The sequence below is a fragment of the Providencia sp. PROV076 genome (assembly GCF_028483405.1).
Lineage (GTDB): Bacteria > Pseudomonadota > Gammaproteobacteria > Enterobacterales > Enterobacteriaceae > Providencia > Providencia huaxiensis.
In genome coordinates, this window is sequence record NZ_JAMPRR010000024.1 from 1 (window position 1) to 108,617 (window position 108,617).

Here is a 108,617-nt window from a genome sequence, read left to right on the forward strand (position 1 = left end):
CATGGCATCTGACATCAAGTTAGGGTATGCCTCAATCTGACGGCTGCGAACCGCCAGGGACAGGCGCAATGTCAGATTCTGTCGCGGCCTTGGCGCGTGCCTGGAAGCGTTCATAGCAATCCAGCCCGCAGAAATGTTCGACGTATTCCGCGCCTTCCGGGGTGAAGGCGGCATCGAGCGGAATTTCTTTGCAGCATACGCAGCAGGTGGTGCAACTGGCAGTGTTCGGGGCGTTTGCGTTCATGGTGGTACTCCTCCAGATTGGTAGCGAAGCTCAAAGCTGCCCACTCTCGGCTGGCTGGGAAGCGGTCATGATCTTCCCTTGAAGGCCCGCAGCAGCCGCGTCACAGACAGGACAAACAAGCCGGTCAGCGTGAGGGCTGCAATACCCCAGTGCTCCCCGATGAACGCGCCGGCCGTCGTGCCGGCTAGCACAATGGCGAGAATCGGCAAATGGCAGGGACAGGTGAGCACGGCCAGCGCGCCCCACAAGTAGCCGGTGATCGGTTTGTGCGTCTCAGACGGCAAGTGCTCTGGGCTGTTCATGGCAGACTCTCCGCGTGCTGTGCCGGTTCGGTTGGCATGGCGGCCAGTTGCATTTCGAGGCTGGCCAGGGCCTCGCGCCGACGCTCGACGAGTTGCCGCAACACGGCAAGCTGCGCAGACGCACCGTCACCGTCCGCAGCATCCAGCGCCCGGCACAGCCGCGCCAGTGCGTCCAGGCCGATACCCGCTTCGAAGGCAGCCCGTACAAAGCGCAGCCGTTGCAACGCGGTGTCATCGAACAAGCCGTAGCCGCCCGTGGTGTACGCGACCGGCCGTAGCAATCCGCGCAGCAGGTAGTCGCGCACGATATGCACGCTCACCCCGGCATCAAGGGCCAGCCGGGACACTGTGTAGGCGCTCATTGAACACCTCCTTTTCCTCATCCGGCGCAGCACGAAAGCTGCTTCACGTCCTTGCTGAAGGTCTGCGCCGCGAGCTTCAGCCCTTCGACCATGGTCAGGTAGGGGAACAATTGGTCGGCCAGTTCCTGCACGGTCATACGGTTGCGAATGGCGAGCACCGCCGTCTGGATCAGTTCACCCGCTTCCGGGGCCACCGCTTGCACGCCGATGAGCCGTCCGCTACCTTCCTCGATGACCAGCTTGATGAAGCCGCGTGTGTCGAAGTTGGCAAGCGCACGCGGCACGTTATCCAGTGTTAGCAGGCGACTGTCGGTCTCGATCCCGTCGTGATGTGCTTCCGCCTCGCTGTAGCCCACGGTGGCGACCTGCGGGTCGGTGAACACCACGGCCGGCATTGCGGTCAGGTCCAGGGCCGCATCGCCGCCAGTCATGTTGATCGCCGCACGAGTGCCGGCCGCTGCCGCCACATAGACGAACTGCGGCTGGTCGGTGCAGTCGCCGGCCGCGTAGATGTTCGGGCTACTGGTGCGCATGCCCTTGTCGATGACGATGGCCCCCTGCGCATTGACGGCTACCCCCGCCGCTTCCAATGCCAGGCTGCGCGTGTTCGGTGTCCGGCCGGTGGCGACCAGCAGCTTGTCGGCGCGCAATTCACCGTGCGTGGTGGTCAGCACGAATTCACCGTCCATATGGGCGACCTGGCTGGCTTGCGTGTGCTCCAGCACCTCGATGCCTTCGGCACGGAAAGCGGCTGTCACCGCCTCGCCGATGGCCGGGTCTTCACGGAAGAACAAGGTATTGCGCGCCAGGGCCGTGACCTTGCTGCCCAGCCGGGCAAAGGCTTGCGCCAGCTCCAGCGCCACCACCGACGAGCCGATTACGGCAAGGCGTTCGGGAATGGTGTCGCTCGCCAGGGCCTCGGTGGAAGTCCAGTAGGGTGACTCTTTCAAGCCCGGAATCGGCGGGACCGCCGGGCTGGCACCCGTGGCGACCAGGCAGCGGTCGAACATCACGACGCGCTCGCCACCCTCGTTCAAACTAACGATAAGGCTCTGGTCGTCCTTGAAACGCGCTTCACCGTGCAGAACGGTGATGGCTGAATTGCCGTCCAGGATGCCTTCGTACTTGGCATGACGGAGTTCTTCGACACGGGCCTGCTGCTGGGCCAGCAGCCGCTCGCGCAAGATCGTCGGCGGTGTGGGTGGCATGCCGCCGTCGAATGGGCTTTCCCGGCGCAGATGGGCGATGTGGGCGGCGCGGATCATGATCTTGGACGGCACACAACCGACGTTGACGCAGGTGCCGCCGATGGTGCCGCGCTCAATCAGCGTGACCTGCGCGCCTTGCTCGACGGCCTTCAGTGCTGCCGCCATCGCGGCTCCACCGCTACCAATGACGACGACCTGCAACGGGCGTTCGTTGCCACTGGGCTTATCAGCGGCCCCTATCCAGCCGCGCATCTTGTCGAGCAGGCCGGCGCGGTTGTCCGTCGGTGGCGCATCGGCAAGCGTTGCCTCGTAGCCCAGTCCGGCCACGGCGGTAGTCAGCGCATCCGATGACGTGCCCGCCTCAATGGCGAGTTGCGCTGTGCCCTTCGGATAGGACACCAGCGCCGATTGCACGCCGGGCACTTTCTCCAAGGCTTCCTTGACGTGAGCCGCGCACGAGTCGCAGGTCATCCCGGTGATTTTCAGGGTGGTCATGTATTTTTCCTTTTCTGTGGTGGCTACGGCTGTTGCCGTCAGCCACGTTGTTCTGGCAATTCACAGCTGTCCGGCCCGCAGCGGCGATGTGCTGGCGAGATGAAATCCCAGACCGACACCCCAACCATCAAGGCCAGGCCGACATAGAGCAGTCCACCGCTCTGCCAGCCGTAAGCCCGCATTAAAAACACCGCTGCCAGCACCAAGATCGGGCCTATCGTGCCGAGCGCCGTGCGTCGCCACTGTCGATGATTGAGCCAAGCGATAGCATTGGCGAGTAACGCGATGCCGGCGAACATCGGCAGCAGGATGCCAATGAATAGCCCCTCGTACTGGCTCAAGAAGCCCAGTCCGATGGCCGCGCCAAAGCTGGCGATGGCAGGAAAACAGGCGGCGCAGCCCATCGCGGAAACGACGCTGCCGAGCGCGCCGGTTTTGCCAGCGATGCGCGTGATGAGTCCCATGTGTCGCTCCCGAGTTCGGTTAACGGATCAGCGTTTGAGGCTGGACGGATAGCCCGCGTCCTCGGTCGCCTTGGTCAACTTCTGGACGTTGGTCTTGGCATCGTCGAAGGTGACGACGGCCTGGCGCTTGTCGAAACTTACGTCGGTCTTGCTCACGCCCTCAACCTTGGAAAGCGCGTGCTTGACAGTGATCGGGCAAGAGGCGCAGGTCATGCCAGGCACGGACAGCGTGACGGTCTGGGTGGCGGCCCACACGGGGGCAACAACGGCAGCGAGGGCGAGGGCGGCAAACAGTTTTTTCATGATGAACTCCTGTGATTAATAGAAAAATGGCATGACGTAGGGAAATCCGAGCGAGACCAGGACCAGCGCGGCCACGATCCAGAAAATGAGCTTGTAAGTAGCTCGCACTTGGGGAATCGCGCAGACCTCACCCGGTTTGCAGGCTTGCGCCGGGCGGTAGATGCGCCGCCAGGCGAAAAACAGCGCGACCAGCGCTGCGCCGATGAAGATCGGGCGATAGGGTTCCAGCACCGTCAGGTTGCCGATCCATGCCCCGCTGAACCCCAAGGCGATCAAAACCAGCGGCCCCAGGCAGCAGGCCGACGCAAGAATGGCGGCCAGCCCACCGGCGAAGAGCGCGCCGCGCCCGTTTTGTGGTTCAGACTTTTGTGGTTCAGACATACGCTTGTCCTTTCAAATTTGGTTTGGATAGCTTAAGCTTACTTCCGTAGTTATGTACGGAGTCAAGCGATATGCAAATTAATTTTGAGAATCTGACCATTGGCGTTTTTGCCAAGGCGGCCGGGGTCAATGTGGAGACCATCCGGTTCTACCAGCGCAAGGGCCTGCTGCCGGAGCCAGACAAGCCCTATGGCAGCATTCGCCGCTATGGCGAGGCGGATGTAACACGAGTGCGGTTCGTGAAATCGGCCCAGCGGCTGGGCTTTAGCCTGGACGAAATCGCCGAGCTACTGCGGCTGGAGGATGGCACCCATTGCGAGGAAGCCAGCGGCCTGGCCGAGCACAAGCTCAAGGATGTGCGCGAGAAGATGGCCGACTTGGCACGCATGGAGGCCGTGCTGTCTGAACTGGTGTGCGCCTGCCATGCGCGGAAAGGGAACGTTTCCTGCCCGCTGATTGCGTCACTGCAAGACGGAACGAAGCTCGCTGCATCGGCGCGGGGGAGTCACGGGGTGACTACGCCTTAGCGTGCTTTATTTTCCGAATTCTGAGACGACCCCAAGTAGCTTTAGTGACGGGAGGCTCAAGGGGGATAGGGCGTGAGATAGTGCTGACGTTAGCTAAAATGGGCGTGTCCTACGTAGGGATCCATTGCGGTAAAGACCAGGAGGCGGCAAAATCTGTCATTCACGAGGTCCACCAGCTGGGTGCCGATGCCGATGTCTTTACTGCGGACTTTGCAAGTCATGCAGGGCAGGAAGCATCCCAGCTTTGGCAGAAATTCTTCCAGCGCATTCAGGAAAAAGGTTATCAAGGGATTGATATTCTGGTTAACTGTGCCGGTGTCGCGCCTTCTGCTTCAATTACTGAAACTGAGCCTGCTATTTATAATACAGTCATGTCTATCAACGTTGAAGCGCCGTTTTTCTTACTAAAAGCAGCGATACCACACATTAATGTAGCAGGGCGCATCATCAACGTATCGACGGTTTTAACCCGAGTTGCCGATCCCCAACGAGCTATTTATGCGGCATCTAAGGGTGCGATAAATACGCTCACGTTATCGCTGGCACGCGAATTGGGCTCTCGTGGTATTACGGTGAATGCTGTTGCCCCTGGTGTTGTTGATACTGACATGAACAGCGGTTGGCTACACGAAGCACAGGCTCAAAAGATGGCGTCTGAATTCTCGGTATTTTCACGCGTGGGTAAACCTAACGACATTGCCGAGGTTGTGTCATTTTTGGCTTCAGAACGAAGTCGTTGGATTACAGGGCAGGTCATCGATACGTCCGGTGGTTCTTGTATTTAATACGTTATTCAACCAGCCGTTTGGCTGGTTGTTTTCTTATAGGCCAGGTGAAACCGATGCTTGAGCGTCTTTCTCTTCTGCGGCTGTATCGCCATCTTTTTCAACGGGCAATTGCTTAAGGCGTTTTATCAGAGTTGGATCCACTGCATCTAAAATGCCAATGCTGCTGACCGTGTAGGTATCAATCTGCATCCATGCGGCGCGCATATCGCACTCACTCTTCACATCACTTTTCGCGGCGCACCAGATAAACTTACCATTAGATTTAGTGCTGGGGTCACCGTATTTTTCGATCGCGCCAGCGACCAGACTGTCAGGGTTATTGAAGGTGTACCGAATAGCCTTTACAAGGCTTTTATCTGGCGCTGCTTCAGTGTCATCAATCAGCTGCACAATGACCTCTTCATTACTGTTTGCCCAGGCCATTCCCGTAACTTTGCCATCACGGCTTTGCGTTCGTACACCATTGATGTTTCGTTGCTCTGCGTGTTTATTCGCAGCTTCAAGCGCGTCATTCAAATCCATTCCCAGGCGGATGCCCGCGACGCTAAATTGACCAACATCAACAGAGTGGATCGGTTCCGGTTCTGGCTTTTCTTCAGTGGCAGGCGGCTTCGGAAGATTATCCTGTACGTTGGATCCATAGAGGCCGCCATCATAATTGGGTGATTCATAGGCTTGCGTGTCGGCATCCTCAAGGATCGTGAAACTGGCTTGTGCCATCGTTGAATTAGCTAAGCCAACCAGCAAAACCAGCATTGTTTTCTTCATCAAAGCAGTCCTCATTATGAATTTTGAAAACCATAACATTGACGTGAAAACCGGAGTACAGAAAAGGGCATCAAAACGAGGACCTTAAATATTCGCTATACCCAGTGCGGCCACTACCATGAGGAACTTCATACCACCGATAGGCATAGCTCCATGAACTACGAAAACGCAATCAATCATCTCAAAAACACCCTTTATCAGGCAGGTTTATTGCCAAAAGCCGAGTCAACCGCAACGGAGTCCTTGATGCGTCAGGCTGCGAGGTTGTTTGATCAGGCCGCTGATATGCTTGTGAAGGTGGCCGAAGAGCACCTGAAAGCCAGTCAAGCCCATAATGGCGATCTGAACAAGGCACTAAGCGATGTGCTAAATTTCGAAGCCATTGCCGAGATGCTGGATCAATACCAACTCGAAAGCGATGCCCGTGACGCGCTGGAATCGCCCAAAAAGAGTCAACTCGTTCCCTCTGGGTTTACCTTCACCGATACAGGGCTTCATGGCATTGCAGGAAAGATAGTGGCCTATGTCCGTGAACAGGCCAAAGGTCAGGCGCTCACCGCGCATGTTTGGCCTTACCGTCATGATGATAGCCACATGCTCAGCTGCGATTTTCACTCGAAAGAAAGCGACCTGGTCATTCCTTTGTGCATCACGGCAGGACAAGAGCAATGCGGTGACCCCATTGACGAACCGACGGTTTATGATCTGCCCGAGGCGTTGCACTTAGCCGGTATCATCATTCGTGCCGTGAAAGCGGATATTGAAATTGGCCGGTATTTCAACGAGACAAACCCTGCGGTATTGACCCGACCGCTACAGCATCGTCAAACCAATGGCCCCATCCATCTCTGGGAGGAAAATCATGCTTAAGCCTCAGATCCCGCTATGGGTTCGTGCAACCGCCTTTGTTCGTGAGCACCTTTCCTTCATCGCATTGGCCGGGCTCCTCCTCTGGTCCCTCTGGGGATGGCCTGCACCCGATACTGCGACAGGAGCAACAAAAATAATCGTTAACCTATTAGGTCTGGCGATGCCTCTGGCTGTGGTCTGGTTAGTGATCAGCACTTTTATGCGCACTACGACTTTCGATTATCTCGGCTACTTCGGTAAGCTCGTCTACGATATCGTTTTGCTGGTGATCGTTTTTCAGCTGGTCTGCCGTTTTTTCGCTCAGGTCCAAGGTGAGATTAATGGCGTTATTGACGGGGCACTACGTGACCCGGAATTGGCGATTAGTGCAGTGGTAAGTTTTTATCTTGTCACCTTTGTTTACCGGTTATGCATACGCAATTCAAAAATTCAAACGCAACATATCGAATATGGGCGTTTTTCTGCCCCCCTTCGCCGATCAGAGGCCTCGCTGAAACTGACAGCAATCCATGAATGCGGCCATGCCCTGGTCTATGCCCTTCAGAATACTCATCCGGAATTCATGCGGGTTGCCATTACGCGTGAAACACGCGGAACTGTACTACGTCTGGGCTATATGGAAAGCAACGTTGCGCTTGATGGCCGAGCATCACGCGATCAGCTTTATTGGCGAATGTTGTTGGCACTCGGAGGCTCCGCTGCGGAATTGGCCGTCTATGGCAAGCAATTCGAAGGGTCGCAGGAGGACATGCGTTCATGGGGTGAGCAAGCGGACCGTTACCTTCAGAACGGCTTTGGCAATGTGCTACTGATCGATGACGGTAAAGACGAATCTCTGCGACATAACATCGCCGCCTTTAATACCCTTCATGCCGAACAGATCACTATCATAAACCAGTTCATGCGTGACAACGTCACGTTATTAACGGACATGGCTGCTGAATTACGTCATACCGGGGTCTTGGATAAGCCCGCGATAGAAGCGTACTTGCAGCGCGTGACGATAGGGGCAGGGGTGCCTACTTTTGTGATCACGAACTGATGGTGAAATACGGTCGCTGACTGGTGACCATTTTGCCTAAAAATCACGACATCATTTTGAAAACTGTTATTTTGCGAGGGGGATTATGCGCCTGAATGTTTGAATCAGCATCGCAAACTTACATCATTTCGTTCCCTGAATGTGCTGTGCCACACTATGGGAGCCACAACTAACAGGAACAACTCATGACCCAATCACTTCAACGCAAAAGCCGAGATTTACGGCGACTTCAGATTGAGCCAGGTCGGTATGAGCTGGTGGAGTCAGGAAAAGAATCGATCTTCGATCGAGTGCGCGCAGTGGTCGCTGTCGATGAAGAAGGCATTATGCAGATTAATGCCAGTGACGTGGCCGTTGGGATGTGCGGACTGACAGGTAGAATTGACGACCTGATCGCACGCTATAACAACGGTCATCGTTTTATTTAACCAAGCCCGGAAATGAATAAAAAAGCACTTTTTTCGGTATTGCTAGTATTGGCGCTAGGCGCTGGCTTTCTTGGCTCTTCAGTCGCCCACTGCGGTGAGCCAGTCAGTATAGACAAACCGTCTTTACCCCAGTGCTGGGTAAGCTATCAAGGCCTCACTTTTCTGGCCGGGTGTTAACCCGGCTTTTCTTTAATACCACCTATTAATAGGACTACTAATCGACATGAAAGGCCAAGCAAAGAAAGGCGGCGAAGTTGGTGTAAACGGTGAACACTATAAAGGTGGTCAGTTCATGCCAGGTAGCTCAAAGACAAAGAAAGGTGATCGGGCATCGAATGGCGGGCCTTCTTCCAGACCTAAACGACAACTCATTGAGCCTGGTGTGTTCGTCGAAGTTTATGAGGGAGAAAAAACTATCTTTAGCGGAATTACGGCTTTTGTCGTCGTTGAAAATGGGGTTATGCGTCAATCTGCCAGCGATAAAGCGGTCGCTAATTATGGTCTTACTGATACTTTGCCGGTGTTAATCGAACGATTCAATGCGGGTGAACGGTACCGGTGAGGGGAGTCCCTCACCGACTTCGTCATAACAGTTACTATCTTATTTTTTTATGAATGACAAATAACAGCGCCAGCAAAACTGGGGTGCCCAGATATACATAAGCCAACGTGTTTTGGTGGTAGGCGCGTAAATCCTCCACGAAAGCACGCCAAACGGTAATAGGTTCATTATCTCCCATCACCATGTAGTTGTATGTAAAGCTTGAACTAAACCCGAAATCAAAGACGGCCAAGCCTAAATAAAATAATAAAACCAACAGGATGGTCAAAAACCATCTTAAAAACGTTCTATTTATCATAAGTGCTACCTAATACCCCTCCACCCATTTCTCCACCATCAAAGCTTGTTGCTTCTCCACCAATTTGAGCTGACGATGTGGCAAATTCAAAAATTTGAATCATTGTCCCTTTATCTGATGGCGTAAGATTGTCAATATTTGGGTACTGTTCATGAAAGACATTTGTTACTTCAATTACATCAAGCTTATTAAAGTTATTTTTCTTACCATTCAAATAACTCTGGAATGAAACAGGCACCGTGAACGCCTCTTCTCGCTCGACCGGATACTGCGTTCGTATTGGAGTGTAACTCTCTTCAAATATACGTGTGCCAGATTGCTTCAACCCTTTCACTGTATGAGTTGTGCAATTATTACCTGAGACATCATAAACATCTATAGACCTTCCGTTTCTACGAGTCAACTCACCTGCTTTTTCAGGTAGGTTAGGTATGCTGCCTGATTTCCAAAGGTTATTAAAATAAGTTTCTGTTTTGTCTGTGTCCGCATCTGTTATTTTAAAAACCCTTGCATTCGTTATATATAACTCATCTCTGATGTATTTTCGAGCATCCTCACCGGTCATATATAAAAGTATTCCATCACCCGTTAAAGTTAATGGTCCTGGCGTTCCGTAGCGACCGTATGAATATAATGAGACTTTATTATTTTTGTGGATTGTTATAAATGAATGGCCTGAACCAAATGTTTCCGTCCACACAAAAACGCCATCATAGAGCAAGTTATCTGAAACCCTGCATTCACCATTTAAAGGTGCTGGCGCTACGGGGTTGATCCGACTGCCAAAGCTGGTTCCCTGTGAAGGTGTTGATGGTGCTGGGGCTTGAGTTGCAAAACGACTTGGCTGGGCTTGTGCTGCTACACTATGAGCAATAACCTTGTTAGAACCTGCCGGACAGCCGCATTGTACAATTGAGTCATGTACGGCTTGAAGTTTCCCATGATTTAGAAAACCTTGCTGCCCAGAAACAACGGTGCCTGTCTGTCCACATTTCGGGCATTTTGTTGTCGGGTCACCCACTCTTAATGCTTTTTTATTAAAGCACGTTACAGTTTCTATGGTTGCAATACATGTTGCACCGGTAGTTGTTTTGTCGCCATTTAAAGCCATTGCCTTACCCATAATGATGGGTCTTACTCCAGACATAACACCTCCAATGTGTGATATGGTAGTGATATATAATTAATTAACGAAAATAATATATTAATACCAGACATTGATCTAACTATAAATAATCTAATCATTACAATACACCAACTTCCCATTTCCATTCCTGCCAGGAATTTCGCCGAGCGTACACCTCATGCTTTACTTGTGTAGGTAACCATTCATAACCGATCTAATTATTATCAGAGAGATTTATGAGCACTAAAGCAAACAACCTTGAATTACTGTACAACGCCTGGCTGTCCCGTTCGGTATCCTGGGAGTTCGGTAGTGAGGATGAGCGGAAGGCCCAATGCCGTGATTGGGCTGAGTCGTCTTTAGAAAGCATCTCTGATGCCGAAGAGTTTGAGCAGGATGAAGCTGATTACATCGTGGATGACGAGCTCACGCACTGGACTGAATAACTTCGCCTAACCCCTTCGTCACCGGACGGTCTGATGTGACAATGAAGGGGTAAACAAATCAAACAGGCAAATCGTTATGACCAGCACGCCCCAAGACGAACTGAGCGCTATCGCACTGTTCAATGACATTGGCCGAGATGAAGTCACTGCTCGTTTCAATGCGCTCAGCGCAGCAGCGCAAGCGCGCTTCGATGAGAGCTACCGTATCCACGGCACCATGCCCGTCGGTTTTACTGCTCTCAATTTTATGACCGCTGATGAACGGAAGCAGCGCCACCAGCTCTTACTTGCGATTCAATTATGCACCGATCCCCAAGCCGAAGCGCACGCCCGCATTAAAGCCCGGCGAGCCGCATTGAAAAGGAAAAACCATGTCGTCACCACTGGGTAAACTTCAGCACGCGTTGCTGCACGATATCGTTAACCAGCAGGATGGAGAATGGTGGCCGGGTTGCCCACTAACCGTTCAGACACTGAGCCGGAGCCGGATCATTCTTGACGCATTGGTGGCCCGGCAACTCCTGAAGCATAAAGGCAGCTGTCATTATGAGGTCACAAGTCTGGGTCTGGAAATTGTCTCTCAGAGCAGGCATGAGAAAGCGCGTTAAACATCTGGATTTGAGCGCTGTTTTACAATAGAGTAAACATAACGAATAGGTGGTATATGTCTCATCTTACTGGTGTCATTTCGAGTGTGATTCAGGAGCTCGATACAGTCGGCGAAAGGATTAATTCAGCCATTAGTGAAGCCTCTTCCGACGCAGAAATTCAATTGCTGGAGGATGCGTTAATCTCACTGTCTGAAACCAGAACTCTCCTGCAAGGCAAAACGCCGGTAAGCCAGGTTAACGCCAGTGTGACCCGGATCCGCCCATTACCATAACCAGCCTAATATTGCTTGAGGTGACCAAAGATCATGTCAGACCAACTACCTGCAAACGAAACTGAGCCACTGGTGACGAAAGCTAAAGTCCCTTCAGCCCATCTGGAGACGCTATTTAACTACCTGGTTAAATGCATCAAAGAAGAGGGCGCTCCACCAACTTACGATGATATCGGTAAGGCCCTGGGTTATTCAAAGGGGCTGGTTGCCCGGCGTGTGAAGCAGCTGCATGAGCAAGGCCGTATCATTATAGATGGAGAGAAAACCACGGCCAGAACGATGCGTATTGCTAAAGGGCAGGGCTATGATGAACTGACTGATAAGGTGTACCTGACAGAAGATCGTAAAGCCATTATCAAAGCGGTGAAAAGCATGATGAAGCGCACCGGCATCGGTCCTTCTATCAATATGCTGGCGCATGAGCTCGGCTTCTCGAACAGCAAAACAAAACGCCACGTTGAGTACCTGGATAAAAACGAATTACTCCGGTACAGCCCCGAACTGGGTGAAGTTATTGCCACTGAACCAGGTGACTACGAGCCAAAGCCGAATGCGTAGTGGTGGGCTCTACTTTCGATTTTTCCACTATGCTCTGCTGATCAGTCTGTTGTTTGGATGCATTCTTTTTGGCAAGGCGCTCATCTCTATCTACTGGCCGAGGTATTGGGTTCCAGCTGATGCCTGGTATGCCTTCGGGATAGCGCCGGGTGTTTGGCTCGCGACTCTGATTGGGCTGATTATCTTCATATTCCTCTCATCGCTTTATCGCTATTTCGGGGTATTGGTGATGACTACCTGCATTGCCTGTGCAGGGATCGCCTTTTTCGTCCTCAATTCGTAGCGCTTTCCCTCCGCTCGTATTGAAAAAACGCCTTTTCTCCTGAATTATGGAGCTCTTTATACGGGCCATTCACATGCCGTGGGGGTGTGAGATTGTGCTGATAATCTGCGCCTAAAGCGGTATAGGGCGCATCCAACGAGGGTATCCGATGAAATCTAAAATCCTGGCGCTGGTGGGGGCGCTAATCATTTTAACCGGCAGCGCATTTGCTGCGCCACAGTTTGACCCAAACACGGTCTACGCCGGGAAGGCTGGGCAGGCAACCAAAGAATCAGTGCAGCAAGCCGAGCCTGGTGAAAAGGGCAGTATTACGGTTCTGCGGCTGAACAGCTACGCGCACCTGGGTGAGTTTAACATTCCAGAAGGCACGCCAAAAGCAAGCGTAGAGCGATTCAACAATAAGGTCTATGTACTGTCCGAAAAGCCAGACAAGCGCCTGGCTGGATTGTGGATCGGCCGTGACGCTAATGGCAGAGAAGGTCTTTGCGGTTACATCAACAACAGCATGCGCATTCAAAAATGTTATTTTATTTTTTATAGAGAAAAGTGACATCACGCCCCTCTTGGGGCGGTTTATGAATAGAAAAACAGTTACTTATATCAAATACTGTCTTTTAACGTTCTGGCTTTTTGATGTAGCTCGTTAAATGATTTGTCTTCATTCAAAAGATAGATCACAATATTTCTTAAATATTTCACTTTAACATATTCGGAGTAATCATATAATGACTTAATAAAAACACAATCCTTCATTGTTGTTTTATATTTCAATTCATTTTTTTCTATAACCAAATTAGATCCACAAAAATAATATGATAAAAAACCATGAAACAATAAATTAAAGTTACTGAAAGAATCAGGCTTATTAACGGAGGAAGTAAATTCACGAAATGTATTCTCTTGTCTTTTGATAATCTTTTTGTATTCTTCCTTTTCATTAACTTCGCTCTCTGGCAAAGAAAGCATTAATTTATTAAAATAAGTAGCCCCTGTACAAGTTTCTTTATTTACCATATTCACTAGCTTATCTTTTATTAGTTGAATATCAGGGGCGCAGAATTCAGTTATAGCTTTTTGAAAAGTTTCAGCAATATCCTGGTTCTTATAAACTTTAATTTCATTTCTTAATTCGAATGGATGTGCAAATGAGCCGTCACGCAAATTTTGAAATTCACGTATTGATTTTATGCGTTTTATAAATTCAAAAATCTTCAACTCACTCTCTTCTTTAGAAATTCTTGTTTTCTCGTCTTTGACTACTTTTGTATATTTTATATGTGTTTCTGCTAATTTTTGAAATTGGATAATCAACAAACCAACGAAAGGCTCTAGCTTCATTCTTGAAACACCCTTTGGGTTAGATGATGGGCTTTTAATTCCGCCATCATTGTCAAGTAGCGCTAGGCTAGCATAAATCGAAGATATGTTAATTATGGTGTGATAAATAGAAGTTAAAGATAGGTAATAATTTAATCTGTTTTCATATTTACTAAACTCCATCAATAAGTCATTGCCTTTGTTAGACATCCTTAACAGCTCAGTTATTTGAGAAAACTTAGAGTTTGAATAATTCGCAATCATTAACTCTAATATTTCTTGTTCATCAATATTTTGCATCACTAAAATTCACCTTATTGAATTGACATGCATAATTTCACCTTAATTTGCAACAGCGCCACCATTTTTTTTATGTACTCCTCCTTGACATGCTTAATAAAGATATTTTTATTTATAAATGAACTTGAGAGGCTTTATGCTCAAAGATGCAATCCAATTCTCTTACCATTCGGTAACGTTACATCGATAGAAAGTTCACCGCCTAAAGCTTTAATGTAGCGCTTCAGAGTTGAAAGCTTCGGATCGTTATCAACATTTTCAAGCTTAGCAATAGAAGGTTGCGAAACGCCCAGTGATTGAGCTAGCTCAGTTTGAGAAAGTTTCAGTTCCTCACGAATTTTAGCTAGTGTGATTTCACGCCGGATTTCTTCTGCTCGGTCTTCAATTTTTGCCAGCGTTTCGGGGGATTGTTTTGCAAGTAGTTCATTTAAAGTGGACATGTTATTTCTCCTGCTCTAATAAGTGCGCTGCATATTCCGCATCGGCCATCTTGATTAATTTCTTGTAGAAACGGGTTTCATCTTTTCCTTTCTTATCACCGGCACATAACACAATGCCACGACGAATTGGGTCAAATGCGAAACACGCTCTAATCGGATGACCACCAACCTGAATTCGCAGTTCCTTCATGTTGGGAAACTGTGAGCCCTTCAGGGTGTCAACTTGAGGGCGTCCAAGATTGGGGCCATCCTCACGTAAAATCATTAACACTGCCAACACTTCAATCTGAGTTTCCTCATTTTGCTCTTCGAACCAAGAATCAAAGAGATCTCTCGTTAATATTTCCCACATAAATATATATAACCTCCGAGTTATAATGAATGATATAACCTGGAAGGTATATTGTCAATTTAATTAATGTCCGATATGTTATAATATTTCGGACACTTGAAATTAATAATAAAATAGTGTCTATTAAGTCGATTATTTTAATTAATAGACACTATATGTCCGATAATGAATTAGGAGACACATTTTGCGTCTTTTTGGTTACGCTAGGGTATCCACCAGCCAACAATCGCTTGACATTCAGAAAAAAGCGTTAATTGATGCTGGGGTTGCAAAGCACCGTTTATTTACCGATAAAGAATCGGGAAGCCATATTAATCGCGAAGGATTACAGTTACTCAAAGTTAAAGTTGAGATGGGTGATATTATCCTAGTGAAAAAGTTAGACCGGCTCGGCCGAGACACCGCAGACATGATCCAACTAATAAAAGAATTTGACTCAATGGGTGTCGCTGTTCGATTTTTGGATGATGGCATAAGCACGGAAGGTTCAATGGGAAAGATGGTGGTCACCATTTTATCAGCAGTTGCTGAAGCGGAAAGACAACGAATCCTTGAACGAACAAACGAGGGGCGGCAAGAAGCATTACTCAAAGGTGTTAAATTTGGACGCAAACGGTCGGTTGACCGTGAACGAGTTTTAGAACTGAAGGCAAGCGGGTTAGGCGGTACTGTCATTGCCAAAGAAATGCAGATTGCGCGTTCAACCGTTTACAAAATTATCAATGAGAAAAGGAGTGGGATAACATAGAGAAATAGATAGCTAAATGACACAAAATAATTTTCCCCACATGAAAACATGTTATAAATGTGTAATATATGGGATTTGATTCTTATCCAATGGGTATTCAATTATCACTAATTACTTTGGAGGTTGTTTTATGGCGTTTCCCCCAAGAGCTGTTCGTCTTAATTTGTTTTTCGAAAAACTTCTAGCTCACCCCCCTGTTGCTGATCGTAAAGAGGCGCTCTCTCTGCTGGTTCGTATAATGGCAGAGGTTGAAGATTTTTATGGTCTTCCTAAAAATGATTTCACTACTCGCATGGGGGTTTTTCGTCCACAAGAAAACAATCCAAATGATTGGAAAGATCTTGATTCCGACCCTTGTTATTGGGATGACTCTCTAACAAAAACTCATCGTACTATAGTGTATAACAACGGCAGAATCATTATTAAAAATATAAAGAGTAATCCAGCTGTTGTGGTGCTAGATAAATCCGGGGCATAGAACGCTTTATATGAATATTTAGTACAGGCCAATATTTAAAATTGATTTGTGATTTGCCGTAGCATCGAGCACAAGTCAGTGCTAGTACAATTTAGATTCTACAAAGAATCTTTTGAATTGCCCCTTAAGTTTTTAATATCCAAGCTAGCGACGTCGTAAAACGAGACGCAATAAAAGGCGCTCGTTTTGTCCTGCTTTTCTCTTCGTCAACTTCCCAACCGATCGTACCATCCTCTCAATTCCGTACAATATTTCAACTATCCGTAGGAGTTGGTCTGATGGCACGCAGGAAGGTTTTATCGAATATCGTTGACCGCCTGGGTAAACAGTATTTGCCCGAGGTGGATGCAGTCAAAATCGCACTTGAGCTTGAGGCAAAACACTTGTACTTACGTGCTGCTAAGCAGTGGGGCGTTGCGATGCAGGAAAACCCCAGTCATGCCGAGTACATCGCGGCTCAACGTTTTCGCTGCATAGAACTATCCAACGCCTACCATGCCAGGCGGATCGAACTTAGCAACATTCACAACGACATTACGTCAATCCATCAGAAAGTCGAAGCGGCGTATGTACGCCTCTGTGTGAAAAGCAACTCTTGCCTGTAACAGATCTGATTTATTTCGTCACCGGGATCACTGCCCGTAAAATTTTTTTATCGCCCAAGGGCGCAACTAACACAACCAGAGAGGTTCTATGTCCACTTTACTAAAAGACTTCGTACTCATGGCGCTGCCGCACCGTGAATGGTCCTGCGAGGCCATTCATTTTCGCGTCAAGCTGTGCCCTGAGCCGGGGAAGTTGGGAAATAAAAATCACACTTACTTCATCCTGGAAGACCTATATGGATTTGACACCAATGAAACGTCGTTTGTCGTGTTCACAAAAATCCTTTTGCAGCGGTTCCCGCACCTGCCACCCAATCGTGTTCACATCCTTATCCATTGCCGAGACATGTCAAAATCTCTGGGCACCAAGGTGTTGCGGTACGATTTAATGCGCGACGAAGATCGCCAAGTCAAGTTGGATAAAAAGCCGGAAGACGTATCGGAGAAGTCGGGCTACGTCTCGATGTGTACCTTCTAACTTTCAACGTTGTATCGGAGGACCTACCTTGGCCGCACCTTATCATCGTTCTGTAGGCTCACCACTATTGATGGGCGCAAAAACCATTCAATTCGGGTCGCATAAAAAAGTGTTTTTCCCTGATTACGATCAGGCATTGATTGTTGCCACCAGCATGACGGCTGAACACCGGTTCCCGATGTGGATTTACAAGGCGCTGCACAATCACCATGCCGGATATTTAATCGCGGGTCACGGGTCGCATACACTGGAAAAACCAGATTCGGCATTACAGTCGAAGCAAATTGACCAGATGCAGTACCGAGATAAATTACCGACACTTTTGGAAAGCAATGCTGTTCGGCCAAGTGCGGTGTCGCGTATTGCCATCCGAAATAACGAGTTTTTGCAGTGCCATGCACGAGTCTCTGAAGCAGACATTATCACCTGGAGCATGATGCAGGCAGATCCGGCGCTGATTTTCAACGTCAACCCAACGAGCAGTCCCGCTGAGGCAAAAAAAATCAGCAATCGCATTAAAGCAATGCTGCAAAATGCCTTGTACTGTCAAACAGCTGTCCGCTGGCTTAACAATTATAACTTCGTGGTAGCAATGCGTTGGGCGGATGATGACGGGTTGAGCCCAAGGCATAAAGTCGAAAATGGCTGGTGGATCCTGAGTGCGCAAGAGCAGGGCTCGCACGGGGTTTCGCCCAAATGTGAAGATGTACAGAAAAAAGCAAACGACCGTTAACCGAAGAGGACAACATGAAAACTGAACAAATTGACATCAAATTGTACCTACAACGTCAAAGCTCCTGTGGGTTGTTGAAGTTCACACGTCTGATGGACTGCATCCTCACACCACCGCTTATCTCCTTCCTTATCATGGCGTTGCTGTTTTCTATCGCTCACCTGATCATCATGCCGAAAATTGTGGATGAGCTCTTATTCATCCCGTTGTGCTTCTTTACCGGGGGCTGTGTCTGCTTGCTGGCCTTTGTGCATTTGTACTATTCGTGTGTGTTTCCACGCCTGTGCCCGCTGCTGGAAGTAAGTGAAATCGAGGCGCTTTGTTCCAAAACGTTCAGCGTATACCAAGAAATGGGGTGTTCAGAGTCAATACAAAAGTCGGGTATTGATTACCTCGACACTCTGATCAGGGAAGGGATCCCAATGAATTATCGCCACCGGCGAAAAATTAACGCATTGGTCGAGGCGGATGAACGTGATTCCAAGCTGAACGCCTTGAGCCAGACATTCGAATCTGCCATTGAAAAAACAAAACGGTCGTATAGCCGCCCCTAAATATCGTAACGCTCAGACCGTCTAACACGAACGGTTTGAGCGCTCAAAGAGAGCATGATGAATATGGATAAGACAGACATTCAACTGTACCTGCAACGGCAGAGTAATAGCCGTATGCTGAAGGTCACTGTGTTTATTGAAAATATCCTCTTGTCGGCTGTGCTGACGCCAATGTTATTTTTTGTGGTCTTGTATGGCTTTACTTATTTATGTACCCATCTGGTCGGTTTCGGTGACTCAGAATTTCACCGTGTAATGGATCTGGCGGGGTACTACGCGCTGGGTTGTGGTAGCATCCTGGTCTTAACTCGTCTGTTCTTCTATGGGGCTTTGCCTAAGTTCAAGGCTCTGTTAACAGTCAGTGAAATTGAATTGCTTTATACGGTGTCTAAGGATGCCTACGACAAATTGGGCTATGGGCCAGAGGACGAGCGTCCCGCCATTGACTATCTCAATGCAGTTGTCATGTCCGGCGTGCCGATGAGCGCGGTGCATACCCGAGCCGTGGATGCCATGCTTTTCCGGGCAAAAAAAGAAAAAGACAATCACGATGCTCGCCTTAAGATGGAAAAAAATATTAATTCGCTGACTGACAGTATTGCAAAAACGGGTCTGACTCAGGATACACCTTCGTTAGAACACCCAGACCACTAACATTGCGAAAAAGGTGCTAACGTAGTCAGTGTGCTTTTAAAGACTTCGCATTTGACTAACGTCTTAACTCAGCCCCAGGGCAACTGTGTCATGAATATCAGTGAGATTTCGGGTAAAATAGCGCTGTAAACAAAAGAGAAATATAGGCAATACTTGACGTTATGAACCAAACAAAGACGACCTTAAACCAAATGAGCGCGCACCTTGCCTGGTGTGCGCTTACCGCATTGGGTATTGCCAAAAGAGATGGCCGTGCTAACGGAAATATACAAGAGCACCTTTTTCTCTTCGAATGGTTGAAGCAGGCAATGCGTCAAAAGCGTTTTCACAAGGACGTTGCCCCTGACTTGCGCTGGCTTATCAGCCAAGGTGAGAATCACCCCACCAATGCCAAGCTGAAGGAAAAGCTTCAATACTTGTACGACAGCGGGACTGGCAAGCTGACCACTCAAAACGACTTGTATCGGCTGACAACGATCTTGGGTACCCTGTCTCAAATGGGCTGGCCGTACTCACTGTTAACGGAAGTGGAATGGCTGAAGATGGACGCGGCACGATTAAATGCAAATACGGACTACCTACGGATCAGAAAAGCCTCATTAGACTCCGGTTTCAATAACGACGGCACACAAACCGACCCAGTCGAAGTGGTGTTAACAGGGAGGGTGGACAAAGTGGAGTCGCTGCTGGCTTCTTGCTGTTGGGGCCTATCCAATACGGAATTGGCGCAAAAGCCGTTTTATCACCTGCTCGCGTTACCGGATTAGCGCTAAGCGCTGCACCATTTTCACAAAAGAGAGCCTCAATAAAAGGCTCTTTTTTTGTCTTAAAACCCCCTCATTCTGCTGCCCTTTTAATTTCGTCAGTCAGTGCCTCAGGGTTAACCTGTCAGTAATACAAGCACAGGGGGCACTATGTCCAAATTTAGAGGCAGTATTACACCCGGCACCGAGTACAACGAGTCCCTTTCGCATTTCCTTGAACAGGAAGCGAGAGCGGGTCATATCTCGTTAGAGGGCATGCGCCGCGTTACCATGAAGCGTAATTTGGCCGGAACAACTGCACTGATCACGGGAATGACGATGGTGAGCGCTGGGGCCAGTTTTATAGCGATGGGTGGTGTAATGCCATTGTTGACACTGATAGGCGCAGCTTCCGCTGTGATGGTCTCAATGATCGCATTAGCGCGTTATCCTGGTGGACTGTTTTACCAAATCTCCGCGATTGAAACCCCGTTTACGCATGCAGCTTTGCTTCGGTTCGCGGCCAGTGGTGCGCCAGAAGACGTCATTCGTGAACTCATTGTACTGCTGAACAAGCAAGAACACGTCTCTTATGCACAAGTTCATGATGTGACTTGGTTCTGTAGTCGCCAGGCCAGTGGAATTGCAGAAAGCCACCTTTTCCATGACCGTTACACACTGATCCGGAATCGACTGGCTTTGGAAAGCCGGAGGGCAGGCTGATGCGGAGCTTGTTTATTCTTCCGTTTGCTGAGCTTCAACACATTGCGGCATGCGCACTGCGTTACCCGCTCATCTCTCGACGTAGTCTTTTGTGCTGCCTTAGCGTGATGTGCGTTTTCTGCCTTTGCTGGTTCTCTCTGGCCGGGTTTGAGGAAACCTCGTTGACACAGTCAACGCTATTGGGTGTCGGCTATATTTGTGGGGCTACATCCGCTATCGGTTGGGGCTTGAAAACCTCTGAAATGTCACACAATGCTCTGCGTATTGGCTTCGGTGTTTTCGCGATCATTGTTCTCTTGCTGAACATTGCGGATAACGGGTTTATTCGTGCCGTACACCTGCTTGCGGAAGGGCAATTATATTCACAGACCAACCGAGCTTCAGTGATGATGGCGCTGCGGGATATGTTACTGATTAACGCCGCTGCCAGTCTTAGCCCGTATGTCTTTTGGATCGGGTTGATGTGGATTGAGTTTCGCAACTTCCGCCATAATGCAACCTTTCGGACACATGCGCTATTGCGTATGGTCGCCAACTACAAGCTGGTGCTTTATCAGATTTTCATTGTGGCAGGGGCATCGTTGAGCCTGCTCCTATTGACCACCTGGACAGTGTTGCCGTTCATGCTTTCGCCGCTTATGACTGTCTGGGTTGCGCTATTTGTCTTCTTATCCATCTATCGCATTGAAAACGGATCCCCTCCAGAGTTTATCTTGCACGGCATTGCCACTGTAGGGCAGGTGCGCCGATGAAACTACCCTCGTCATTCTGCGCGCGCCTGCGTGTTTTCATTCAACTCGGTAAAGCGATCTGCACGAAAGGAGTGCTGAATATCATGTTTGACTCTCAATCATTTTCACCAATGGCGGATGACGCCAACCACAATCCAATTCCTACTGCGAACGTTTGTTGGCATCCCGTGGGCACCAAGGGGGAAGGGTTACCAAGCACTCCCGGCGTGTATCGCTTCCGTGTCCCGATGGAATCCAAGCCGGAGGAAACAGTTGAATTTCTGGCGCAGTTACGCTGGCGTAAACACGGTGTGCATCACGTCTTGATGCCAACCTTTGAATACGTACTGGACGATGAATTCATCACCTTGCCAGAAGGCACCCACTGGCGTCATCGCATGCCGGGTGATCCGGAAATGTTAGGTGCTACACAATTCCCGATCGCGCCAGAAATGGCAGACGGTGCAGCGGCATGCCCGTTCTGCCACCAACACCCCGTCATTGCCGGTGAAAAAATCAAAGAAGATGACGGCGATCGGTATTACACCCACATCCCCTACAAATTTAACCGATTCTGGTTCACCTGCTGCGAGTGGATAGGCAAAGCCCCGCGCCCAAGCATATCTGCACTGAAGCACGACTGGAGCCAACGTTAAGATGAAATACGCCAACCAGTATCTGGAGAAGAGCGTGCGTCCTCACTGGGCTAACGCCACTTTCACACAAAAAGTCTATCTGACGCTCTTCATGTTGTGGTTCAAAATCATGATGGCGCGAAATGGTGCGAAGCAGCAATATCGAAAACGTGGGTTACTGTCTGTTGCACTCTGGGCCAGTGCCGTCGGGTTTGTTGTGCGGGTCATCACCACTGATGTAGACAGCTGGCATTCACTGGCCGCGTTGTTCCTGTCGTGCATGATGTTATGCCTGATTGCGTTTGCAACACTTTGGACGCTATTCACAGCATTTATTCTACTGTTCAATTACACGTTAAGCTGGTGGGCTGGCTGGGTATATCCCACCAGCCATACCGAAGCTTTCATAACTATAGCGCAGGTGGAAGACGAGAACGCTCGTGCCGCTGCGCAGGCATATATCATGGCGTTTAGCCATCGCACAGTCACCCAGGTCACTATCGCGTTATCAATGATGTTTGCGGCAGATCAGGAGGTCAATGCCCAATGAGTCACTATGCTGACCACATGATTAAACACAACCGACGTTTCGGTACGCATGATGGTGTGGAATGTAGCTTTACCACTTACCTGCCTCACCAGCCTGAGTTCGCTTCGCCTGACAGCAACGATATGACGGAAGCTGAAATTGCCGCGTGCGTTGAAGCCTGGATGAAGTGGCTGCATTGGGAGGTCTATCCCGAAGTACATTTAAAACACCACGGAAAGCGTCCTGATTTTGTTGCCACGAAAGGTCCTTTTGTACAGGTCATTGAGTGCAAAAAAGCGATCGGTTTGCCGGTACTGGAACAAGCTATGGCCTGGTTCTATCCATATCGCAATAACAAGGTAGGCCTTCCCCATCTCATCTATGTGGCCTGTAAGAAGTCGTCTGCCCGCCGAGACTTTCCATTGTTACTCATGCGTCAGTGGGGTATCGGTTTGCTGGAAGTTGAGAAGTCGCCTTCACGAAAACTGCGTTATGACGGAGTCACCGAAAAGATCAGTGAAGCCCATTACTCTCTCAGGGTTCAGCTTGAACCTCGCATGGTTCCTGGCTCTCGTCATCAAGGGAAAATCTTGCGGGCTCAGCTTCACGACGATATGCGGATCGCCGTTGCGGGCACCACAGGCACGGGACAATTTATGACCGACTGGAAACGCACCATGATCCGTATTGAAACGTTGATGGGGGATGGTAAACAAAGGCATGTTGCTGAGATTGTTGACTGGTTAAACGTCAACGGTGGCTATCACTGGGCGAGCCGGAGTAGTGCGGTCAGCGGCATAAACACGTCATTGATGCGCCAAGGCTACGAATGTGAAGCCTATGGTTTTGAAGGTCGCGGCCATCGGTGGAAATTCGTTGAAGGAGTAACCCAAAAGGTCCTGAAAACTTCGTCACCCGAATGACTCGTGATTAACTCTCTACATACGAACTAACACTATCGTTGAGGTATCTCATGACATTTTGGCTGCTCAGTATTATCACACTACTGGTGCAACTCAGTTGGATTGCCATTTCTCCAGACAGCTATCATTCCTGGGCTTATATCCCTTGGATTGCTGCTGATTTGGGCATTGTCGCCTGGTACTTTTTTCGTCCCCATTCTGCGGACGTTTAATGCTGAGCGTCCTGCGTAATTTTTGTATCCTTCATCCGACCACCTGAGAGGTTGCTCATTTGCTAACGTTCATTGCTGCATTGCTGAGCATTACCTGCCTGACATTTTTGGGGCTGTCACTTATGCCTTATTTGTGCAGTCGGGCAGATGGCCTTGTCATGCGCAGGCGTGAAAAAGAGTGGTCATTTCTCTGTGGCTTAATTGCTCTGCTATCCGGCACCGGGGCCTACAAGTTGGCCGCTTACGTTTTTATGATCGGTTAGATGTTTTAAGGGGGTTACAGTGGTTTGGATTTGGGTGGGACTGGGCGCACTTTTTGGCATTATTGAGCTGTTCACATTGACTTTTTTTGGCCTATGGATGGCGCTGGCCGCGATAATTCCAGCAGCTATCACGCTGATTGCTCCTGATGTGAGTTTGCAGTGGCAGATTAGCATTTGGTGCATTGCAACGGTGTGTTGTGCGTTTTTCTGGGTGAAGTTCTCACGCAATAAGCCGAAGCGATACGTGGAAGAACCATTGATCGGCGAGGTCGGTCAATTGGCATTTGCGTTACCGGAAGGTGGGGAAAGTGTGATTTTGCTGACAAAGCCGGTTCAGGGTAACCAGCAATGGCCGTGTAAATCACAAGAGGTGCTGCCACGCGACGCTCGTGTCAGAATTGTGAGTGTTGGTAGTGGTGTTGTTTTAGTCGCCGCAGTGACTGCGGAATAACGTTGATTGGATAGGAAAAAAACATGATTGGACTTATCAGTCTTGCTGTTGTTGTTGTGTTTCTCGGTATCACGCTGTACCAGTGTGTGCGCATCGTGCCTCAGGCGGACCAATGGGTGGTCGAGCGCCTGGGTAAATACCATACGACGTTAAATCCCGGACTGAACATCCTGATCCCGTTTTTGGATAACATCGCCTACCGTATGTCGGCGAAAGATCAGATGATCGAAGTGAAAGGCATTGAAGCCATCACAAAAGATAACGCCATGACGCAGGTTAATGCGATTTGTTTCATTCGCGTCGCAGATCCGAAAAAAGCTGCCTACGGGGTTGATAACTTCAACACCGCCGTGCGTAATCTGGTCATGACCACGATCCGCAACGCCGTTGGTGGGATGGAGCTCGATGAGACGCTGACCAACCGTGACGAACTGGCCGCACGTTTACGTCAGAGTATGGACGTGCAGATGGTTGATTGGGGCCTAAGCCTGCGTACTGTGGATATTCAGGATATTACACCTTCCGACTCAATGCTGAAGTCAATGGAAAAGCAAGCTGCTGCGGTTCGTGAACGCAAAGCGACCGAAGAGCTCGCGGCCGGTAATAAAAATGCTGCCATTATGGAGGCGCAAGGCAAGAAGGAAGCCATGATCCTGGATGCAGAGGCGAAGCAGCAATCGGCTGTTCGCGAAGCTACTGCGCTGGAAACGCTGGCTAATGGGCAATTCAAAGCTTCGTCGAAATTGGCTGAAGCACTCACGATTGAGGGGGGGCGCGAAGCAATGAGTTTCCAGTTAGCGAACAACTATATTGAGACTCTCTCTGTGCTGGCAACCAGCCCTAACGCGAAAGTGGTGGCTATGCCCGCTGATTTGGCGCAAAGCGTTGGTGGTCTCATCAATGCAGGTTCCCTGATGTCTGTCGGTTCTGCTGTGTCCAAATAACCTCAATCGGCCATCACTTTGGTGGCCTTATCAGAAACGAAAGCCCGAGTCTGGTTCTCAAAATCTGTAAAACGAAACACAGACTCTGGCTCTGAAAATGGCGTAACCACATGAATAAATTAATCATTTTACCTCTGGCTTTTTTTCTGGCAGGATGTTCAACCACGTTTGGGTTATCACTGGATGAACGCTACCAATCTGCCTATGAAGAGGTGGTTACGGATCCCAGTTCTGACAACATGACTCGATATATGCAGCTGAGCAAAGAGGTCGCCGAGCGTGACATGCGAAAAGCAACTGCGGCCGCTGAATCTGCAACGCGTGAAAGCGATAAAGGCTTCACTGAATATTTCAAACAATATGGAAGCGAAAGCTTCAAGCGACAAAAAAGATAAGGACTCCCATGACTACACTAACTTCAAATGAATTCAACGCTGGCGCTCTGTGGGCTGCTTATATTTTGATGTCCACGACCCGCGACACCGCCAGTGCGGCTGAAATTTTAAGCCGCATCCCAAACCTTCATTATCTGGCAACACAAACCGCTGAGAAAGAACTCGTGTCGCTACGTGAGTTTGTCCTTAACGAATTGCCTCTGGGAACAGGGCACGGCTTTATCCGCATTGCTTACGGTGCCGAAGGTATCGGTAACGAAATCATTGATCTTCCGGCGAGCGGCGATGTCGATGAGCTGGTTGCAGCGCCTGGCGATACGCTACGATGGGTGGTGTACGGAGTCAGTGCTGACGGCGCTAAGCATGCGCTTATCTCTGCCATCGATATTCCTGATATTGCTCAAAAACATGCTGCGGAATTGGCATCACAACTCCTATAGCAATTGCGCCTCACCAGTGAATGCAATACAGTTAGCCAGCACCACTATTAAATATAAAAAAAGTGTTTTACCTCGTTAGACATAACGATCACCATGCCCGGCTTCCGGGCTTTTTTTATTTTCCTTTCCCTAAGAATGTTTCTGGAAAAGCACCCCATTTTGTCCCCCTTAAAGGTTTGTCATCTGACGCACATCCGTAAAATAAAGATGGTAATTCAGTCAACCATCAATACCAGAAGGATAGTCGTATGGCACAACGTGGTGTTAACAAAGTCATCATTGTCGGGAATCTCGGCCAAGATCCCGAACTCCGTGCAATGCAAAATGGTGGCTCTGTAGCCAATATTTCAATCGCAACATCTGAAACCTGGCGTGACAAGCAGACGGGTGAGCAACGAGAAAAAACAGAGTGGCATCGCGTTGTTTTCTTTGGAAAATTAGCCGATGTTGTTGGTGAGTACCTGCACAAAGGCTCGCAAATATATATCGAAGGACAACTTTCCACGCGTAAGTGGCAAGACCAAAGCGGCACGGATCGCTACACGACTGAGATCGTAGTCAATCCGGCTTCTGGTGGCACTATGCAAATGCTCGGTTCAGCCCCTGCCAGCGGGCAGCAACAGAACCAGCAAAACCCCCGCCAGGCAAATAATCAACCGAATAATGCACCTGGCGGCCAGCAAGGAGGATGGGGTGCTCCGCAACAAAATTCGCAACAGCACAGCCAAGGCGGTTGGGGTGCGCCAAATACCGACGACCCACCATTCTAACATCCACCATCGTTCCGTTATGCAGCCTTCCGGGCTGCATTACTGTTTCTATCTCTCGGAGTCTGACATGAACGAAATACAGGCATCACTGAATGCCATTCTCAACAACGGTAGTATCGGCCAGGCACTCAGTTACGCGGGGATTGCTGTGGCAGGCTTTGCTGTTGCGTCATTGCTGTTTCGTAGTGTGATGATGGTCATGCTGGGGGCGGTTGCTACATTCTATGTATTCTTCCTGAATACCCCTGAAGCGGCACTGGATAAGGCTACCGCAGCATCTTCCCAGCTGGTTACGCAAATGGCGCAGGCCAGTGAATGTGCGGCAGGCAAGATTGAGCATATCCGTAACATTGGTGTTGTGATCCGCAATGGTGACGTTTTAACCATTGCCGGAGATTGTGGATTGTTGCCGAGATAAGGTGTTTCGACAGCGGTTAAACCGGTGGTAGCATTCTTGTGTTACCACTTTTCACTCGCAGATATCACTGATTAAGAAATAAATTCTGCCGTAAATCAGAGAGGCTAAATTGAAAGCGTTCTTCAAAAAATTAATTTCATCGTTGTCTTGGGGAAACAAAAACAATAACACGATGGATGCCAAACAGCACCGCGATACCCTGTACCACATGCGACATGGCCGCGCGCCAGTGCATACGCATCCCGCTGATATGGAAAATCAGCATGATTGACCCAAAAACAACTAAAGCCCTGAATGAACTCGCGATGGGCGCTCAACACCATGAACATACCCTCCTGGCTGAAAATAGCCATTTAATGGAGGTTTTTATCTCGGATCCCCTGGAGAGAGGCTTTACCAAGTTCTTTTGGCGTCCCGAGTTTGGAAGCGACCGAACAAGAAGGGGAACGCTTCTTGGCTTGCGTGAGTGAGGCTTGGGCAACTCGGTATAACGCGAAAGCCCAAGAAACACTGTCAAAAAAAATCGCCGATAACAGTTCGACTGAGAATGACAACCTGTATCTGCTGACAATGTTCTATGCGCTACGCGGCCTGCTGGATAACCTGCTGCCGTTCATTGACTTACACAACTACCAACAATTTGAGCCAGAAGGCGCATTGGCACTTAACGAAATCGTTAATGGATTTGAGGCTGTCACCAATGGTGTTATCACCACTGAAAAGGTGAAGACTGACGTGTTTAGTGCTGGTGTTGAAAATGCCATCATGGCGCTGAATGAGCAAAAGCACATCCTTGCCAATAAAGGGCAAGATACCCGTGGCATTGAGCAATCCATAGGGATTATCAAAGCCTCACTACGTGGAGACAGATCGAATCCAATGCCAGGCCAACGTATCAATTAGCCCCTTGGGCGTAACAAGTGGAGAAATAACGTGAAAAACGGACAGTCTACGCACTCAATGACGACTAAAAAGCTACGCCGGAAGCTGTCCGGATACGGCCTTCGTGGTCAGTTTCTGAAACAACGGGTCCGCGATATCATCGCTGGGCCTCAATCTGGTAGTGGTGGTGATCGTGAATTTGCCTTCGGCTGGTCGCGTGACCAAATGGACAGACACATGCGGCGAGCGCTGATAGGGAAGGGCTACCGCGTGAAGTTTCAAGTCGATAATGCCGAGCGTGTAATTGATAAGCAAGCAGCTTTATTACCAGCTCGTCGTCGCAGTGTTATTTCCATTAGCCGTCGTTATTTAGGTTAGCCTTTGAACCGGCACGCCCTGTGCCGGTCTTCTTTTCCTCATTCGTCCTCGCACCCTTTGCGGATAGTCTCTGCCAATTCAATGCCAATCTCGCTTAATGTGTACGCGACTTTTAGTGAGCGTGGGTCACGGTACTTGAGCAACAGCCTTCGCTCCACCAACGTTCTACAAGATATGCGCAAATTGGGGCGTTCTACCTCACGGGAACGGCCTTTGTTAAGGATCGAGAAGATGGCTGTGAAAGGAATTGGATTGCTGTTACGCGCCCTAATTTTAAGCAATACGTACATTACGTCTTGTTGTAACGATGAGTTCCGGTGTTGCGTGGTGTTTTCCATGTTTACGCCTAATCATATACGATATGAATAAGCTATCTTTAGCCTGGCTCCATGTCATCGTTTTTAGTCCTCGTTTTGTTGGCCTTTTCGGGCGAGTGGAAATCATGTCCGTAGTAGGATCGAGCTACCCGTCTGGGTGAACATTAACAAGGTGAAAAAACATGTTTAAACGTATCCGTGGCGTACCATTTCTGGCCGGAGCCATTGCCGCATTGTGTATGACCAGTGCCTTTGCTGAAATTCCTACCAATGCGAGTGGGCGACCTGTTGCCGGAAAATCAATGGCAGAATTCCAATCCTACAAAGCCAGCTGCCCTGAGTGCTTACAGGTTGCTCAGGACATTATTAAAATGCGCACCCAGCATTGTCAGCAAGCTGGTGATGTGGATCAGACTATCTTGCAGGACCCGATTTATCCCTACCTCAACGGCATCCGCGTCATGCTTGCCAATCGTGGGGGGTACAACAGCCCCATGTACACATCCGCACGCCAGGTATTCGAAGCCAACGTTAACTGTGAAAACAGCAGCGACTGGGTTGAACGCAGTCAGAAAGTTATCGAAAACACCTTTAGTGGCCCCAAGTAACCCAGCCAGATCATCAACCCGCTAAACCAGCGGGTTTTCTACGCAAAAATTTCGTGAGCCATATCACCCACGTTATGCTATCTCAAATTATCCAGAAGGACACACCATGAAAGACCCATGCTTATTGAACCTGCGGCAGTTGTTCATACAGGATCTGCAATCGCGCTTAAACATCAACCACGCCACGGCCGCTGAGCTAGTAGCCGCAGGCTTTGTCGATGATGATGATGACTCTGAACGTATCGACCTCAACGTGGAATGGAATGCCTGGGTCCGCTGCCACCATGCTCGCCTGAAACAACCGGCATCGCAATTGCTGACACCCGAAACGCATTCCGCTATCGCTACGATGCGTGCGTTGGCTGACGAATTTCGCGAGCACTTCGAAGAGCATGGCGAACATCACCATGCCGTCATCGCCCTGTATGACCGGGCAGACAGTGATTTTGGCTATGAGAATGTCACGCACCTAATTGCGGCGCTGGATCGTCTGGTGGAGCACATCAACCAACCCGTCGATTTATCTTCTGACAGGGTCTATACCGCACAGGTCGCGGGGGCAGTTGCCGCCTATCGTCAAACCGTTATCGCCGCATTAGATGCGGTGGGTAAACCTTGGTCAGCATAATGCTCGCGTAGGTGAGTGAACTTTTTTCAACATCAGCAACCGGAGTAATTCATCATGAACATGAAGTCGATTTTGAACCAAACACTTGAGACGCTGAAAGAGAAAGGGGTCTGTGCTGACAATCTGCGAAAAGTCACGGCCCCCTCAGAGCTCATCACACAGCTGATCTCAACGCTGGCTAACCTGTCCGGTGATTACAAAGGCAGCTATTCCCCGGCTCCTGACTATCAAGGTTTGTTGCGCCAATTTAATGCCCTCCAGCAACTGAACGTCTCATTCGGCAAGCAACTGACTTTCTACCGTGAAAAAGCCAAGCAAGACAGAGACAATCCGGCTGAACTCAAGCGACTTCAAGATGAAGTTAACCCTGAGCGTGGGGCTAACGAGCAGTTGACAGCTGAAAATGAGCGCCTTCGTGCTGAACGACTGGAAGCGGATGCGGAAACGGAAAGACTCAAGGCGTTGGTGCTGACGCTGGGAGGGAACCCAGAGGCATGGGAAAGGAATGCACTATGACCGTTAATTCAGCGGCTGATCTGGCAATTACATTGAACGTCAGTGAAGCCGAAGCAACTCAGTTTGCACTCACTACTTGCCATCTTATGTTACAGCAGCCTGAATTACTGGCCGGGGATATTCTGCATTTTGCACAGCACGGAGCCTGGCTGGAGAATACAGATAAGCCCCTGCTCAAAGGTGAACCCGATACAGAAAGTGTGTTGATGGGGATGCGCGTTCTGATCTACAAATTGGGTAAGCACGAAGGTCCTAACGGTAAAGCCCGCCAGATGTACGACATGATGCGGCGGCTCGGATATTTTACTATGGCGGATTGTCTGCGTTAACAGAAGGCGATGGGGTCAAGTGACCCCATTTATTTTGTGAAGCCATAATACTTCACTTATCCTAAATAACTCGCTGTTTTGCTATTCGTCACCAGTTTGGGTCGAGGTAGTCTAATTATGACTACTTACTAAATTATAGGGATCCGACATGACCACAACTCTGAATCAGCAAGCGGCACCAAAGAAGCGTACCTTCAAAGATCTGCCAGGCTTCGACATCTCTGCAAATGACATGCTGCGTATCATCGATGCGCCTTGCATGATCATTAAGCGTGGTAACGTTCAGTTCAAAGTATTGGAAATGTTGACCCTGACCCTGGTAGGGGACAACCTGAGCGCGCTCGGTGTTGATTACAATACCGGGCAAGTGATCTCCCGTGGAGTGGTCCATAAAGCCAACGGTGATATGGTGGCCTCTGTACCTGCAACCCATATCAGCACCTTGTTCCGTAACATGAAAGGTGAAGAAACCGTGAATGTACGATGCGACCAAGACCGAAATCGCCTCATCATTCGTACCGGCAAAAATGCTTACAACATTCCTCTGTGTATGGACACAATCCCGGTTGTAGACGAGTCCGATTTGACAGCCAAGTACAGCATCACTTTCCCTGCCAATATGCTGCATCGAACCTTGCAACGTGTCATGCACTCTGCGGGTAAGAATGACGTTCGCCATTACATGAATGGGGTTTTCCTGAGTCTGGATAAAAATACCTTCAACGCCGTCGCGACCGATGGGCACCGAATGTCTGTAATGACTCAAGACGTACTGTTTACGAACGAACCACAAGAAGAGATCGTGACACCAGTAGCCCCTGCATCTCTGTCTGGGACTTCTTCTGGGGTCATCCTGCCGATCGAAGTATGTCCTATCCTCATGAAGTTGCTGGGTGCAAACCAAGGAAATTTCCGTATTGACTACAGCGAAAGTTACCTGACCTTTAACCTGGGTGATGTCACCTTGGTCTCCAATCTGATTAATGGCAGCTATCCCGATTGGCATCGTGTTGCAGGTGTTGTTAAGCACAATACAGAGAAGTTCAGCATAAATGCCTTGGTGCTCCGTGACGCATTAAGCCGTGCGCTGCCGCTCATCAATGCAGGCGCAGTCAGTAAGAATGCGAACAGTACAGGCGTATTCGTTTTCAAAAGTAATGCGCTGATGATTAAGTCCCCTAATCAAAACCTGATCGAGTGCAAGGAAGTGCTGGATATCGAAAAAGTGGCAGGGGAGCAGGAAGACAAAATTGAAATCGGCATCAACTGCGAATACCTGCTTCGCGCACTGAATAGCTTGATCTCACATTCAGACGAAGAAACAGAAATAACTGTTGCCCTGAAAGACACGGTAACAGGGTTGGAAATCGGCTTCGGCGATGACTGCTGCGACATCATCATGCCAGTCAGATTCTAACAAGTCGCACTAACTGTTTGTTTTGTTAACCAAAAGCAATCGCACGTCAATCGTGCAAAGCTGCTGGCATTTCCCACTGAAAAACAACGACAAATTGACCGCCTTTTCGAAGGGAATGGGAAACGTCAACGGTTATGATGAGAGCACTTTCTCCCGCATGGGTAACATTTATTTTTCAAAAGTTACCTCTTGCTCCACCAGCAATAAAGAAACTTGAGGATTTTACGTGGAACTGAAGCAATACCATGAAGAAGCCCTTCGCACCGAATCGGTGATCCCTAACATCAGCGGCGTGAGTGTGCCTCACCTGTATCTGTTGTTGTCAGCGGCTCACTCACTGGGTGAAATGCTGGACCAGTTTAAAAAAGGTATTTTTTACCGTAAACCGATTGACATTAATCGCTTTAAAAAAGGCCTGGCCGACCTGCAAGACCTGATCGGCACGCTTTCGCCGGAGTCCATTTCCGCTGATGAGCTGCATGACGACACCAACACCATGATGATGACTGGTTTTGACGGCAAAGCACACAATATCGGCCTCGGTTCCCTGGGTGCAATCGACTCGCGCATTCTGCATGCCTCTCTGGGTGTGTTTACTGAATCCGCAGAAATCTGCAAAGCGCTGGTGAACACGATTGAAGGACAGTCGCTGGACCTGGTTAACCTGTCTGAAGAGTTCGGCGACCTGAACTGGTATAGCCTGGGTGTTTTCCCATCGGCCTCCGGTATCCATTATGGCCGTATTCTGGAAACCAATATCGTCAAGCTGGCCGTCCGTTATCCAGAGAAGTTTGAAGCGTTCCTGGCACACGATGAGAACCGTAATCTCGTCGAAGAGCGCAAAGCGTTGGTAAACGGCATCAAGTAAGCCTTATCCATTCATGTGGGCAACGTGGGGTTGCCCGCTTTCTATGGTGAAATAATGAATACAGTTCTGAAGTGGGTTGGGGGTAAGCAAGGCGTCATGGCTCAGCTGAAGTTGGCGCTGCCAAAGGGTGCCCGTCTGATCGAACCTTTCTGTGGTTCGGGTGCAGTGATGATGAATACCGCGTATTCAAACTACGTACTGGCTGACATCAACGCCGACGTAATCAACACTTACGACACCATCCGCAACGCTGCTGAAAGCGTTATTGCTGCACTGTCTGAACTCTATGCTACGTGCCGTACTCGCGAACACTACGATGCGATCCGTAAAGAATTTAACGAACGTACAGCTGAGCCAGTCCGTATGGCCGCGATGTTCATCTACATGAACCGCCACGGGTATCGTGGTCTGTGCCGGTACAACAAGCGTAAAGGGGAGTTTAACGTACCCTGGGGCGATTACCGCAAACCCTATCTGCCAGAGAAAGAAATCCGCTACATGGCTGACCGCCTTGCAAATGTGGATCTGCTTTGCGCAGGCTATGAAGAAACGCTGAAACTGGCCGGTGAAGGTGACGTGGTCTACTGTGACCCGCCTTATGTCAATCCGGGCAAATTTACAGGTTATCACGCAAGCGGATTCTCTGAAGCCCAACAACGCGAGCTGGTGGGCATTTTGAATACTCTGCCGGAGAAAGGGGTGCATGTGGTGGCTTCCAGCCATGATGCCGAGAACATCCGCGAGATGTATGCCGGATTCGCAGTTAAAGGGTTTTCTGCCCCACGCAGTGTTTATAACGGAACGGGGGAAGGGAAAAAGGCGAATGAAATTATCGCTATCCGTCGGGCTGTATCTTCCGGCAAGACCTCAGCATGACCGTGCCGGTGTTTGAAATTCCACCGCTCAAGGATCCTCTAACTGAGCGATTCTGCGATGAAATTGCCATCATTCACCGGTATGACCCTGCTGAAGCTAGTCGCCAATACCTTGAATTTATCAAAGACAACAATGTGGTGTATTGGGTGCAATTGGCTATTCGTGACCGCATCCAGTACCTGTCAAAACAAAAATCAAAGGGCAAGCCCCTTCTGATTAAAAATCATAGTGAGGGAGCTATGCCTCTTTTTCGTCCCAAAAGTGTCGTGGTGTACCGCATCACCCGCCAGATTGACTTCAGTAACATCACAGAACAACTGAAACCCTTCATGTTTCAGCCGTGCGGCCCGCAGGATATGGCGCGCACTGGTTGGGTCAGCCCGCTGGGTGAAGAGTACGAAGAGCTTACTCACCAGGCGAATGGCCTCATTCTGCTGACTCAGCGTAACGAGAGCAAAATCATTCCTCCGGCCACGGTAAAAGAGCTCGTGCGCCAGCGTGTGACCAAGCTGGAAAAAGAGCAAAATCGTCGTCTGAAACGCACAGAAATTTCAGCGCTGAACGACCTGGTGCTAGGGGAATTGCTACCCAAAGCACTGAGTAAATACGCCAACATGAACATGTGGATTGATCCCAAATCCCGGCTGATCATAGTGGATACCACCAGCTTTAAACGCGCTGAAGACGCGGCAGCGCTCCTGCGTAAAACACTGGGCACTCTGCCTATCATACCTTTCACGTTAGAAACTCCGGTTGAGCTGAAGCTGACCGAGTGGGTTCGCTCTTCCGAGCTGCCTCCAGGCCTGGCGTTGTGCGATGAAGCGACCCTGGAAGCTATTCTGGAAGACGGTGGCGTTGTGACGACAAAACGACAAGATCTGGTTTGCGATGAGATTGCTAACCACATCGAAGCTGGCAAGTTGGTCACTAAGCTGGCGATGAGCTGGATGGAGCAACTTAATTTCGTCATCAACGACAGCTTTGTCATCTCAAGGCTGAACTTTGCTGACGCCCTCATTGAGCAAAACGATGATATTGATCGTGAAGATGAAGTGCAGAGGTTTGATGCAGACTTCGTTTTGTTTACCGGAGTCATTATGGAGCTCCTTGATCAGTTAATTGCTGCGTTCGGCGGGGAAGCTAAGTCCTCAACTGAAGCTGACGGGGGTGACAAAGAGGAAGGCGATGAAAGTGGTGAGGCGGCCGATAACAGCGAGCTGGATGACGACGAATAACGTGTAACCATACCGGGTATGAATTAGGTAATCGAAACCGAAGGTAACGTCTAATGCTTCGTTGGACTGAAGAACAGCAACGCGAATACGAACAGAGAATGGGCCGGAGCGCGAGTTCAAAATCGGTACCAAAGAAAGACGTGCAGCCTGTAACGCCCATCCAGCAAAGCCTTGAGTCTGCACCCGCAGAGTTGACAGCAAAGCTACGGACCCAAGCGCTGGGGCGGTTGCGAACGGGCACAATGAATAAAACAGAAGCACGCTACGCCGAACATCTGAAATGGCGTATGCATGCTGGTGAAGTCGCCTGGTTCAAGTTCGAATCAATCAAACTGCGCCTTGCCGACAAAACAACGTATACAGCGGACTTTTTCGTCATGCTGACCTCGGGTGATCTGGAGGTGCATGAAGTGAAAGGGCATTGGGAAGAGGACGCGAGAGTCAAGATAAAGCTTGCAGCAGAACACTATCCCTTCCGTTTTCTGGCCGTGAAATGGCTCAAAGATGAGGGAGGTTGGAATTTTGAAGACTGATCTCCGTGGTACAACAAGGAAAATCCATGAGCGTAACTGATAGCGTGGTAAAGCAATTTTTCGAAACCTGGTTCTTATCCACGGAGCGCAAGAAGCGCAATGACGATACTTGGCAACCGCCCGTCGAGGGGCAAATGGATCCCTCCATGTATCACGTTCGCAAGGATGCGGCCTATGAAGCGTGGTTTGCCCGCAGCGATTACCCGCTGTTGAGTGCCAAAGCCATGACTTTGCCGGAAGAGATGTATCGATATTTGCAGAATGTCCGCAAAGCGCGTGAAGCCGAAATTAATAAAGAGCGCCCGCCTGCGGTACTGCGGGACTTGGGCGTTTCTTCACTTAGGGACCTGGCTGACTACCTGATCCGCAACGACATTGCGGACAGGCCGGTATAACAGGAATTACTCACCAAGACAGGCACGGGGGTGCGTCATGTCTTTCAAGATGATTGGATTGGCCGTATTTATTGCAGGTGTATTAGGGTTGGCCTACTTACTGTTTTTTACCGGGAAGTCGGAAAAAAAACCGGGCGGCGAAAAGGGGAGCCGGAAGCCAACGCTCGACGAGTTGTTTCCCATTGATGCCGAAACGGGTGAGCGAATTTATCAAAGGGAAGATCACGAAGGCGTGATATCCAGTGATGACGAACTGACTCCGGCCATTTACGTTGGGTACAAACGCCATAAATTTATTCTCCCGCGCGATGCCAGCAATCTGTACTCTCGCCTGATTGAGATGTTTGCCGACCAATATGCGGTTGCACCACGCGTCAGAGTGACCGACATTATTCAGGCCGAAGAAAAGGATTTTGAGAGCCAAAGTCTGGACGTCAAAAGTGCCATGCAGTTTATGTCGCGAATGAACTTTAACTTTGTTCTAAGCGATGTGCATAGCGGCGAAATTGTACTGGTCATGCTGACTGAAGAGCGACTGGCCGAATCTGAGAACAGTGCATTTCTGATTGGCCTGCTCAGCCACCTGAATATCCCGCTCTACCGCTACGAGCGCCTGGCAGATATCAGCGATAACGATCTCGCGATAGATATATCGGAGACCATCTCCGACGGTCAATTCGAATAAACCAAATGAAAGCCCGACTTGTTCGGGCTTTGTCGATTCTGAACTACTGATATCATGTATTTGTGAGATCACTTAAAGGGGGCGTGGAATGTCTCAATCCTATAGATATTGGACAGGTAACCTGTATACCGGATCCACGGTATTCATTCAGCACCAGGACGGTCATCTTTCCAAAGGTGAGGTCGTTAATGTTGCCGAACAACGGTTCATTGTTGCTGGCATTTCCTCTCCCTTTGATAAATTCACAGCAACCAGCATAGAAGGCGTTGTTGCACTACCTGATGAGTATGATGTCCGCGAACGCTATAGCATTCAGCGGCAGCGGGATTATCTGACACACCTGGATATATCGGCGCTTTCTTCTCATCAGATCAAACATCTCTATGCAGGTTTGCATCTCGCAAAGCGTGCTGGTGGAGGTGTATTGCCTGGCATGCCGATCGTTGAAACCCCGGAAGGGATATGTAGATATATACAAGAATTAAACCTAAGCACCTTGAGTGAAATTCAAGTGATGTACATGTTGGCTGGCTTAAAAATTGCCACGAAAAGTTAAAAAGAGGTTTTTATGACTACTCCTGAGCGGCCTCCTAAAAGAGCTCCGCGCCGTAAAAAAAACACGCGCAAAAAGCAAAAACACTGGTCGTACACAATTACGTCAAGGGAGTTCCTGATTGCATTTCTTTTGGTCTTGCTTGTGGCCGGGCTTTCCGTGATTTATTACTTGCGTTCGACAACCTTGATCACCACCTGGGATGTTGGCACGGTCACGCAGCCTGTTGTTCGAGCCTCAAATGAAACGGGCACTGGTTTGAAGACTGATTTCCAGACCACAAAAGGCCAATTTACTGTTCAGCTACAGATCTTCCCCAATCCGGGTCTGCCGCTTGAATTGCGCCAGTACCATCGCGGGAATTTCAAACTTTGCTATTTGATGGGTGACTACGAATATCAGTCTGGAAATGCCCTGTGCTTTGACATCCCGACAAGTGATGGCCTAACCATGAGCAGCAAATTGTAGTACCTGGAAAATTCAGTCAGCGGCACAAGCCGAAGTAAAATCGGCATTACAACCATTCCTGAGGAAGTGAAAATGAGCCAGTCACTGATAGCGCAACGCATTCATACCCAATTACCACCGAACTCGGTTGAGGGAGCTATTCAGGCGCTTGAAAATGTAGCCTTGCGATCGGGCGCGGACGTGTTAACTGTGACCATAATGCGCAACACGACCTACGCGAAGTTGGAAGAATACAGCGATGTGTTATCTCTTTCGCCAGAGCGGATCCTTCAGTCACTGGAGGGTATTCGAGGTCATGATGCACCGGCTCAGTTCTATAACGAGCAGCGTCTGCCGGAAATTTGCGATGCTTATATCTGGCCGACCGCTGAAGACTTTCGCGAGGCCCTCATGGAAGGCGGCTCTACGCCGGTATTCCTTTGCCCGAACTGCAATCAAGAGTCCGATCATGAAAGTGAATGCACCGCGCTGATCACGAATAAACGTGGTATACGCGTAAAATGTGGCTGGATCTTAAACCCGACCTCAGATACTCTACGTAACAGTATAAAAATACTCATACAAGCAGAGTTTTTGAACAACCTCCAGCTCCATCATACGTTTCGCCCCAAAGGAGTCGCTCTCCCGACGCGGGTTTGTTTCGATGAGTTCGGTGAGGATGTTGAAGACGACGTGTGTTGAGAGATAATAAGTAGTACCTCATTTTAATAGATGCCTCGTTAGGACGAGGCTTTTTTTTTGACTTTTTCCCTTCGTCAGCGGTTAGTCCCACCGGATAATAATTCTATTTCCAGTGAGGTACCCCATGACAAGTTTAGCCATCTACGAACCCAACCCCGCCACTGAATTTCAGCCGATACTTCCTCTGTATCAAGCTATAGATGGTCATCATGCCGGTATAACCCCACACGAAGGGTTTCGTCTGTTCAACGCACTTACGCAACTACTCGCAGAATACCACGATGCACGTAGCGAAATTGACTCATTGCACCTCGTCGTTATGGGTAAACGTCATAGCCAGGCATTTCGTTATTTTACTGACGGATGTAACAACTCGATAGGGACAACATTGGCCGTTGATTGTCTGTTTGATCTCCAGCGAGCTACCTGCGCATTGGATGAGTCCTTCTGGCAAAAAGTATTGGATCTCACTGGTGTACGTAATTTTATGCCAACCGCCCGGAAAGACGAGTGGTACAACACGCTTAGGCAGTGGCGCAAAGCATCTCCAGATCGACTTGCCGCCCTACGGCCTGTTGCCTTCACAGAAGAGAATGTGCTCGCCACTGCAAAAAGCCTGACCACTGAGAAAAAAGATTATTTCGCAGAAATGGTCGAAGGCGTATTCAAAAAACTGTCAGTGTTTCACAAAACTAACAAGGCTCAAGGTTTTAGTCCGAAGATGGTGATCACCAATTGCCTGCCATGCCGCGACTATAAACGCGGTTATGACAATATGGATTACCTCAGCGATCTGCGTAAAATCATCGGCCTCATGCAAGGCCGTCCTGGCGCTGAAATCGTGAATAAGTGGGCGTTGGAGCAATCCCTCAGCAGTAACGTGGGAGAATGGATATCGGTAGACGGTGGCGCGCTGACCTGTAAAGGCTTCCTTAACGGCAATGTACATATTCAGGTCTCCGAGACTGTTTGCGATGACCTCAATACGGTACTGGCTTACCGTATGCCAGGCCTCATCCCTCAATTCAAAGAGAGAGGAAAAACCAACAAGGCACCTCGAAACACGCAATACACGGGCGATTTAATTGATTACCGGATTGCGTTCCCAACCTGCACAGAATTGGCTGAAATGGCCCGAAACAACCAACACAGTGCGAAGCAATATGGTGCGGCTCCATTTACTATCGTGATGCCCCGACCATACCAATACACCGACTTGGTAAAAAAGGAACTTGATAGTATCTTCCGTATCCTTGGCGCGGTGGAGGTAAAGCCTGAAGTCTACGAGTTTGAATTCTGGCCGATGGACGCGTTTAAAGCGATCGCAATCAGTGGTACCTTGCCCGACCAAAAAACACATCAGTTCTACCCTACAACGGGGGACCTCCAGAAAGCGGCTATGGACGAATGCGACCCGCGTGAGGGTGATACTTTACTTGAACCCAGCATCGGCTTTGGTGCGCTACTTCGCAATTTGCCAGAAGGTGTTAAGGTGATCGGGGTCGAGGCAAACAATGTCGCAGCCATGTGCTCTCGCTTGCGCTGGGATACCCACCAGCAAGATTTCCTCAGTACCACGGTAACGCAACTGGGCCTATTTGAGCGTGTGTTAATGAATCCTCCATACTCCGACAATCGTTGGAAATTGCACCTACAGCATGCGCAGCAGTTTGTTAAGAGTGAAGGGCGTATTGTGGTTATCTTACCTGGAAGCGCTACTGACGAAAGTATTCAGGCGTTGATAGATCGTGAGTGTGATGTACATCAGGTCGGCCAATATGAAAATGCCTTTGAAGGAACTGGAGTGCAAGTTAGACTATTTACTATTGATTTCCATTAATATTCTCGGCCGTTAATGGGATTTGCCATAACGGCCGCACTGGTAAACCTATGAGTAAAACCGACTACGTTCTCCGAGCATTATCAAAAATTTCACACAAGCGCTGGGAGCACTACATCATTAATAGAATCTTTCACAAGTTGGATGATCCGCAGCTTGAGTTCGTTTGCCAGCAGTGCATCCGTAAGGAAGGAGAATCTGGAAAGATTTACCTTGCTGATCTGCTTTTCCCTCAACTTAAGCTGTATCTTGAGATAGACGAAGCACACCATGACAGCGATGATGCAAAAAAGGCTGACGGTATTCGTCGGTTAGATATTTTGGAAGCGACCGGATTTATTGAAAAACGCATTCCGACCAATAACCTAACCCTGGATGCCATCAATCAACTCGTTGACGAATTTATCCAGTTCGTCAGGGATAGAAAAGCCCAGCTGGAAATGCAAGGTTTGTTCCTCTCCTGGGACTATGAAGAACGCTATACTGCTCAAAAACATATTGATGCAGGTTTCCTGGAGGCGGGACCTTACGCTGTATTCAGATATCATCGTGATGCTTTACAGTGCTTTGGCTATGGAGATAAAGGCCACCATCAATCAGGAGGCTGGCGATTACCCAAAGCCGCTGTAGAAGCAATAGGGTTGACCGGGGATGTGATGGTTTGGTTTCCACGTTTATACAAGGCAGGAGAATGGGATAATTCACTTTCCATTAATGGCGATCTGATAAGGGAAGAAAGCCTTAATCCTGAGCGTAACTATAAGGAAACATGGTGTTACCGCATCGTAATGGCTCATTCGCGCGATGAACTGAATCGAACGCTATATCGATTTCTGGGGGTTTTCACCCAAGACGAGTCTGAATCAACTGAAGGCGTTAATGTTTTCAAGCGGGTAGATACACGCGTGAAGGTTTTTTCAGGGCAAAAATAGCACCGCGTTTTGTCGCCCATTTTACTTCGTCACAGGTTCACCTCATCTTAAAATGACGTCACACATAGGCAGGCATGTGGGTTCCAATGCCTGCCTTTTTTTATCTGCTGTTCATTTTTCTTCAGGACAATAGCGTGACTCAGTTTGTAAATTTGCGTGGAAAGCGACTGGCTTTCTCAGCCAATGAATCAACTTGCATTCCTCCTGGTGCTTCAGGCCTTATCTACCCGCAAGGGGCAGGGTTTATCATCACCGATGAGCAGGGGGCTGAAAGACTCTTCATCGAACATGACAAAGCCACAGGTATCTCCTGGTTCTTGAAAGTTGGCCGTCGTGGCGTTCGTCGCTGGTTTGAGCCGACTAACGATGAAACGCTCTATCATTTTGGGTTAGATGTTCTCGACTATAGCGCCTCGATCATTCTTGCCGGTCGTGTCCACCAGCAGTGTAAAAAGTACCTATCAATGACAGCCTCGAAATAAATCATCCTCCATTCTGCGTTGAAATTCTGAAAGAAAAGGAGGTCATTTCGATCTCCTTTGCATTCTTTGTCAGCAGTAGTTGCATGAGACAATTAACCCATTCGAAACCATTTAGGAAGAGTCATGGGTAACTTTAAATATTGGTTAAAGCTGGTGGTATACCGCTTCACATTGAGCAACGAAGATCTGGCCCAGTGCCTGGCTGACCGTCAGAGCATGGACGAGTTTCGCCGTAAAGCCTCGGATGTGAAGCAGCGTATGAAACTGCATGAACTCGCCGGGGGGCGTTGCAATGAAGATGGTGGGGAGGGAGTCCCGTTAACATTCCAGGGCGTTACTCTTAAGGCCTATCGTCCTGCCGAACGGACCGCCTTGCTCTCAACAACCTCTAACTCCAACGTTGTTGACCTCAATACCCGCCGAAAGCGCCGTGACCTCACCAATGTTATTTCCCACGCTTCGCCTCAAAAGCGTTGCGGCCAATAACCAACCTTCAAATAAGGGATGTCCAATGTCCAAAATGCGACACGCGAAAGTTAGCACCCGTTCGATCAAATCCATTTTCACCGAAACGTGTAAATCCTTTTTGAGCCCTTACGGTTTGCTCATGTTGATAGTCCCGACCTTTATCGGCGGAGGATTGCTTTCTTTGCTAATGCAGCGGCTTTCTATGGCCGATATCGGCTTTTTTATCCTCCAACCTGTTTTCATCACCTCGCTGGTGATGATGACCCTGACACAACAGAAAATCACGGGCAAAAGACTGCCATTTAAAAATCACATTCGGAACCTGATTGTGACTTTGTTTACTGGCCTTATTGCCACACTCTTGCTGGTATTTGTGCTTTGGTGCCTCAGCCTCTACATGCCGACAGCCAGCGCTGCCGCAAGTAATGCTCAAGTACCAGTACCGTTATCAACCCCTCCAGCCGTTCAGTCCCAGGGGTTCTTTTCATTGTTCCCAGTCTACTTCAACATGTACAGTCTGGTGACGTTCACGACCTTGCTCGTCCTGCCAATGATGATCATGTTCGTGGGGGCTGTAGTGTGTTGTGAAGGGGCGTTGTTCAGCAACTTCAAGGCCGTCGTCTTGGCCGTGTTCCGCAATGTCAGCATCATGATTGCCACTTCCATGCTATCCCTTGCCATGTTCGCACTGTGGTCGTACACGTCACTTAATAGTGACTGGCTGGTTTACACTGCGATCGTGCCCATTGCGCTAATCACTGCGGCTATCCATCGCATTGCCGTGCTGGCTTTACCCGTCGAAATGAAACCGTGAGGTTAACAATGAAAAGTTCTATCGCTATATTCATCGCGGTGCTCTCTCTGGGGTCTATTCCGGCTCAATCTGCACCTTTGCCGAAAGAATCCATAGGCGAAATTGCAGGCTCGCATGGCGCTGTACTCGCCGCAATCGCACAGTGCCGAGCCTACATTGAAAGCCCCAGTTCGCGCGGCAAAGAAATTGCCCGACAAATGCAGCGGGCGTTATCTAAAGCGCTAGGTGCTGAACAGGATTCTGATGAAAGGGCGCAGGCAATGACCGACTATATGCAGGAAACCGTTGAGAAATACACCGGCCAGCTAAAAACTCAGTTCGATGAGATCGGCGCAAGTTCAGATTTTCGTCGCGAGAAATGCGAGCAACTGATTGCCGGGAGCATTGCGCGTGCTGAACAAATAGACATCAAGCACGGGGTTAAATGATGATGTATGTGCTGATCGCGGCTGTCCTGATCTTGGTCCGTTTACTGTATGTTCAGGACAATAAAAACCGCGATTATCAATGGAAAATCACCAATGAAATGATAGTTAAGAGTGACGCTCTTAGTATCGTGATATCACCACATCACATTGGTGCGATGCCTGTATTGATCAGGGCATTGGTGAGAAGCCTTGAACACAACCGTGCTGCGGCCACGGCTTATCTACAACTTAATATTCCAATCAGCCCTGAAGCCAATGTCGCCGCATGTGAACTTCGATACGCGCAGGCCAGCGCTAAGCAAGCCCTATGTCGTGTCATCCTGTTGCTTACTGAATTGGAGAGGAAAGGGCAAATAGTTCGTCGGCTGGTGGACGATTTTCGAGCAACGGATTTGGATGCCGATGATGTCTTTACCGCTTTGGATGAACGCTACCCCTCTGATGAGCAACACACACCATTCATGCGTTTAAGCGATGTAATCCCAGGGCACTGGAACATAGGCGGTCAGCAATGAATAAGTTTCGCATTACCCATACATACGCCACCCGAAAAGATGATTTTTACGCAATAGAAACCATGATGAACTTGCACCAGGTGGATCTGGCTGTTGCTTACCTTCAGTTCATGCACTTCAACCTGCCGACCTTCAATTTCCTCAATGACGGGTTATGTGAATTGGATGTCATCGTGTTAATGCACCGTATATACGGCGCAAATATCATTACTGACCGCACTGCAATCAAGGCAGAGGTTGATCTCTATGTGAACTGGGAACATCAGTTAAGTCGCATTCATAAGACACTTCCTGAGTTACACGAGATAGCAAGGCCCGGCGTAAATGAAGGTATCCTGTTCCACCTGTGGGAAATGGGTAATCGGATCTTGCCGATGCTTAAGCAAACCAACCAGGCCTTGTACGATGAAGCCCTTCTTCAACTGCCACGTATTGATAGAGTGCTCAAAGGAACCTCTGTTGACCCCGCATGGGGCTGGGAATCTTTCGATGGCGAACGATGTGATGGTAATCTATATACCAAGCAGTCAACCCCTGACTTCCTTGTGAGGCTTTTTTGATGAATCGCCTAAGTGAGTTACCAAAAGGCGCTTTTTGGCCGCACTTGCTTGATGCTATTCGGCGCGATGTCTATGCCCAATTTGGTGGTGTTCTGGCCGTCCGGCAAGATGAAGTCAAGCGCGGCGTATCAACACCAGAGCTGGCTGCTACGCTGTTGAACGAGTACGCTTCCGGCCTTTGTATGTCTCTCGACATTGTCGGTGTGGAGCACGATTTACCACGAATGATGGCCGAGGCGGTCCGCAGTATCGACCCTAACTTCATGCTCAACACTACTCGCCGCTGGAAAGGTGCATCGATTATTTATACGGAACAGAAATGAACATTAAAAAATTGTTTGCCGTTAAAAAACCTTGCGCAAATTGTCCGTTCAGAACGACGGGAGGGATCCCGTTGACAGAGGGCCGTCTGGATGACATTAAGCGCACATTGCTTTCTTCTGATCAGGAGGTTTTTTTCTGCCACAAGACAACCTACCAGGGCGGTGCTGAAGACAGAGAGGAAGGGCAGTATCAGTCTTCAGGCCGTGAATCCTATTGTATGGGAGCAATGGCTTGGCTGTATGCAAATAACCAATTAAATCTTACAACCCGATTAGGTCTCCTTCTAGGCAACGTTGCCATTGACGAACTGGAAGTCGCCACAAAGGTCATTAATACCACTGCCCCATAAAAACTACCCTGTTGTGTAGGTTAAACCTGTAAGAATTGGCTATATGCTTTGAGCGTCCTAGCCAAAACAACCATCTCACAGGTTTAACGATGAATTTCTTACATCATGCATCTTCCGCACCGCTATGTAACAGCACTCAGCACGTCTTAGATAAACTAAACATGCATCACAGGGTTGTTCAAATGAGCGATTCCGATGGTGTAATGTCTCTATTCAGTGAACATCCCATTTCTAACAATGTCATCTATCACTCCCTGGGGGAGTGCTCAGACCCAGAGGCTGCATTTTTAAAACTCACGACTCAATTTCTTGAGCTTGAGCAGGCAGGAAAAACTGTTCTGAGCCTAATTCACTCAGACAATCTACCAGCAGTAGCCGCAGCGCTGAATGCCGGACTCAGTCCCAGTGGATTGATAGCGTTTAAAGATCCCAGGGGCGCTGATATCGATATTGTTGAACTGCATTATTCCAGCGCTAAATCTGGTCACGAATCCTTCACTCCATTCCCGCAAGAAGGCCTTACCGATGGCGTGGTAACGCTACGCATTTCAGCCCGACCCGATGGGCATCGTATGTTCCAAGACCACTACGACTCTGTCACTCGTTTTTGGTCTATCTATCCTGACATCCCATTCTCTCAGTTTGATAAAGACTGCCGTCTGGCAGGCCTATATTGGCTACTGGGGGAAAAAATGATGCTGTCTATTTTCGAAAATGAGACACAAGAATTAATTGGTCGGATCAGCCTTCGGCCTGTAGTGCCACCCAAGGTTGGTGATGTTGGCTACGGCGTTTTTTCAGGGTTCAGAGGAAAGGGGTATGCATCTCAGGCCCTGAAATTGCTTTCTGAGTGGCTGATGACTGATGGAGGATTTAATCGCCTTGAATTAGGAGTTAAACCCGAAAATGTGGCCTCCAAAAAAGTCGCGCTCAAGGCAGGCTATGTACATGAAGGAGTCAGTAAACACAGACTAATTAATCAAGATGGCACTTTCAGTGACCAACTAAGTTACGTCAAAACCAAACTCTGAAACACCAACCTTTCAACATAAGAGAATACCATGAAAGAAGATTTCCTTAGCTATATTGCATCGCGTGTAGATGGTGAGTGCGTTGTCAGGGCAAAACGGCTACCAGATAACGTCAGTGCTTTTCGACGTAGAAAAATTAAAGGCATTTTACGTCCAAACTCACTCATAGACCTCCAGCAAATAGTGATAGGTGCAAGTGAGTTTCCTAACACCCGGCTGCATCCTGTCAGCATTGGGTACAACTGGGGCCTGGGCTCTAGGGAGGATGTTGCGGACGGTAGCTACCTTGTTGAGTTACAAAAATTAAATGCAGTACGGAAAATTGATACAGACCAAGGCTGGGCAATTATTGAGCCTGGCGTGACCCAAGGCGAACTGTCTGAGCTGTTAATCGGCACCCAAAAAATGTTGAACATTACAGCATCTTCCGCTCACTCCAGCTTCCTCGGCAATGCCTTGGACAGAGGGGTGGGACTTCGTCATCAACGAACTGAAGACCTTGTCGGCATTGAAGTCCTGTTGCCGACGGGAAAAATCATCCGTGTTGGCTGGTGGCCCGGAAGTGTTGAAACGCCTATATACCCGCATGGTGTAGGCCCCTCATTAGTGCAGTTTTTTACGCAATCTAGTTTTGGTGTTGTTACGGCAGGGGTAATAAAACTACATACCCGCCCTGAAAGTACACATGTAGTCCGATTTAACTTCAGCCGAAAGTTGCTTTCACCAGCAATACAAACATTGAAGAAATGGGTGGCTAACGGCCTGAGTAGCGGCGTATTGAAGATCTATGACACCACGGCCAACTCAACCTATGGCGGTAGTGACGGATTATATACCGTTCACTTGTGTGTGGACGGTCTATCTGACGATGTCTCGCAACGAATCGGTTTGATTAAAAAATTGTGCGAATCTTCGCAGGTATTTACAAATGTGACATCGAATTCGGTAACTGAAGGTAATTATCCTGGGCCTGATGTGATCGCTAATTTGGTTGAAGCTGCCCATGTTGGCGATTCATCCCTAAATGACACTCTGCTTAGAAAAACGCTGGGAGCTAGACACGACAAAGTTGATACAGGTGGCACTGGCTGGATCTTTTTCCTTCCGTTGATTCCTTTCACTGCTGATGCGCTGGAAATGGCCTATCAGCTAATTGATGAAGTTCACAACGAAACCGGAGTTCTTTGCGGGGCTACGATCAACGCCCTTAGTGGTGATGTCATAGACCTGGTTGTCTCAATCGCTTTTAAGAAAAGCGAAAAAGAGTCGGCAGATTCATTGACCGCTTTAAGTAAATTACATGAAAAATTTACGGCGCAAGGATTTATCCCTTACCGGCTAGGTGTTGAACATGCCAAGTGGGCGGATCCAATTACTCCTGGTGTGGGTGAAAGAAGCTTTGTTCGTGAATTAAAGCAATTCATTGACCCCAATAACATTATCAGTAATGACAGATATTTATAGGTGATCGCAATGCACGCAATCTCATTCGAATCATTGTTACTTAATGCAAAAAAGCTGGCAAAGGAAGTTTCAGCTGAAGGTGGTGTACTTGAAGAACAGCGCCGACTACCTCCCCATATTGTTAACAAACTCAGGGAGATTGGCGTATTCAGGATGAATTTCCCATTAGGATGGGGAGGGCTGGAATTAACCTCACCTCAGCAAACCCAGGTTATCGAGCAACTGGCTATTGGTGATGCTGCTGTGGCTTGGTGTGCAATGATCGGCAGTGACTCAGGTATTTACTCAGGCTTTATAGATGAGCCTGTGGCGCGTGATATGTTCACCGTTGACTCGATTACGGCAGGCTGGATACATCCTCAAGGTAAAGCAGAGATAGTGCCTGGTGGATATCGTGTTTCCGGCCGCTGGCGGTTTGGCAGTGGCTTAAGTCATTGCGATATACTCAGCGCAGGGTGTTTCGTTTATCAGGATGGTAATCAGGTCGTTGATCGCCACGGAGCGCCAATTTGGCGGGTTATGATGGCAAAACCTGATGAGTACGAATTACACGATAACTGGCACACGACTGGTCTTGCCGGAAGTGGAAGTCGTGATTATGGTGCCAATAACATGTTCGTTCCCTACGAGCACAGTTTTAGTTTCAATGAGCCTTATCGCAAAGGGCCTTTACACGATGTTCCTGATGCTATCCTGCGCAACATGGCAGGAATACCACTCGGGATGGCGCGTGCTGCTCTGGACTATGCGATCAGCCTTGCTGAGCACAAATACGACCGCTCACTGTCGGTTTCGTGGAAAAAAAGTCCACGAGTGCAGGCGGTTCTTGCACGGTGTGAAATTGAGCTCTATAGCGCACGATGTGCCGTTTATTCATCACTGAATGAGCAATGGGATGGCCTTGTAGGTAAAGAGCCGCTGAGCAACGCTCACCGCATTACAGTTGCCCTGGCAAGGCAACAAGCATTCAAGGTTTCCCGTCAAATCATCTCAACCATTTATGACTTGGTGGGCGGTGCTTCGATATATAAAAACGAAACACCGATGGATAAATGGTTGCGCGACAGTTACACCATGAATCAGCACGCTGTTGCCAGTGAGTCTATTGTTCAGCAGTGTGGACAATTTCTACTAAACAACCATTCAAACAACCTGTTCATTTGATGTTTATTGGCTGGGTCATCCCCAGCCTTTAACGTGAGGCAAAAATGGTAACGGCAACTGTATCAAGCATGAGAGCTCTAAACTCTTACATCTATCGTGTAGTGATTCGACTTGAATCTGAACTAAATTATCAGCCCGGTCAATATGTTCAGGTTATTCTAAATTGCGGCCGATCTGGGTATTTTTCGATAGCTTCTCCCGAAAACTCAGGTGAGGTGATCGAGTTACATATCGCCGACACAAGGAAGCATGATAGTTTTCTCAAAAAACTAAAGGTCGGTGATGACGTTGTTGTTGCCGGGCCTATGGGGAACGCCTGGCTTCGTTCAGACAGCGGTAGGCCTGTCATCGTTCTGGCCTTTGGTTCTGGTTATTCTTATGCTCGCTCTATTTTACTCACTGAAGCAAATAAAGATTCGGAACGAAAGATAAGTTTTTACTGGGGTGTTCAGAATGAAAATGATTTTTATGAAAGAGATATTCTGGAGTCTCTACCTACGCGATTTACAGTGAATTTTCACCTGTTGAATCAAGCGCCAGGCTTCCCGGACATTATGAGTGCTTTGCTTGTGAAGTTATCAAATGCACATGCTTGCCTGGTGGATTACGATGTGTATTTGGTTGGTAAGCGGGATTACTGCTTGTTTGTTAGGGGCGAGATTTGTGAAAAACTCAGCGCGCTGCCCGAGCGGGTGTATGGTGACTCTTTCTGAAGCTATTTCTCCACTTAAAAATAGCCAGAAGTCTTTTTTAACGTAGTTATGGCTTGTCTCATATTGCTAGAATTCAATTTGGTTAGGATATTCTTAACGTGAAATTTTATAGTGTTCTCAGAAATTGATAGAGTCTGAGCGATCTCTTTGTAGGTTTTTCCATGTCCGGACAGTTGCAGCACCTGTAGTTCCCTGCTGCTAAGGATGTGTTGTTCTATTTCAGCCACTTCATTTTTTTTGGTTAACATCATCTCATGTAGGGTTATGATTTTTCTATATATATTATCATTTATTGGATGATGAGGTCGCTGGAGTTCGCTGGATGAATTGTCATTCCAAACACTAAAGGCCACTACGTTATCCATGTGGTCATGCAAAGGTATTGTGTATCCATTCAGTACACCAGGAATGGCATGGTCGGATATCTGAATATTTCTGACATCCTGATATGGTTTGCTACCAGCATCAGCCCAGTGAAAAGGCTGTATACTTTTTTTAGCACATGTCATGATAGGGTCTATGTGATGATATGATAGTTTTTCGTATCTAACCTGCCAGTGTGGTGGAAAGTTCGAGACGATTACGGAACCACCTTTTTTGCTTTTAGGCTGGACCGCATAGGAGAAGCCTTTGCATCCTAGCGCATCTGAAACCTTCAAAATTTGTTCAATAATATCAACGTCATCCAAGCTAAATAACCGTTTCACCGTAACCTCAGAGTACACAGCTATGACTACTCTTAGGATACCCGTCGTTCATTCAAAAATCATCATGATCTATGATAATGAAAGAATTCGTTACTTCTGAAAATTGATTTTTTTAGAATATTCAATTCTAATAAAATGTTCCTAAAAATATTTTGTTAGGTTAAAGTTCCGCGAGAATTTCAATTATGAATAAAAATAAATTTCAACTATGTGACATTTCAGACCAGATCCTATTGTCATTAAATGCAAAACCTCCGCGTAGAATCAGTCTAACCCAACAAGTTGAAAATCGTCTAAAATGCGCCTTAATTCTGGGGTTTCTTGCTCCAGGCCAAAAGATGATCACCAAGGAAATTGCAGAATCTTTAAACATGAGCATTACTCCTGTAAGAGAAGCACTGGTAAGGCTTTCTTCGTATGGAGCGTTACATGTTTCACCTTCCCACGCTTTTTTGGTTCCGGATATTCATCCTGATCGACTTATTGAATTGATGGGCATACGGAAGATGCTAGAACTACCCGCCATCACTCGTTCAATAAATATCATGTCTGACGAAGCGCTTAATTCACTGGTGGAATTGACGCTCGAACTCGAAGCGGCACACTTGTCGGGGGACATTAAAACCGCCGTTCAATTGCATTGGGCGTTGAGACTGCGGATGTTTACGCTTTCTGATTCCCCTGAGCTTATGGCGTTGATTACACAGCTTTGGGTAAGTGTGGGGCCTAGCTTCCACTTCCTCTATGAAACAACTTCCTTAGAGGAATGGCCTAAATATTATTATCCTTTGCGCGATGCTCTTATCAACAGAAATGCAGATCTTATAATTAAGATATTTACGAACTCCATCGACAGTGGTATGAAATTGTATATGGATATTCACGGGGAAGGTTGAGGTGATGCGGTTACTTGAATTCATTCATTACATGTACCGCAACCAAAAAAATAAGCTGCTCATCGCAATATTTATAATCGCCTTAATCATAGTCCGACTTGTTAGTCTGGGTGTTGATGCTACGACATTGCTTGGCTTCATACTTGGCCTTGCCTTTTTAATGTTAATGGGCAGGCAAAAGGCCGTAAGGACAATCGTTATATTGGTTGGTATGCCTTGTATTTTACTCGCTACCATCGCAGGCTATCACCCCCCAGAAGGATATCAGAGCAGCATTTCAGGCTTTGTCGCGGGTGGGTTTATCATGCTTCTGTATCGCGAGTATATTCTTTACCGGAATACCATCACAAAATAGCAACTAGACAATCATTCGCACCTGAATAATAATACTGTATATATTTACAGTTATTCAAAAGGTGGCGTTATGCAATTTTCATTATGTGAATTACCAGCGGGGATAAAACTGCCTTTTTTCGAGGCGCTCATTCCCGCAGGCTTTCCCTCCCCAGCCGCTGATTACGCCAAAAAAAACATAGACTTAAACGAATTATTAATAACACACCCGGCGGGAACCTATTTTTTGAGGGTATCAGGTACATCAATGATCGACGCCAATATTAGCGATGGTGACATTGTTATCGTAGACAGTAGCCTACAGGCGCATGACGGAAACATTATCATCGCTTCCATAGATGGCGAATTTACTATCAAAAAACTCCAAAAAACGCCGTATCCAGCACTTATCCCGATGAACCCAAGTTTTTCTCCAATTCCTATAGCTGATTGGGCTGAGTTCACCGTCTTTGGGGTTGTGACCTACGTTATTCACAAAACGTTATGATGTTTGCTCACTGCGACATTAACAGTTTTTATTGTTCGTGCGAGTCTGCTTTTAACCCGCGCCTCCAGGGCTTACCTATTGTTGTTCTGGCAAATAATGACCATATCGTAATCTCACGTTCAAAGGAGGCAAAGGCGCTGGGTATTAAAATGGGGGCTCTGTACTTTGAAAATGCAAATTTCTTTAAAAAAAACAATGTTCAAGTCTTCTCTTCAAATTACACCTTGTACCAGGATGTATCAGACAGAACTATGTCTGTGTTATCCACTTTTGCAGATGTCATGGAAGTATACTCAATAGACGAGGCCTTTCTGATCGTGCCAGAAAGTAAAAGGTTAGGGGGGTACGAGGAATTTGGCCGGGCCATCCAAAAAGACATTTTGCAAATTGCACATGTTCCTATTGGCGTTGGTTTTGGTCCGACAAAAACACTCGCCAAGCTGGCTAATCATGCGGCAAAGCGCTGGAGCAAAACCGGGGGCGTAGTCGAATTAAGCCAAAAAACCAGACAAAGAAAATTGATGTCATTATTACCGGTTGATGAGATTTGGGGGGTGGGTCGTCGCATTTCTGCCAAGCTGCGTATGATGGGCATTAATACCGCGTTAGAGTTGGCTGATGCTAATATCGCTACGATCCGAAAAACCTTCGGCGTTGTCGTTGAAAGGACGGTTCGTGAGCTCAACGGTGAGTCCTGTATTGAAATAGAAGAAGTGCGAAAAGTTAAAGAGCAAATTATTTCCTCGAAATCTTTTGGCAAAAAAGTTCAATGCTATGACGAAATGCACCAGGCAATTTGTTCCTATGCAGAGAGAGCGAGTGAGAAATTGAGGGCTGAAAAGCAACTGTGTGGCGTCGTCAGTGTATTCCTTGGCACAAGCCATTATTCGCCAGGCCCTTTGTATAGCAATCGGGCTACTGAGCGTCTGGTGTACGCTAGCGCAGACACAAGAGATATCATTAATGCCGCAGTTAAAGCTCTGGGGGCAATTTGGAGGGAAGGGTATCAATACCACCGAGCAGGCGTGATGCTGTCTGATTTTTCCGGTTCAAATGTTACTCAGTTCGACCTTTTTTCCACCGCCAAACCTTTTAAAAGAAGTGAAGAGTTGATGGCTCTATTGGATAACATGAATCGATCTGGAAAATTCAATATTGGCTTTGCTGGAAAAGGATGTGACCCATCCTGGGGAATGACGCGCGGCATGCTGTCTCCGGAATATACAACAAACGTCAATGACCTCCCGATTGCGAAGGTGCGTTGATCGTCAGGAAGGCATTGAAAAGGGTGCTTGCATCACCGAACATGGCAAAAGAAAGAGAAATGTGGGGGAGATAACTCCCCCACAAGACTACTCGTTACAGGAAAGAGTAGCTTGAACCACTGTATTTCCGCTGCTTACACTCAAAGAGCAAAGCCTATCTCGCATTAGCAGAGAGAAACACAAAACCGTAATACATACGGCAATCAGCCTAATAAGGGCAAACTTGGTCATTCCTCTTGACTCCTTTTGTTAAAGGAGGCAGAATCAAATTGCTACGTTTGGAGACTGCCTCGAATTATTGTCATATATAATTCGGGGCTTTCGTCTTTTTGGAACTTGCAAATGCTCGAACCAAAATGATTCAAGCACCCAAATCCATAATAACAGACTTTTACTTCCCACAAACATCTGATCTCATTAATCATCAGTATGACGAATGACCTCACCATCTGCATCTTCACCAGACGGGATATATAAATTTGGAATAATAAAACGGCGGTCCAGTTCTGGCTCTATCTCTGGCGCTTTACTTGTGGTTGCAATGACTATATTTGCAGGTAACAATGGATGCTTTTGAGATATGTATTCCTTTGCGTAACCGACGACTGCGGGATGGTAATCTAAACCAAATCCAGAGAAATTATCAGCCAAAAAATTTGCCCACGGCTTGCCTAAGCCTGGTAATTCTTTGGATTGATTGGAAGTAAATCTGCTAGTGCCTTTTAGGAGGGAATAAACAAAAGCAGCTGGTAAAGCAAACGAACCAACTGAGTGTTCCGGGTCTCCTCCATTAGCACTTGAAGTAAGGCTTACGTCGTATAGTAATATGTTGCTTCCCCATGAGTGGTGTACTATCCTGCCCAATTGATTGAAGTCAAAAGCTGAGTATCCTGTAGGTTCTTGTCTTTCATTTAAATACATTTTTTTTGCTTCGTAGTAAATTACCCCCTCGATGGTCACCTCATTAGATAAGATTACTTTAATAAAAAAAAGTACGTCCCCTGAAGCTGTCTCAGCCTTGCCTTTTTGCTTATATGACTCCCAAACAGTAGATTGGTTTTGCGATTTCCATTTCAATTGCTTCCCTAAGCTACCAATGGCATTCAATGCGTTCGTTGTTATCTGATTTTCATCCCAAGAACCATTTTTATCGGTTCGTAGTGCATTAGCTAAGACATCCTTAATAGATTTATCAGCTTCAATGATCCAGTCGTTTTTGTTTAATTCCGTCATTTAATATCCATATAAAAGTAGGTTAAAAGTGTAAGCTCATTGCTGTGCTTTGCTGTCTAGCGTTGCGTAATAGCCCGCGCCAGGCAGTGTCTCGGAAAGCTTGCGGTAATGAGCTAATCTCTCACGGAAATATTCTCTCAGGTGCTCTGGCTGCTCCTGTTCAACTTGAACATCAAGCACTTGCTTATTTAGTCGCTCTTTATAAGCAACGGCTGAAGCAGCAAGGTCAACATTAACCTTGTCCATTTCTTCTTTAGATAATTCCGCTAAGTTGTGTCCCATGTCGTGCCTTTAATTTAACGTCTAATCCATCGATCATAATATGGTTAAAGTATAAGTCTATGCACATTGAAAGATAACAAGATGCGTTGGCTCTCATTTTCATCTTTCAATTCCATTTCTGACACTTTGAGGTTCGAAATCTCCTCAGGAAACCCAATTGTTAAAATTGTTAACGCGATACATATAATGAGGATTATGTTAAATAAGCCATTGATTTATAAAGGCATTTCGCGATTATAATTTTATGCGTTCCTGCCCTACTCGTCTACTTGCAGGTTAATGCAAAATTACACAATGTTGAGTCACTTCAAAAAAAAGAGAGCAAACGCTCTCTTCTTTTCTTATTATCGAGTAGATATCAGATTAGTTAAACCACTCTGGATTCCTGGCTTTATCCATCACAAAAATCTGTTCAGTGCTCTGCATGACATCGTTCGGTGTCAGCATTAACTCATCGTGGCGCACGATAAATGGCCGAAGTCTCACTAGGCCATTTTTCTGGCTATAGATATTCATGACTGCGTGCATGCGTTCGCCGGGTGAAATCAAAGTGAGCCATTGGCGATAAGCGCCAGTGTTTTTGATGTAATTCACTAACGCAAAGCTGAGCGCGCCAGCATGCTTTTGCGATAATGCTTTTTTCCTACTTTTTTTAATGAGCTGAGCTATTGCCTCCACATGAGCCCCAATGGGCACATCAAGGTTTGTGCGCGCTGAATCAAAGTCCCGCTGTCCAATGGTCACCAAATGCACCTGATCATCTCGGTAGTCCCGCAGATAAAAAACATGGGAGGTAAACGGTGTTGAGTGAATGTGGTCTCCCAACTGCCAGCCAAATGCATTTAAGTTCGCGGCGGAAATCTGTTTATCAATTATTGCAGTCATTCTGAGCTCCTTCTGTACGTTAATACAGAAATGGTAAGCCCGCCCAGTCGCCTGACGAAATCACTTAACCGAGATCATGCGTAATAATTCAAGAAACAATGTCTGGCTTTTGAAATGCCCAATTAGCCAAGAAAGGCATTTATCCAAAGAGGATAAACCAATTTTGTCACAAAGGTTGGATGAAACGGCTAGTTTTATCGGCGCTTTTCAGTTGTGCGCACCATCGAGTGATTTGTTAAATTCTGGTTAATTTGTGCCCACATTGCACATAGGTCATTCATGCTGCATAAACGCGACCCACGGTGGTAAAAATGCAAATTATACTGAGCAAATATATACTTGCTGTAAGCAATGGAAAAATCGTGACAATTTTATCACGCATTTTCGCTTCAAATGTTCATTCGTGGTTTATGCATTTTTTGACCAAAAAAAGACTTCCATCTAATTCTGAAGAATGTATGATTTAAATCAATGCAAACGAATGTGAAGCATTGTATGTCTGGGTGGGGATCCAGTGTGGGGGGTGACTTTTAACGAGTCACCCCCTTTTTTACGGCTTAAACCTCACTCATATTCCATTAGTTTTTATGCATAAATATGCAATTACTAACACGCTGTTAATTGTACCGAAAAGGACAGCAAAACAGGGTGCTTTTCCGTTGACCCTTATTTGGCAAAATCTATACCCTACAGGGAAAAGGTAAGGATTTGATTGACTGGAAAAACAATGAGCGAGAGCAACGAAGCAAAAAGTTACAAGCACATACAATTAATGCAGCGCATTACGAAAATGTCCACGGCTGAAGATTGGGAAAGTGCCCGTACTGAATGGTCATTACAGCAAGTTTTTCGGGCGCAGATAGCTGACCAGTGCTTGTGCGGCCATCAGCCAATCATAAAAATCTGCGTTATCAAAAATAAAACGAACAACAAGGCTGCAAGAGTTGGGAACTGCTGCGTCAATAAATTCATGGCTCTGGGTTCGGATGGCATTTTCAATGCAATTGATCGGATATCAAAAGACGGTACGAAAGCAGCCAGTCGAAAATTGCTTGAAATGGCATTGGCTCAATCCGTGATTACCCCCTGGGAATTTGAGTTTTACCTGAGCAACATCGACAAGCGGAAGCTAACGCAGAAACAACTGAAAACGCGTGAGTCTATCAATGCCAAATTAGCAGACATGGGTGAAGAAAGTCGTGCGCTGGTCTACGGTGCAAGTCACATCCAAACCGCATTCAATCAGAATGTCATCAACCAGTGGGAAAAGGACTTCGCATTGCGGACCTTTCCTATGAAAAAATTAACGGTCAAACAGCACGCGATACGAGCTAACATCCAAACCAAAATGATGCAGGCCGGGATTTCCAAAGCGCTACCGGAAACCACCGCAGAAGCGCAGGCCCTCGCAAAGGTTAGTGCCACCCCCTTCTGTGTCATTTCAGATCCTGAACAACTGGTAGTCAAATTGGCCGAGGCACGGGAAAAGGGCTATATCTCCGCCTGGGAAAAAGACATTTTTGAACGCAAGCATAACACTAAGGGATTCAGCACAATCGCTGAGCGTGCGGCAATCCTGCGTGTCAGAGCGGCTATACAGCGTCTGTTGAATGAGGGCTAATCCGTGAGCCCACATCACCTAACCATTCCACCAGCCCGACCTTCATTAACCGAGATTGCCCAGAAGGCAAGAATTATACTCGACGGGTTACTAGCACACTGCAATGTTTCCTCAACCAAGGGAACCTGTCTATATGCCAGTTTGATGCTGGCCGCAATGTTAACCCGAGGCGGCTATCCGACACGGATCCGTGGAGGTGATGGGTACGCTGACGGAGGGTTATACACATCATCATCTCAGCACGGCCATTATTGGTGTGAAGCAACTGCGGATAATGCTGACTTTATTGTTGACCTGACTGCGGATCAGTTTGGATTTGAGGTCGTGGTTATAAAGCGAGCAAATGCAACTGATTGGCCGAGATACATCCCCGGCTGCCAGGCAACCGTTGACCTGCACGTTAGCTTAAATCTAGAGGGCTAATCCAATGATGCCTTTGAAATTTAAATCAAGCTTTTTGATCGCCATTTTATCCACAAATTCTGTACATAACCCTGTGCAAAATAGGTCACAAAATTTCGATAGTGACTTGCCCTCGGTTAAAATATCAGCACTGTAGTAATCAAATAGGACCTCAACATGACTCAAGAGAACATCGCGTGGTCGATTACTGACGAACTCAAGCTTGTGAAGGGGCTGAAGGATAACTACTCTTTTACAGCCTTATCGTCAGTCATCGGTAAGGATGTGGAAGAAATTCAACGCAAGTGTATCGCGATGGATTTGTACATTGCCACTTGTGAAAACATTGATGACCTCAGCCAGATAACCCTGGTGCCAAATCACCAGGTCGGTATTGCTTGCTTGGGTAAAACTATGTCCGGCATTTATCGCAATCTGACCGAGATGGGATGGGCTCCACAGGTATGGCGTGGAGAGCAATCACTGCGGTCGCCTGAGTGGTGGACATCACGCCCTGCTCTTGCGTTTCGTTATAACGACGATGCTGACGCGCCTGCTCGCCGAACAGTTCACTTGCTCAATAACGGTAAGCCTTGGACTCCAGAGGATGTGGGCATGATGCTGACAGCTCTGTCTCAGCGCCCCAGTAAGGATGCACTAACGCAGGTACTGATGCGCAGCATGTCTAATATTATTCAACAGCTCTCTATCATGGGTTTGGTTCGTGTCGGAACTGCTGAAGACTCAGGGGAGGCCAAGGTCTGGATGTGCGCAACTATCCAGCCACGAGTGCTGTCGAAAATGCGTTATTTTGACGTGCTACCTATGTTGCACAATGGCTGGCTCATTGATGGTTTGCAATTAACAGCCCCAACCTGGTGGTCTGACGCAACCCAGATCACCGACCTGATTCCAGGCTCCTGGCCGCTGAAAGCTTCAGTCACAGAAGCCGATACACCAGTTCGGTGTAATGAGCACATGATGGCCGCTGCAACCTTGTTGAAAGCAGTGAATGCCAAACGACAGGCTATTGATACCGCAGCACCTCAACCCCCTCCTCTGGCTGAAAAAAACGCCACCCCCGCAGCTTCGACACCACCTACATCCACTGAAAAGCGCCAGCCAGCACCTGCTCGTGAAAAAACGCGCAACGGTAAATTATGGTTCGCTGGCAACTATAAATTCCTATTCACTTTACTTGGGGAGCATCATTCGCCAGACGTGATAGCCAAAAAAATGGATCGGACAGCAGGTGCAATCAGCTCACGCATTCAACTCATCGGCCTGACACGTTACATTAAAAGTGAGATTGAAGGTGAGAAAGGAACGGTCTGTATTGTCGATGAAGTTTCCATTGACACGCTACGCAAACAACCTGACTTTGTTAAAGATCAGCTGATAGGTGCTGGCTGGAAAGAGAAAGGAAACTTCCTATACTCACCTGACTGGTGGCTCAAATACCCCCACCAGCTGGGATGATCCAACAAGAAAAGGCAACCACATGGTTGCCTTTTTATTACCGACGTGTCAGTAAAGCTCTCCTGACGTTAGCAACAACACATCACCGACGATCGGCCCTTCCAGGCAAACATGTTCCTCCAGCAAAGTGGTGGCTCGTTGATTCAAACCCAGCTCGCTGTGTTTCGCGTCTTCATTCATGAGAACACGATCATAGACCACACCATTCAACGTGATGCCCTGACTTAGCTGAGAAAACTCAGGGTACCCTTTCAGAACGCTTTGAACGAATACAGGGTCAAGAAGCCCTTGCTCATCAGCCTTGGTGACTGTGGTATCACTCTGGCCGGTTCCTGCTCGGATAATCAATGCCATTAAAACCTCTGCGTTGGTAAGAGCCTTAATTATCTCATGGCACTGTATGGAGCCAGATTTTTTTCCCCCTCGTTTCGCTCTCCTTTTCTGTGTTTTTGTCAGAATGCCCGTGTTTAAATTGGGAACTGCCTACGCTGCCCGAAAGCGTTAAACGCCAGCCGGGTATGGACCCATTTTGACTGGAGAAGAAAAATGCCTAAGCTCGACTTGTTTGATGTGCTGATGATTGGTGGTGGAGTTGCCTTACTGGCTGGTCACTACATTTGGTCAAAATTCTTTAAGAAGCCGGATGATGAGGGAAAGGATTACGCCGAACCTCCGGCTATTATGTCAGCGGCCTCTCAAGCAGAAGAGGAAAACGATCACAACAAGCACTACCATTAATCAAAAGCCCCGGCAAAACCGGGGCTCTTCGTTTCTATGAATTGTGGTTCACGGCTGCGTTCTCAGTTGCTTCAGCAAACGCAGATTTCTATTTGCGAATCCAGACAACGTGATGAGTATCATTGTCATCACAAGTAAAGCACAGTTCAGTATTCGTGATATTCCTGCGATTTCAGCCGACTCCTGATACTTCACTTCAATGCTTGGTTTGGCATCATTAACAATGCTTGGCTCAAGTCGCTGGGCCAATTCATATAATCGATATGCCAACTCGCTATCCACAAAATAATTATCCCTCAAAATGCGAACACTGAGGGCTGCGACTCGGCTCGCTTTATCCAGAAGCTTGTTAGCTTCCTTCTCGTCAGAAGTGTTCTGCGCGGCCACAGCCAGAGCCTGAACCAATGCCACGCTTATGGACATCGCACGACGAGCGTCACCCGCAGCATAGCCTGAACGTATTTCACCTTCAAAAGCGGTAACCGCATTTGTATCATTGCTCCCCTTTTCCATCGCATCCTTCAGGATAAGGCCAACCCCTGGGTATTCTGTCGTGATCGCGCTCAGTAATTCATTAACCTCACCGGCAGGAATAAGTATTTCAGTCCGTACCGAAGTGGCGCTAGGTAACGATTTTGGTTCATCATGCGTCAGGATTATTGTTGAAAAAATGACACCGGCGACAGGCGCAATGATGATGAGGTACGATGCTTCTGACTGCATTATCGCAATCCCTACCACGACAACGGCCAATGCAACTAAAAATGGAATACTATACGAAAGGTATTTTTCAATAACCCCGCCGATTGTGACAAATCCCCCTTCTATCGACGCCCCTGAACCGAGAGACAAATTAACAGGTTTATTGATCGCCATAGCATGGAGTGTATCCAGTTCAAACTGTTGCATCCAACTGAATATCCAGACGAAACCCGCAAGCAGCAACAGGATGCAACCCGTCAAAAACAATCGATTTCGCTTGTGTTGAATACGTTTTTCAGTCGAGACAATATCTGGTTCTGTCTTAACCATTCCCCCCTCCGGACACTAAACGTTAAATGAGATGGCCGAATAACTCGGCCTATGATGTAACTGCTAAATTATTCCGCCAGTTCCAAAAGCAGTTCACGGCGGTGCTTCTGCCAGGCGTCTGTACGTTCAGATAGGCGAGCGTAGTGGCCTTCGCTTTCACGTTGGATCCGTTTAATCTCGCGCGCGGCACCGCCGATGGTGTTTGAAATGTGCTCCAATGTTGACTCATCATACACCGGGCGATGTCCTTCCCGTGCAATTCGGATGGAGCTCTCGCTGACCAAGTCTGCCTGGTGTCTCGCCTGCGCATTAACGACATCGCCCACTGCCTGAACCAGCTTTGAACGGTTGTTACTTTGTGTGGCCTGATCCACCAGCAAGTGAGCGCGTTTGGCAGATGGGAGTGTTACACGCTTGATGGTTTCAAACTGGTCAAGCATGTTGAGGTTATTTCGCTGCATCATTCGGATCATGGTCAAATCCTCAAAGCATTTCTGCTGCGTCATGATGATATCTACTTTGCGTTTTTTCAGTACGGCCAGCTGGTGGTCGATATTACTGACTTCCAAAGCAAGCAAATTGTTTTCTGGGTCGCTCTTCAATGCCTTGCGGCGCTGTTTCAGGGTGGCTTCAATATGCTCTATCGCGAAACCTGCGGCCACAATATTAATGCCCGACTCATGCACTTCGGCCAGCACTTCCTCATACAAAATGTCGAGGTTATTGTTGTGACCAATGAGATCAGTCGAGATGCTGGTGATGTCTTCCGTCAGTAAGCTGACTTGGTTTTTAACGTTGTCAAAACGGTCATTCGCCCGATGAGCGAGTCGAAGTGCGCGCGTCGCGTAGTACCCGAGCACTGGGATTTTCAGTAACAGCTGCTGCACCTTGCCAGGCTGTACAGACGTACTGATATCGCGAGCAAGTTCAACGATTTCATTCAGCCGCTTGCCGTCCTTGCCTTGGTTATAGACATGAACGTTTTCCAACAGCTTATCCAGATAGGCACCATCGGGTGATTTGCTGCGGCCAAAGTTATGTGCGCTCCTTGGATCGCCCAGCACAAGGGTGTTTGCGACGGCAGCGACCTGATCGCGCTGAGCTGGGGTGACGGCAAACTTTTCAGACTCTTTGTTCAAAATAATCTGATCAGCGGTGACAGTGATTGTGTTGGTCATATCAGCTACCCTTTTTAACGTTATCGTTGCGTTTGTTTACCAACGTTCGAAAACGCTGTTCGACTTGCGGATCTATCTCGATATTGGCCGCTCCACTTCGCAGTTGTTTTATTTGGTGATGCCAGATAGGGATTGCACTTTTCACAACCGCATCCAGAAGGTCTACCTCTGTTGCGGCAGAGTGCAGCAACATCCCTACCTGAACCTTATTCATTTCTGAAGAGGCTTTGGTGACTTCCAGATTAAGGATGCGTTGAGCTAAGCGGGTCAGTCCGTACTCCAACTGATCTGATAGCCCCTCCCCACTTTCACGATATTGGGCTATAAATGCCCGGCCTTCTTGGATGTAAGCGTCCAAAGCTTCAATGTCACGCGTATAGATTTGCTCAAGCGCCAACAAGATATGCACGCCTTTTTGCGCCTGCTCCAGTATCAATGGGGCTTGTGCCACCAGCCGATCGACACGACGACAATTCATGGTGAACTCAATCATGCGTGTTTCTTTTGACCCCGTCAGGGCATCCCAGATGCGGGACAGGAATCCCGTCTTGCGCTTGAAGTACACCGCAGGGTCACAAGCCTCAAGGTGCTTTACCAAGAGTGCGCTTGTTTCGCTGATTTTCGTATCTTCAGATCCCGATTTCATGGCTTCTTCCAGCGTCATTTTGTTACCGTTGAAATCAAGGATGTCATCGGAATGGGACAGTAATTTGGGACCAAAGCTAACAACGCCTATCGCGTCATTGACGAACGCGGGTAATTGCCGAGCAATCAGGCTGGTGGACATGCGCACTCCTAAAGAACAATAGAATCTACCTTCAAGCTATCACGACAAATTTGCTGACAAAGAAAATGAGGTCAATTTTTATCAGTAATAAGCCCCCTTTTTTTCGTCTTCGTTTTGTCGATGAAAAAACTCAGTCACCGGTTAGGTGTTCGGTATCCTGTCCGCATCCATAAACAGGAGGAAGCTATGCTCCGATTCGTACCATTGATGATCTTGACTGGCCGCCTACGGCTCAACCGCGTATTCACGTTACTGACTGACGGTGCTGTTTCTGTTGCCTTTTGGTTCTGTTTATCGGGGGAATTAACTTGGATTGTCCCAGTCGGTTTGCTGGCTCTTTTCTTACTGGTTTTTGCGGTGATCGGGTATCGCTGTTATTACCTGCCGGTAAAAACGAATCGGGTAATCCGTGTACGCTTTAGTCGTGATGACCAATTCGTCAACTTGTCCCTCATAATCATGGAAGGAGGCGAAGAAATAGAGTATCCATTGGCCGTAAAAATGGCGCAAGGTAGCGCATATCACTTCTACCTGTTGTCAATTTACATACGCCTGGCTGATTCACTCACTCGTTACGCGCGTTCTTTGAAGGCGGTGCATTCATGAATGGGCTCGGTATTTTATTTGTCGGGCTGGTGGCAGTTTTGGGCCGAGATGTCATCAAACGCCGAAAACCGCAACCCTGGCTTGTGATCGCCCTTGCCTTGTCCGTGACGTTGTTTGTCAGTGATCGGTGGATAGGCTCAATCTACAGCGTCCCTACGGGCTCCATGCAGCCCACCTATAAAGTAGGTGACTATGTTACGGCGGTCAGGCTGGGGGAATTGCTGGACGATGGCCGATTAATGCGCGGCGATGTAGCTGTGTTCAAGGCTCCTTCAGTACCTCGCACGCTTTATACAAAGCGCATTATCGGCATTCCCGGTGATGTGGTTGAATTTGACACAGACAAAACGTATCGAGTCAATGGTAGGGTACTGGGGCAAAAAACCGAAGAAAAAGGTGGTTTCCTTGTGTTCTCGGCCTGTGATGAGCGCACTGGTAAACCGTACAGATTTGTGATCGATACACACGCTGCTTATGTACCAACAAAAGGTCGCTGGGTTATTCCTGAAGGCTATTACTTTATGGCCGGGGACAACCGTGATCACTCATGGGATAGTCGTTACTGGGAAAACCCACCTGGCACACCAAAGCCTTTGCGAGGATTGGTCCCGCATGACCGGATTCATGCCCGTGTCATACACACATTGTTCAATTTTAATCCGTTCAACAATTACGATGCGCTCGACGTACAAATGGCAGTGATCCGCCAAGGTGCAGATGGTGCGCGAAAATGATGATTGAAATCTTCTACCAGACAAAATCACCTGAAATGGTGGCTGAATTCGCTCGTGCCGTAGAAGCCTACAATGAGTGGAGAGCTCAGACTCTGGCTGTCTGTGAACGGCTTGGGTTCATCAACTTTTCAGGACCAGACTTCTGCGTACCTGAATATTTTTTCCGCTCACGTTATGAACACATCCAAAAAGTGACCGGCTTTAAGTTGGCCGGGGATGATTCCCTTTTGGCTGAGACTGATCACATTCCCTATGCCTTGCGTCATGACAACCCTGCTGGTGAGGCTGTCTCTCGTGAGCTAATGCAATTAGCTGTAAATGCTTTGACTGCGCTAGGTGTTGATTGTGCGCTATACGGTGAGCCTGGTGCAATGGGATATCAACGCGCTATCTGCATGATGCTGGGCATTAATCAGCGCGTCACGGCAGGGGCTGTCATTGGTTTTTCCCAAATATGGGCAATATCTGACGAGCAAGGAAACTTCTCTCTCGTTTGCTCCATTCCCGTGAATGCCCGTGAAGATACCATGACCTATGAACTACCGGATATGCCTGAAGGCTGGGAGGATATATCGGCTCAGCAGGTAATCCACTTATTCAATAACCACAATTCCATCGTCATGAAGGAGTAATGCAATGAAATATCTGTCAGTTTTGATGGTTCTAATCCTTGGGGGGTGCGCTAACGTCGGGCCGGGAAAGCCGATGCCTGTGACACCTCTGTCAGCCCCAGCGCAACAGAAAGCGCCGAGCAAAGAGGTGACGACGGATCCAGTGACGGAGCTGGATGCACTACAAGTCTTATTTAACGAAGGGCTCGCTGAGGATGCTCAGTATGAAAGCGCCCGATTTATTGAGGGGAGCAACCAAACCATGATTATCGCGTCTGTCCTAAATGTCCCCTGCCAAATGGTTTTTCGGTTTGTTGAAGCAACGAACGGGGATTTTTGGATCCCCAACCAAATCGCATGCGATAACCAGGATGCTATGGCTGGGTACGTGCCTGCGGCCGAAACTGGAGTGATTTCGTCAGCGGATCTGCCGATGATAAACTCGGCACATTCAAATGACTAAGCTACTTTGTTGAGGTTTATATGGTTTTGCGTGTGGTGAACTACGTTTTAATGTTAATGATAGCTGGTGTTTATGCCCTGGCTGTATATGCCAGTAAGAATGAGGCCGAGCTCTTCCACATTATCGGTGTTGGAAACATGGCTTTGTTCTGTGCCGCTGTATTTTTGCTGGCCCGCAAAGAAATTTACTACATCTGGGCAACGTATGTCTTATCACTAGTGGTTTACTATGCTGTCATTTCACCATACCTACCTCTCATCCCTGAAATTGTCGTTTACGGCACGCCATCCGTAGTGGGGTTGATTGCCGTTTACGACATCGTGATTCTAAATTCCAATGAGCTGTCGGTGAGGGCCAAGGCTCGCCGGGCTTGGCCTAAAAAACGAAAATAGGTGCAGTAAATGTCGAAAGGAAAGAAACGTCAGGTTACACCCGAAAAGGCAATGCGGATCCGCTTCTATGGTATGTCGGGCCTGATTATAGTGCTCAATACGATTTTTGCGGGGAGCTCGAAAATTCAGCTGATTTCCTTTCTGCTGACGTTGTCCATTTTCCTGTTTTTCACGTTCTCTGGGCGGGTTGTTGTCGGAACGTGGTTCAGAAAAGAAAATTGGCGCACTTTAAATGCCCCTCAGACCACATTGCTATTTCGTGTCTATATCGGGCTTCCAATCGCGGCAATCACGGTCCTTCTCTATGCTTATGGGTATCAAGGTGCCATCAGCCAGGCGATTGTCGATGTGTTGTTCCCGCCCGGTGAGAAGGTTGAAGACAAAATGGTCTCTGTCATGAACCTGCTCCATGCCAAACTACCGCTGCTAGTGGGTGCTTTCCTTTTCTATATCGGCTTGTGTTTCTTTGTTGGGACGGTCGTTAAATATCTTCAGTTATCGGCTTCAGGGCGTGCGCTTGGCAAGCTAAAAGGAGTCGTCAATGCACGTCAGGTCTTAGAGCGAATGACGTGGGATCAGTTCGAAAAAGTGGTTTGCAAGTTCTTCGAAACTAAAGGCTATCGCGCCCGTGTTACTCAGGCTGGCGCTGACGGTGGTGTGGATGTTGAGCTTCAGGGTTTCGGCCACCGGGAAATGGTGCAATGCAAACACTGGAAAACAAACCGTGTCGGTGTTGCTATTGTCCGCGAAATTTACGGTGTGGTGCTCGCAGACGGCTTTCACCGTGGATTCATTATTACGTCAGGCCTGTTTACCGATGAAGCATGGAAGTTCGCTCAACGCGAAAATGTGAAAGGAAAGGTTATTTTACTCGACGGTACACAACTGATCGAAATGATTAAAGGGAATGGAGAGTTAGAACAGAATCCCCCTAAGTCCCAAGCAACCACTCAATCCATTGATGCGAAAGAGCCGTTGTGCCCGGTATGCGGCGGAAAGATGGTTCTTCGAAAATCTGGCAAGTCAGCATTCTTTGGTTGCTCCCTATTCCCAGACTGTCGTGGTACCCGCGAACTGTAGTCGTTCACCTTTTCTTTCATGGAGCGCCGTTTAGTCGGCGTTCTTTTTTTATATCCACTCCATCTGAAAAGGGAAGCAAAACGCAGACCTTTTCGCCCTTCTGAATTTCGGCAGCGGAAGCAATGCCGTTATAATCACCAAGCAATCCAACCAGGCAGTGAGGGTAACACTGTTGGTCATGGGCTCCGTTCTGCGGGGTTTGTTAAATAGGCTGAACTGCGACGGGGTAAACATAACGAACGTTGCAGTGATCGGTAATGTGCATGAATGAATTTGAGGGGAAATAGATGACTGAGAAACGCGGCACTGGCGCTGAATACGGTCAGGAAATTTTGCGTGAACGCTCTGCGGAAGCGGACACGCCTGAACCAACGAAGAAAGTATCGAAGAAGACGGTGCTTTCCGTGATCGTAGCGGCCATTATCGCAGGGGGTGCGATGACGGCTGTTATTTTAACGAGCGATAAAACTCCGGCTGAGAAAGTCGAAGCTATGTCGGTTAATATCGGTAACGACGGTGTTGCGCTGACTGATAAAGTCAAAGAGGACATTGAGAACAGCGGCACTCAAGCTCATGAGTCTGAACTGACTAATGCCGAAGCCGTAACAACTGATAGCAAAAACGAGCCGCAAACGCCCGCGTTGGAAATTGCCGAACTGAAGAAGAACAGTTTGCCTGAAACTAAAACTCCGGTTGAAGCCGAAGTGGTTGAGCCTGTTATGCCTACGGCAGAAATCCTTCCGGCTGAAGATGTCGTTAAGGCAGAGCAATCTGCTCCAATTGCGGCCAGCAATGAGCGGGAGTATGACCCGGCCAAGTTTGGGATCGCTGAGGAAAATTCACCTGAAGCCGACGTTTCCCCTTCACTGGGCGGTGACGTAAAAGCGGCCCCAGTGGCTGAAGAGCAAGCGAAGGCTGAACTGCCAGCGCCTGAGCCAGTACCAACTCCTGTACCAACTCAGGCGGCTGAGCCTGCACCAGCAGGCTCACCAGAACCTATCCGACCGGAGCGCGTTGAGCTCCCCGCTACTAATCAGTTCGCTCAACCTATGACGATGACGGGTTCGGATCTGAACTACACAGGTTCGGCGTTGAAAGTTGAGTATAAAGCTCAACAACAGGATACCGTTTATCTCTACAGCACGTTTGCTGCCAAAATCTTCCTGCTACCAACGGATAAGGGTGAGAACATAAGTGCCTACCTGTCAGACGAGAAAGGTTGGCAACTGAAATTGCTGCCTGGCGGTATTCTCCGTGTCCAGCGCAGTGAAAATAAGGCCTCCTGGTCGCAAGCAACGGATCTGTTTATCGTTGCAGGCAAGCGAACCTATTCACTGATTCTCCAAGGTGTTGGTGAGCCGGGCCAGCGGACTGACTCCCTTCGTTACATTTCGGCGGAGCCTGAACAAAAGCCGAAATCAAAAAAGTAAGATCAATGGGACAGGCGTATCCTTGATACGCCTTTTTTATCGGAGTAAATATGATAAGCCCTCTTATTGATGGAATCCGTCTCATTGCGACAAGCTACTGTATCAGCATTCCTCACGCCGAATGGACACCACAACATTCATACCTAGTTTGTCGTGCGCTTCTTCAGCGGGGTGTTTTCGGTGGTAAGGCAATGTTGGGAACTCGGCTAACGCGACATAAAGAGGCGGTTAACGATGGTGATCACGGCGTTTTTTCAATATCTCATACGCAGTATGGCTGGTTAGTCCTGGAGGATGGCACCATTCTTGACCCGGTTGGTTGCCTGCAAAATACCGATGACAGTGGTGAGCCACAGTACCGTATTGAGTATGATTCGGCCTGCTATATTGACGGCATCGACCCTATGACCTGCGATCGAAGTGAGTTACCAAAGCACTTCAGTGAAGATGAAATTTATCGAGTTAAGCGCGGCGTAATGCGTGAGATTTGTTCCCGCGCGCTGGGCTATACGTTGCAGGTTGAAGGCTTAACAATGGCAGAGGTGGTGTTTCTTCTGAATCAGCCGCTAAGTGTGTTTGGTGGGCACTCCCGCATGCTCTATGAGCACTTTATGGGGTTGGGTCTGAGTCGTGTGATGCCTATTTCCAAGGTGAATGTCATCAACCCTACCCTGGCGAAAAAGCTATGGGAGGTGTTCTTTGTCGATACTAACGAGAGCGAGCTCACCGCCATTTTGCGTTGAACAAAAAAACCACTCGATATATAGAGTGGTTTTCAGTTCGCTAACTTGACACTTCCAACTTAATAGCTCATCTCCGGCTCGGTCCCGCCTGCCCAACGGCGTTCCCAATGCTCCAGATAAACCTCAGCCACTTCTGGTAAATTATACAACACGATCGCATTTTCACTGTTTCGCTTATTCGCACTATCGCTGTAGTTGAAAGATCCAGTTTCCACCGTTTGCCGGTCAACCACGATGAACTTGTCGTGCATGATGGCATATCGCCCGTTGGTTCGGATTGGGATCTTAGCCAGTCTTACCGTATTCATCGCTGATATAGAGTGCTTGCTCTTATTGCCTTTCTCATCCACCACAATCTTGACATCAATACCACGCTTCTTTGCTGCCACCAGCTCTTTCACGATATCTCTCGATGTAAAGGAATATGCGGCCAGGCGGAGCTCTGACTTTGCCGAGCGGATAGCATTGATGATCGCCTTCTGGGCTGACCCTTCTGGCGAGAAGCCAATTACGATTTGCGTTTGGTGGTTTATCTGCGCGCCTTTCTGTGCGCGTGGAGGGATTTGTTCGCTTTGTTCTTGGCTACTACCCAGACCGTTAAGCAGATCGTCAAATTTAAACGCGAATGCGTTTTGGGCTGATAACGAGAGAGTGAAAGCCAAGGAACTGACCAAAAGCTTTTTCTTGAGATCCATGAGTCACCATTTTAGAAGTTTGTAATTGCACTAACCATTACAACACAGGGAAAACAAGCAACAAAACGTTTAGCCATGCGATTTGTTCACCTTTTTTCTACATGCAGAAAACTCAATAAATCAGATTTTTATCCATTACATCTAACCATTTCCCTTTTTGCATCAAAAAGTCACCTTATTTCTCATGTTTCAAGGTATTTCTGTCAGGCTTTTTTAATGAATCAGGTATTCGGTATCTGTATATTTATCTGCGTTCCCTGCTGAAACCCGTTAAATAGTCAGGTGAACATCCAAAAACTGAAATTTAACTCAAGAAAGGATGTTAACGATGAAAACTATCTCCGCCCGTAACCTGAAATCTGTTCTGGCTGCTTCCGCTGTTCTGGCTCTGGGCGTGACCGCCGTTTACGCGAAAGGTACCGAGCAAACTGGTTTTAGCGAAGTGTGGGCCACAATCACTTCCTACATGCAGGGTTCTCTGGGCCGCGTGCTGGTGGGTCTGATCGTCATCGTCGGCGTTGCTGCTGCGGTTGTTCGCCAGTCCCTGATGACCTTCGCGGTCGCTGTTGGTGCGGCCATCGGCCTGTACTACGCGCCGGATATCATCAACGGCATGATGACTTCCACCAGCGCCGTAACGACCGCCCTGCCAGCTGGCATCTAATTCAGCGGCTACGGCCAGCATCAAGAAAACCCGACTTCGGTCGGGTTTTTGCTTTGTAGCGCAAATTACAGCGAGCTTTGTAGGTCTGCGACAAATGGCTTAATATCACGTTCAAACACTTCAGAAATGACTTCTGATACTGCTTTTACCCTAGCGAGTTCAGCGGCATCTTTATGTACGACTTTCCACACTTCATATTTTTTCTTTCTGGCCTTATCCGGCCATATTCGAATTAACTCAGGATACCGTTGCTCTTGGTAGCATGGCAGTTCCCCTAAAGCCATTCCCGAACGCACAAAGGTTGTGAGTAAGAAGCTTGATGTCAGCCTGGCTACAACCCGCGCATCTCGGCGAGATTCACCTACCATCGTATCAGGTACAGGGCTGCTGAATTTATTGTCGTATAAAGCGATATCATGGTTAGCAAGGTGCTGGCCGAGTTCTGGTGGGCCAAACTTATCAAGGTATGTCTGGGTTGCGTATAGGCCGACATCCCAGCTCCCTAGCCTTTTAGCAATTAGATCTGGTGCCGCAGGTCTTTGGATTCGCACGGCAATTTCAGCTTCACCACGCGACATATCTGCCATCTGTGCGCCAAGTTTCATGGTGACATTAATATTGGGGTAGCGATCTCTCAATATCTTAACTGCTGACATTAGGAATTCGACTGCAAGCCTGTCTGTAGTAGCTATTGATACGTCACCGGAGAATTCACCATTAGATCCTTCACTCAAGCGCAGAAAGGAAACAGAGTTACGCTCCATTTCCTGGGCGATACCTAACACTCTTTCTGCCACTTCAGTAGGAACTAATCCATCTGGCGTGCGGTAAAACAGTTTAGCACCGAGTTGTTTTTCTAAATTTGTTAGCCTTCGACTTACCGTGGTCTGATCCATCGACAAACGAATCGATGCCCCCCTCAAGGAATTGGTTCGAAAAGCAGCAAGGAAAACTTTGACGTCGTCCCATCCCGATAAATACATGCATCCTCCCCATGCAAAATTGCAGCCTAGGATTGTATTTTTGCAATTTACTTTTTTGAAGTAAACAAAAAGGGAGGCGCATTAAAAATGCAACCTCCCTTTTTGGTCTGAAATGCTGGTGATTAGATAATTTGACCAACCCACAAAAAATACCACAAAGAAGCATAGCCAAGCACCCAGGCCCCTACTAAAGCACGAAATCGGCGCTGATATGCACTACGTGTTTTATGCTTGAACATCTGCTGGGCGATGATGCAACCCGGCCAACCACCGAGAAAGGCCAGCGCATCAAGCGTTAATTCCTCTACTCGCGGGCCTCTCTCGATAGCCTGTTGCTTGTCCTTACGATACACGTAAATCGAAATGAGGCTCCAGGCAATCATCCACAGCACCGAGTATGCGTAAAACATCATTTATTCCTCTCATCAATATTCGTGGAGAGATAATCCCGAAGGTTTGTCATCGCAAGCGTAGTGCGATCTTCCACTTCCTCAGCTGTATCAAAGAACTTCGCCAGTTTACGATTGGCCTTTCTTAGTGCTTTTGTTGCTATATCCTGCTGCACCAGAAACGCCTCACTGCGCTGCTCATCCAGACTTTGAATGGTTAGTTCGTTTAACTGCATTGTGGCATCCTGCACGGCCTTTTGCAGTTGCTTTTTCTTTTGTGCCTGCCGGTCAGACTCACGAAGGGCGCGCGTGCTCTTCATATACAGCGTGCGTAACGTTTTAACAAGGCTATCTGGGCTAATGGGCTCGCTATTTAAGGGTTCTTCATCGGGATTCTTCATGCACTTATGGCCTGTTGTTGTGGGGATTTCTAAACCGGTAACCACTACCGAGTTTTACGATAATACCTCCCCAAATTTATCGTCTCTATGAGACACCGAATGAATCCACTAGTCAGCCTTTTTTGTCCCCGATCCGCTCTCCTTTTTTGTGCCAACTCGGTTGTATAAATCGTACCATTTATGTCCATTTCAACCGACAGGAAGGCTCATGGCAGCAACTGACGAGCAACAGAGGATTATCGACTACAAGGCTGAGCCCGGATCGATGGTTTGCGTGCAGGCCTATGCAGGCTCGGGCAAAACATTCACACTAAAGGTCTATGCCGACACGCATAAAGACAAGAAGATGCTTTACTTGGTCTTCAATAAGTCTATCCGTGAAGAGGCGGAGAAAAAATTCCCTAAAAACGTGGAGTGCAAAACCTCTCATGCGCTGGCCGCTGCACGCTTTAAGCATTATCGCCATAAAACAAAGTTGAATATTCAGGTTAAAGAGTACCGCGATCTGATGGAGGAAGAGGATTGGCGCGTGGTCAAACTGGCTATCAATGGCCTTTCACACTTTATGAACTCAGCTGACTATGAAATTAACACGACCCACGTATTAAAAGATCTCGGCAACATTGACAAAATCCCACCTTCACGCGTGGATTCGGCATTGCGCGCAGCGCGTCGGATCTGGAAGCAACAAATCGATCAGGAATCTGACGTGCCTTGCACGAATAACACGTTACTGAAGCTTTATCAGATGTCTAACCCTGCATTGGATTCGGTCTATGACATTATCCTGTTCGATGAAGCTCAGGACGCCAACCCCGTGACACTCGATATTGTGCTCAATAACAAGTGTGCGAAGTTATTTGTCGGCGATAAGCATCAAATGATTAACCGCTGGCGTGGTGCAGAGAATGCGCTGGACGTTGTTGAAGAAAAAGGCGCGTCAGTCCTCAGGCTGACAAAGTCTTTCCGCTTTGGCCCAATGGTTGCAGCTCTTGCCAATGTGGTCTTATCCATGATTGGCGAAACCCACCCACTTGTAGGGTTGGGTAAGCTGGATGAAGTTTGTCAGCCTCATGAAATCGCCGAACATGGCTTCCATGCTGTTATCTCACGAACGTACATGGGAGTCATTTCTTCTGCCTATGAGGCTATCCTGATGGGGAAGCGTGTCATGTGGAATGGTGGTATCGGTAAGTACAATCTGGGGGAGTTGCTTGATCTTCACGCCATGAAAACAAGTAACTATGAAGCTATTAAAAACCCTCGGGTGCTGACAGATTACGGTAACTGGGCCAACTTCCAGGAGATTGCCGAAACGACCAAAGACACGAACATGATGCGGGCTATCAGGTTGATGGAAAACTACGTTGATATCCCCGGCATGGTCGATACGATGCGCCTGAATGAGGCTCGTACCCACAAAGATGCTGATCTTATTATCACCACGGCTCACACATCCAAGGGCATGGAATGGGATAACGTTATCCTCAATGATGATTACCCAAGCATTATTGAAGCTTTGATGATGAAGAAATCGAAACAAAGCATTATTGATGAGATGAACCTGCTTTATGTCGCGATTACCCGCACACAGAGCCGCATCAACATTAATGGCTCAATGATGGAGCTGCTGGAACAATATAACCATAGGCGAGAACGAAACGAATCCATCATTATCGTGTAAAGAAAAGGCCCGTAATGGGCCTTTATTCAATAAGACTAAGGTCTTGATCGGATGATATCTTTTCTGCCTTCACTATTGGTTTTATTAATATCTATCTCTGGGAATTTATTTTTTAAATTCTCTATTAAAGAAGCCAATTCCATTTGCAATGACATTGAAAGCGAGCCAATAACATCCCAAGCCATCTGAGCATCGCTGCTTTCGTACCTTTTTCTCCCTGGAAATATATAATCAAGTCCATTCTGGTGATGATCATAAAAAAACTGACCAGCTTCAACTAATTGACTCCAGTTTTCATAAATATTGTTCAGTATTTTGAAAGTTGTAGTGTCATACAAATAAAATGCACTTGACTTGAATATCGCTCTAAATGATTCCCAGCAGGTTGAGCCATCAAAATACATTATGTTAGGCAATGCCTCAAAATAATAATCAAGTATATTTGTATCGAGATAATTCATTAAACCGGTCAGGGTATTAATATCACTCTGGCGCTTGATTTTTTCTGTTATGGCTGGGTCAGATTCATTAGGGTATGCAGGGTTATTAGAGGTGATCAATTCAATGGCGAATATAAGTAACTTTTCTAGGTTTTTCTTTCCGTCATCTCTATTCGAATTATATAGTGAAACCCTCTGCTTATTGATGTCAAATGGTAGGTCTTTGGGGCCATGCCCTTCGCTACTATTCAACAAAGTAATTATTCGCCCCCAACCTATTTTTGCAACTGCAAAACCCAGTTCAAACATAACGTTAGGATTTGGAAATTCATTTTTAGGTGTCCCATTTTGAGGTATCACTGTCACATCGCTAATCACGATTTGTGATGCCGATATTTTAGCCAATATAGTTGCTAAAATGTCAGGACTTCCTGATGAGTAATCCGTGGCTTGATCCCATTCATATATGAATGTTGATTGTTTTTCATTCAGATGCGTCACTGCTTTTGTTAAAGCATCACGAATATAGAACCTATTTTTGCGTTCGTCATAGCTTGATTGCCAAGAATAGAAAATCTTGACTTTTTCCTTTTCGCCTTCCATTCATTCCACTTATAATTAATGTTTTAATGACTAATTATATCAACATTTAAGACGATTTGAGACGGAAGATTTTAATAACCTTTAGAATAAATCAATGGCTTTTCTGGGATACTCAATGAACATTAAAAAATGCCCGGCGAAACCGGGCATCAACATTTATTTTTTGGCCTGTGCCGGTGCGGGAGCTTTCTCTAAACCACCTTTCACCATTCGCTCAATGACGTCAACGAAGCCTGCGAATGGTCTCGCGCCGACAATGCTTTCACGTTCACCGGTTTTGTTGTCGATCACGATGGTAGTTGGCGTCCCGTTTACGCCGTCTTTGGTACCGGCATCCATATCACGCTTGATGCGCTGGATGATTTTCGGATCCTGCATACAGGTGTCAAACGCTGCTTTATCCAGCTCAAACAATGCAGGGATGCCTGCGCTGTCTTCAAAGCCTTTGCCATTGCCCTGCGTGTGCTCAAACCAGTAGTTGGTCGCACCCCAGAAGCCTTTCGGTCCTTTTTGCTCTGCCACGCACTCTGCTGTCATTGCCGCTTTGGTTGCCATTGGCTCATGAAAAGCCAGGTTGAAGTGACGCCATTCCCAGTTCACCGCGCCATTATTGGCCGTATCGACCAGATATTTCGGCGTCTTATGGAACTGCTTACAGAACGGACATTCCAGGTCTTCATAATTCACCAGCGTGAATCGTGCGTCCGGATTACCGTAGATGTAGCGCCCGTCTTTGTTGACACTGACCTGTTCCCAGCCTTTGTATAGTTCAGCGCGTTTCTCTGCCAGCTTATCTTCCTCCAAACCGGCTAACGCAGCTTGTACCGCCGACTTAACATCACCGTTAGCACCAACGCCACCACCACCGGATTTAGCCAACTGCGCAAAGTGCCCCTCAACACTTGCGGATATGCTTTTGCTAAAGTTTTCGACTTCAACCACCTGCGATTGAAGCGCGTTAAGTTTGGTCTTGATGGCGCTCGTTTGCACGGCAGTGTAAAGACTTGCGCCCATTGACACAGCAATCATCACGCCAATTGCAATTGGCCCAACGACTTGAATTTTATTGACTTGCTTGGACATTATTTTCTTACCCCACTTAAGAATTAATTAGTCACTTAAAATTTGGTGAACTGGTTATCGACATACATCTTGAGTCGATACTGACGCAGTTCTTCCGGTTCGCCACGGGTCAGCACGTCAATTTCATGCTGGCTCAGACGGTAACCTGGTGTAGAGCAATAACGCTCTTTAATTTGCAGGTACTCGCCACGTTTGGCAGTTTGCTTATTGTTCGGCAGCATGAACGAATTTTCATCGCAGAACCTGGGTGACTGAGTAAATGTCCCGCGCGGGCCGTTAGCATAGGCACTGCTGGATACACTGGTCAGTAAAATCTGGGTGTCCAGATCGTGTGCAACATACCGCTTACCCGTTTGGTCATGAACGGCATATGGGCTCACAAGCGTATGCTCATAGCCTGGGTGGCGCAGTGCAGCACCGCCACGTTCAGTGCTGTAGTAAGACTCTGAAAACTCATAGCCTTCAGGGTAAGTCGCCTTGACCACCGTCACCTGCGTTTCATCAACATAGGTGCGTTCAGGGGCCTTTGGTTCATCCGCTGCACACCCGGTCAAGGTGGCTATGACTAAGGTTGCCAACAATGGCAATGCGAAACGTTTACGGGTTTTCATCACTTCTTCTCCGGTTAGAAAGCACAGACATTATCCTTTTTTTTAAAATTGCCAGTTACCGTTTTAGCCGACAAAACGATGGCCTTTTCGTTCCTGCACACCCCCAGTCATGGGTTATCGTACTTGCACTACAACGGAGAGCTTTAAATGCTGAAGATCATCAAAACGCTGTTTGGCAAAAAAAATGAGGAACAGAGCGAGATTAACATCCCCCTGGAGACCCTCGAAGAAATCGACTCTATGCGCGACGGTGTGGATTCAATGGTTGTACGGGGTGACATTTTGCGCTACCCGCCTGCCGAAATTGGTTTTCCAGCACTGATACCGGGAAGCTACATTCTGCGTGAAAAGCAGACCGATATGATCCAGGCCATTAAACGCGAACTGAATATCCGAGATAGCGAATTTGAGCAGCTGATGATGCCGATGCTTGATAGCTTTGCGAACTTCGTGCAGCTGTTCCCTGCATCGGAACACCACCACCACCGAGCGCAGAGTGGACTGATGCGCCATTCTCTTGAAGTATGTTTCCAGAGCATCCGTAAAGCCAAAAACATTGAATTCGATTCGATGGAAATGCCCGTGGTGAAATCCAGCCGCATGTTGGCCTGGCGTCTTGCGATTGCGACAGCGGGCCTTCTGCATGACATTGGCAAGCCGTTTACCGATTACGAAGTCTGGGACAAATCCGGCACCTATCACTGGCCTCCGGGGCGCACCCCGATCCATGAATGGGCAAAAGCCAATAAAATTGAACGTTACTTCCTCGTTTGGAAGAGCTCGCGCCACCAGCAGCACCACTCCAGCACCACCGCCATGATGATGATGATCATGCCGCAAATCCTGCATGAGTTCCTGCTGAGCGAAGGCAACGACATCTATAACGAGCTGACTCGGGCAATGGCCGTGAGTACCGTTCGCCTGGATGCCACTGAAGAAAACGCCCCTGAAATGAAAAACAAGATCCTTAAAATTGTGAAGGAATCTGACGTTATTTCTGTCCGCCACGACCTGCAACGCTACGGCGGTGATGCGGTACGTGCAACGCAATCGGGTGTGCCTGCGGTCCAACGCATCGTAGATGCCATGCGCCACCTACTTAAGAAAGGAGTGTGGCAACCCAACAAACCCGGCAACCCGATTTGGGTCACCACCTATGGCGTGTTTATCGTTTGGGGTACTGCGGTCAAAGACATCACCAACACCGTGAAGAAGTCCGGTGCAGTGATCCCGCAGTCGGCCAACAGTCTGGCTGATCTGATGATGAGCTACAAATTGTGCATTCCGAACGTAAATAAAAACGAAGATACCGCATATTGGCGAATTGCCCCACACATCATGAATGACCGCGATTCGCGTAACAGTAAAGAGCCGAAAGTAGCGCTGAGTTGCCTGCGTCTAATCTCTCCGGACGTTCTGTTTGTGGACACAATGGAGCCGCTGCCTATTTCCTCCCGTATCCGAATTGAGAGCGAATGGCGTGAATTCCAGACCAGTAAAGGGAAAAACATCCCTGTGCTGAAAGAAAGTCGTCCTTTCGTGGGGAATAAAGAGCCGCGTGAAAACAGCATTCCGGCTGACGTCGATCCTGAAATCCTGAAAGGTGGCACTCTGCTGCCGGATGAGAATGACAATCCGCTGGATAATATGTTTGGAGCCTCGAATCCGGTGACCTCTGATAACGCCCACGAGCTACTGCATCACTTGAATCTTCTGTCTGATGCTGACTACGAAAAAGTGAATGCCCGTCAGGACGCGAAAGCCAAAGCACAAGCGGAATTGGCTAATCAAAAACCAGGGGTAGCATTCCAGACTCCAATTGAACAAAGTCAGCCTGTTAAAACCTCTTCGCCCGAAGCAAAAATAGCCAAAGTTGGGCCACAACAACGGAGCCTGAAAGACGTTTTGAGCAAGCAAGATACCTCTGCCGAAATGCCCCCTCCAATCATGTCGGAGCCAGAGCATTATCAGGAGCCAGAGTTTGACCGTGAAACCTTATCTTTGTGGGAGACTCTCAAAAACCACGCTGTCGCTGATGGGTATCAAAATGACGAACAGAATCTGGTTGAGAAAAAACCGGCTATCGACCCTATGTCTGATGCAAGAGCAAAAATCCAACGCGTACAGGACGAAGTGGACAATGGGAATTTTACGCCAGTGACCCCGGAAAATGATTTTGGCTACAACAAGAATAACGAGGTGGCATTTGGTACCGAACAACTGACTGCACTGCACCAAGACCAAAGCCCATTGTTCCGCAATGCCTCAGATCTTGCCAAGGACAAACTCGCGTCCTACGTGGCCGCGAATCAGTCTGCCCTTTTCCATGAAAGCGGCCACTGCTGCATCATCCTGGAGAACGGGGTTGAGGACTCACTCTTCGAACCGATGCGGGATGCAGATTGGATCTGGTATCCGTTTATGGAGGCTCCTTGCGAGTATTACACCCATCGTTCGCAAATGTGTTTCTACTTGCGTAAAGAGCTCAATACTGACATCGACCAGCTTTCAGGTCACCGTTATCGTGCCAGCCTAAGTCCGTTTGACCTGACCGACATCAGTGTGGATATGACCGAAGTCTATCGCGCCATTGCCACCAAAGGGGCAAATAAAACTGCGTTCAATGGCGACCCAGTGATCGCCTTGTCCTCGCTGCAAAAACGCCGTATTGCACAAGATCTGAACATCAACGCAAATCAGTTCCAACAGGTACTGATCGATAATTTCGACTACGTGACCCGTACTGGTGTCGATTACATCCTCGTTAACAGCAATATTCAAAATTTCATGGTGAATGATAATGAGTGAGTGGAGTTATAACATGCGCTGGCGTCCCAACTTTGAGGCGCTGGAAATTGCAGGCTGGGGTGTGGGGATTGCTGCCTCACTGGCGGTCAATGCCGCATTCAATATGCCTGCGGTTCCTTGTTATTTGGCTGTTGCGGTACAAGCGGCCTATGCGGCTCGTTCCGTACCTTCCGCATGGGATATTTACAAGCATAAGAGCCGGTTAAAGCGAAAGCCTAACGTTCTGAAAATGGAGTTGGAATCCGTTATTGATGTCATGATGAAATTCCCCGACAGCTACCTGCTGGGGTATGGTTTTGAATGGGGTCAACCTGAAGGTCAGTTAGCCTCCGAACTCATCAAGCGCGACATCAAAAAGTTCGTTAGCAAGGTGCCAGAAAACTTCATGGGTTTGGGTTGGATCCATGCGCTTGGTGAAAAGCAACAATGGATACGAGTCGCTGAAGATCTGCTGTCATTGCATACCCTGGTGACCGGTACAACCGGTTCAGGTAAAACAACATACTATAAGTTGCTCATCCTTCAGGCAGCACTGAAGAAACAACCGCTCATTCTCATCGACCCGAAAAACGATGAAGAGTTGGCTGACTGGATGGAAATGTGTCTGCGTTTGGTGAACCGCGAAGATAAATTCAACTACATGTCGCTGGCGCACCCGGAGAAATCCGCGCGCATTTCTCCGATCACCAACTACACTCGTGCAGGTGAAGTAGCTAACCGTATTACATCCGTTATCCAGCGTGCCGATGGCACCAGTGACCCGTTCGTATCGTTCGGTATCATGTCCTTAACCACAGTCGTAGAACTGATGAAAATCTGCGAATTGAAACCCACGCTCAAGAACGTGAAAACCCAGTTGGGGTCGGATGTATCATCTCTGGCTGATCTCATCATCAAATCAGTGACCAAAATTGGCCGTCAGGTGCTCGGTGAAGATGACTTTGACCGTATTTTCGCCATGCGCATGGATCGTTATGCAAACAAAGCGAAGGGGCCAAAGGAAATCGCTGATATTTGCGCCGAAATTTACCGCAACGACATCAAAGCAAACCGCAGCTTCCCAAGCATTGAAGCAGGGCTGGATATGCTCGGCCACCAGCGTGAGCACTTCCAGAAGATGATCCTCAACGTGATGCCTATCCTCAGCCAGCTGACTCAGGGTTTCATGGCTGAATTACTATCCCCGGACAGTGACGATGAATCCCAGTTGAATGACTTCCGCCCTATCTCCAACGTGCGCGACATCATCACAACCGGAGGCATGCTGTACATGGGGCTAGACTCCTTAGCGGATGCAGAAACTGGTTCGGCGGTGGGCTCTATCTTCTTGTCAGACATCACCAGTGTGTCAGCGGACGTGTACAACTTTATGAAACCACGCGGGGATGACCTGGCCCCAGTGATGGTTCTTATCGACGAAGCTGCTGAGGTCATTAACGATCAAGTGATCAAGATGTTGAACAAAACCCGTGGCGCGGGCTTCCGCCTATTTATTTCATCTCAGTCCACCAGCGACTTTGAGGCGCGCCTGGGGTCTGAAGCCAAGATGAAACAAATCGTCACCAACACCAACCACTTTACTGCGTTGCGTACCCCCGATCCTGATGCGCAAGAGGCCGTCATGAAGCGTGTACCAATGACCAAGTTCAAGTATGTCATGCGCGGGCATGGCTCCAGTGCTGGTGCTGACCCTGAAATGATCTCTGGTTCGGTCAGTGAACGCATTATGGAAGAAGAAGGCGAGTTGTTCCCTTCTCCGTTGCTGGGCTGGTTACCAAACCTTGAATTTATGGCAATTAACCAGGCGAACAAAATCGTCAAAGGTAAAGTGCCCATCATTATGTCACCGAAGGGAGATAAGGCCTTCAACCAGGCCAGTAAGAAAGCCCTGAAGTTCCTCAAACTGTACGAGAAGAAAGTTCGGGGTGAGAAGTCGCGTATTCGTGTTGGGGGTAAAAAGTCATGATCAAAATGAAAACCTATTTTTTACGTAAAGAAGATTGCAACGCGTATGACAGCTTAACGCTGGTGTGGCCGTGTGTTGAGCCTATTACGCAATCACTCATCTCCTTACTGCCTAGCACCCTGACTAAGGGGCTGGTGGCCGATGCGGTGCAGTCCTCGGTGATGGCATATAACCAACAGGTTGATTGCCCTCTAAATGACTGGGAACGCCTGGCGGTTTATTTCATTACGTTGGCTAATTTCGTCACCGAGCACCTTGGCGGAAAAATAGGGTTCAACGAGCTGGCAACTACAAGTCAGTTACCCCGCAGGCTGAATAGCGAGCTCATTAATGCGGTGGCGGATAAACTCGCATTAAGGATCTTACATGCTTGACCAATTAACCGAAGAGAAATGGCCCCAGACGATAAAGATGATTATCATCTTCAGTACGGCAATACTGTTCGTCATTTCCATGTTTTTCCCGGCCTCGTATTTTTACGAGAACGTGAAAAAAGAAGTTGCCTGGGGCCAGCGATTGATCGGCGATACGGATTTCACACCAGTGATCTCGGACGTCAACAAAAACTACCGTTCATTCTTTGTAAATACTGGAGTGGATGGCTTCTTGCGTGACTTCTATGAGCTCGATTCATCCGATATGGCAAATCAAGGTGGTCCACTTTTCCTTTTCGCTTCCATCTTCCGAAACATGGCCGAAAACCTGAATTACTGGTTTTATATGATCGTGTATCGATTGACCCTGAATATATACTGGCTTCCGTACATGCTTGTGGTCACACTTCCCTCTCTCTTTGCTGGGATCATGCGCTGGAACGCTAAGCGATACACGTTTGCCTATTCGTCACCGTTTCTTAACCGCCGCAGCATGGTGCTGATTGGTTGGGGGATTTACAGTATTTTGCTGTCACTGTTTGTCCCTCTGCCAGTACCGCCGATGATTGGTGCCCTCATCATGATTGTGATGATCCCAATAGGCAGTTCGTTGCTCATCAGTAACCTTCCAAAACGCATCTAAATTCCTCCCCCGAAAAGCACCGCGTTTTGCGGTGCTTTTCATTATCAGCGCCAAAACCGGAATGGTAAATTATCCCCCGAGGTGAACTATGAATGAACTGAAGCACGTCTATCTGTCCGGACTCTTGTGTATTGCCTTTTCAGTCTGTCTGGGCGCGGGTGTTCTGCTTACTGATAAGTCTGAGCAGATCCACGAGTTGAATACGGTCCTCCACAAGTCCAGCTACTTAACCGACCGGGACAAGATGGACCGTGAAATGGCTGAAGTATTGTTGCCACGGCTACAAGCCCAGCAGGAAGAAATGAAAAAACGCGGGGCAATAAAGAAACCTGACATGGTTTACGTCCCTGAACAATTACAGCAATCCCGAGGTTATTAATGGCTAAGCGTACAGGTTTGAAAAGCGTCATTTATGGCATTCCATTGGCTGTCATGATCGCCACTTCGGGGTTCGTCGCCTACACGTTGGATAAACAAACGCGCCTGCTTAACGACTTGGCCGTTGTCGCTGATATGCAGCGCAATGTCATCAGTAATCGGGGGGATTTGGAAGCAGCGTTCGACCGTTATATTGCGGCCTCTGGGCTAAAAGTCAACGAACAGTCTAAAGGGGCAAATTCGATTGGCTTCAGTACCGGTAAAAAACCGTCTGAGTCTTACGCGCCGTCTACAGATAGTGAGCGTATTTACGGCAATCCTGACGCACAGTTTTACGTCATTGAGTATTCCGATTTTGAATGCCCGTACTGCAAAACCCATTTCCCGCAAATGATGGATCTGGTGGATTCCTCGTCCGGCAATATCGCGATGGTGTTCAAGCACGTTCCGGTACACGGCCAGGCATCACGCACCGAATCTCTCGCCTCTGAATGTGCCGCAGAGCAAGGTGGAAATCCGGCATTTTATAAGATGGCACGGGCTATTTTTGCGGATACCCGCTCCGACGGTCACGGTATGGCAACGCCATTGGACAAATTGGCTGAAAACAATGGGCTGGATGGGCAGCGCATTATTGAGTGCGTTAACGCCGCTCGCCCAAGCGCAAAAATTGCGGAAGATGTGAAAGAGGCCGCGCGACTCAATATTCAACAAACGCCTGCAAACATCGTGGTGTACGGCGATAAATCGGCAATGGTGCAAGGCTCGGTCAACGGGACAGGCCTGATGCAAATGATGGCGCAATTGGCCCAAGGGGGTGAGAAGTAAAAGAGTCCGGGCATTGTGTTAAAGCACCCGAAGGGGTTCGGGTATTTCGATTCATAATTGGGGGTAAGAATGAGTGAGCCAGTCCACATCTCGCATTCTGTCGATGATCCGCCGAAGTTCTTCTTCTGGAGCGTTGATGAAGCGATGCCATTTTTCGTTTTCCTGGGTATCGGGGTCTTTACGGGCCGTATCTTTACGATGTCACTCATCGGCATCGTGATCACTCGGTTCTATGGCAGCTTTCTGCAAAAGGCGTCAGAAAAATACTTTCTGCATCTGTGTTACTGGAAGTTCGGTGTTTCTGTCGGGAAAAGCACCATTGTACCTAACGCATTCGACCGGGAATTTATTGTATGAAGAGCAAAGATTTTAAAAAGGGTTTGCTGAACATGAAAGGCGAAAACACCACGCTGAAACTGGTGTTGGTTGTTTCGATTATCTGCATCGGCATTCTCTCCAGCACATTAATGAACCGTTCACAGATCGTGACCATTGTTCCACCCAACCTGACCGAAACCACTTGGTTAGATGAAAAGACGGCCGGACAGCCTTACATGCAGGCATGGGCTATCTATTTGGCTAACTCTATGGGTAACGCAACACCTGAGTCAGTGGACATGCTGAAGAAATCTATCGGCCCATTCCTGGATGCGGGTATTTACACGCAAGTCATGAAGCGCATTGATGACCAGATTGACCAGATTAAGCGTGATCGTATCAGTCTGAGCTTTACACCGACTCGCGTATACCACGACCCCAAAGCCCCTGGCACCTACTTCGTAGAAGGCAGTCAAGGTCTTGAAGGGATCGCCGGTAACCCTATCGTGAAGCCCGTTACGTTCCAAATGACAATTGATGTGAAAGGTTACCGACCTGTGCTGACCTTTATCAACATCAAGCAAGGTAAAGCCGAATTGCCGAGCGACAAAAAAGGCGACAAATAAATCCAGGGAACACTGTCCCGTAAATTTCGTCACCCGCCTCGTGCGGGTTATAACCACATTGAGCGCTTTTACGATGACGTAAAAGCTAGGTAAACAAAGTGAGCAGCATTAACAAAACCGTCGCGGTAACTTCCTGTGTATTGCGTCTGTCACTGTTCGGGGGAACAAATGTTGAATAGTAAACACGTTAAAATATTGGCGCTGATGATTGCGTCAATCACCGCCGGGCCATCCATTGCGAATGGCCTTGACGTTAATAGCAATACACTGTCAGTCGATAACGGCGTCGTACTCCAGCGTTCTGGGGACTATGCATCTGAAGAGCCTGTTGTCGTTGCATCGAAAAAAGGTAATCACACAGCAACTGCGGGCGCATCAACCAATGCCAGTTCCAGTGATAATCCTGCCGTAGACGGCATTAACGTCCAACCGGTCCCTAACGCCATTGTTCAGCCTGTCCGATTAACTGATGATGTCATCCCTTCTCGCCAGGATCTGATTGTAGAGCCCGGCGTAAATACCCTGATCCCGATTTCTCTCGGCCAGCTTAACCGTATCGTGACGCCGTTCGAGAGACCAACAGTGCAGCGCTTGCAACTGACTGACGTAAAAGTCAGCGTACAAGGCAATGTGATCTATGTTTCAACGACCTCAACCAATCCGGTCGCACTGTATATCAGCGAAAAAGGTGACGAAAGTGTCGCGCTGTCTTTGTCTCTGGTTCCGCAAAAGATTGCACCAGTACAAGCTTCGTTAATGCTTTCGCGTAAAGTCGGTAATGCTCCGGCCGGAGCGGGGCATGCGCAGTCAGCAGGGGTGATGTACGGCGGTAACGAAGCCAAAGCTCGTAAATGGGAGCAGAAAGACAACTACGTCGAAACGATCCGAAACATTCTTCGGGCTGTTGCGTTGGGCGATATTCCTCCTGGCTATGCAATGGGCAATTTAGGCTCTGGTCATAGCATTCCAAACTGTAACTTCAGCACAGGTACAGCGCAGGACAATATCAAATACAGCTTTGCTGGCGGCCAATATATTCAGGGCAGTCAGTTCAGTGTCATCGTGGGCGTTGCGCAGAATACCGGCGCTTCTACCATCACGGTAGACGAGTCACTTTGCACTCACCCTAACCTCGCCGCGCGCGCACTCTGGAGCCGGAACACGCTCCAGCCGGGCCAAAAGACTGAAGCCTACTTTGTCATTCGCAATCAGTCACAGCAGGCACAGGTTGATGATTCTGTACGTCCTAAATTAGCGGAGTAATAAAAAGATGAGTAAATTGAAAGAACGCTGGGACACGCTGGACGCCAAGAAAAAACGTCTTTTTGTGTTGGGGGGTACGTTTGTTGTACTGATCCCAGCTATCCTCCTGCTGATGCCTGAATCGCGCACACCTGCGGCGCGCGGGCCATCAGAGCAAGTTATTTCCAGTGTATTGACTGACACTGACACCCAGGGGGTTAGCCAGAACGCGATCGCTGCTCGCCTGCGCGCTTTAGGGGAAGCGATTGAAAAGCAAAACTCAAACATCACGGATTTGAAAAAATCCATTAACGTTGACGAAATCAACAAGCGCCTGATCGCCATTGAGCAACAACAACGCACCGACCGTATTGAACAAGAAAAGCTGAAAAAACGTGTTGCTGAAGGCTCTACCGTATTGCCTTACTCCAAATCAGTTCGGTCAAAAGACGTCTACAGCGGCGATAATAATGCTAAGCAAGGTGTAGAGAAGTTAACGTCGGACAGTGTTCACGAAAACCTGAATAACGACGGCACGCTCCAACGAGTGTACGAAAACACCCAGCAGCCGAACCCCGCTGATTTTGCTGCGGATAAAGACGCCAAAGGTAAAGACGGTAAGGCGGCACCACAAGCAACGCCGGATATTATCTCTGTGCATGAGGACATAAAAGAGGTCGCTGCCGCTGATCCTGATGATGATCCAGCATTCCAAACCTACCTCCCAGCGACCTCAATCCTGAGTGGTGTCTTCATTTCAGGTATGGATGCACCGACGTCACAGAACGCTCGCAAAGACCCCTACCCAGCGCTTATCCGCATCAAGAAAGACGCCATCCTGCCGAACCGCTTCCGTGCGGACGTGCGTGAGTGTGGCATGTTGGCCGCTGGATTTGGCGAGCTGTCGTCCGAACGCGGCTACTTCCGCTCTGAGGTGATCACCTGCATTCGTGATGATGGTGCTGTATTTGAATCTCCACTCGATGCGTATGCAGTGGGGGAAGATGGTAAGGCTGGTGTACGTGGTCGTCTGGTTACCAAGCAAGGTCAATACCTGGCGAAAGCCTTGACCGCAGGCTTTTTACAGGCTGCGTCATCGTTGTTTAGCGTCCAGAACATTCCGACTATCAACGTTACCCGCGATAACAACAGCGGTAAGAAAAACAACACGCCTTATGAGCAAGTGATGAGCAGCGAAGCCCTTCAAGGTGCTGCTATCGCTGGTGTTGGTGGAGCATTAGAACGCTTGGCCGATTTCTACATGAACATGGCCGGTGATCTGTTCCCTGTTATCGAAATCGATCCGGGTCGCAGTGTCGATTTTATCGTTCAAAAAGGTGTAACGCTGAAATTTACCCGCGTCAAGCCTAATGGCAAAGCAACGCCTACCACTTTCAATTCTAACGGGACTCACTAATTATGTGGAAAAAACGTCTTTTAGCAATCTGTGTCGCAGTAACTGGTCTGGCCGCATTGTCTGGTTGTTCGCTGGTGGATGGGAATTCAGAATACGGCTGTAAAGGTATGCCCAATGCTGTCACTTGTATGAACATCCGCGACATCCACCAGCTGACCGATGGTGATGACTACCAAGATCGCATTGATGCGGTGTCGGAACAACAGCTGTCTGGTAAACCAGTAGATCTGAAGCGAAACAGTGTTGCAGGTACCGCCGGGGCTGGTGGTGTGGCAACTGGTGGTCGTTATGTACCTGTCCCTGCTGCTACCGCAAACCCTCAGCCAATCCGTACTCAGGCACAGGTAATGCGTGTGTTGGTTGACCCTTATGAATCCGCAGACGGTGATCTGAACGTCCCTGGCTATGTGTACACCGAAATTGAACCTCGCCGCTGGGAAGTTGGCGCGTCACATGCATCGACCCGGAGTGCTGTTATTCGACCAATGAGCACGCCTCCAGTGGCGGCACAAGCCCCTCAAACACCGAGCAAATAATGCTCCAATTGAAATTAATGCAAACTGAATGATTTGATATTCCCCCTCAAATACAGTCAGTTGTGTTATAAAAGCCGCCTAGTGCGGCTTTCTTTCATTTAGGGTCTCATTGCTATTTATAAGGATTGTGATTAAAATTACAGACGCATGGTAACCATACCGCATTTTGCCAATGCTGACATTCGATGTGTGACTTACCCCTCGCATTGGATAAACCCCACTCAGACATATTGGTAAATGGATTCATGCGCAAGGCCGTTCCCCCTCGAACGGCCTTACCTTTTTCTAATCCTGCAAAAATCCCCCTTAAAGAGAACGCTGTTTTTTGACCTCGTTTTGCTGGCCTTTTCGCTGTTAATCCGCCTTTTCACCATTGAAAATGTAGCCTCATTCACAGGAGCACTCCAATGACGCTACGCAAGAAAGTATTATCCCTGATTCTGTCCGCCAGCTTCGCCGCTTCCGCTTTTGCCGGTGCAGATGTGAACGCTGATACTGTGTTTAACAACAAAGCCTTCATGAACGCGCCGAAGGAAAGCAAAGACGTCAAGCGCTTCGTTGTGCCAACCAACGGCATTATCGCGCTGGAAGTTGACGGCAAAGTCAACCTGCTGTCGTCAAATGGCCGGTACCTGTTCAAAGGCACCATGTACGACACTTGGGCCAAGAAAGACCTGACCACACTTGATGAGATCACCAAGTATGCCAGCATCATTCCGATCAAAGAGCTGAAACTGAACATCGCTGATCTTCAACCTGCCGTTTGGGGCGACGGACCTAAAAAAGTCATTCTATTCACTGACCCGAACTGCGTGCATTGTGCCGCAGCCCTTAATCAGCTGGCTGACCTAGACCCGCACGAATACACCGTTAACGTTCTGTCCCTGGGTGCCCTCGGCGAGCCAAGCCAAATCCGTAACAAAGAGCTGTACTGTGCTTCAGATCGCTACCGTGCCGACCGCGCTATTATCGCGCATGAAAAAACCAAATTTGACCAGGTTAAAGACTGTGATATGCAGGCATTGGCACGCCGCACAATCACCGCTCAGGTGTTAGGCGTCAGTATGGTGCCATTCATCATTCGAGACGACGGTGCTTTCAGCATCGGCGCACCAAAACAAGGTCTGAAAGCCTTCCTGGCTGGTCAATAAGTTCTTCTTTCTGTGGGGTTAGAATGAGCGAATCAATCATCATACAGCGTTTGAAGTCTATCAAACGCTTCTCAGATGTGTGCCCGGTTCGGGCATACGATGAGAAAAACCACATTTTCCTATGTGACAATAAATATATCGGTTTCGGCTTCCTTTGCCGTCCCTTATCCGGTACCAGCGGTAAAGAGATGCAGCAATTACAAACATTGCTGTCCTCAAATTTCCCGGCGAAAACCATTGTGCAGTTCGACCTGATTGCCAGCCCGAATATCGTTGGCAAAATTAACCAGATGGACGTTCTGCGCATGGACTGTGATGACGAAGTATTGCGCGATGCAATCTACAACCGTTCTAAGTTTCTGCTTCACAGCACCGACTATCCTATGAAGGGTACGGGTACCCGTGTCCGCAACTGTTTGTTGCTGATCACGGTGAAGGTGCCGGTGAAAAACGAATACGACATGCGAGAAGAAGAATTCAACCTGATTTCTGAATTCCGCAACACGTTTGACACCACGCTGGGGATCATGGGCTTGTGCCCTGCTACACTGACGCGCGACCGTTACATCGATGTGCTTTCTTCCATTTTAAATCAGGGGGAAACTGCTTCGTGGCGTGACCGTAATCCGCTACAAGTGCAAGACGATTTGATGATCTCTGAGCAACTGGTTGACCCTGACCGAGAGTTCTTCATTCGCAATAAATACTGTGCCTTCGGCAATCCAGAAGACGAAGACCAGCGAGGTGAGCGTCACACAGGCACAACATTTGTGCGCACATTAAGCGCCAAAAAACTACCTAAGCGGTTTTTCCCTGGGCAAGCTCAATATTTCCTCGGCGATATGATGAGCGGCGCTACTGGTATTAAATCGTCCTGCATTATCTCCATGAGCATGATCTTCTTCGACCAGCAAAACGCGAAGACCAAGTTCACGCAAAAGCGTAACTGGATCGTGCAGCAAACCGATGGGCCAATGGTGAAATGGATCCCATCGTTGAAAACTATCCGAGAAGGTTACGACCTGCTGAGTGACAAGCTGGACAACGGCGAGCCAATTTGTAAAGCCAAATTCACAGTGACTATCTTCTCAAACTCCAAAGACGGTGTATTCCGTGCTAGCCAGGAAGCGGCCAGCTACCTCAACACCTATCAATTCAAAATGATCCCGGATAGCTACTTTGTTGCGCCTATTTTCCTCTCGTCCCTGCCTATGTTCAACGAGGCTGGTGCTGAGAAATCAATGGGCCGTTACCGCACGCTGGCACTGAGTGAAGCTTTGGTTATCTCACCACTTTACGCTGACTGGCAAGGTACCAGTAACCCGGCGTTAATGCTGACTTCCCGATCGGGGCAGGTGCAGATGCTCGACCTGTTCGACTCTGATACAAACTACAACGCCTGTATTGCGGCAGAGTCCGGTTCTGGTAAGTCGTTCTTAACCAACTACATTATTACCGCTTATCGCAGTCTGGGAGCGAAGGTGTGGTGTATCGACGTAGGGGACTCGTACAAAAACATTTGTGAGACCTACAACGGGGACTACCTGGACTTCCATCCGGATAAGAAGCCATGTCTCAACTTCTTTGAACTGATTGAAGACTACTTCGGTGAAAACCCGGATAACGAAGACGGCGGTGAAGAAGACCTGATTATCGGTCTCCTATCTGTGATGGCTGCGCCTAAGGCTGGTCTGAACGACTTCGAAGAAGCTCGTATGAAAGAACACGTTGCCAATCTCGTTCGCAAGCACGGTAAAGAGACTACCGTTGATATGGTTGCGGAATCACTTCTGGCGGATGAAGAGAACGACATTAAACGTTTGGGGCACCAATTGTACCCATTCACCAGCCGGGGTCAGTACGGCAAGTTCTTCGTAGGCAAAAACAACATTGACTTCCGTAACCCGTTTACGGTTCTGGAACTGTCGCGCCTGGAAAGCTCTGAGCACCTGAAGCAGGTTGTGCTGTTACAGCTGATTTACCAAATCCAGCAAGACATGTTTATGGGCGATCGCGGCCAGATGAAAATCGTGGTTATCGATGAAGCCTGGGCTTTACTCAAAGGAAACATCGGCGCGTTCATTGAAAAAGGTTACCGCCGCTTCCGTAAATACAACGGCGCTGCCATTACGATCACGCAATCCATTAACGATATTTACAAAGATAGCGTCGGAAAATCTATCGCCGACAACTCTGCGTTTATGCTGTTACTGGGTCAGAGTGAATCTGCGATCAACGAAGCTCAGCACCACCAGCGCTTAGCACTGGATGATGCAGGGTACCGTTTCTTGAAAACGGTGCGTTCAAGCCGAGGGGTTTACTCCGAAATTTACGTTATCTCCAAATCCGGTCAGGGGATTAGCCGGTTGATTGTGGATCCGTTCTCCATGCTGCTGTACTCGACAGCGCCGGATGACGTGGCAGCTATCAGAAAACGTAAAGCACAGGGCATGTCCACCCAGGATGCCATCAATTCAATTCTTGAAGAACGACAACGAGGTATAGCCGCATGATTAAGACCGCAGCTGTTTCATTACTCTGCGGGTTTCTGGGAGCCGCCCTTTATGGGCGGTTCGTCCCTCCCGCTGCACCAACTGACTACATTGCTGTGGTTAGTTATACCGGGGCAAATGGAAAGGTTCTCAGCGACCCTCAAATCAAACTGGTTCATGCGCGCGCCGAGGCAATGGCGAAAGCTGGCTACATGGTCCTCAATGAGTCCGCTCTATACAAATATCCTGCCTATATGCAGATCCCGCAAACAGTTTCTTCGTCAGGCAACTAACCGGGGGTATCGTGGTCATGGCCGCAGCGAACTCACTTTGGAAGAAGATTTATAAGCAAAAGCGACCGTGGAAAAAACATGCTTTGCTGATGTTGCTGGTGGGGGCGATCTCTGCGCCATCAAGTTATTACGTGTTGCATCGTTTCGAAATTGGTATTGACCCTCAAAATAACCAGTGCTTACCCCCTTACCGTATTTATCTGGTAGATAAGCACGACACTACCCCCGTTAAAGGCACTACCTTTGCTTTCAGTTCGAAATACATGGGTGAGTCAGGGAAAGGCATCAAAATGGTGGACGGGGTCGGTGGGGATGCCATCTCTGTGAATGATGAAGAGACCACAGTAAATGGTTCGATGGTCGGTGAAGGCCTAGCGCTTGCCACAGAATCAGGTCACACCCCTCAAGAACTTACTCGCAATGGAGTTATCCCTGAGGGTCGGATCTGGCTTATGGGCCGAACAAAACTCAGCTTCGACTCTCGCTACTGGGGATCGGTGCCGGAAACACAAATCATAGGAAGGGCCTACCCGATATGGTAATCCAACTAAAAGTCACGAAGTTTCGCAAAGCTCTCATCGCATTGGCCGTGTTTAGTAGCATGGCCTATTCTGTCAGTGCGGCATCACTGCCTTTGACGGATTTACCCTCTCGCCCTGCTGAGGTAACGGATAATGAGAAGGCCGATATTGATAGCCTCATCCGTGTAGCAAGAGAGCAACAAAAAAATGAAGAAGCTAATGCAAAGTCAGCGCGTGAAAATAACCGCGAAATGCTTCGAAAAATGCCAGAAACGCGTACTGACAATGAAATGATAAGTGACACTGTCACTGGCGCAATTGCAGATGCTGACGTTGCGGACGGTAAACAAAACAAAATGGCCGGTGATTTTTACTATGTGCTAGTTTCTGCATCACTGTCTGATAAGGAAATTAAAGACATGATGACCGACTACGATGGCCGCAGGGATGTCTCGTTGGTTATTCGTGGCGTTACTGATAAAGCAAAATTAATGGACGAACTCACTCGCTGGCAACAGCTGGTGCTCGACTCCGGTGCAGAAGTGACAGTTAATCTGGATCCGGTCATCTTCAAAGATAATGCCGTTACCGCAGTTCCAACCATCATCCATGAGAAAGATGGTGAGTTTGTAGCCAGCGTATCTGGCATCTCGAATATCGACTTCCTGAAGGGTAAAACCGGTAAGCTGGGTACCGCAGGCCCTACGAAAGAAGTCGTGGAGCGCAGCCTGCTGGACATGATTGAAGAAGGGGTTAAAAATCTCGACTTTGAGCAAATGAAAAAAGACGCTTTGAACAACTATTGGCCTCGCCAGCGCCAGGAATTTGAAGTGTTCCCGACAGTTAAGAAGCGCGCAACCCACACCATCGATCCTACGGTAATCATTCCCCAAGATATTGTCACGCCTGAAGGGGTTGTCGTCGCTAAAAAAGGAAAGGTGAATCCGTTAGATGTGATTCCGTTCGGCCAGAAGCTGATAGTGTTTGATGCCAGCGTGCCGTGGCAGCGTGACTTTGCGCGCCATGAGTACGAAAACACGGAGCCAGGCATCAATCCCATTCTGATCACAACGAACGTATACGGTGATGGCTGGGATACGTTCAAAGATGCAGCGCAGCATTACGGTGAGAAAGCCCGACTCTACATGATCCAGCCAGGTATGTCTGAGCGCTTTGGTATTGAAGCGGTACCCAGTATCGTCACTGCTGACAGAAAAGTATTCATCATCAATGAGTACCCTGAAGCCAACTATGCTAATAAGGTGGCAAAATGAAATCCTTACACAAAAAATTAAAATCATTCAGTTTGCACCTAATCGCTGCCACGGCTGTTTCCTTATGCTTTGCAGGCAATGCAATGGCTGATAAAACAGCCGAGACTGCGCCTGCGGTGAATGAGGTATGCCGTGATAATCAACTTCTTTCCTTCAAGCTTTTTACCGACGTATGCTGGGGGTGTATTTTCCCAATCAAGGTTGCAGGAATTACAATGGGCCCCTCCGGTAAAGTGCCAGACAATGCCGCTAGTGGTATGGCGTGTGCTTGCCAAGACGGTCTTGGGGTGTATCACCCAGGCGTGCTGACAGCTATGTGGGAGCCCCGCAAAATCATCGAACTGACACGCACGCCAGGCTGCATGTCTTCGCTGGGAGGGGTTAACCTTAACCTCGGCAATAACCTTCAGTACGGCATCCAAACCGACGGCGGTGATGAAGAGCGACGTAATAAGTTTTCAATCAGCTTCTATAACGCCCACATGTACGCTCTTCCTCTGTTGCGTATGCTTGACCTGTATTTGCCGGGGCAATGTACTGCTGACCCGTACAGTGACTTTGATGTGGTTAGTTTCTCTGAGATTGACCCAACCTGGAACAACACAGCTTTGGCTTTCTTCCAGAACCCGGAATCGGCTGCGGTTGCAAACGTCGTGGCACAGCAAGCTTGTGCATTAGAGGCAGCGGCTCAATTCGCGGGGAAACAACCAATGGACTCGCTTTGGTGGTGTGCGGGCTCTTGGGGAGGGCAATACCCATTGACGGGATCGGTGCGCAGTATGGACACGACTCGAACAACCAGCTTGGCCGGTATTCGCGAGCTTGCTGTTGAACACCGTCGTGGTTTGGCTTACCGGACTATGGGGAATGATACAGTCTGCCGGTCAAAGATCTACCCGACCTTACCTAAGCAGCAATACAAACTGAATATGTTCAGTCCGACACCTGAAACCAAAGAAGGCCATGAAGTCGGTGAATCCCCATATCAGTGGCAAGGTGGAATGTATCGCTACCCCACAGGAAAAGGCCAAGATTCAACATACATGATCTATCAATGGATGGATTGCTGCCGAACTATTTAACTCGCAGTTTTGATTGAATCAGACCCTTGTATATCTACAAGGGTTTTTTATTACCACCCTATTTGTGGAGTTACCGTAATATCACATTCTTTTGAAGAACTTTGTCTGCATGAATCTTTCAATTTTTCAAAAGCGATTATGTATTCTTCAGCTGGCTTATACCCTTTAACCTTTGCTTTATTAATCAGAAAAATACCGAAATCAACATCTTTGGGAAATCCAGCACCATCTATATACATTGTTCCTAATGTAAATTCCGCCCTGGCAGAGCCTTGACCTGCGGCCTGGTGAAACCAATATCCTGCTAACCGATAGTTAACCTTACCGTTTTTTCCGAAGTAATAATGTAACGCAAGGGATTCCTGGGATTTAAGATGGTTTTGTTTGGCAGCTTTAAGAAATGATTGTTCTGCGAGGTCGAACTTACCCTCGTTCGAATACCGCCAACCTTCTTGATACAGATTTTCAAGATCGTTCGTGATTTGCGTGTGGGGGGGATTTGTATTTTGTTGCTGTGTATTTGCACCTAGGGCAGGAAGGCACAAGGAAAAAGTTAGCAGAGCAATGGCTGTCTTCTTCATAGAAACCTATTTGTTATTTTATTAATTAAATCAAACAGAGGATGCGAAGAACGTTAACAAATATTTCACTAATTGCAAGCAAGCGCATACAGAAAAGGCAGGTGGGTGGCCTGCCTTGGTGAGGGGGCTTGATGAGAGGGTAATTACGCTTCGGTATGGCTTTCGGTTTGCGTGGCTTCAGCTTCGCTTTGCTCTTTGTTCGCTGGGCTCGCAACATCTGCATTCTTGCCATTATTGTCGTTCAGTTCTTCGACAGTGGCCGATGCGTGCCGGTCAAGGGTGTTAACCATGTTGCGAATACTGTCGCGCAAGCGGGTTTTATAGTCATCCACTTCATCCTGATTAAACAGGTTGTTCAACCACAAGCGATCAAGCAGCGTTATCAGCTCATCGAAGCTACGGAACAAACGCACTACACGCATGGCATCAGGAGTACGTACTCGAATGCTGTAGTCGCGCGGGGCCGTATACGAAACCTCTTCAATACGACTCGTTCCAGAAGCCTCGGCCTCTTCAAGAACTTTAGTCAGCGTTGAAATGCCGAAGCTAATTTCTTTTTCTGGTCCCGCCAGGATTTCACTCACGGCTTTTTTGGTGCGGTCAATCGCCCCTTTTACACCGAGGCGTTCCAGTCCGGTGCTGTTAATGGTCAGATTAAACAGCGCCTTTGACATCAAATTGTAGTGGCGTTGCTGCATGCGAATACCTTCTTGCGTTTGCAGCTGGAACGGTACGGTGATCTCCGGGTTAGAGTATTCGCGGCGTTCGCGTGTAGGTGCCTGCCCTTTGTTTTGCGTAGGCTCCGGCGAACGTGTACGGTTGCCACGGTTGTTACGTTTGATTTGACCCTGCTTTGCGTTATCAGTCACTTTAGCCTTCTCTGTAGTTGCCATGATTTATCCTCACATTTAGTCGCATTTAAGCCTGACTATTTAGTCATACGAAAACGGTCAAGTCATGGGAAAAGGCCAGCATTTCGCGGAAGAAAAACAGTTCTTGATTTGACTGGTTATCTGAAGTAGGCTTTTGTAACAGCCTAGCTGATGGCCTACTCTCTTCTCAGCATAACTTCAAACGCGAACCCGTAACTTCGGTGTGAATATACCACCGCCCCCTGGTAGCCTAACTGGCTTTCCTCACGGGTTTCGCACGCCTAAATCAGGCCAGAGCATCTCTGACGTGTTCTTGTTCTTTGAACAAAACATGTCACCTTGCCGCCCTAGCAAAGGGTATTTTTGGATCTCAATCCAAACCAAAAAAATTGTTAACTTCCTCTTATCTCAACTCCTGCGTTTTGTCTGTGTCCGGACTTCGTTTTTACGATGTCTGTCGCTTTGTTTACATCCATTGAATCCTCACATTTCAGGGTGTTTCTCTGTGGCCGGACTTCGCATATAAATTTATGGTGAATATTATGTCTTCTTTCGAATTGCAAGGCTTTGTTTATATTGGCATGTTCCTCTCGTTGTTCTGGCGTCCTAAGAACGCTTCGTTCGTAGTGCCAGCTGGCATTGCTTTTTATATTTTCACGGCTGGATTTGTGCAATCCACTATTCCTTTAATCATTGCCTGTGGCTGTCTGACTCTGTCAGCTGTTGTTCTGGCTGTTCAAATCATGTCTCGTTTCTCTACTGAAGATGACGAACTTGATGAGTCTGACGATTCTGATGATTCCACCACTTCAAGCGCCAAGCGTCCTTCTCGCACTGTTATCACTGAGCACGAAGGTAAGTTGGTTTCTTTTGGTATGGCTCATTGGAAAAATGACCGTTCAAACGATATGTCCTTCTATGTTGAAATCGAAGGGCAAAATAAAGTTTGGGCTATTGGTCTTAAAAAAGCTGTCGAGAATTCTGGTGCTAAAATTGGTGACACTGTTGTTTTCTGGAAAGACTCCGAAGTGCGCACCAGTAAAGCTCAGGTTCTTGATCGCAAGGGTAATGTGACTGGTTATCGCGACCTTGAAACTGACAAACGTCGTGGTCTCTGGATCATGGAAGTTGTTAGCTGATATTCACTAATCTCTCTTAAACAAGCCCAGATTCCTGGGCTTTTAACTATTTTAAATCTATTAATTTCAAGGTGATTTATGATTATCATTAATGCTTCCACGTTCGAAAACTGTATTCGTTGTGGTAGTCCTTGTCAGTTGGAAGGCTTTGATGCTTCCCGCAATACCTATACCCTCAATTGTAATGATTGTGGATGGCATTGCTGTCACCATGAAGGTGCTGATGATTGCCCTCTTTGTATCAGTCAAAATGATGATATTGCACTTCGTGAATGCGGCGTTAAAAACCGGACTGAAGCTATCAAGTTGATGGCCAAAGTTAAATTCATGTTGGCTTCAGTAGCATGCAATATTGGTAAGAATCGATTGAGAAAAAAAGATCGTTCACGTCTAGAAGACGCATTCATGATCTTTGTCCATCTGGATGGAACGAGCTACTCCAATAGCTTTACCTATCGCGCCACCCTGGACTTCATTCATCGTCGATACCTTCAATTAGCTGCTGCGTATCATTGAGTTTCGAATGTTCTTCTATCATTTTTCATCTTAACCTCCCAAGAAACCCAGCCTATGCTGGGTTTTTTTTGCCTTTCGATTGACCCTTACGCTCCTATCGCTTACTCTGTTCTGGCGATTACATCGCATAACTTCCGGCAATAGCCCTTAACCAAAACACCTAATTTCGGCCACCAGCGCCTCTACGAATGAATCCCGCATTCATTCTCACGGCTTTTTCATGCCTACAAAACAGAATTCGACAGCCCGGTGCCCTATAAGGCTCCGGGCTTTTTGCTGCTCGTCGAACCGGTGTTTTTCCTCACGCTGAGGAATATCAGTGCGTCCAGTCACTCTACTGGCCATTGCAATACCCTTAACTTCCCTTCCTAAACAGACTGTACCTGAGATTTAACCTCAGGCTAGTCAGGCCTTTCCAGGCATAAACTTTCTAAATATTTTAAATCTATTAATTGAGGTATTAACTATGTTCTCCAAAGCTAAAGGTAAAGTAGCGATCGACCCTCGTTATACTCCCGCTAAAAACGGTAATGACTCTGTCATTTTTTTCCGTTTGGGTTGTGAAATGAAGATCAACTCGCAAAAAGTGATTGAGTTTTTCCCTATCAAGGCTTTCGGTAAAGTTGCTGATTTTCTCCACAATACCATCAAGAAAGACTCTGAGATCTCTATCGAAGCTATCGCTCGCACAGCTCGCTATGTGAAAGATGGTTCCGATGTTCAGCGTACTGAGTTCCATGCATTCTCCGTTCACGATATTGCGACCAACCTGGTCGTTGATACGCGAATTAATGATGCTAATCCTCAGTCTTACGTTGCTCCAATCACTGCTTCGACACCAACTCAACAACCACTGCGTTCGCCTGAATTACAGGCGCGTCTGGATGCTGAGTTAGTTGTTCAGAAGATGAGTTATGACGAAGTGAAAACGATCGGTAACAAGTTCCGTGCAGCACTCCAGCAAGCACAGAAAAGTGCCGCAGCCAAGAGAGAAGCCAAACAACAGCCGCCCGCTCAACAACCTACCGTTAAGCAAACTGTGACAGCTCGTAGCAGTGCGATCTTCGTACCTTCTACAAAGCCTACCGTCACAGACCAACTCATTGCAGCTCGTGCAATGGTTAGTAATGGCAGTTATTCCGATATGCGCGGTTAATACTCCGCAGTAAACGCCACTCGTTGAGTGGCGTTTTCATATCTGTTTGGTCAATTTTTAAATCTATTAAATATGAGGTACTACCATGTCTTATTCGAACAATGCCCGTCGCGCTTATGACAACAATAACGCGAAAAGAGCCAACACTGACATCACGGTCAGAGTTGACACAGTGACCCGTCACATGATGACTCTAGGTAGTCAGTTTGAAAAGGCTGCAATGCACCCACATATCTCTTTCCAGAGAGAGTGTGTGTTTGCCAAGCACATCATTAACAACAGTGACTATCTCACTGGTATTGCGTTAACTAACCCGCGTTCTTTCGAGACTGCGTTTTTACAGTTAGCGAGTTCCGGTTTGACACTCGACCCTGCACAGAAACAGGCATATCTGGTTCCACGCAATAATCGGGTGATCTTGGATGTCTCTTATCTCGGCCTGATCAAAATGGCTACAGATGAAGGACTCTGCCAAGACATTGTTGCTGAATTGGTGTTTGAGAATGATGCAGTATTTAAGCCACAAGGTCGTCGTAATAGTCCGATCCATGAGTTTGACCCATTTGCTAGCAAAGGGGATTTGATTCTGACGGTGACGGATAAAGGTACCTTAGGCGCTCGCGGTAACTTCCGTGGTGTCTATGTGGACTTTCTCATGCGAGATGGCCGCAACCTCGTTTACTTTGTAACTGTTGAAGATTTAGCCGCTGCTCGCGCAGTTTCTGAATCTTGGAAAAAAGTTGATAAAAGAGCATTATCTCCGTGGACAACATTCCCGTGGAAAATGGTTCTGAAATCCGCCCTTAAACAAACCGTTCATTTAATCCCAGGCAACCGAACTCGAATCAGCGCAGTGATTGATTATCTCAATACCTACGGTGAAGAAGGGTTCAAGTCTTCCGCTCATGTCCCTGTTGAAGCTGCTGCTGCTGAAATGGCTCAACGTCAAGCTGCTCAGGCTGCTAACAATGATGTTGCTTCATCTCAGCCTATTGTTGCTGACGACAGTGTTATTGAGGGTGAAATTGTTGCTCATGATGACGTCGCTCCCCCTGCGCAATCGGCCCAACCCGTTGAGAAGGCATCTCAGCCTGCGTCACAGGAAGCTCAGTCAGCTCCAGTTGATGTTCAACCCAAGTCTGATGCGGGTGGATCTCAGCCAGAAGAACTTCAAGTTCCGATGTCTGAAATTCCAGGTGTTCGTCAAAGCAGTTTCAAACGAATTGCGAAACTCGTTACCCGCGCAGAAAAAACGCTGGCTTACGAAACCATGATCGCCGAACTGAAAGACGCATTTTCTTTCAACGACAGCGAATTGGCTTACGCAAAACGTCAATTGGAACAATCGCGCCGTGACCTGCTCAGTACGAAAGTTTCTGAGTCAGTTCACATGTGTGATTTTGGGATCGCAAATGACTTTGTTAATCGTCTTGCTGACGGGGAGTTTAAAGCCAGTGCAGCCCAGTGGGTTTCTTCTGTTGAAGCTGAAACTAACTCCATGCAAGTGCTCTACTCTCAAGCTCTTCAGTCCGGTCAATTCGACGAACTTGAATCTGCCTTGAATTCAGTCAAACACAAAGGTCTCAAAGAGATGTTGTGCAACCTGATTTCAACAGCTAAAGCAGCATAAAACATAACCGGCATTTATTGCCGGTTTTTTAATTTTATAAATTTATTAATGGTGATCGTATGTCTGATTCAATCTGTGAAATTGTCGATATTGAACAAGGAACTCCAGAGTGGCACAAATGGCGTAGAACAGGTGTTACGGCAACATGCTCCCCAATTCTCTTGGGTGCGCCTGGAGCTATGAAAACGCCTTATCAGTTATACCTTCAGTATGCAGGCTTGCTTGCTTCTGAAGATCTATCTGCGATTAAGCAGGTGGATGCCGGTAACAAACTCGAAGCGCTTGCGCGGTCTTACTGCGAAAGTGAATTGGGGCAAATAGCCTCACCCTTTTGCGTTCGACATGCCAAGTACCCGTTCATGATAGCTTCGCTTGATGGACAGCTCGATGACCGTTCTGTACTGGAGATCAAGAATCTCTCAGAGAAAAAACATTTAGCTATCCTCGAACAAGGTTCAGCCTCGCCGGAATTTAAATATTACTTCTGGCAGGTGCAGCATCAGTTATTCGTAACAGGTGCCCCGCAAGCTTATCTTGTTTTCTGGTCCGCTAAAGATCAGCCGAAGATTTTCCTTATCAAACCTAACCAGGGCGCTTTCACACGTTTGTTTGCTGCATGCAAAGAGTTCTGGGAACGTTTAAATCAAAAGGTAGCTCCGGCTTTTGATAAACAGCAAGACATCCTGCTGGTTTCTGATGCCGATATTCTGGCCCAAACCAGTGAATTTACTGCTCCAGATGATCTCTCTGCTCGTATCGCTGACATCCGCCGTCAAGTTGCGAATGTCCGCGCCAAAGAAGCCGAGTTTGAAGCCGTGAAAGCCCAGTTGTCTAATCTTGAAGAAACGCTTAAGGCGTCGATTCAAGGTCTTGCAACAGGTCTTGGTTTCAAAAGCACAGACCCTGTCCGTATTGATGGGTTTGGTTTTCGCTATCTGGAAAGTAAAGTCAAAGGTCGCACTAACTGGAAAATGATCGCTGAGCGTCTTAATGTGACTGCTGAGCAATATCCGGACTGTGTGACTCAGGAGTCTCTTCGCTCCAGCCTGTCTGTCTATGAGTATGAAGCTTCCCCAGAGGACAGCGTTTATATTCCACCTGAAGCCATCAAACCTGTTGTGGCAGAAGGAGATGCACTCACCGGTGTTGAAGACAATGCCTTGTTGTTGTTTTAACTCTCTCACACCCGACTTCGGTCGGGTTTTTTCTTGTTGACCCAGCTGTAAGAATTGATTATTGTAGCGGTGCGGTACACACCGCCTAACTTCTGGCAACCTGCCCCTAAACACCTAATTTCGGCCATATCGCCATTCTGAATGCGTTTACTCTCATTCACACGGCACACGCATATCTGTACCAAATTCGATAGCCCGTTGCTTTTTAAGCAGCGGGTTTTTTTATGCGTCGAAAACGGTGTTTCGTTCTCAAGCTGAGAACAACAAGTGCCTCCAGTCACTCTACTGGAACTTTGCAATACCTTAAATCTCGCCTCTTTTCTGAGGCCTTAAACCTTTTAAATCTATTAATTTTAGGAGTCTCTCCATGTCCATCGTTAATCTGACTGCATATAAAGCATCCGACGCACAACGCGAAATGGGTGTGATTGATGTTGAACGTGACATTTCACAAATCATTCGTGAAAAACTCTCGTTCAATGACTGCCCCACCGTTTCGTTAATGCAGCAACGTGCCGACGAACTAGCAGATATCGCTTTGCTGCTGTGTTCCCGTCACCAGGCTGAAGGTGTTTTGGTTTATGCCAAAACCTACTTTATGCCAACCCTGATCACCGCGCTTTCCGAGCGTGGTATTACGGCGTTTGCCACTTATGCACCTAAGTCGATTGTCTGTGAACAAGGACAAATGAGTAGCCGGTATACACATTCCAATCTGGTTTGCTGTTCTCCTGCTGCTTAATTCGACGACTCTTCACTTTTAAATTCCCTAACTCTTTTAAATCTATCTAAATTATTGAGGTAATACATGTCTACTTTTAACACTACTCTAGCTGCTGATACCCTGGTTCGTAACGTCGCAATCTCTCCGGAATTATTCGGCGTTGTCATTCCAGAACACATGAAAGCGCAGGTTAAACCGTATGCTGGTTTCGCTGCGGATAATGCATTCAGTGCTGCCATCCCTAGCCGAAATGATCATTACGTGTTTGAGCCGTCTCTGCGTGCGTCTGTCCTGATGTGGATTAACTACCCTCAGGGTCAGTCGCTGTGGATCTCCGGCCCTACAGGCTGCGGTAAAACCAGTATTGTTGAGCAAGTTGCCGCTCGACTGAACTGGCCTTTGATGAAAACAACAGCTTCTCAGGATTTGGACATTAATAGTCTTGTCGGTGGTCTTCGTCTCGTTTGCGACACAATGACCGGTGATACCCGTACAGACTTCCTTTATGGTCCTCTGGCACTTGCTTACAAATTTGGCCTCATTTTCCTTTTGGATGAATACGACCAACTTGACCCAAGCTGTGCTAACGCTTTTAACGCGATCTTAGAAGGTGGGAATCTTGTTATTCCTGAAACCAACGAAGTGATCAAAAAGCATCCTAACTTCCGTTTTGTCGCTACAGCCAACTCGATCGGCCAAGGTGATTTAACGGGTGTCTATGGTGGTGTAAAAGTGCTGAACGTCGCGAACCTCGATCGCTATATGTTCATCAACGCGAATTACATGCCAAAAGACGTTGAAACCTCGTTAATCAAGAAGTTCATTTCAGATGAAGTGCTCGCAGGTAAGTTTGTTGAAATCGCTAACATCATTCGTAAGTTGTTTGTCGGCAGTGATATCGCTGGTGATTTTAATCAGTCCAATGACAGTTCTTCTGTCAAGGTATCCGCTGTTTCGCCAGACACGCGATTGTCTGTTACGTGCTCTACTCGCTCGCTGATTGCCTGGGTTGAACGTTTCTCGCTGATGAATAAGGCCAAAATGCCTGAAGCTCTGCAAGTTTCCTTCGACTTACAAATCGGTAACCGTGCCGGTGCTGATGATAAGCGTGCTCTGCATGCCATCCTCAAAGCGGTATTCGGTTAAACCTTGTTAACACCTCTCTAAATGCAATTCTCTAAATAAATAATGGCCCATTTCTGGGCCTTTTTAATATTTTAAATTTATAAATAAAAGGTAACTAATATGTCTACGAATAACCAAACTCACACTCAAGTTTTAGACCAATTAATCCTGGTTTCTCTTTCTGAGATTTCCTGCATTAGCGGCCGTAAAAAGCTGCAACGTCAAGACTTAGGTGAAAATGCCGAACTGCCACCAGAAGTCATGGTGTCTCTTGGTTCTAAGAAAGTGATTGACCCGCAGTTGATTAACCCGTTTGAACGCTTTAAGAACAAGGCTAAGAAAGCTTGTTTGTCCTACGGTGTTGCTTTCATGGGCGGCTATGCTGTCCCAACGGATAAGGTCAATGCACTCATCGATGAACTGAAGGATGTGAAGCAAGAGTTTTATGACTACAAAAAAGAATTTTTGAAGGCTGATTTTAATGGCTGGATTAATTCATTTGAGGAAAAGTATCGTGCAATCCTTGTGCGCGATGCCGCGATTGATATCGGCTATATGGATTCCCAAATTCAATTTGGGTTTACTGCGATTCATATCACTCCTTATGGCAATGCCATCATTCAAGATGGTTTTGCAAGTCAGGTAAAAAGTCTAGCAGATGAAGTCTATGAAGACGTTGCCTCCGTTGCTGACAAGTTCTTAAAGAACCTGAATAGCAAAGATGCAATCAGTCAACACACACTGAATCCGCTACGTCGTTCTGCTGAAAAACTTCGTACTCTGGCGTTTATTGACCCCAGTGTTGAAGGTCTGTGCGAGTACATGTCTCAAGTGCTTGATAACTTACCTTTGACAGGCAAAGTTACCGGTCAAGACTACAACAATGCATTATCCCTTCTAAACAACCTCCGCGATCCACAAGCTGCTAAGTCGTTTGTATCGTTGCTTTCAAATCCGCAAGCTGATTCTGGTTTGGATGCCTCTTTGGTTCTCGACGCCTCTTTTGAGTTGCCGACTACCGATTTGGTTTCTCCACCAGCACAACCTGCTTTGGAAACAACACCAGCCACTCCTGCTGACGTGGTTCCACACACGAACGCATTCGCTGTTGCTGAAACGATTGATGATAGCTTCTTGGCCGACCTGCCACTCGACTTGCCTCCGGCCGGTCCTGTTGCAGACCCGGTTGTTACAGTGGCTGATACGTCAAGCACTGTTGAAGTTAATCAGCCTGCTGGTTCTGTTGAAGTTGTTGATGATAGCGCGCTGCTGAGTTCTTTCGTCGTTCCTGCTGCCGCTGTCGATTTGAATGCCCCGGCTTCTGCTACTCCAGTTAATCTGGATTTTGCTGATACCGATTCAGACGATGGGATCATGATGTTCTAAATCTAAGGCCCCTTTACGGGCCTTTTTTAATTTCCTAAATATGGACTTGGTTATGCAAAAGTATCTTTTGTGCAACAACGAGTTACTTGTTGAGTTTAGTAAATACGGTGAGCAGCTTCCTATGGCTTTTGCTGTGTTGTTTGGTAATACCCTGCCCTGGCTTGGTGTTTCTGAAACTGATTTCGACATCCTCCGTTTAGGCCCGTCTCACTCTCTCTACCGCTTTACCTGGCAACAGGTACTGCAAAACGCCTCGGTGACTTTGGATAGCAAAACGTTTTTTTTACGTTTGGCTGACAACGGTGACCTTCGCACCTGTTTGAAACGTCCTTAACGACTCGTTTTCGTCCTTTTAAATTTATATTAAATCTATTGTGAGGTAAGTATGGGTATTTATAACTCTCTGCCCGTCGTTGCACGCGCCCTGAGCGATCAGCTCGGAGTGAATGTAACTGTTGGTGGTTCTACGGCTTGTGCTTCTCAGCAAGGTTCTTCATTCACTATCAACATTCCTTTCTATAAGGATGCTGAAAAATTGTCTGACGTCCTTCTGGGTTATTTGGTTCACGAAGCTGCGCATGTCAAATACACAGAATTTCCGATTCTGAAAGAAGACATTCCTGCTCGTGCCAAACAAGGCTACAACCCAAGTGTTCTTGGTAAGTTGGTAAACATAACCGAAGATCTTCGTATTGAACGTGCGATAGGTCGTCGCTTTCCCGGAGTGCCTTCATTTCTCAAAGCGTTAAATCACTTTGTTTTTAATGAGGACACGAAACCAACTGATGATCCTGCTGTAGCATTTATCAACGGTTTACTCTTGTGTGGTTTCAAACGGTATCACGCACTTAACATTCCTGTTGATCAAGCCCAATCAGACTTCATTCGCTTATTCGGACAAAACATGTTTGATACAGCGATGGACATTCTCGGTTTGGCGATTAACGCGCCTTCCATTGCCGACTGTCTGGATATTTCCTGTCGTCTTTACGATCTTGCAGTAGATGCTTTTAACGATAATCAACAAGACCAACATGATCTGCCTCCTGAGACCGGTGACGATTCACAATCCGAACCAAGCAGTGATAACTCACAGCCTGGCGAAGATAATGATAGTGCTGACTCTAATGTAGATGCTGGCGATGGCTCTTCTGACGGTCAATCGTCTCAAGGTACTTCCGCTCAGCCTGGTAATGAACCTGAAAATGGTGACAGCCCTGCTTCTGGCAGTGATGTTTCCACCAGCGTTTCTACCAGCTCAACACCGTCTAAATCAGACCATTCAGACCCTTTTGCCAATGTCACTGATGATAATCTCAACGAGGTTATTAAAGGTGCTGGTGAACGCTTGAATGACTGTATTAAAGACAACGTTTCTCCAAGTGAACGCACACCTGCTGCTACCCCGTTCGGTATTGCTCCGGCTAAGCGTCACGCAACCAGAGAAGCTTCGGTTCTCCGAGGTGTTCAGGCTGCGTCTGGCCTTCGTCAGTCAATGCACGGGCTACTACAAGGTATGCAACAAACTCGTCGTACACACAAAGAAACGGGTCGTGTTATGGATACGCGTCGGCTGACTTCGGCTCTTTTAGGAGAAACCAAGTTATTCCGACACAAATCTAAAGCTGTTGAGTTCAACTCTGCCTTTACTGTTCTGCTTGATTCAAGCAGTTCATTGGGTTCTGACATGGTTGAAGCTGAAGCCGCTGTTGTCTCCTTGCTCTTTGCGTTGGACGGCATCAAAGGTGTTTCGACTTCGGCCTATCATTTCCCACATGCCACCGCAAATAACGTTGGCTTGCTAAAAGCGCGTGAACAAAGCTTCCGGGCTGCGGTTAACGCTAAGCAATTTGGTATTAGCGCAAATGGTTGTACGCCACTGGAACAAGCTTTATGGCCTGCGTTCAGTGACTTGCTAAATGCGCGCGCTGATCGCCATGTCATGGTCGTGGTCACTGATGGTAAGCCCGATAACTCCGGGCCTGTTATTCAGATGGTTAATGACGCGAAAAAAGAAGGTGTGATTGTTATTGGTATTGGCTTCGGCGGTGCTAATTCAAACATTATGACTTCTCTATTCGATGATACTGGTGTTGCTGTAGGTTCTGTCTCTGCCCTTCGCGGAAAGCTTCTCGAAGTCTCCCGCAAAGCTTTAACTCGTTAATTTTAAAACCTTCCTAAACAAATCCTTAGCCTCCTGCTTTGCATGAGGCCGGGTTTTTAATTCCTAAATTTATTTTAAATCTATTAAAGGTGATCAAAATGACTATGTCCAAAAATGCATTTGCTCATGAAAATCAGCTGTCCTTCAACGAACTGTTTGAAGCTGACGACCGGACTTATGAAGCAATTTGCGCTGCCAAAGATGATCGTTATGAATTGCGTTATTCGCAACAGATGGCTTACGAAATTATTCGTGACTCTCTGTACATCATGACGGCCCCCAGAAGCAACGTTGAACAGCGTGTTGATGAAATTCTCTGGATCTTCTCTGATAAAAATCAGTCGGATCTGTGCTCTTTCACTAGCTGCTGCTTCTTCGCCAAACTGGACCCAGAAGAGACTCGTATGAGTGTTCTGCATCGCTGGAAGCATGACCTGGCTGAACAAGATCGTTTAATTCAGTCGAACCACTACGATGCGCCATCAAATATGGACTTCGTTGAATCACAGCGTCGCGGTTTCGAAAAATACAAGAAGGCGTTCTATCACTACTACCCGAACGAAGCTGCTCGGAAGTGTGCATAACCGCTTAAAGAATAACGCTGGCATTTGTCAGCGTTTTACTTTCTCTTGGAGATATTCATCATGGCTAAATATATTAATTTTGATACTTCTGTCGTTGAACCACAAAGCGGCTTTACCGTTGAAATGATTGATGACCTCATTGGTTACGTGCATGGCAATTCACCAAAGCGTAGTGTTAGTTTGTTTGAAAACCTACCCGTTTTTGAAGAGTCTTTCGTGATCAATACGTACCACCCAATGGCCCCGGATTCACTAGAAATACACTTCTTCCGTGATGAGACAGGTAATTGGTGGCCGTACATGACCGTTGATGCACTGTGTTTAGTGCATACGTTAACGACATACGGCTACGGTCTGATGGGCTCAGAGGGTTAAGCAATGCTGATACCTTATGTGTCTTTCACATCAAATAAACGGTCATATTTAATCCGCGAAACCTCAATTTCTCAGTCCTGGCCTGATAGTCGCCATGCTGATGTTGAGACCTTTGTGCTCTCTACTGGCAAAGTGCTTCGCGCCACCAACATTAAACGTTTTAACTTCATCGATATTGCTGCACATCAGGATCCTATTCCTGTCACAGTAAACGATAATATTAACTTCTGAAAAGCAAAGGCCCCGTAGCGGGCCTTTCGTTTTGGTGAACTGTATGAGTGCTTGTGCATTGATTGAATACAATAACGCTTCCGCGAAACTGCGTGGCGTTGTCGTTCCGGGTGATGAAGCTTGTATTAAATATGCTTTATCACGTTGGGCAGTGATTGCATTTCGTATCCGCAATACAGACGACAAATTCACCCGCATACCGGTTGAGGATTGGATGGAAGGCATTCAGGCAACTGTTAGCCCCTCCCCTGCTCGCGAACGCATTCTGGCCGCATTGGCTCGTTGCAAGCCCGGTATCTTTTAATTTTCTAAATTCATAAATCTATTAAAGAGGTACGTATGTCTCATTCTGTCGAATTGAGCATTTACGGATTCGTATCTGAAAAGATGCGCCTTTGGCCCACTTCTGATGTTCAGGAGCAAGC

The 108,617-nt window shown here is 47.8% G+C and carries 143 protein-coding genes (1 of these 143 running past the window's edge); 111 read left to right on the top strand and 32 right to left on the bottom strand.

Going from position 1 to position 108,617, the window contains the following annotated elements; genetic code table 11:
• Positions 1-31: 31 nt before the first annotated feature.
• The 7 genes from PSF67_RS15200 to merT form a co-directional block, all read right to left on the bottom strand.
• Positions 32-244 carry a DUF3330 domain-containing protein gene (locus PSF67_RS15200; protein WP_000993245.1) on the bottom strand — a complete coding sequence of 71 codons (213 nt, stop codon included), beginning with the start codon at positions 242-244 and terminating at the stop codon, positions 32-34.
• A 65-nt stretch (positions 245-309) separates the two neighbouring features.
• Positions 310-546, bottom strand: coding sequence for a broad-spectrum mercury transporter MerE (gene merE, locus PSF67_RS15205; protein ID WP_001087807.1), 237 nt, complete (start codon positions 544-546; stop codon positions 310-312).
• Entirely contained in the window at positions 543-908 is a 366-nt protein-coding gene (gene merD / locus PSF67_RS15210; protein ID WP_001277466.1) for a mercury resistance co-regulator MerD, read from the bottom strand. The genes merE and merD overlap by 4 nt, the downstream gene beginning before the upstream one ends.
• Positions 909-925: 17 nt before the next feature.
• Complete coding sequence (gene merA, locus PSF67_RS15215; RefSeq protein WP_000209296.1) at positions 926-2,611, bottom strand: mercury(II) reductase; 1,686 nt, start codon at positions 2,609-2,611, stop codon at positions 926-928.
• A 38-nt stretch (positions 2,612-2,649) separates the two neighbouring features.
• Entirely contained in the window at positions 2,650-3,075 is a 426-nt protein-coding gene (gene merC / locus PSF67_RS15220) for an organomercurial transporter MerC (RefSeq protein WP_000522996.1), read from the bottom strand.
• Positions 3,076-3,102: 27 nt separating this feature from the next.
• Positions 3,103-3,378, bottom strand: a complete 276-nt coding sequence (merP, locus tag PSF67_RS15225; protein ID WP_000732275.1) for a mercury resistance system periplasmic binding protein MerP — start codon at positions 3,376-3,378, stop codon at positions 3,103-3,105.
• Positions 3,379-3,393: 15 nt separating this feature from the next.
• Positions 3,394-3,759, bottom strand: a complete 366-nt coding sequence (gene merT, locus PSF67_RS15230) for a mercuric ion transporter MerT (RefSeq protein ID WP_001294656.1) — start codon at positions 3,757-3,759, stop codon at positions 3,394-3,396.
• Positions 3,760-3,830: 71 nt separating this feature from the next.
• On the opposite strand from merT, the gene merR reads away from it, so the two are divergent.
• Complete coding sequence (gene merR / locus PSF67_RS15235; RefSeq protein WP_001166628.1) at positions 3,831-4,286, top strand: Hg(II)-responsive transcriptional regulator; 456 nt, start codon at positions 3,831-3,833, stop codon at positions 4,284-4,286.
• A gap of 44 nt (positions 4,287-4,330) precedes the next feature.
• Positions 4,331-5,071 (top strand): SDR family NAD(P)-dependent oxidoreductase, encoded by a 741-nt coding sequence (locus PSF67_RS15240; RefSeq protein WP_241017482.1) that lies wholly within the window; start codon positions 4,331-4,333, stop codon positions 5,069-5,071.
• A 36-nt stretch (positions 5,072-5,107) separates the two neighbouring features.
• On the opposite strand, the gene PSF67_RS15245 is transcribed toward PSF67_RS15240, so the two are convergent.
• Entirely contained in the window at positions 5,108-5,842 is a 735-nt protein-coding gene (locus tag PSF67_RS15245) for a hypothetical protein (protein ID WP_042849100.1), read from the bottom strand.
• Between the two features lie 153 nt (positions 5,843-5,995).
• Between PSF67_RS15245 and PSF67_RS15250 the strand changes: the two genes are divergently transcribed.
• The 4 genes from PSF67_RS15250 (at position 5,996) to PSF67_RS15265 (ending at position 8,744) form a co-directional block, all read left to right on the top strand.
• Positions 5,996-6,712: a hypothetical protein gene (locus PSF67_RS15250; protein ID WP_094962950.1), complete on the top strand. Its 717-nt coding sequence runs from the start codon at positions 5,996-5,998 to the stop codon at positions 6,710-6,712.
• The gene (locus tag PSF67_RS15255; RefSeq protein ID WP_042847402.1) at positions 6,705-7,754 is read left to right on the top strand and encodes a hypothetical protein; all 1,050 of its coding nucleotides are present in this window, start codon (positions 6,705-6,707) and stop codon (positions 7,752-7,754) included. The genes PSF67_RS15250 and PSF67_RS15255 overlap by 8 nt, the downstream gene beginning before the upstream one ends.
• Positions 7,755-7,939: 185 nt before the next feature.
• Positions 7,940-8,182, top strand: a complete 243-nt coding sequence (locus PSF67_RS15260) for a hypothetical protein (protein WP_042847400.1) — start codon at positions 7,940-7,942, stop codon at positions 8,180-8,182.
• 292 nt (positions 8,183-8,474) lie between these two features.
• Positions 8,475-8,744, top strand: coding sequence for a hypothetical protein (locus PSF67_RS15265; RefSeq protein ID WP_226617277.1), 270 nt, complete (start codon positions 8,475-8,477; stop codon positions 8,742-8,744).
• 34 nt (positions 8,745-8,778) lie between these two features.
• On the opposite strand, the gene PSF67_RS15270 is transcribed toward PSF67_RS15265, so the two are convergent.
• On the bottom strand, positions 8,779-9,042 hold the full coding sequence (locus tag PSF67_RS15270; protein WP_042847398.1) for a hypothetical protein: 264 nt from the start codon (positions 9,040-9,042) through the stop codon (positions 8,779-8,781).
• Positions 9,032-10,189, bottom strand: coding sequence for a PAAR domain-containing protein (locus PSF67_RS15275; protein ID WP_094962948.1), 1,158 nt, complete (start codon positions 10,187-10,189; stop codon positions 9,032-9,034). The genes PSF67_RS15270 and PSF67_RS15275 overlap by 11 nt, the downstream gene beginning before the upstream one ends.
• A gap of 215 nt (positions 10,190-10,404) precedes the next feature.
• Here PSF67_RS15275 and PSF67_RS15280 point away from each other — a divergent pair, with 215 nt between their 5' ends.
• The 5 genes from PSF67_RS15280 (at position 10,405) to PSF67_RS15300 (ending at position 12,888) form a co-directional block, all read left to right on the top strand.
• The gene (locus tag PSF67_RS15280) at positions 10,405-10,614 is read left to right on the top strand and encodes a hypothetical protein (RefSeq protein ID WP_042847397.1); all 210 of its coding nucleotides are present in this window, start codon (positions 10,405-10,407) and stop codon (positions 10,612-10,614) included.
• 76 nt (positions 10,615-10,690) lie between these two features.
• A complete protein-coding gene (locus PSF67_RS15285; RefSeq protein WP_042847396.1) occupies positions 10,691-11,005 on the top strand; it encodes a hypothetical protein in 315 nt (104 codons plus the stop codon).
• A 273-nt stretch (positions 11,006-11,278) separates the two neighbouring features.
• A complete protein-coding gene (locus PSF67_RS15290; RefSeq protein ID WP_042847394.1) occupies positions 11,279-11,497 on the top strand; it encodes a hypothetical protein in 219 nt (72 codons plus the stop codon).
• A 33-nt stretch (positions 11,498-11,530) separates the two neighbouring features.
• The gene (locus tag PSF67_RS15295; RefSeq protein WP_052219403.1) at positions 11,531-12,055 is read left to right on the top strand and encodes a hypothetical protein; all 525 of its coding nucleotides are present in this window, start codon (positions 11,531-11,533) and stop codon (positions 12,053-12,055) included.
• Positions 12,056-12,486: 431 nt separating this feature from the next.
• Positions 12,487-12,888, top strand: coding sequence for a hypothetical protein (locus PSF67_RS15300; RefSeq protein WP_042847392.1), 402 nt, complete (start codon positions 12,487-12,489; stop codon positions 12,886-12,888).
• A 50-nt stretch (positions 12,889-12,938) separates the two neighbouring features.
• Here PSF67_RS15300 and PSF67_RS15305 read toward each other — a convergent pair whose 3' ends face one another.
• The 3 genes from PSF67_RS15305 to PSF67_RS15315 all read right to left on the bottom strand — a co-directional run bounded on the left by PSF67_RS15305 (position 12,939) and on the right by PSF67_RS15315 (position 14,747).
• Positions 12,939-13,955 (bottom strand): hypothetical protein, encoded by a 1,017-nt coding sequence (locus PSF67_RS15305; protein WP_042847391.1) that lies wholly within the window; start codon positions 13,953-13,955, stop codon positions 12,939-12,941.
• A gap of 140 nt (positions 13,956-14,095) precedes the next feature.
• Positions 14,096-14,395 carry a helix-turn-helix domain-containing protein gene (locus tag PSF67_RS15310; RefSeq protein WP_042847390.1) on the bottom strand — a complete coding sequence of 100 codons (300 nt, stop codon included), beginning with the start codon at positions 14,393-14,395 and terminating at the stop codon, positions 14,096-14,098.
• Between the two features lies 1 nt (position 14,396).
• On the bottom strand, positions 14,397-14,747 hold the full coding sequence (locus PSF67_RS15315) for a type II toxin-antitoxin system RelE/ParE family toxin (RefSeq protein WP_042847389.1): 351 nt from the start codon (positions 14,745-14,747) through the stop codon (positions 14,397-14,399).
• 184 nt (positions 14,748-14,931) lie between these two features.
• Here PSF67_RS15315 and PSF67_RS15320 point away from each other — a divergent pair, with 184 nt between their 5' ends.
• The 22 genes from PSF67_RS15320 (at position 14,932) to PSF67_RS15425 (ending at position 28,077) form a co-directional block, all read left to right on the top strand.
• Entirely contained in the window at positions 14,932-15,495 is a 564-nt protein-coding gene (locus tag PSF67_RS15320; RefSeq protein ID WP_042847388.1) for a recombinase family protein, read from the top strand.
• A 130-nt stretch (positions 15,496-15,625) separates the two neighbouring features.
• Entirely contained in the window at positions 15,626-15,973 is a 348-nt protein-coding gene (locus PSF67_RS15325; RefSeq protein WP_042847387.1) for a hypothetical protein, read from the top strand.
• 278 nt (positions 15,974-16,251) lie between these two features.
• Positions 16,252-16,578, top strand: a complete 327-nt coding sequence (locus PSF67_RS15330) for a PerC family transcriptional regulator (RefSeq protein ID WP_042847386.1) — start codon at positions 16,252-16,254, stop codon at positions 16,576-16,578.
• A gap of 88 nt (positions 16,579-16,666) precedes the next feature.
• Positions 16,667-17,056 carry a hypothetical protein gene (locus PSF67_RS15335; RefSeq protein ID WP_042847385.1) on the top strand — a complete coding sequence of 130 codons (390 nt, stop codon included), beginning with the start codon at positions 16,667-16,669 and terminating at the stop codon, positions 17,054-17,056.
• A 28-nt stretch (positions 17,057-17,084) separates the two neighbouring features.
• Positions 17,085-17,789 carry a hypothetical protein gene (locus tag PSF67_RS15340; RefSeq protein ID WP_042847384.1) on the top strand — a complete coding sequence of 235 codons (705 nt, stop codon included), beginning with the start codon at positions 17,085-17,087 and terminating at the stop codon, positions 17,787-17,789.
• 14 nt (positions 17,790-17,803) lie between these two features.
• Complete coding sequence (locus PSF67_RS15345) at positions 17,804-18,343, top strand: hypothetical protein (protein WP_042847383.1); 540 nt, start codon at positions 17,804-17,806, stop codon at positions 18,341-18,343.
• A gap of 63 nt (positions 18,344-18,406) precedes the next feature.
• Positions 18,407-18,997, top strand: coding sequence for a hypothetical protein (locus PSF67_RS15350; protein WP_166268309.1), 591 nt, complete (start codon positions 18,407-18,409; stop codon positions 18,995-18,997).
• Between the two features lie 161 nt (positions 18,998-19,158).
• Entirely contained in the window at positions 19,159-19,764 is a 606-nt protein-coding gene (locus PSF67_RS15355) for a DUF2913 family protein (RefSeq protein WP_042847377.1), read from the top strand.
• Positions 19,765-19,911: 147 nt separating this feature from the next.
• Entirely contained in the window at positions 19,912-20,463 is a 552-nt protein-coding gene (locus PSF67_RS15360; protein WP_162762212.1) for a hypothetical protein, read from the top strand.
• 161 nt (positions 20,464-20,624) lie between these two features.
• Positions 20,625-21,215, top strand: a complete 591-nt coding sequence (locus PSF67_RS15365; protein WP_042847373.1) for a hypothetical protein — start codon at positions 20,625-20,627, stop codon at positions 21,213-21,215.
• On the top strand, positions 21,212-21,850 hold the full coding sequence (locus PSF67_RS15370) for a hypothetical protein (protein ID WP_113767330.1): 639 nt from the start codon (positions 21,212-21,214) through the stop codon (positions 21,848-21,850). Before PSF67_RS15365 ends, PSF67_RS15370 begins: the two co-directional genes overlap by 4 nt.
• Position 21,851: 1 nt before the next feature.
• Complete coding sequence (locus PSF67_RS15375; protein ID WP_042847371.1) at positions 21,852-22,379, top strand: hypothetical protein; 528 nt, start codon at positions 21,852-21,854, stop codon at positions 22,377-22,379.
• Positions 22,376-23,281: a hypothetical protein gene (locus PSF67_RS15380; RefSeq protein ID WP_042847368.1), complete on the top strand. Its 906-nt coding sequence runs from the start codon at positions 22,376-22,378 to the stop codon at positions 23,279-23,281. Before PSF67_RS15375 ends, PSF67_RS15380 begins: the two co-directional genes overlap by 4 nt.
• Positions 23,282-23,331: 50 nt before the next feature.
• Complete coding sequence (locus PSF67_RS15385) at positions 23,332-23,493, top strand: hypothetical protein (protein ID WP_162762211.1); 162 nt, start codon at positions 23,332-23,334, stop codon at positions 23,491-23,493.
• 507 nt (positions 23,494-24,000) lie between these two features.
• On the top strand, positions 24,001-24,207 hold the full coding sequence (locus PSF67_RS15390; protein WP_244058169.1) for a hypothetical protein: 207 nt from the start codon (positions 24,001-24,003) through the stop codon (positions 24,205-24,207).
• A gap of 23 nt (positions 24,208-24,230) precedes the next feature.
• Positions 24,231-25,151 (top strand): SPFH domain-containing protein, encoded by a 921-nt coding sequence (locus PSF67_RS15395; RefSeq protein WP_042847363.1) that lies wholly within the window; start codon positions 24,231-24,233, stop codon positions 25,149-25,151.
• A 110-nt stretch (positions 25,152-25,261) separates the two neighbouring features.
• Positions 25,262-25,546 carry a hypothetical protein gene (locus tag PSF67_RS15400; protein ID WP_042847360.1) on the top strand — a complete coding sequence of 95 codons (285 nt, stop codon included), beginning with the start codon at positions 25,262-25,264 and terminating at the stop codon, positions 25,544-25,546.
• Between the two features lie 8 nt (positions 25,547-25,554).
• On the top strand, positions 25,555-25,986 hold the full coding sequence (locus PSF67_RS15405; protein ID WP_042847357.1) for a hypothetical protein: 432 nt from the start codon (positions 25,555-25,557) through the stop codon (positions 25,984-25,986).
• A 248-nt stretch (positions 25,987-26,234) separates the two neighbouring features.
• Positions 26,235-26,756 carry a single-stranded DNA-binding protein gene (gene ssb, locus PSF67_RS15410; protein ID WP_052219401.1) on the top strand — a complete coding sequence of 174 codons (522 nt, stop codon included), beginning with the start codon at positions 26,235-26,237 and terminating at the stop codon, positions 26,754-26,756.
• A gap of 67 nt (positions 26,757-26,823) precedes the next feature.
• The gene (locus PSF67_RS15415) at positions 26,824-27,174 is read left to right on the top strand and encodes a hypothetical protein (RefSeq protein ID WP_042847355.1); all 351 of its coding nucleotides are present in this window, start codon (positions 26,824-26,826) and stop codon (positions 27,172-27,174) included.
• Positions 27,175-27,283: 109 nt separating this feature from the next.
• Complete coding sequence (locus PSF67_RS15420) at positions 27,284-27,445, top strand: hypothetical protein (RefSeq protein WP_161595381.1); 162 nt, start codon at positions 27,284-27,286, stop codon at positions 27,443-27,445.
• Between the two features lie 149 nt (positions 27,446-27,594).
• On the top strand, positions 27,595-28,077 hold the full coding sequence (locus PSF67_RS15425) for a hypothetical protein (RefSeq protein WP_162762209.1): 483 nt from the start codon (positions 27,595-27,597) through the stop codon (positions 28,075-28,077).
• A gap of 630 nt (positions 28,078-28,707) precedes the next feature.
• Here PSF67_RS15425 and PSF67_RS15430 read toward each other — a convergent pair.
• Positions 28,708-28,830: a hypothetical protein gene (locus PSF67_RS15430; protein WP_256372935.1), complete on the bottom strand. Its 123-nt coding sequence runs from the start codon at positions 28,828-28,830 to the stop codon at positions 28,708-28,710.
• A 103-nt stretch (positions 28,831-28,933) separates the two neighbouring features.
• On the opposite strand from PSF67_RS15430, the gene PSF67_RS15435 reads away from it, so the two are divergent.
• The 28 genes from PSF67_RS15435 to PSF67_RS15570 all read left to right on the top strand — a co-directional run bounded on the left by PSF67_RS15435 (position 28,934) and on the right by PSF67_RS15570 (position 49,627).
• Entirely contained in the window at positions 28,934-29,359 is a 426-nt protein-coding gene (locus PSF67_RS15435) for a hypothetical protein (RefSeq protein WP_042847343.1), read from the top strand.
• Between the two features lie 106 nt (positions 29,360-29,465).
• Positions 29,466-29,987 carry a hypothetical protein gene (locus PSF67_RS15440; protein ID WP_042847341.1) on the top strand — a complete coding sequence of 174 codons (522 nt, stop codon included), beginning with the start codon at positions 29,466-29,468 and terminating at the stop codon, positions 29,985-29,987.
• A 54-nt stretch (positions 29,988-30,041) separates the two neighbouring features.
• Complete coding sequence (locus tag PSF67_RS15445) at positions 30,042-30,503, top strand: hypothetical protein (protein ID WP_237072354.1); 462 nt, start codon at positions 30,042-30,044, stop codon at positions 30,501-30,503.
• The gene (locus tag PSF67_RS15450; protein ID WP_166267808.1) at positions 30,500-30,832 is read left to right on the top strand and encodes a hypothetical protein; all 333 of its coding nucleotides are present in this window, start codon (positions 30,500-30,502) and stop codon (positions 30,830-30,832) included. The genes PSF67_RS15445 and PSF67_RS15450 overlap by 4 nt, the downstream gene beginning before the upstream one ends.
• 148 nt (positions 30,833-30,980) lie before the next feature.
• A complete protein-coding gene (locus PSF67_RS15455; RefSeq protein WP_226617165.1) occupies positions 30,981-32,249 on the top strand; it encodes a DNA polymerase III subunit beta in 1,269 nt (422 codons plus the stop codon).
• 226 nt (positions 32,250-32,475) lie between these two features.
• Entirely contained in the window at positions 32,476-33,117 is a 642-nt protein-coding gene (locus PSF67_RS15460) for a nucleoside triphosphate pyrophosphohydrolase family protein (RefSeq protein ID WP_052219399.1), read from the top strand.
• 54 nt (positions 33,118-33,171) lie between these two features.
• Positions 33,172-33,993 (top strand): DNA adenine methylase, encoded by an 822-nt coding sequence (locus tag PSF67_RS15465; protein ID WP_042847337.1) that lies wholly within the window; start codon positions 33,172-33,174, stop codon positions 33,991-33,993.
• Positions 33,994-34,232: 239 nt separating this feature from the next.
• Positions 34,233-35,228: a recombination-associated protein RdgC gene (rdgC, locus tag PSF67_RS15470; protein ID WP_042847513.1), complete on the top strand. Its 996-nt coding sequence runs from the start codon at positions 34,233-34,235 to the stop codon at positions 35,226-35,228.
• Positions 35,229-35,470: 242 nt separating this feature from the next.
• Positions 35,471-35,761: a DUF1064 domain-containing protein gene (locus PSF67_RS15475; RefSeq protein WP_237072387.1), complete on the top strand. Its 291-nt coding sequence runs from the start codon at positions 35,471-35,473 to the stop codon at positions 35,759-35,761.
• Positions 35,762-35,787: 26 nt separating this feature from the next.
• Positions 35,788-36,156: a hypothetical protein gene (locus tag PSF67_RS15480; RefSeq protein WP_042847335.1), complete on the top strand. Its 369-nt coding sequence runs from the start codon at positions 35,788-35,790 to the stop codon at positions 36,154-36,156.
• 37 nt (positions 36,157-36,193) lie between these two features.
• Entirely contained in the window at positions 36,194-36,841 is a 648-nt protein-coding gene (locus PSF67_RS15485; RefSeq protein ID WP_052219397.1) for a DUF2726 domain-containing protein, read from the top strand.
• Between the two features lie 88 nt (positions 36,842-36,929).
• Positions 36,930-37,397, top strand: coding sequence for a hypothetical protein (locus PSF67_RS15490; RefSeq protein ID WP_042847333.1), 468 nt, complete (start codon positions 36,930-36,932; stop codon positions 37,395-37,397).
• A gap of 12 nt (positions 37,398-37,409) precedes the next feature.
• Positions 37,410-37,862 carry a hypothetical protein gene (locus PSF67_RS15495; RefSeq protein WP_042847331.1) on the top strand — a complete coding sequence of 151 codons (453 nt, stop codon included), beginning with the start codon at positions 37,410-37,412 and terminating at the stop codon, positions 37,860-37,862.
• 72 nt (positions 37,863-37,934) lie between these two features.
• The gene (locus PSF67_RS15500; RefSeq protein WP_042847330.1) at positions 37,935-38,543 is read left to right on the top strand and encodes a hypothetical protein; all 609 of its coding nucleotides are present in this window, start codon (positions 37,935-37,937) and stop codon (positions 38,541-38,543) included.
• 124 nt (positions 38,544-38,667) lie between these two features.
• Complete coding sequence (locus PSF67_RS15505) at positions 38,668-40,383, top strand: DUF4942 domain-containing protein (RefSeq protein ID WP_052219395.1); 1,716 nt, start codon at positions 38,668-38,670, stop codon at positions 40,381-40,383.
• A gap of 50 nt (positions 40,384-40,433) precedes the next feature.
• Complete coding sequence (locus PSF67_RS15510; protein ID WP_042847328.1) at positions 40,434-41,315, top strand: AbaSI family restriction endonuclease; 882 nt, start codon at positions 40,434-40,436, stop codon at positions 41,313-41,315.
• Positions 41,316-41,467: 152 nt separating this feature from the next.
• A complete protein-coding gene (locus PSF67_RS15515; RefSeq protein ID WP_166267804.1) occupies positions 41,468-41,797 on the top strand; it encodes a hypothetical protein in 330 nt (109 codons plus the stop codon).
• A gap of 123 nt (positions 41,798-41,920) precedes the next feature.
• Positions 41,921-42,283, top strand: coding sequence for a hypothetical protein (locus PSF67_RS15520; protein WP_042847325.1), 363 nt, complete (start codon positions 41,921-41,923; stop codon positions 42,281-42,283).
• Positions 42,284-42,308: 25 nt separating this feature from the next.
• The gene (locus tag PSF67_RS15525; RefSeq protein WP_042847323.1) at positions 42,309-43,079 is read left to right on the top strand and encodes a hypothetical protein; all 771 of its coding nucleotides are present in this window, start codon (positions 42,309-42,311) and stop codon (positions 43,077-43,079) included.
• Positions 43,080-43,087: 8 nt separating this feature from the next.
• Complete coding sequence (locus PSF67_RS15530) at positions 43,088-43,507, top strand: hypothetical protein (protein WP_042847321.1); 420 nt, start codon at positions 43,088-43,090, stop codon at positions 43,505-43,507.
• Between the two features lie 32 nt (positions 43,508-43,539).
• Positions 43,540-44,022, top strand: a complete 483-nt coding sequence (locus PSF67_RS15535; RefSeq protein WP_166267802.1) for a hypothetical protein — start codon at positions 43,540-43,542, stop codon at positions 44,020-44,022.
• Positions 44,019-44,582 carry a hypothetical protein gene (locus PSF67_RS15540; RefSeq protein WP_042847318.1) on the top strand — a complete coding sequence of 188 codons (564 nt, stop codon included), beginning with the start codon at positions 44,019-44,021 and terminating at the stop codon, positions 44,580-44,582. Before PSF67_RS15535 ends, PSF67_RS15540 begins: the two co-directional genes overlap by 4 nt.
• Complete coding sequence (locus PSF67_RS15545; RefSeq protein WP_042847315.1) at positions 44,582-44,905, top strand: hypothetical protein; 324 nt, start codon at positions 44,582-44,584, stop codon at positions 44,903-44,905. The genes PSF67_RS15540 and PSF67_RS15545 overlap by 1 nt, the downstream gene beginning before the upstream one ends.
• Positions 44,906-44,976: 71 nt before the next feature.
• On the top strand, positions 44,977-45,255 hold the full coding sequence (locus PSF67_RS15550; RefSeq protein ID WP_226617167.1) for a hypothetical protein: 279 nt from the start codon (positions 44,977-44,979) through the stop codon (positions 45,253-45,255).
• Between the two features lie 182 nt (positions 45,256-45,437).
• Positions 45,438-46,286: a GNAT family N-acetyltransferase gene (locus PSF67_RS15555; protein ID WP_166267800.1), complete on the top strand. Its 849-nt coding sequence runs from the start codon at positions 45,438-45,440 to the stop codon at positions 46,284-46,286.
• 30 nt (positions 46,287-46,316) lie between these two features.
• Positions 46,317-47,750, top strand: a complete 1,434-nt coding sequence (locus tag PSF67_RS15560) for an FAD-binding oxidoreductase (protein ID WP_072035188.1) — start codon at positions 46,317-46,319, stop codon at positions 47,748-47,750.
• Positions 47,751-47,759: 9 nt separating this feature from the next.
• A complete protein-coding gene (locus PSF67_RS15565) occupies positions 47,760-48,914 on the top strand; it encodes an acyl-CoA dehydrogenase family protein (RefSeq protein WP_042847312.1) in 1,155 nt (384 codons plus the stop codon).
• Positions 48,915-48,958: 44 nt separating this feature from the next.
• The gene (locus PSF67_RS15570; protein WP_042847309.1) at positions 48,959-49,627 is read left to right on the top strand and encodes a hypothetical protein; all 669 of its coding nucleotides are present in this window, start codon (positions 48,959-48,961) and stop codon (positions 49,625-49,627) included.
• A 14-nt stretch (positions 49,628-49,641) separates the two neighbouring features.
• On the opposite strand, the gene PSF67_RS15575 is transcribed toward PSF67_RS15570, so the two are convergent.
• Positions 49,642-50,316: a helix-turn-helix transcriptional regulator gene (locus tag PSF67_RS15575; protein ID WP_162762206.1), complete on the bottom strand. Its 675-nt coding sequence runs from the start codon at positions 50,314-50,316 to the stop codon at positions 49,642-49,644.
• Between the two features lie 203 nt (positions 50,317-50,519).
• Here PSF67_RS15575 and PSF67_RS15580 point away from each other — a divergent pair, with 203 nt between their 5' ends.
• From PSF67_RS15580 to umuC, 4 genes are all read left to right on the top strand, one after another.
• Positions 50,520-51,230 carry a GntR family transcriptional regulator gene (locus PSF67_RS15580; protein ID WP_196053751.1) on the top strand — a complete coding sequence of 237 codons (711 nt, stop codon included), beginning with the start codon at positions 50,520-50,522 and terminating at the stop codon, positions 51,228-51,230.
• A gap of 4 nt (positions 51,231-51,234) precedes the next feature.
• Positions 51,235-51,585, top strand: a complete 351-nt coding sequence (locus PSF67_RS15585; RefSeq protein WP_042847307.1) for a hypothetical protein — start codon at positions 51,235-51,237, stop codon at positions 51,583-51,585.
• Positions 51,586-51,654: 69 nt separating this feature from the next.
• Positions 51,655-52,071: a translesion error-prone DNA polymerase V autoproteolytic subunit gene (umuD, locus tag PSF67_RS15590; RefSeq protein WP_042847304.1), complete on the top strand. Its 417-nt coding sequence runs from the start codon at positions 51,655-51,657 to the stop codon at positions 52,069-52,071.
• Positions 52,071-53,336 carry a translesion error-prone DNA polymerase V subunit UmuC gene (gene umuC, locus PSF67_RS15595; protein ID WP_042847494.1) on the top strand — a complete coding sequence of 422 codons (1,266 nt, stop codon included), beginning with the start codon at positions 52,071-52,073 and terminating at the stop codon, positions 53,334-53,336. The genes umuD and umuC overlap by 1 nt, the downstream gene beginning before the upstream one ends.
• 87 nt (positions 53,337-53,423) lie before the next feature.
• On the opposite strand, the gene PSF67_RS15600 is transcribed toward umuC, so the two are convergent.
• From PSF67_RS15600 to PSF67_RS15615, 4 genes are all read right to left on the bottom strand, one after another.
• Positions 53,424-53,567 carry a Hok/Gef family protein gene (locus tag PSF67_RS15600; RefSeq protein WP_072035187.1) on the bottom strand — a complete coding sequence of 48 codons (144 nt, stop codon included), beginning with the start codon at positions 53,565-53,567 and terminating at the stop codon, positions 53,424-53,426.
• Positions 53,568-53,753: 186 nt separating this feature from the next.
• Entirely contained in the window at positions 53,754-54,569 is an 816-nt protein-coding gene (locus tag PSF67_RS15605) for a hypothetical protein (protein WP_042847303.1), read from the bottom strand.
• 36 nt (positions 54,570-54,605) lie between these two features.
• Positions 54,606-54,851, bottom strand: coding sequence for a DNA polymerase III subunit theta (locus PSF67_RS15610; protein ID WP_166267796.1), 246 nt, complete (start codon positions 54,849-54,851; stop codon positions 54,606-54,608).
• Positions 54,852-55,214: 363 nt separating this feature from the next.
• Entirely contained in the window at positions 55,215-55,736 is a 522-nt protein-coding gene (locus tag PSF67_RS15615; RefSeq protein WP_042847299.1) for a hypothetical protein, read from the bottom strand.
• 727 nt (positions 55,737-56,463) lie between these two features.
• Here PSF67_RS15615 and PSF67_RS15620 point away from each other — a divergent pair.
• The 3 genes from PSF67_RS15620 (at position 56,464) to PSF67_RS15630 (ending at position 59,238) form a co-directional block, all read left to right on the top strand.
• Positions 56,464-57,357 (top strand): hypothetical protein, encoded by an 894-nt coding sequence (locus PSF67_RS15620; protein WP_237072356.1) that lies wholly within the window; start codon positions 56,464-56,466, stop codon positions 57,355-57,357.
• A 3-nt stretch (positions 57,358-57,360) separates the two neighbouring features.
• Complete coding sequence (locus PSF67_RS15625; RefSeq protein ID WP_226617171.1) at positions 57,361-57,780, top strand: hypothetical protein; 420 nt, start codon at positions 57,361-57,363, stop codon at positions 57,778-57,780.
• A gap of 351 nt (positions 57,781-58,131) precedes the next feature.
• Positions 58,132-59,238: a hypothetical protein gene (locus PSF67_RS15630; RefSeq protein WP_196053750.1), complete on the top strand. Its 1,107-nt coding sequence runs from the start codon at positions 58,132-58,134 to the stop codon at positions 59,236-59,238.
• A 48-nt stretch (positions 59,239-59,286) separates the two neighbouring features.
• On the opposite strand, the gene PSF67_RS15635 is transcribed toward PSF67_RS15630, so the two are convergent.
• Positions 59,287-59,592: a hypothetical protein gene (locus tag PSF67_RS15635; RefSeq protein ID WP_042847295.1), complete on the bottom strand. Its 306-nt coding sequence runs from the start codon at positions 59,590-59,592 to the stop codon at positions 59,287-59,289.
• Between the two features lie 192 nt (positions 59,593-59,784).
• Here PSF67_RS15635 and PSF67_RS15640 point away from each other — a divergent pair, with 192 nt between their 5' ends.
• Entirely contained in the window at positions 59,785-59,976 is a 192-nt protein-coding gene (locus tag PSF67_RS15640) for a hypothetical protein (protein WP_042847293.1), read from the top strand.
• Between the two features lie 48 nt (positions 59,977-60,024).
• Here the strand turns inward: PSF67_RS15640 and PSF67_RS15645 are convergent, their stop codons facing one another.
• The 3 genes from PSF67_RS15645 to PSF67_RS15655 all read right to left on the bottom strand — a co-directional run bounded on the left by PSF67_RS15645 (position 60,025) and on the right by PSF67_RS15655 (position 62,973).
• Positions 60,025-61,008 carry a hypothetical protein gene (locus tag PSF67_RS15645; RefSeq protein WP_042847290.1) on the bottom strand — a complete coding sequence of 328 codons (984 nt, stop codon included), beginning with the start codon at positions 61,006-61,008 and terminating at the stop codon, positions 60,025-60,027.
• A 68-nt stretch (positions 61,009-61,076) separates the two neighbouring features.
• Positions 61,077-62,186: a toxic anion resistance protein gene (locus tag PSF67_RS15650; RefSeq protein WP_042847288.1), complete on the bottom strand. Its 1,110-nt coding sequence runs from the start codon at positions 62,184-62,186 to the stop codon at positions 61,077-61,079.
• A gap of 1 nt (position 62,187) precedes the next feature.
• Positions 62,188-62,973: a hypothetical protein gene (locus tag PSF67_RS15655; protein ID WP_237072357.1), complete on the bottom strand. Its 786-nt coding sequence runs from the start codon at positions 62,971-62,973 to the stop codon at positions 62,188-62,190.
• A gap of 186 nt (positions 62,974-63,159) precedes the next feature.
• On the opposite strand from PSF67_RS15655, the gene PSF67_RS15660 reads away from it, so the two are divergent.
• The 8 genes from PSF67_RS15660 to PSF67_RS15695 all read left to right on the top strand — a co-directional run bounded on the left by PSF67_RS15660 (position 63,160) and on the right by PSF67_RS15695 (position 69,032).
• Positions 63,160-63,579 (top strand): hypothetical protein, encoded by a 420-nt coding sequence (locus PSF67_RS15660; protein ID WP_042847283.1) that lies wholly within the window; start codon positions 63,160-63,162, stop codon positions 63,577-63,579.
• A complete protein-coding gene (gene lepB, locus PSF67_RS15665) occupies positions 63,576-64,313 on the top strand; it encodes a signal peptidase I (protein ID WP_263057238.1) in 738 nt (245 codons plus the stop codon). Before PSF67_RS15660 ends, lepB (PSF67_RS15665) begins: the two co-directional genes overlap by 4 nt.
• 35 nt (positions 64,314-64,348) lie before the next feature.
• On the top strand, positions 64,349-64,945 hold the full coding sequence (locus PSF67_RS15670; RefSeq protein ID WP_162762204.1) for a hypothetical protein: 597 nt from the start codon (positions 64,349-64,351) through the stop codon (positions 64,943-64,945).
• 4 nt (positions 64,946-64,949) lie between these two features.
• Positions 64,950-65,387, top strand: coding sequence for a hypothetical protein (locus tag PSF67_RS15675; protein WP_042847279.1), 438 nt, complete (start codon positions 64,950-64,952; stop codon positions 65,385-65,387).
• A gap of 20 nt (positions 65,388-65,407) precedes the next feature.
• Positions 65,408-65,779, top strand: coding sequence for a hypothetical protein (locus PSF67_RS15680; RefSeq protein WP_042847277.1), 372 nt, complete (start codon positions 65,408-65,410; stop codon positions 65,777-65,779).
• A 9-nt stretch (positions 65,780-65,788) separates the two neighbouring features.
• Complete coding sequence (locus PSF67_RS15685; RefSeq protein WP_052219386.1) at positions 65,789-66,859, top strand: restriction endonuclease; 1,071 nt, start codon at positions 65,789-65,791, stop codon at positions 66,857-66,859.
• A 287-nt stretch (positions 66,860-67,146) separates the two neighbouring features.
• Complete coding sequence (locus PSF67_RS15690) at positions 67,147-68,289, top strand: hypothetical protein (protein WP_042847275.1); 1,143 nt, start codon at positions 67,147-67,149, stop codon at positions 68,287-68,289.
• Positions 68,290-68,339: 50 nt separating this feature from the next.
• Positions 68,340-69,032: a hypothetical protein gene (locus PSF67_RS15695; protein WP_052219385.1), complete on the top strand. Its 693-nt coding sequence runs from the start codon at positions 68,340-68,342 to the stop codon at positions 69,030-69,032.
• 59 nt (positions 69,033-69,091) lie between these two features.
• Here the strand turns inward: PSF67_RS15695 and PSF67_RS15700 are convergent, their stop codons facing one another.
• Positions 69,092-69,727 (bottom strand): phospholipase D family nuclease, encoded by a 636-nt coding sequence (locus PSF67_RS15700; RefSeq protein WP_080750914.1) that lies wholly within the window; start codon positions 69,725-69,727, stop codon positions 69,092-69,094.
• Between the two features lie 328 nt (positions 69,728-70,055).
• On the opposite strand from PSF67_RS15700, the gene traA reads away from it, so the two are divergent.
• Entirely contained in the window at positions 70,056-70,391 is a 336-nt protein-coding gene (traA, locus tag PSF67_RS15705; protein ID WP_042847274.1) for a TraA family conjugative transfer protein, read from the top strand.
• Between the two features lie 65 nt (positions 70,392-70,456).
• Here the strand turns inward: traA and PSF67_RS15710 are convergent, their stop codons facing one another.
• From PSF67_RS15710 to PSF67_RS15720, 3 genes are all read right to left on the bottom strand, one after another.
• Entirely contained in the window at positions 70,457-71,374 is a 918-nt protein-coding gene (locus PSF67_RS15710) for a LysR family transcriptional regulator (protein ID WP_042847272.1), read from the bottom strand.
• Positions 71,375-71,496: 122 nt separating this feature from the next.
• On the bottom strand, positions 71,497-71,787 hold the full coding sequence (locus tag PSF67_RS15715) for a DUF1294 domain-containing protein (RefSeq protein ID WP_226617172.1): 291 nt from the start codon (positions 71,785-71,787) through the stop codon (positions 71,497-71,499).
• Positions 71,784-72,164 carry a hypothetical protein gene (locus PSF67_RS15720; RefSeq protein WP_042847269.1) on the bottom strand — a complete coding sequence of 127 codons (381 nt, stop codon included), beginning with the start codon at positions 72,162-72,164 and terminating at the stop codon, positions 71,784-71,786. Before PSF67_RS15720 ends, PSF67_RS15715 begins: the two co-directional genes overlap by 4 nt.
• Positions 72,165-72,372: 208 nt before the next feature.
• Here PSF67_RS15720 and PSF67_RS15725 point away from each other — a divergent pair, with 208 nt between their 5' ends.
• Positions 72,373-73,848, top strand: a complete 1,476-nt coding sequence (locus PSF67_RS15725) for a 3'-5' exonuclease (RefSeq protein WP_042847267.1) — start codon at positions 72,373-72,375, stop codon at positions 73,846-73,848.
• Positions 73,849-73,883: 35 nt separating this feature from the next.
• Here the strand turns inward: PSF67_RS15725 and PSF67_RS15730 are convergent, their stop codons facing one another.
• The 3 genes from PSF67_RS15730 to PSF67_RS15740 form a co-directional block, all read right to left on the bottom strand.
• Positions 73,884-74,891, bottom strand: a complete 1,008-nt coding sequence (locus PSF67_RS15730; RefSeq protein WP_052219384.1) for a hypothetical protein — start codon at positions 74,889-74,891, stop codon at positions 73,884-73,886.
• 156 nt (positions 74,892-75,047) lie between these two features.
• The gene (locus tag PSF67_RS15735; protein ID WP_052219383.1) at positions 75,048-75,974 is read right to left on the bottom strand and encodes a thioredoxin domain-containing protein; all 927 of its coding nucleotides are present in this window, start codon (positions 75,972-75,974) and stop codon (positions 75,048-75,050) included.
• A 35-nt stretch (positions 75,975-76,009) separates the two neighbouring features.
• A complete protein-coding gene (locus tag PSF67_RS15740) occupies positions 76,010-76,585 on the bottom strand; it encodes a hypothetical protein (RefSeq protein WP_042847265.1) in 576 nt (191 codons plus the stop codon).
• Between the two features lie 147 nt (positions 76,586-76,732).
• Here PSF67_RS15740 and mobH point away from each other — a divergent pair, with 147 nt between their 5' ends.
• From mobH to PSF67_RS15825, 17 genes are all read left to right on the top strand, one after another.
• Positions 76,733-79,393: a MobH family relaxase gene (gene mobH / locus PSF67_RS15745; protein WP_191901256.1), complete on the top strand. Its 2,661-nt coding sequence runs from the start codon at positions 76,733-76,735 to the stop codon at positions 79,391-79,393.
• A 13-nt stretch (positions 79,394-79,406) separates the two neighbouring features.
• On the top strand, positions 79,407-81,359 hold the full coding sequence (gene traD / locus PSF67_RS15750) for a conjugative transfer system coupling protein TraD (protein ID WP_226617175.1): 1,953 nt from the start codon (positions 79,407-79,409) through the stop codon (positions 81,357-81,359).
• The gene (locus tag PSF67_RS15755; RefSeq protein ID WP_052219382.1) at positions 81,356-81,733 is read left to right on the top strand and encodes a hypothetical protein; all 378 of its coding nucleotides are present in this window, start codon (positions 81,356-81,358) and stop codon (positions 81,731-81,733) included. Before traD ends, PSF67_RS15755 begins: the two co-directional genes overlap by 4 nt.
• Entirely contained in the window at positions 81,726-82,376 is a 651-nt protein-coding gene (locus tag PSF67_RS15760; RefSeq protein ID WP_042847258.1) for a DUF4400 domain-containing protein, read from the top strand. Before PSF67_RS15755 ends, PSF67_RS15760 begins: the two co-directional genes overlap by 8 nt.
• Positions 82,377-82,464: 88 nt before the next feature.
• Positions 82,465-82,755, top strand: coding sequence for a hypothetical protein (locus PSF67_RS15765; protein WP_042847256.1), 291 nt, complete (start codon positions 82,465-82,467; stop codon positions 82,753-82,755).
• Positions 82,755-83,582 carry a DsbA family protein gene (locus PSF67_RS15770; protein WP_042847254.1) on the top strand — a complete coding sequence of 276 codons (828 nt, stop codon included), beginning with the start codon at positions 82,755-82,757 and terminating at the stop codon, positions 83,580-83,582. Before PSF67_RS15765 ends, PSF67_RS15770 begins: the two co-directional genes overlap by 1 nt.
• Positions 83,583-83,651: 69 nt before the next feature.
• Entirely contained in the window at positions 83,652-83,939 is a 288-nt protein-coding gene (traL, locus tag PSF67_RS15775) for a type IV conjugative transfer system protein TraL (protein ID WP_237072359.1), read from the top strand.
• Positions 83,936-84,526, top strand: coding sequence for a TraE/TraK family type IV conjugative transfer system protein (locus tag PSF67_RS15780; RefSeq protein ID WP_052219381.1), 591 nt, complete (start codon positions 83,936-83,938; stop codon positions 84,524-84,526). The genes traL and PSF67_RS15780 overlap by 4 nt, the downstream gene beginning before the upstream one ends.
• Before the next feature lie 168 nt (positions 84,527-84,694).
• The gene (locus PSF67_RS15785) at positions 84,695-85,789 is read left to right on the top strand and encodes a TraK domain-containing protein (RefSeq protein WP_237072360.1); all 1,095 of its coding nucleotides are present in this window, start codon (positions 84,695-84,697) and stop codon (positions 85,787-85,789) included.
• 7 nt (positions 85,790-85,796) lie between these two features.
• On the top strand, positions 85,797-87,185 hold the full coding sequence (locus PSF67_RS15790; RefSeq protein ID WP_052219380.1) for a TrbI/VirB10 family protein: 1,389 nt from the start codon (positions 85,797-85,799) through the stop codon (positions 87,183-87,185).
• Between the two features lie 2 nt (positions 87,186-87,187).
• Positions 87,188-87,721 carry a type IV conjugative transfer system lipoprotein TraV gene (traV, locus tag PSF67_RS15795; protein WP_042847246.1) on the top strand — a complete coding sequence of 178 codons (534 nt, stop codon included), beginning with the start codon at positions 87,188-87,190 and terminating at the stop codon, positions 87,719-87,721.
• 407 nt (positions 87,722-88,128) lie between these two features.
• Positions 88,129-88,872: a DsbC family protein gene (locus tag PSF67_RS15800; protein WP_042847243.1), complete on the top strand. Its 744-nt coding sequence runs from the start codon at positions 88,129-88,131 to the stop codon at positions 88,870-88,872.
• Between the two features lie 23 nt (positions 88,873-88,895).
• Positions 88,896-91,385, top strand: coding sequence for a type IV secretion system protein TraC (gene traC / locus PSF67_RS15805; protein ID WP_042847241.1), 2,490 nt, complete (start codon positions 88,896-88,898; stop codon positions 91,383-91,385).
• On the top strand, positions 91,382-91,657 hold the full coding sequence (locus PSF67_RS15810) for a hypothetical protein (protein WP_042847240.1): 276 nt from the start codon (positions 91,382-91,384) through the stop codon (positions 91,655-91,657). The genes traC and PSF67_RS15810 overlap by 4 nt, the downstream gene beginning before the upstream one ends.
• An 89-nt stretch (positions 91,658-91,746) precedes the next feature.
• Positions 91,747-92,199 (top strand): signal peptidase I, encoded by a 453-nt coding sequence (lepB, locus tag PSF67_RS15815; protein WP_226617185.1) that lies wholly within the window; start codon positions 91,747-91,749, stop codon positions 92,197-92,199.
• The gene (locus tag PSF67_RS15820) at positions 92,193-93,452 is read left to right on the top strand and encodes a TrbC family F-type conjugative pilus assembly protein (protein WP_173424828.1); all 1,260 of its coding nucleotides are present in this window, start codon (positions 92,193-92,195) and stop codon (positions 93,450-93,452) included. Before lepB (PSF67_RS15815) ends, PSF67_RS15820 begins: the two co-directional genes overlap by 7 nt.
• Positions 93,449-94,534 carry a TraU family protein gene (locus PSF67_RS15825; RefSeq protein WP_226617178.1) on the top strand — a complete coding sequence of 362 codons (1,086 nt, stop codon included), beginning with the start codon at positions 93,449-93,451 and terminating at the stop codon, positions 94,532-94,534. The genes PSF67_RS15820 and PSF67_RS15825 overlap by 4 nt, the downstream gene beginning before the upstream one ends.
• Before the next feature lie 50 nt (positions 94,535-94,584).
• Here PSF67_RS15825 and PSF67_RS15830 read toward each other — a convergent pair whose 3' ends face one another.
• Both PSF67_RS15830 and PSF67_RS15835 read right to left on the bottom strand, forming a co-directional pair.
• The gene (locus PSF67_RS15830) at positions 94,585-95,115 is read right to left on the bottom strand and encodes a tetratricopeptide repeat protein (RefSeq protein WP_042847238.1); all 531 of its coding nucleotides are present in this window, start codon (positions 95,113-95,115) and stop codon (positions 94,585-94,587) included.
• 143 nt (positions 95,116-95,258) lie between these two features.
• The gene (locus tag PSF67_RS15835; RefSeq protein WP_052219379.1) at positions 95,259-96,008 is read right to left on the bottom strand and encodes an AcaB family transcriptional regulator; all 750 of its coding nucleotides are present in this window, start codon (positions 96,006-96,008) and stop codon (positions 95,259-95,261) included.
• A gap of 647 nt (positions 96,009-96,655) precedes the next feature.
• Between PSF67_RS15835 and PSF67_RS15840 the strand changes: the two genes are divergently transcribed.
• From PSF67_RS15840 to PSF67_RS15910, 15 genes are all read left to right on the top strand, one after another.
• Complete coding sequence (locus PSF67_RS15840; protein WP_162762202.1) at positions 96,656-97,126, top strand: hypothetical protein; 471 nt, start codon at positions 96,656-96,658, stop codon at positions 97,124-97,126.
• A 78-nt stretch (positions 97,127-97,204) separates the two neighbouring features.
• The gene (locus PSF67_RS15845; RefSeq protein WP_042847236.1) at positions 97,205-97,642 is read left to right on the top strand and encodes a hypothetical protein; all 438 of its coding nucleotides are present in this window, start codon (positions 97,205-97,207) and stop codon (positions 97,640-97,642) included.
• A 466-nt stretch (positions 97,643-98,108) separates the two neighbouring features.
• Positions 98,109-98,798, top strand: a complete 690-nt coding sequence (locus PSF67_RS15850) for a single-stranded DNA-binding protein (protein WP_052219378.1) — start codon at positions 98,109-98,111, stop codon at positions 98,796-98,798.
• An 85-nt stretch (positions 98,799-98,883) separates the two neighbouring features.
• Positions 98,884-100,428 (top strand): recombinase RecT, encoded by a 1,545-nt coding sequence (locus PSF67_RS15855; RefSeq protein WP_042847235.1) that lies wholly within the window; start codon positions 98,884-98,886, stop codon positions 100,426-100,428.
• Positions 100,429-100,487: 59 nt separating this feature from the next.
• Entirely contained in the window at positions 100,488-101,603 is a 1,116-nt protein-coding gene (locus tag PSF67_RS15860) for a lambda-exonuclease family protein (RefSeq protein ID WP_052219377.1), read from the top strand.
• A gap of 367 nt (positions 101,604-101,970) precedes the next feature.
• Positions 101,971-102,345 carry a hypothetical protein gene (locus PSF67_RS15865; RefSeq protein ID WP_042847234.1) on the top strand — a complete coding sequence of 125 codons (375 nt, stop codon included), beginning with the start codon at positions 101,971-101,973 and terminating at the stop codon, positions 102,343-102,345.
• A 66-nt stretch (positions 102,346-102,411) separates the two neighbouring features.
• A complete protein-coding gene (locus PSF67_RS15870) occupies positions 102,412-103,473 on the top strand; it encodes an AAA family ATPase (RefSeq protein ID WP_042847233.1) in 1,062 nt (353 codons plus the stop codon).
• 99 nt (positions 103,474-103,572) lie between these two features.
• On the top strand, positions 103,573-104,838 hold the full coding sequence (locus tag PSF67_RS15875; protein WP_052219376.1) for a DUF3150 domain-containing protein: 1,266 nt from the start codon (positions 103,573-103,575) through the stop codon (positions 104,836-104,838).
• A 52-nt stretch (positions 104,839-104,890) separates the two neighbouring features.
• On the top strand, positions 104,891-105,172 hold the full coding sequence (locus tag PSF67_RS15880; protein ID WP_042847232.1) for a hypothetical protein: 282 nt from the start codon (positions 104,891-104,893) through the stop codon (positions 105,170-105,172).
• 51 nt (positions 105,173-105,223) lie between these two features.
• Positions 105,224-107,002, top strand: coding sequence for a VWA domain-containing protein (locus PSF67_RS15885; protein ID WP_166267788.1), 1,779 nt, complete (start codon positions 105,224-105,226; stop codon positions 107,000-107,002).
• Between the two features lie 98 nt (positions 107,003-107,100).
• On the top strand, positions 107,101-107,586 hold the full coding sequence (locus PSF67_RS15890) for a hypothetical protein (RefSeq protein ID WP_042847230.1): 486 nt from the start codon (positions 107,101-107,103) through the stop codon (positions 107,584-107,586).
• A gap of 60 nt (positions 107,587-107,646) precedes the next feature.
• Positions 107,647-107,961, top strand: a complete 315-nt coding sequence (locus PSF67_RS15895; RefSeq protein ID WP_042847229.1) for a hypothetical protein — start codon at positions 107,647-107,649, stop codon at positions 107,959-107,961.
• 3 nt (positions 107,962-107,964) lie between these two features.
• The gene (locus PSF67_RS15900) at positions 107,965-108,192 is read left to right on the top strand and encodes a hypothetical protein (protein ID WP_042847228.1); all 228 of its coding nucleotides are present in this window, start codon (positions 107,965-107,967) and stop codon (positions 108,190-108,192) included.
• Between the two features lie 43 nt (positions 108,193-108,235).
• Positions 108,236-108,496, top strand: coding sequence for a hypothetical protein (locus tag PSF67_RS15905; protein ID WP_042847227.1), 261 nt, complete (start codon positions 108,236-108,238; stop codon positions 108,494-108,496).
• A 35-nt stretch (positions 108,497-108,531) separates the two neighbouring features.
• Positions 108,532-108,617, top strand: partial view of a hypothetical protein gene (locus PSF67_RS15910; RefSeq protein WP_042847226.1) — the 5' end (the start) only. Its footprint extends 304 nt past the window's final position; 86 of the gene's 390 nt are visible here — the first part of the coding sequence; its start codon is at positions 108,532-108,534; its stop codon lies off the right edge, out of view.

What these genes read in the sequence shown, in the direction of transcription:
- PSF67_RS15305 (WP_042847391.1), bottom strand. Translation starts at nt 13,955, where the DNA reads ATGCAAAATATTGATGAACAAGAAATATTAGAGTTAATGATTGCGAAT.
- PSF67_RS15885 (WP_166267788.1), top strand. Translation starts at nt 105,224, where the DNA reads ATGGGTATTTATAACTCTCTGCCCGTCGTTGCACGCGCCCTGAGCGAT.
- PSF67_RS15900 (WP_042847228.1), top strand. Translation starts at nt 107,965, where the DNA reads ATGCTGATACCTTATGTGTCTTTCACATCAAATAAACGGTCATATTTA.
- PSF67_RS15505 (WP_052219395.1), top strand. Translation starts at nt 38,668, where the DNA reads ATGACAAGTTTAGCCATCTACGAACCCAACCCCGCCACTGAATTTCAG.
- PSF67_RS15430 (WP_256372935.1), bottom strand. Translation starts at nt 28,830, where the DNA reads ATGACATGGAGCCAGGCTAAAGATAGCTTATTCATATCGTATATGATT.
- PSF67_RS15465 (WP_042847337.1), top strand. Translation starts at nt 33,172, where the DNA reads ATGAATACAGTTCTGAAGTGGGTTGGGGGTAAGCAAGGCGTCATGGCT.
- lepB (WP_226617185.1), top strand. Translation starts at nt 91,747, where the DNA reads ATGTTGCTGGTGGGGGCGATCTCTGCGCCATCAAGTTATTACGTGTTG.
- PSF67_RS15495 (WP_042847331.1), top strand. Translation starts at nt 37,410, where the DNA reads ATGACTACTCCTGAGCGGCCTCCTAAAAGAGCTCCGCGCCGTAAAAAA.
- PSF67_RS15870 (WP_042847233.1), top strand. Translation starts at nt 102,412, where the DNA reads ATGTCTACTTTTAACACTACTCTAGCTGCTGATACCCTGGTTCGTAAC.
- PSF67_RS15480 (WP_042847335.1), top strand. Translation starts at nt 35,788, where the DNA reads ATGAGCGTAACTGATAGCGTGGTAAAGCAATTTTTCGAAACCTGGTTC.
- PSF67_RS15780 (WP_052219381.1), top strand. Translation starts at nt 83,936, where the DNA reads ATGAAGAGCAAAGATTTTAAAAAGGGTTTGCTGAACATGAAAGGCGAA.
- PSF67_RS15415 (WP_042847355.1), top strand. Translation starts at nt 26,824, where the DNA reads ATGAACGAAATACAGGCATCACTGAATGCCATTCTCAACAACGGTAGT.
- PSF67_RS15355 (WP_042847377.1), top strand. Translation starts at nt 19,159, where the DNA reads ATGAACCAAACAAAGACGACCTTAAACCAAATGAGCGCGCACCTTGCC.
- PSF67_RS15345 (WP_042847383.1), top strand. Translation starts at nt 17,804, where the DNA reads ATGAAAACTGAACAAATTGACATCAAATTGTACCTACAACGTCAAAGC.
- PSF67_RS15830 (WP_042847238.1), bottom strand. Translation starts at nt 95,115, where the DNA reads ATGAAGAAGACAGCCATTGCTCTGCTAACTTTTTCCTTGTGCCTTCCT.
- PSF67_RS15560 (WP_072035188.1), top strand. Translation starts at nt 46,317, where the DNA reads ATGAAAGAAGATTTCCTTAGCTATATTGCATCGCGTGTAGATGGTGAG.
- traC (WP_042847241.1), top strand. Translation starts at nt 88,896, where the DNA reads ATGAGCGAATCAATCATCATACAGCGTTTGAAGTCTATCAAACGCTTC.
- PSF67_RS15250 (WP_094962950.1), top strand. Translation starts at nt 5,996, where the DNA reads ATGAACTACGAAAACGCAATCAATCATCTCAAAAACACCCTTTATCAG.
- PSF67_RS15800 (WP_042847243.1), top strand. Translation starts at nt 88,129, where the DNA reads ATGACGCTACGCAAGAAAGTATTATCCCTGATTCTGTCCGCCAGCTTC.
- traV (WP_042847246.1), top strand. Translation starts at nt 87,188, where the DNA reads ATGTGGAAAAAACGTCTTTTAGCAATCTGTGTCGCAGTAACTGGTCTG.
- PSF67_RS15755 (WP_052219382.1), top strand. Translation starts at nt 81,356, where the DNA reads ATGATCAAAATGAAAACCTATTTTTTACGTAAAGAAGATTGCAACGCG.
- PSF67_RS15265 (WP_226617277.1), top strand. Translation starts at nt 8,475, where the DNA reads ATGCCAGGTAGCTCAAAGACAAAGAAAGGTGATCGGGCATCGAATGGC.
- PSF67_RS15380 (WP_042847368.1), top strand. Translation starts at nt 22,376, where the DNA reads ATGAGTCACTATGCTGACCACATGATTAAACACAACCGACGTTTCGGT.
- umuD (WP_042847304.1), top strand. Translation starts at nt 51,655, where the DNA reads ATGCAATTTTCATTATGTGAATTACCAGCGGGGATAAAACTGCCTTTT.
- PSF67_RS15510 (WP_042847328.1), top strand. Translation starts at nt 40,434, where the DNA reads ATGAGTAAAACCGACTACGTTCTCCGAGCATTATCAAAAATTTCACAC.
- PSF67_RS15660 (WP_042847283.1), top strand. Translation starts at nt 63,160, where the DNA reads ATGCTCCGATTCGTACCATTGATGATCTTGACTGGCCGCCTACGGCTC.
- traD (WP_226617175.1), top strand. Translation starts at nt 79,407, where the DNA reads ATGCGCTGGCGTCCCAACTTTGAGGCGCTGGAAATTGCAGGCTGGGGT.
- PSF67_RS15685 (WP_052219386.1), top strand. Translation starts at nt 65,789, where the DNA reads ATGTCGAAAGGAAAGAAACGTCAGGTTACACCCGAAAAGGCAATGCGG.
- traL (WP_237072359.1), top strand. Translation starts at nt 83,652, where the DNA reads ATGAGTGAGCCAGTCCACATCTCGCATTCTGTCGATGATCCGCCGAAG.
- PSF67_RS15525 (WP_042847323.1), top strand. Translation starts at nt 42,309, where the DNA reads ATGTCCAAAATGCGACACGCGAAAGTTAGCACCCGTTCGATCAAATCC.
- PSF67_RS15290 (WP_042847394.1), top strand. Translation starts at nt 11,279, where the DNA reads ATGTCTCATCTTACTGGTGTCATTTCGAGTGTGATTCAGGAGCTCGAT.
- PSF67_RS15330 (WP_042847386.1), top strand. Translation starts at nt 16,252, where the DNA reads ATGGCACGCAGGAAGGTTTTATCGAATATCGTTGACCGCCTGGGTAAA.
- umuC (WP_042847494.1), top strand. Translation starts at nt 52,071, where the DNA reads ATGTTTGCTCACTGCGACATTAACAGTTTTTATTGTTCGTGCGAGTCT.
- PSF67_RS15325 (WP_042847387.1), top strand. Translation starts at nt 15,626, where the DNA reads ATGGCGTTTCCCCCAAGAGCTGTTCGTCTTAATTTGTTTTTCGAAAAA.
- ssb (WP_052219401.1), top strand. Translation starts at nt 26,235, where the DNA reads ATGGCACAACGTGGTGTTAACAAAGTCATCATTGTCGGGAATCTCGGC.
- PSF67_RS15740 (WP_042847265.1), bottom strand. Translation starts at nt 76,585, where the DNA reads ATGAAAACCCGTAAACGTTTCGCATTGCCATTGTTGGCAACCTTAGTC.
- PSF67_RS15275 (WP_094962948.1), bottom strand. Translation starts at nt 10,189, where the DNA reads ATGTCTGGAGTAAGACCCATCATTATGGGTAAGGCAATGGCTTTAAAT.
- PSF67_RS15700 (WP_080750914.1), bottom strand. Translation starts at nt 69,727, where the DNA reads ATGGATCTCAAGAAAAAGCTTTTGGTCAGTTCCTTGGCTTTCACTCTC.
- PSF67_RS15655 (WP_237072357.1), bottom strand. Translation starts at nt 62,973, where the DNA reads ATGTCCACCAGCCTGATTGCTCGGCAATTACCCGCGTTCGTCAATGAC.
- PSF67_RS15835 (WP_052219379.1), bottom strand. Translation starts at nt 96,008, where the DNA reads ATGGCAACTACAGAGAAGGCTAAAGTGACTGATAACGCAAAGCAGGGT.
- PSF67_RS15200 (WP_000993245.1), bottom strand. Translation starts at nt 244, where the DNA reads ATGAACGCAAACGCCCCGAACACTGCCAGTTGCACCACCTGCTGCGTA.
- merC (WP_000522996.1), bottom strand. Translation starts at nt 3,075, where the DNA reads ATGGGACTCATCACGCGCATCGCTGGCAAAACCGGCGCGCTCGGCAGC.
- PSF67_RS15725 (WP_042847267.1), top strand. Translation starts at nt 72,373, where the DNA reads ATGGCAGCAACTGACGAGCAACAGAGGATTATCGACTACAAGGCTGAG.
- PSF67_RS15315 (WP_042847389.1), bottom strand. Translation starts at nt 14,747, where the DNA reads ATGTGGGAAATATTAACGAGAGATCTCTTTGATTCTTGGTTCGAAGAG.
- PSF67_RS15695 (WP_052219385.1), top strand. Translation starts at nt 68,340, where the DNA reads ATGATAAGCCCTCTTATTGATGGAATCCGTCTCATTGCGACAAGCTAC.
- PSF67_RS15310 (WP_042847390.1), bottom strand. Translation starts at nt 14,395, where the DNA reads ATGTCCACTTTAAATGAACTACTTGCAAAACAATCCCCCGAAACGCTG.
- PSF67_RS15285 (WP_042847396.1), top strand. Translation starts at nt 10,691, where the DNA reads ATGACCAGCACGCCCCAAGACGAACTGAGCGCTATCGCACTGTTCAAT.
- PSF67_RS15875 (WP_052219376.1), top strand. Translation starts at nt 103,573, where the DNA reads ATGTCTACGAATAACCAAACTCACACTCAAGTTTTAGACCAATTAATC.
- merP (WP_000732275.1), bottom strand. Translation starts at nt 3,378, where the DNA reads ATGAAAAAACTGTTTGCCGCCCTCGCCCTCGCTGCCGTTGTTGCCCCC.
- PSF67_RS15450 (WP_166267808.1), top strand. Translation starts at nt 30,500, where the DNA reads ATGACCGTTAATTCAGCGGCTGATCTGGCAATTACATTGAACGTCAGT.
- PSF67_RS15605 (WP_042847303.1), bottom strand. Translation starts at nt 54,569, where the DNA reads ATGACGGAATTAAACAAAAACGACTGGATCATTGAAGCTGATAAATCT.
- PSF67_RS15295 (WP_052219403.1), top strand. Translation starts at nt 11,531, where the DNA reads ATGTCAGACCAACTACCTGCAAACGAAACTGAGCCACTGGTGACGAAA.
- PSF67_RS15650 (WP_042847288.1), bottom strand. Translation starts at nt 62,186, where the DNA reads ATGACCAACACAATCACTGTCACCGCTGATCAGATTATTTTGAACAAA.
- PSF67_RS15730 (WP_052219384.1), bottom strand. Translation starts at nt 74,891, where the DNA reads ATGGAAGGCGAAAAGGAAAAAGTCAAGATTTTCTATTCTTGGCAATCA.
- merD (WP_001277466.1), bottom strand. Translation starts at nt 908, where the DNA reads ATGAGCGCCTACACAGTGTCCCGGCTGGCCCTTGATGCCGGGGTGAGC.
- lepB (WP_263057238.1), top strand. Translation starts at nt 63,576, where the DNA reads ATGAATGGGCTCGGTATTTTATTTGTCGGGCTGGTGGCAGTTTTGGGC.
- PSF67_RS15300 (WP_042847392.1), top strand. Translation starts at nt 12,487, where the DNA reads ATGAAATCTAAAATCCTGGCGCTGGTGGGGGCGCTAATCATTTTAACC.
- PSF67_RS15825 (WP_226617178.1), top strand. Translation starts at nt 93,449, where the DNA reads ATGAAATCCTTACACAAAAAATTAAAATCATTCAGTTTGCACCTAATC.
- PSF67_RS15635 (WP_042847295.1), bottom strand. Translation starts at nt 59,592, where the DNA reads ATGGCATTGATTATCCGAGCAGGAACCGGCCAGAGTGATACCACAGTC.
- PSF67_RS15690 (WP_042847275.1), top strand. Translation starts at nt 67,147, where the DNA reads ATGACTGAGAAACGCGGCACTGGCGCTGAATACGGTCAGGAAATTTTG.
- PSF67_RS15400 (WP_042847360.1), top strand. Translation starts at nt 25,262, where the DNA reads ATGAATAAATTAATCATTTTACCTCTGGCTTTTTTTCTGGCAGGATGT.
- PSF67_RS15405 (WP_042847357.1), top strand. Translation starts at nt 25,555, where the DNA reads ATGACTACACTAACTTCAAATGAATTCAACGCTGGCGCTCTGTGGGCT.
- merE (WP_001087807.1), bottom strand. Translation starts at nt 546, where the DNA reads ATGAACAGCCCAGAGCACTTGCCGTCTGAGACGCACAAACCGATCACC.
- PSF67_RS15735 (WP_052219383.1), bottom strand. Translation starts at nt 75,974, where the DNA reads ATGTCCAAGCAAGTCAATAAAATTCAAGTCGTTGGGCCAATTGCAATT.
- PSF67_RS15580 (WP_196053751.1), top strand. Translation starts at nt 50,520, where the DNA reads ATGAATAAAAATAAATTTCAACTATGTGACATTTCAGACCAGATCCTA.
- PSF67_RS15350 (WP_166268309.1), top strand. Translation starts at nt 18,407, where the DNA reads ATGGATAAGACAGACATTCAACTGTACCTGCAACGGCAGAGTAATAGC.
- PSF67_RS15895 (WP_042847229.1), top strand. Translation starts at nt 107,647, where the DNA reads ATGGCTAAATATATTAATTTTGATACTTCTGTCGTTGAACCACAAAGC.
- PSF67_RS15620 (WP_237072356.1), top strand. Translation starts at nt 56,464, where the DNA reads ATGAGCGAGAGCAACGAAGCAAAAAGTTACAAGCACATACAATTAATG.
- PSF67_RS15760 (WP_042847258.1), top strand. Translation starts at nt 81,726, where the DNA reads ATGCTTGACCAATTAACCGAAGAGAAATGGCCCCAGACGATAAAGATG.
- PSF67_RS15445 (WP_237072354.1), top strand. Translation starts at nt 30,042, where the DNA reads ATGAACATGAAGTCGATTTTGAACCAAACACTTGAGACGCTGAAAGAG.
- traA (WP_042847274.1), top strand. Translation starts at nt 70,056, where the DNA reads ATGAAAACTATCTCCGCCCGTAACCTGAAATCTGTTCTGGCTGCTTCC.
- PSF67_RS15850 (WP_052219378.1), top strand. Translation starts at nt 98,109, where the DNA reads ATGTTCTCCAAAGCTAAAGGTAAAGTAGCGATCGACCCTCGTTATACT.
- PSF67_RS15765 (WP_042847256.1), top strand. Translation starts at nt 82,465, where the DNA reads ATGAATGAACTGAAGCACGTCTATCTGTCCGGACTCTTGTGTATTGCC.
- PSF67_RS15865 (WP_042847234.1), top strand. Translation starts at nt 101,971, where the DNA reads ATGTCCATCGTTAATCTGACTGCATATAAAGCATCCGACGCACAACGC.
- PSF67_RS15360 (WP_162762212.1), top strand. Translation starts at nt 19,912, where the DNA reads ATGTCCAAATTTAGAGGCAGTATTACACCCGGCACCGAGTACAACGAG.
- PSF67_RS15385 (WP_162762211.1), top strand. Translation starts at nt 23,332, where the DNA reads ATGACATTTTGGCTGCTCAGTATTATCACACTACTGGTGCAACTCAGT.
- PSF67_RS15770 (WP_042847254.1), top strand. Translation starts at nt 82,755, where the DNA reads ATGGCTAAGCGTACAGGTTTGAAAAGCGTCATTTATGGCATTCCATTG.
- PSF67_RS15710 (WP_042847272.1), bottom strand. Translation starts at nt 71,374, where the DNA reads ATGTATTTATCGGGATGGGACGACGTCAAAGTTTTCCTTGCTGCTTTT.
- PSF67_RS15335 (WP_042847385.1), top strand. Translation starts at nt 16,667, where the DNA reads ATGTCCACTTTACTAAAAGACTTCGTACTCATGGCGCTGCCGCACCGT.
- PSF67_RS15485 (WP_052219397.1), top strand. Translation starts at nt 36,194, where the DNA reads ATGTCTTTCAAGATGATTGGATTGGCCGTATTTATTGCAGGTGTATTA.
- PSF67_RS15520 (WP_042847325.1), top strand. Translation starts at nt 41,921, where the DNA reads ATGGGTAACTTTAAATATTGGTTAAAGCTGGTGGTATACCGCTTCACA.
- merA (WP_000209296.1), bottom strand. Translation starts at nt 2,611, where the DNA reads ATGACCACCCTGAAAATCACCGGGATGACCTGCGACTCGTGCGCGGCT.
- PSF67_RS15585 (WP_042847307.1), top strand. Translation starts at nt 51,235, where the DNA reads ATGCGGTTACTTGAATTCATTCATTACATGTACCGCAACCAAAAAAAT.
- PSF67_RS15455 (WP_226617165.1), top strand. Translation starts at nt 30,981, where the DNA reads ATGACCACAACTCTGAATCAGCAAGCGGCACCAAAGAAGCGTACCTTC.
- PSF67_RS15570 (WP_042847309.1), top strand. Translation starts at nt 48,959, where the DNA reads ATGGTAACGGCAACTGTATCAAGCATGAGAGCTCTAAACTCTTACATC.
- PSF67_RS15785 (WP_237072360.1), top strand. Translation starts at nt 84,695, where the DNA reads ATGTTGAATAGTAAACACGTTAAAATATTGGCGCTGATGATTGCGTCA.
- mobH (WP_191901256.1), top strand. Translation starts at nt 76,733, where the DNA reads ATGCTGAAGATCATCAAAACGCTGTTTGGCAAAAAAAATGAGGAACAG.
- PSF67_RS15500 (WP_042847330.1), top strand. Translation starts at nt 37,935, where the DNA reads ATGAGCCAGTCACTGATAGCGCAACGCATTCATACCCAATTACCACCG.
- PSF67_RS15395 (WP_042847363.1), top strand. Translation starts at nt 24,231, where the DNA reads ATGATTGGACTTATCAGTCTTGCTGTTGTTGTTGTGTTTCTCGGTATC.
- PSF67_RS15645 (WP_042847290.1), bottom strand. Translation starts at nt 61,008, where the DNA reads ATGGTTAAGACAGAACCAGATATTGTCTCGACTGAAAAACGTATTCAA.
- PSF67_RS15270 (WP_042847398.1), bottom strand. Translation starts at nt 9,042, where the DNA reads ATGATAAATAGAACGTTTTTAAGATGGTTTTTGACCATCCTGTTGGTT.
- PSF67_RS15280 (WP_042847397.1), top strand. Translation starts at nt 10,405, where the DNA reads ATGAGCACTAAAGCAAACAACCTTGAATTACTGTACAACGCCTGGCTG.
- PSF67_RS15880 (WP_042847232.1), top strand. Translation starts at nt 104,891, where the DNA reads ATGCAAAAGTATCTTTTGTGCAACAACGAGTTACTTGTTGAGTTTAGT.
- PSF67_RS15810 (WP_042847240.1), top strand. Translation starts at nt 91,382, where the DNA reads ATGATTAAGACCGCAGCTGTTTCATTACTCTGCGGGTTTCTGGGAGCC.
- PSF67_RS15855 (WP_042847235.1), top strand. Translation starts at nt 98,884, where the DNA reads ATGTCTTATTCGAACAATGCCCGTCGCGCTTATGACAACAATAACGCG.
- PSF67_RS15610 (WP_166267796.1), bottom strand. Translation starts at nt 54,851, where the DNA reads ATGGGACACAACTTAGCGGAATTATCTAAAGAAGAAATGGACAAGGTT.
- PSF67_RS15905 (WP_042847227.1), top strand. Translation starts at nt 108,236, where the DNA reads ATGAGTGCTTGTGCATTGATTGAATACAATAACGCTTCCGCGAAACTG.
- PSF67_RS15680 (WP_042847277.1), top strand. Translation starts at nt 65,408, where the DNA reads ATGGTTTTGCGTGTGGTGAACTACGTTTTAATGTTAATGATAGCTGGT.
- PSF67_RS15490 (WP_042847333.1), top strand. Translation starts at nt 36,930, where the DNA reads ATGTCTCAATCCTATAGATATTGGACAGGTAACCTGTATACCGGATCC.
- PSF67_RS15540 (WP_042847318.1), top strand. Translation starts at nt 44,019, where the DNA reads ATGAATAAGTTTCGCATTACCCATACATACGCCACCCGAAAAGATGAT.
- PSF67_RS15545 (WP_042847315.1), top strand. Translation starts at nt 44,582, where the DNA reads ATGAATCGCCTAAGTGAGTTACCAAAAGGCGCTTTTTGGCCGCACTTG.
- PSF67_RS15440 (WP_042847341.1), top strand. Translation starts at nt 29,466, where the DNA reads ATGAAAGACCCATGCTTATTGAACCTGCGGCAGTTGTTCATACAGGAT.
- PSF67_RS15845 (WP_042847236.1), top strand. Translation starts at nt 97,205, where the DNA reads ATGATTATCATTAATGCTTCCACGTTCGAAAACTGTATTCGTTGTGGT.
- merR (WP_001166628.1), top strand. Translation starts at nt 3,831, where the DNA reads ATGCAAATTAATTTTGAGAATCTGACCATTGGCGTTTTTGCCAAGGCG.
- PSF67_RS15375 (WP_042847371.1), top strand. Translation starts at nt 21,852, where the DNA reads ATGAAATACGCCAACCAGTATCTGGAGAAGAGCGTGCGTCCTCACTGG.
- PSF67_RS15640 (WP_042847293.1), top strand. Translation starts at nt 59,785, where the DNA reads ATGCCTAAGCTCGACTTGTTTGATGTGCTGATGATTGGTGGTGGAGTT.
- PSF67_RS15820 (WP_173424828.1), top strand. Translation starts at nt 92,193, where the DNA reads ATGGTAATCCAACTAAAAGTCACGAAGTTTCGCAAAGCTCTCATCGCA.
- PSF67_RS15715 (WP_226617172.1), bottom strand. Translation starts at nt 71,787, where the DNA reads ATGATGTTTTACGCATACTCGGTGCTGTGGATGATTGCCTGGAGCCTC.
- PSF67_RS15260 (WP_042847400.1), top strand. Translation starts at nt 7,940, where the DNA reads ATGACCCAATCACTTCAACGCAAAAGCCGAGATTTACGGCGACTTCAG.
- rdgC (WP_042847513.1), top strand. Translation starts at nt 34,233, where the DNA reads ATGCCTCTTTTTCGTCCCAAAAGTGTCGTGGTGTACCGCATCACCCGC.
- PSF67_RS15565 (WP_042847312.1), top strand. Translation starts at nt 47,760, where the DNA reads ATGCACGCAATCTCATTCGAATCATTGTTACTTAATGCAAAAAAGCTG.
- PSF67_RS15720 (WP_042847269.1), bottom strand. Translation starts at nt 72,164, where the DNA reads ATGAAGAATCCCGATGAAGAACCCTTAAATAGCGAGCCCATTAGCCCA.
- PSF67_RS15790 (WP_052219380.1), top strand. Translation starts at nt 85,797, where the DNA reads ATGAGTAAATTGAAAGAACGCTGGGACACGCTGGACGCCAAGAAAAAA.
- PSF67_RS15530 (WP_042847321.1), top strand. Translation starts at nt 43,088, where the DNA reads ATGAAAAGTTCTATCGCTATATTCATCGCGGTGCTCTCTCTGGGGTCT.
- PSF67_RS15600 (WP_072035187.1), bottom strand. Translation starts at nt 53,567, where the DNA reads ATGACCAAGTTTGCCCTTATTAGGCTGATTGCCGTATGTATTACGGTT.
- PSF67_RS15255 (WP_042847402.1), top strand. Translation starts at nt 6,705, where the DNA reads ATGCTTAAGCCTCAGATCCCGCTATGGGTTCGTGCAACCGCCTTTGTT.
- PSF67_RS15675 (WP_042847279.1), top strand. Translation starts at nt 64,950, where the DNA reads ATGAAATATCTGTCAGTTTTGATGGTTCTAATCCTTGGGGGGTGCGCT.
- PSF67_RS15370 (WP_113767330.1), top strand. Translation starts at nt 21,212, where the DNA reads ATGAAACTACCCTCGTCATTCTGCGCGCGCCTGCGTGTTTTCATTCAA.
- PSF67_RS15475 (WP_237072387.1), top strand. Translation starts at nt 35,471, where the DNA reads ATGAATAAAACAGAAGCACGCTACGCCGAACATCTGAAATGGCGTATG.
- merT (WP_001294656.1), bottom strand. Translation starts at nt 3,759, where the DNA reads ATGTCTGAACCACAAAAGTCTGAACCACAAAACGGGCGCGGCGCGCTC.
- PSF67_RS15670 (WP_162762204.1), top strand. Translation starts at nt 64,349, where the DNA reads ATGGTGGCTGAATTCGCTCGTGCCGTAGAAGCCTACAATGAGTGGAGA.
- PSF67_RS15555 (WP_166267800.1), top strand. Translation starts at nt 45,438, where the DNA reads ATGAGCGATTCCGATGGTGTAATGTCTCTATTCAGTGAACATCCCATT.
- PSF67_RS15435 (WP_042847343.1), top strand. Translation starts at nt 28,934, where the DNA reads ATGTTTAAACGTATCCGTGGCGTACCATTTCTGGCCGGAGCCATTGCC.
- PSF67_RS15860 (WP_052219377.1), top strand. Translation starts at nt 100,488, where the DNA reads ATGTCTGATTCAATCTGTGAAATTGTCGATATTGAACAAGGAACTCCA.
- PSF67_RS15245 (WP_042849100.1), bottom strand. Translation starts at nt 5,842, where the DNA reads ATGAAGAAAACAATGCTGGTTTTGCTGGTTGGCTTAGCTAATTCAACG.
- PSF67_RS15890 (WP_042847230.1), top strand. Translation starts at nt 107,101, where the DNA reads ATGACTATGTCCAAAAATGCATTTGCTCATGAAAATCAGCTGTCCTTC.
- PSF67_RS15615 (WP_042847299.1), bottom strand. Translation starts at nt 55,736, where the DNA reads ATGACTGCAATAATTGATAAACAGATTTCCGCCGCGAACTTAAATGCA.